Below are 115,343 nucleotides of genomic sequence, written 5' to 3' on the forward strand. Positions count from 1 at the left end.
TCAAACATCTCTTTGCACTTCAGTATCGTCTCCCGCAGTGATTTGCTGTCGTACCCTCCTGTTCTCGTAAGAGGCGGGAACATGAAAGGCAGCTCGATCCCCTCCTCCAGCTCCAGGTGGCTGACTCCGCTGAGACACATGTAGTCGCCTACGATTTCCCAGCTGAACTGATTTATATCACGCCACATATAGAGGGATGTAAAAGAAAGTCCTGACGTTCTGTACTCATATCCGTTCAGATACTCCTCGATGATCCCCCTGTTTTCAATGGATATTCTGTTGTCAAACATATACATTATTCTATTCCCTCTTCCCGATTTTCACCTGGCTCATTTCACGATAGCTGAAATATCTTTGAAACCATCGGCTTTGGAATCTCTCAGTATTTCATAAAGTACAGCCTCATATGTGGTGATGGTCGCGCCGGCTTCTCCCATCCTGGTGATACTCCACAGCTTGTCATTCTCATTTCGCGATGCCACGCAATCAGCGACCAGATATACGTTATAGCCTTCCTCTATCAGCTGAAGCACCGTCTGCTGGACGCAGATATGAGCCTCTATACCGCAGACCACGATATTCTTTTTTCCCGACTCCTTTATCCTGGACGCGAATTCCTCATTGGCCATGCAGCCGAAGGTATTCTTTTCCACATGCCGGAAATCTCCCAACGCCTCCGCTACCGAAGGTATAGTTTCTCCCAGCCCCTTCGTGTACTGCTGTGTAACGATGGTCGGTATCCCCAGCACCTTCATTCCCTTTATGAGTCTGACGGATTTATCCTCCAGCGTCTCCCTGTCGCTCATGGCAGGAACCAGTTTTTCCTGAAGATCTATAACTACGAAAGCCGTATCATTTCTCGTAAGCAATCCCATTATCCTATCCTCCATTTCTTTATCTCCTCTACCATCTCATACGCGGTGAGGTCACGATGTATCGGTGTGATGCTGGCATATCCATCCTGTATCGCGATGACATCTATCGAACCGGGAAGCCCTTCATAGACCACCGGTTCTCCGTTATAACGGTATCCTTTCGTTCCGTCACCCATGTCGACAGGCGCGAAGAACTCTTTATATTCTCTGTTGCCTAACGTCGTGAACCTGAGTCCCTTTATTTCGTTTTCAGGAAGGTCAGGCGTATTGATATTCAGCACTATGCCCGGTGAAAGGTTCCCATGCCCTTTTCTCAAGGCTTCGACCGCCAAATGAGCGGCGCAGTCAAAATGACTGGCGTCGTGATTATCCACGGAGACCGCCACCGAAGGCACCCCGCATATGCTGCCTTCCATAGCTGCCGCTACCGTACCCGAATAGAGCACATCGGTCCCCAGATTCCCTCCATGGTTAATACCAGAAAACAGCATATCTATCTTGACGCCCTTTTCGGACAATATTTTCATTCCCAATTTCACGCAATCGGCCGGCGTCCCTGATGTACTCAGGGCGTATTCCGCTCCCTCGACCCGTTCTTCTTTTACCGTTATATATTTCGAAACAGTGATCCCGTGCCCGCTGGCGCTTCGCTGTCCATCCGGAGCACACACGTATACGGAAGCCTCTCCCGACAGCGCTCTGACCAGTTCCGTCAAACCTCTCGCTCTTATGCCATCATCGTTAGCCACCAATATGTTCATTAATCTACCTCTTATATCCAGTTGTATACGGTGTTGATTATATCACAAAAAAAACGGAAAATAAACTGCGCATACAAAAAAGTTTTATCATGGTAACCAAAAAAGAACCCTTTGAAAATTCAGTCTTTTGAGCCAACTTTTCAAAGGGACTCCGGATCCTTTACCAGGTCATTTCATCAGTCACCCAGCACTTTTCCTATGGCGTCATTTATCACCAGCGTAGCTCTGCCGTCATACGACGTTTCCGACTTATTGATGAGGATGAGATCCTTTCCCGAGAAGTAATTTATCAGGCCTGCGGCCGGATATACTACCAGGGAAGTACCTCCCACTATCAGTGTGTCCGCTTCACTTATTGCTTTTACCGCACCTGTCAGCACATCCTCGTCCAGCATCTCGCCGTACAGGACCACGTCCGGCTTTACCACTGCGCCGCACTTTTCACACCTGGGGACTTTGTTCTCACAGTTAGCTTCATCCATTATATATTCCAGGTCATATCTTTCGCCGCACTCCATACATGTATTTCTCAGGACTGAACCATGAAGCTCGTACACTTTCCTGCTGCCCGCCTTCTGGTGCAGGCCATCTATATTCTGTGTCACCACGGCGGTGAGCTTTCCCTCTTCCTCCATCTTCGCCAGCGCTATATGCGCTTTGTTAGGTCTGGCGTCCTGATAGATAAGATGCTTCTTGTAGTAATCGAAAAACATCTCTGTGTGCTCCATGAAAAATGAGCTTGATAGCATTTCTTCAGGAGAATGACCGTACTCATTCATCGCCTTGTATAGGCCCGTCTCAGATCTGAAATCGGGGATATTGCTCTCAGTAGAGACCCCTGCCCCTCCGAAAAAGACGATACGCCGGCTTCTATCCACTATCTCTTTCACTCTGTTGTCCATGATCCTCCCCTTTATCTAAACAAGATATAATGTCACAGCGCCGGCTTCCATAGCCGGCGCCGAATTTATCATCCTCATCAGTTTCCTGTAGGCATATATTGTCTGAGAACGCCTGCTACGTTTGGCAACGGCATAGTCTGGAGCCATACGTGTCCCGGTCCGCTCACTATGGTATTGAACAGCCCTTCGCCTCCCAGGAATTTATTTTTTATTCCCGGAACTGTCTGTATATCCATAGAGCAGGTAGCTGACATGGCCGCCAGATGACCTGTATCTACAACTATCTGCTGTCCGGCTGCCAACGAATACTCGACCACATGCCCGTCGAATTCTCCGAATGCCAATCCATTTCCGCTCAGCTTCTGCATGATGAATCCTTCCCCGCCGAACAGACCTCCTCCTATTTTCCTGCTGAAAAACACTGAAAGATTTACACCCATCTCACCGGCCAGGAATGCGCCTTTCTGACATATGAGCTCGTTTCCCGGTGATATCTCGAATGCCTTTATTGATCCCGGGAAGCTGGAAGCGAAAGCTATCAGACCTGCTCCTCCCTGTGCCGTATATACATTCTGGAATATCTTCTCCCCCGCGAACATCCTTCCCAGAGCCTTTCCCACTCCTCCGTTACTGGTAGTCTCCATCTTCATGTTTGCAGACATCCACGACATACCTCCACCCTCGGTGATCATCTGTTCTCCTTCTTCCAACTGACAAACGACTACCGGCAGTGTTTCTCCTTTTATCTCATACTTCACTGTGATACACTCCTTCCCTGCCTAAACGGGTGAGATCGCCATTCACTCAGAGCCCGCCTTCCCAATTATATCGATTTACTAGAGTATATAACTTTACGTGATTTTTTGCAATAATATGTAAACAACAGGTCATTACTTTTTACATTGGCATTACATTAAGGGAAATCCCATGTTCCCGCGCCGTCTGCCCTTCATCTATCTGCCGACAGCTCATTCATCTCCGTAAGGTGCTTCCAATATCTCACCGGCATGAAGTTCTTCTGGCACCTGGGGTTCATCCTCTCCTTTATAGCGATATTTTCAAAGTAGCTTTTCCAGAGCCTGCGGTAGTGGCGTTCATCTGCCGAGATCTCAGGAATGTCAGCGCCGGTGAATGCGGAGATATACCAGCTGCCTCCGTGACCCACAAGCGCCTTGTTCCGCCCCACATCATGTATTATGAACGGATCGTTCCTGTACCTGTCGCAGAAATGGCCTGCTATCAGTTCCAGAACGTCATTGTCAGGCGCCACCCTGCCGTAGAGAATATCCTTCTCCACCACGGAAAAGCGTACGAATTGAAGCATCCTCTCCTTTTCTACGTTTATCTTTTTTTCCAGCGACTGTATATCGAAGACAACCTTGTTCCCGTGGAGTGATGAGACCTGCGAGCCTACCCGAAATCCCAGCAGGATATACCTGAGCATCTTTGTCTCCTTCTCATCGTCATTGGAAAGATAAGCTTTGTACAGACGCCTGAGATCAAAGGATGAGATTTTCTTCTCTATAGCCTCATATACCGTCGTGACCTTCACCGGATCCGTCTCCACCTCCATACAACCGCCCAGCAGCGTCGACTGATACGTATCGCTCCTGTATATGCCGGATGCCTTTTCCGTGTAATAATGATGATATACACATGTGAGTATCCCTTCAAACGTCCCATCGTAAAGGTAATCTATCATGGTCATCTCGCCTCCATAACGTTCTTCGTCCGCTCAGCCTCTGCGGAGCTGTTCAGGATATTACCACCGCCCGGGCTGAAGCCCTCTGCTCCGAACATGGATATCTGCAACCCATCTTCCATCTGAAGTATGGCATTTCTTATGACCTCCGGTTCGAATCGCCTTTCTCCGTAATACCTGCCCAGGCATGTCAGAAAATATTTGGCTCTCCTCAGCACCACACCCATCTTCTTCAGATCTTCAAATCTGACGGCAGATACTCTTCGCTGCCTTACGATGCGCCTGGCCGACACCGCGCCTATACCCGGTATCCTCATCAGCATTTCATATGAAGCTTTATTGACTTCTACCGGGAATCGTTCCAGATTCCTGAGCGCCCATGTTACTTTCGGATCGAGATCAGGATCCAATTGCGTAGCGCCGCCGCTGAACAGTTCTTCTACCGAAAACCCATAAAACCGCAGCAGCCAGTCAGCCTGATATATGCGATGTTCCCTGCCGAGAGGCGGTGGTGTTGACATATCCGGCAATATAGACGATCGAACCACTGGTATATACGCGGAATAATAGACCCTCTTCATCTTAAAAGTCCTGTAAAGATTCTCACTGGTAGTGAGTATGCTCTTGTCCGTTTCTCCTCCCGCGCCTATTATCATCTGGGTCGTCTGGCCCGCCGGTGCGAAGCTGATGTCCCGCCGCCTCTTTGAAGGGAGTCCGACAGATCCGTTTTCACCGCCCGTGACCGCTGATGGCGGCAGTCTCTTCTCTCCTTCCATGACCGGCGCATCGCTGCCTGTCACGAGCTGCCTCCTCAGTGCATTTGTCTCCAGATAATTTTCAGCCGTATTGATGTCCTTTCCTTTGAACATGGTCCCCGGGCCTGTCAGCGCATTACGTTCTATCAGCGAGTTGGTTATCTGTCTCATCGGTGCGAAGATCTCCTTTGGCTTCTTCTGAGGCGCATAAAGCGCCAGACTCTCCGCTGTAGGCATCTCGATATTGACGCTGAGCCTGTCAGCCACCATACCGATAGCATGCAGCAGCTCCGGAGATACCCCCGGGATCACTTTCGCATGGATATACCCTGCAAATCCGTACCTATGCCTCAACAGCTCCAACGCTTCCAAAATCCGCTCAGCCGTATGATCCGGAGAACGTTCCACGGCTGAACTCAAAAACAATCCTTCTATATAATTGCGGCGATAAAACTCGATCGTAAGGCTGGCCAATTCATCCGGCTCAAAGGAAGCGCGGGGAAAATCGTTGCTCCGTCTGTTGATACAATACTCGCAGTCATATATGCACTTATTGGTGAACAGTATTTTCAACAATGATATGCATCTGCCGTCCGCTCCCCAGGAATGACATATTCCAGCGGCATGAGCGCTTCCTATGCGGCCGTTGTTATGACGCCCTACTCCGCTGCTGGAACAGGACACATCGTACTTGGCGCTGTCTGCCAGGATCTTGAGCTTTTCCATGACAGTTTCCATCTCATTTCACCTCCCGCCTGCTTTGTGTACTACATTATACCACGTTGAGAACGTATGTTCAATATGCGAATATGCGTTCTCTGAAATGTCCGGAAAATATGTTCCAATTAGCTCCGCTTCACTCGGACAGGTATATTTCCCAAGAGAGGAGATCCATGATGAGAGGCGAGCTCAGCCCCGTTTATCCGTCTATGCACGTAAGCGCACACCTGCTCACTGACATGAATCGACCGCAGATACACCATCGTACGCCACCTGGCGCCTCGCCAGCATATTTTACTATTTTTTCCATGTAAATCATTGACATCGCATCAGCGGTGTGTTACTCTTTCGTCATGGTAATATATTCCATATTGCGAGTATCAAGGTATCAGTATATAATGAAAGGAGAACTGGGAATTGGAAAAGAAAGAACTAAAGGACCTCGACCTGCTGGACAGATTCCTGTTTGCAGAGGCCATCGAGGATCCTGAGACGATGGAATTGATTTTGGAAGTCATTCTGGGCAGGGAGATCATCCTCAATCATCTTCCTCAGGCTGAGAAGGAACAGAGGCGATTTCTGTGGAGCAAGCAGGTGAAGCTTGACGTATGGGCCAAGGACGTGGACGATGTCGTCTACGATACAGAAGTCCAGAAGCGGAACACGAAGGATCTTCCGAAGAGGAGCAGACTCTACAACAGTCTGATAGACAGCAATCTGCTGCCTCCGGGAACGGCCAGCTACAAACCTCTCAACGATGTGTACGTCATCATAATAACGCCCTTCGACCTGTTCGGAAAAGGGCTGTATAAGTACACATTCAATATGGGATGCCAGGAAGCACCGGGAATCAGGCTGGAGGACGGAGCTACCAGGATATTCCTCAACACGAGAGGGAAAAATCCTGAGGGAGTAAACGATGAACTCATCGACTTGCTGAAATACTTCCAGCACTCCACAGGTGATACGGCCAGAAACTCCTCAAGCAGGAGAATAGCAAGGCTCCATGAGAAGATTTCCGATATCAAGGCCAGTGAAGAAATCGGGGTGAAATTCATGAACGCATGGGAAGAAAAGCTGTTGGATCGGCAGGATGGATATGAGGAAGGCAAGCGGAAAGGACTGGCTGAAGGCGAAGAAAAAGGCCTGGAAACCGGCCGCAAGAAAGGTCAATCCCAAAGATCCAGAGAAATAGCTGTGAAAATGAAAGCAAAGGGCATGAACCTTGAGGAAATCGCGGAGCTGACAGGGCTGAAGGTCTCCGAGGTCGAAAAACTGTAAGAAAAGGCAACTTCAGGAATGTTAAAGAAAATTGAAACGGAGCCGTCGCATCGATGCGACGGCTCCGTTTTTCATCAGGTTTCATTGTTGGCAGACCTGCTGTCTGCACAAAGGCGATGCATCTGTTGCACGGGGCCGCGCGACAGACAAGAATCCACAATCTACATGTTTTTCAAAAACGCCTTATATCCTCTGTATGCCTCATATACATCGGCTTTGCTGGTTATCTCCCATGGAGCGTGCATGCATAGTACAGCCACACCGCTGTCGATGACTTCCATGCCATAGTTGGCCATGATATAGGCGATGGTCCCTCCGCCGCCCGCGTCCACCTTACCCAGCTCAGCGAACTGATAGGCTACTTCGTCATCATCCAGAGCCTTTCGCAGCGCCGCGATATACTCGGCGTTGGCGTCGTTGGATCCACTCTTACCGCGGCTACCGGTGAATTTATTGAATACCGGGCCTCTGGCAAAAAAGGCGGAGCTTCTCTTCTCGAATACTTCCGCGTACATAGGATCATACGCTGCGCTCACATCTGAGGACAACATCCTTGAATTCTGCAGCGTTCTTCTCACCTTGATGTCCGCGCCTTCACCCATCAGCAGCAGGATCTCCGCCACGATGTTCTCAAAGAATCTGGAATGCATCCCGGTGGCACCTACGCTGCCGATCTCCTCCTTGTCTACCAGCACGCAGCAAGCTGTCTTTTCTACCGACTCTGTGTCCAGCATAGCGAAAAGTGACGTGAAGGCGCACACTCTGTCGTCCTGACCGTAAGCCATGATCATGCTCCTGTCGAATCCCATCTCTCTGGCTTTTCCCGCCGGTACGATCTCCAGCTCTGCGGAGACAAAGTCTTCCTCCGTCATGCCGTATCTATCTTTCAGCAGATCCAGGATATTCTTCTTTACGGCATCCTTTTCCTTGTCTGTCACGCCGTCTTTTTTCCCCACCGGCCGGCTTCCCACCAGCAGATCCAGCTTCTCGCCTTCTATGACGATGCCGGCCTTTTTCTCCATCTGCTTCGCAGCCAGATGAATCAGCAGATCGGTGACGGCAAAGACAGGCTCGTCCTCCTTTTCACCGACGCAGACTTCCACTCTGCTGCCGTCCTTCATAGCCACTACCCCATGTATCGCCAGCGGCAGCGTTACCCACTGATATTTCTTTATACCACCGTAATAGTGTGTATCGAGGTAGGCCAGCTCGTCGCTCTCATAGAGAGGATTCTGTTTCACGTCTATCCTAGGGGAATCTATATGGGCACCAAGGATATTCATCCCCTCCTCCAGCGGACGGCTGCCGATATTGAACAGCGCTATGCTCTTATCCATGCACACAGCATATATCTTATCTCCCGCCTTTACTTCGGTCCCGTCTTTTATCAGCTGGCGCAGATCCCTGTAGCCTTTTTCTTCAGCCATGCGGATCGTCAGCGTGACGCATTCGCGCTCCGTCTTTCCCTGATCCAGGCACTCTCTGTAAAGACCGTTTATCTTTTCAAGCTCTTCCAGTCGGCCCTCATCGTATGAGGCCCATATGTTATCTCGTTCCATCTCTGTCACCTCCGTCTAAACGCCGCAGCGTCGCTCCTTGGCTCTGTTGATATGGATCTCCATCGCCAGAGCCCCCGCTTTTACATCCTTGTCCTTGAAGGCTTTGAAGATAGCTCTGTGCTCCTCCAGCACCGTTGTCAGATAATCATCATCATACACAGATTCCGCGCCCTTGTATTTGAGAAAGTTCTGGTAGGAGGACAACAGCTTCTTCAGCATCTTGTTGTGAGACGCTTCGTATATGACCTGATGAAACCCCGTATTGATGGTCAGCATCTTGTCGATATCATTTCTCATGGTATAAAACTCCATGAATTCGAAGGTCTCCTCCAGGCGCTCCATCTCCTCGTCTGTTATCCGCTCGATGGCCCATTTCACCGCCTGTATCTCATAAGCCTTCCGCAGCTCGAACATATCCTCATAATCCTGCTCCGTCATTCCTACGACGAAGGCGCCGCGGTTAAGGATATTCTCCACAAGACCATCTGTCTCAAGCTGACGCAGCGCTTCCCTGACCGGAGTCCTGCTGACTCCGTAGGTTTTACAGAGCTGCTGCTCCGTCAGCTTCTGACCCGGCTTCAGCTTTCCCGTCAGGATATCCTTCTGGAGTTTCCCCAGCAGGCTGGTGGAAAGAGGCGCGTTGCTTATCTCCGTTTCATCGGAAAACTTATACAGTACCATCCCGCATCACCACCGGATCATATCCTCTCCAGCACGAAGCCGGTGAAGTCCGCCGCGGTATTGCCGGTGCCGTCTCCCGGCATGTCAAGGGCTGCCTGCGCCTCGTCGAGAGCCTTTTCCAGCTTCGCCGCCTTATCAGTAAATCCGATATGCCTCAGCATCATCACAGCCGCTCTGTTTATGCTGGCAGGATTGGCGTATTCGCCGATCCCCTCTTCCATCATCCTCGGAGCCGAGCCGTGGATGGCTTCGAACATAGCGTACCTGCTGCCGATGTTGGCGCTTCCGGCTGTACCTACGCCTCCCTGGAGCTGAGCCGCTTCATCGGTGATGATATCTCCGTAGAGATTCGGCAGTATCACCACGTTGAAGTTGCTGTTTATCTGATCGTTGACCAGGTTTGCCGCCATGATATCCACGTACCAGTCGTCGGTCTTTATCTCAGGATATTCCTTGGCCACATCGTAGCAGAGGCTCAGGAACTTGCCGTCGGTCTTCTTCATGATGTTGGCCTTCGTCACGATGGAAACGTTCTTGTTGCCGTTGTTTTTAGCATATTCAAAGGCCGCTCTGGCCAGTCTGGTGGTGCCGATGGTGGTGGTCACCTTGAAATCCATGGAAATATCGTCGCTTATGTCTATTCCCTTGCTGCCGAGGGCATACTCGCCTTCGGTGTTTTCCCTGTAAAAGATCCAGTCGATGCTCTTCTCCGGGATCACCACAGGTCTCACGTTGGCGAAGAGATCCAGCTCACGTCTCAGCGTCACGTTGGCGCTCTCTATATTAGGAAGATCGTCACCCTTGCCCGGCGTCGTCGTCGGTCCCTTCAGCAGCAGATCACATTCCTTGATAGCTGCCAGCACATCCGCAGGCACCGTCTCCATCTTCGCGATCCTGTTCTCCAGCGTCAGCCCCTCTATCTTTCTCAGCTCTATCTTCCCTGCTGCGATCTCGTCAGCCAGCAGCTTTTCCAATACAGCGCGGCAGGAGTCCATGATTATAGGACCTATGCCGTCGCCGTCTATCGTACCTATCACGATCTTTTCCATTGAGGAAAAATCCGGCATAGCCGGTGAATTCTTCAGCTTTTCCACCCTTGCCAGCTGCTCCTCCACGATCTTCGCGAAATGTTCAGTATATGTCATATCAGCCCTCCTTTATGGCGTTGATCTTTCCGCCCTTCAATATCATATTGATCTCGAGATCCGAGAAATTAGGCCTTACATCATAAATCTTGCCTTTAGTCACGTTCTTCACCTGTATCGTATCCTTCTTCACCTGCTCCGGTGCGTTTTCTATCACCAGCTCGTCTCCCAGCTCGAAGGTATCGTAATCAGCCGGATCTTCAAATACGAGAGGCAATATGCCGCTGTTTATCAGGTTGGATCTGTGGATCCTGGCGAAGGACTTGGCCAGCACGAACTTCACACCCAGATACAGCGGAGCCAGCGCCGCGTGTTCACGGCTGCTTCCCTGTCCGTAGTTGTCGCCTCCTACGATGGCGCACTTGCCGGCTTCGTGACATCTCCTGGAAAACTCGCTGTCGATCTTTTCAAAGCAGTAGTTGGACAGGTGAGGTATGTTCGATCTGTAAGGCAGCAGTCTCGAGTCCGAAGGCATGATATCGTCGGTAGTGATATTGTCTCCGGCGTGGAGCACCACCTTGGCTTCCAGCGTCTCAGGCAGAGCCGTGTTTCTCGGGAACGGCTTGATGTTCGGTCCCATGGCTACTTCCGTATTTTCCTTGTTGTGTCCTTCCGGATATACGATGAAATTATCGTTAGGGGCGAAATCCACCGCTGCGATGTCAGGCAGGCTCTCGCCGCTTTCCATACCGTCCGTCAGCACGCCCTTTATCGCGGAAAGAGCCGCCGTCTCAGGGCTTACCAGATATACCTGCGCGTCCAGCGTTCCGCTTCTTCCCTTGAAATTCCTGTTGAATGTCCTCAGGGAAACGGCTCCCGACTTTGGAGACTGGCCCATTCCGATACATGGTCCGCAGGCGTTCTCTATTATCCTCGCGCCTGCGCTGATGATATCGGCCAGAGCGCCGTTTTCCGCCATCTTCTCCAGTATCTTGCTGGAGCCCGGCGAGATGACCAGACTCACGTCAGGGTGTACCTTCTTTCCCTTGAGGATGGCTGCAACCTTCATCAGATCCGTATAAGACGAGTTGGTGCAGCTTCCGATGGCCACCTGATCTACCTTTATCTCGCCGATATTCTTCACGCTGTCTACATTGTCAGGGCTGTGTGGCTTGGCCGCCAGCGGAGTCAGCTTGTCCAGATCTACGATCAGCTCCTCGTCGTATACCGCGTCCGCATCTGCCGCGAGAGGTCTGAAGTCAGCTTCTCTGCCCTGGGACTTCAGATATTCCCTCGTGTTCTCATCGCTCGGGAAGACAGATGTCGTCGCTCCCAGCTCCGCTCCCATGTTGGTGATGGTCGCTCTGTCGGTAACGGAAAGGCTCTTCACGCCTTCGCCCGTGTACTCTATGATCTTGCCTACGCCGCCCTTTACAGTAAGCTGCTGCAGCACGTAGAGGATGACATCCTTCGCTGATACCCAAGGCTTCAGCGCTCCCCTGAGCTCGACCTTCACCACCTTAGGCGCTGTCAGGCTGTATGTTCCTTTGGCCATGGCCACCGCTACATCCAGACCACCGGCGCCTATGGCGATCATTCCCAGGCCGCCTCCCGTCGGAGTGTGGCTGTCGGAGCCCAGCAATGTCTTGCCCGGTTTTCCGTAGTTTTCGAGGTGGAGCTGATGGCAGATGCCGTTGCCCGGCTTTGAAAACAGCACTCCGTGTCTTCTGGCCACGCTCTTGATGAACTCGTGGTCGTCGGCATTTTCAAATCCCGTCTGAAGCGTGTTGTGATCTATATATGCCACTGACAGCTCAGTTTTTACTCTGTCTACCTCCATGGCTTCCAGCTGCAGATACACCATCGTTCCCGTCGAGTCCTGCGTCAGGGTCTGATCTATTTTTATGGTGATCTCCTCCCCCGGCGAAAGGTTCCCTTCGATGAGGTGATCTTCCAGAATCTTGTACGCCAATGTCTTGCCCATTTTACATATACCTCCTGTTCATATTCTGAATTTTGTATTTCTGTATACAATTATACAATCGCAACGCCAGCCGGTCAACCCCTGCCTGCGTTTTCCCCGACCCTTTTCCGTCACTTTTGCCTGATATCTGTTGACTTACACGCGAAAAAATTAATATAATATGATGTAGACGAACGCCTCTATTTTTAATTCATCTTCACAGTTACCGGGCGGCGGAGGTTTTATGGATAATACAGCAGGCAGCTTGAACGATATATACAACTTCATATATATAGCCGTAATAATTCTTGGAGGTGTCACTCTGACCCTTACTCTCATACTCAATGCCAAGGAGAAAGATAAACGGAACAGAGCGATGCTGATATGCGTCAGTTCGATTTTCTTTTACATGATCACGGACTTCATCACTTACTATTTTCTGGGAGAAATGGCATCGGGCGGTCTTGTCTTCTTCTTCATGATGGCATCCGACACGCTGTTTGGTGTCCTCGTAGCCGCATGGATATACGCTGTCATGGTCCTGGCACGTCTGGAAACGGCTTCTAACATCAAAATGCTTATAATATTCTCCGCCATATATCTGCTGGTTTCTCAAGGCCTGTCTATAGCGCTGGGCAGATACGACTCATACACACTTCTGGTCATGAGCGGTCCATGGAAAACAGTTCTCCAGGCTGTCATCTTCGTATACGACGCGACTGTCGTCATCATAGGTGTACGCCTCAGCATCCTGATCCATAAAAGATATACGGAGCAGTCCAAGATAAATCTTCCGCTTATAATGTCTCTGCTGTTGGCAGGATACATGATATGGATAATCTACTGGGATTACAGCACCTGGTATCAGACTGAGGAAAACCTGCTGGGTGTATATGCGCTGGATCCACTCATCCCGCTGTACGCCGCCCTCAATATTTTCATGATACATTACTTCTACAAGACAGATCCCCTCAGGATATCCGAAGCTCAGATATCCTCTGAAGATGCTGTCAATATCTTAGCCCGCAGAGCCATGCTTTCCGACAGAGAGAAAGAGGTTTTAACGCTGGTCAACAAAGGACTTGGCAACAAACAGATAGCCGCTGAACTTTCTATCTCGGAAAATACGGTGAAGCGCCATATGAGCAATATTTTCAAAAAGACAGAGACTCAAAGCAGGCATGAGCTGCTTTACAAGATATCCACTGCGAATCAATACAACAAACAAATATAAATCATACATATCGATGATACCTTACAGACGCGCGCGGTCAGACATGATGCATCTGTCATGAATACCGGGCGCTTTTTACATATTATTTACACGGTATCTTCAACACATGGCTTCCGTTATTTGTTATAATAAGGCTGCCTGAAACATATACTCGCTTTATGCGAACAGACGACTGCAAACATTTTATTTTAAAGGGGATCTTAAATGGTAAATGTATTTCAGAAAAAAGTTCTGATGCTGGCGCTCTACGCCGGCGAGATCATGATGAGAAACGGGGCCGAAGTATATCGAGTCGAAGACACTATGACCCGAATATGCAAGTCCTGCAAGATAGACAGTGTGGAAGTCTTCGCTACCCCTACAGGCATATTCATTTCCATGGACAAAGGCGGCGACGAAGACGATACTCAGACCTATATAAAAAGGATAGCCGGCATCAATACCGACTTACGAAAGATATCAGACGTCAATCATTTTTCCAGACAATTCACCACCACCGATCTTTCCGTAGACAAGGGCATGGAAATACTGAAGGATATAGATGAAAAAAAGGGGTATCCACTGGCTCTTCGAGTCATAGGCGCGATTATGGTCTCGGCGGCCTTCTGTGTCATCATGGGAGGAAGAGCCATAGACTGCTGTATAGCTATAGTCTCGGGAGCGCTGTGTTATCTTTTCTCACGGCTGCTGAAAAAGGCGGACATCAACTCATTCGTAACAGGATTCTGCAGCTGTGCGTTAGCCAGTTTCATCGCTCTCTTCGCATCACTATCCATCAAAGGAGCTAACTATGACCCTATTATCATCAGCGCCATCATGCTGTTCGTTCCCGGGGTAGCGCTTACCAACTCTATCCGTGACTTTCTGTCAGGGGACATGCTGTCAGGCGTCGCCCGACTGATGGAAGCCATCCTGACCGCCATCTCTCTGGCCGCCGGCGCCGGAGTGGTGATAAAGCTGTTCGACATTCTGGGAGGTGCCATATGACTTCCCCACTGTGGCTGCAATTCCCATGTGCTCTATTCGTCACCTGCGGATTCTGCATAATATTCAATGTGCCCGCCCGCAAAATCCCTCTGTGCCTGATAATCGGTTCCGTAAGCTGGATGTCCTACGAGATATTCCTGTATTTCGCGCTGTCACCGGTATTGGCGGCATTCATAGCCTCCTGCCTTGTGTGGCTCCTCAGCAACATCTTCGCCAGAGCTTTCAAGGAAACATCCACCATGTTCATAATCCCAGGCATCATCTGCCTCGTTCCAGGTTCCGGCGCCTACTACAGTATGCTGGCTATCCTGGAACATTCGGACGACGCTTTCGCGGAAACAGCCAGGGAAACACTGTTGACAGCCGGAGCCATCGCTGCCGGACTTCTGTTCATGGGATCCATCACAGGTGTCTTCCTGCTGCTGACAAAAAAGCTGCGGGGAAAGTAAAGATATTGAAACCATGAGATGCGGGTTCGTACGAATGCACCCAAAAAAAGCTGCTGCAATGCTTTTATGGTACAAATCCGCCTTTCTGAAGCCTGTTCTGGATCCCAATGCACCTAATTCCCCGACAATGAACAATGTCATGGGTGCAGGATGCGGCTTATAATTCCTAAAACCGCACCCATCCCTCACTATCCACTGCATCCTTGGGTACATTCACTGGCCACAGATCTTTCCAAAAGTCTCTTTTTGCACCCAATCCTACCAGATTTCCCATGCCATGGGTGCTTTACTGGAGCTGACTACATCTGCCGTTCAGCAGGCCTACAGGCTCTCCAGCTTCTTCACCGCGTCGCTCAGCAGGTTTCCTTTAAAGTCTTCTATATTACCGCTGTCGCAGGCTTCTGCCAGCTCAGGTTCTATCGGCAGTTTGCCCAGCACATCCAGCCCATGCTCCCCGGCCACCTGATCCACCTTGCTCTTTCCAAACAACGGGATCTCCTTTCCACAATCAGGACATTTGATATAGGACATGTTCTCCACGATGCCCAGTACAGGGATATTCATCATTTCCGCCATTTTCACGGCCTTCTCTACTATCATGGAGACCAGTTCCTGCGGCGATGTCACTACGATTATACCATCCACCGGTATAGACTGGAACACCGTGAGAGGTACATCCCCTGTTCCTGGAGGCATATCGACGAACAGATAATCCACATCGCCCCACAGTACGTCGGTCCAAAATTGCTTTACAGTTCCGGCGATCACCGGGCCTCTCCATATCACCGGATCAGTGTCGTTTTCCAGGAGGCTGTTTATCGACATGGTGCTTATCCCCGTCCTTGTCTTCACCGGCAGCACTCCCAGCTCGTTTGCCGTCGCTTTCTCCGTGATGCCGAATGCTTTAGGGATAGACGGCCCTGTGATATCCGCATCCATAACCGCCGTATTATAACCCTTTCTCCTCATGTTGACAGCCATCAGCGACGTCACCAGAGACTTTCCTACGCCACCCTTTCCGCTGACTATAGCGATGACTTTCTTGATATCATTGAGACTGTTGGTCTCCTCCAGCATACTTCCCGGCTGACTGCTGCAATGTCCCGCACTGGCACAATTGCCGCAGTCGGAATCACAGCTTCCTTCCTGCTGAACTTTTTTCTTTTCCTTTTCATCCATTTCTGATTACCTCTTTTCCAGATACACGGCCACATTAGACCGCAATTGTTATTTTTGTCACGTACTTATTCTATTATACTTGCCGGAAAGCTTAAAGGCAATAACTGGCTGCGTTATTGCACAGTGAGAAATAAAAATCCCGTTCACTTTTTTCACTCAGATTTTGTCGCAGACCACGCCTGAACATCATCGCAGCAAGGCGAACACCAGCTGATCCACTGCCCGAAACGGCAGGAATTCTGTATGTGCCAGCTCTGCTTCGATACCCGTGATTTTTTTCATCATGAACTGCAATTTCTGACGCTGCGCCTTATAATATGCGCTGTGAATACTTTCCACCAGACTTATATTGTGCTTATCCTCCATCAAGGACTTTTCCAATGGTGTTATCATCCCATAAGCTGTGATCTCGATCCGCCTATCGCTGATAAAGACAGTCATATCTCTGGGTCCCCGCCCTGCTGTCTTCTTGAGGAATGCCGTCAGCTCTTGCTTTATCTGTATTTCCAGCTCTGCCTTCTTCTCGATATCATCGAATACCACACTGCCGCTGCTCATCTCCTCGGCCAGTTTATCGAGAGTTTCAAGCAACTGGTCTAGGATTATAGGTTTTACCGCATATTTCACAATGCCGATGTCCACCGCTTCTATTATCATGTCCGATTTATCGACGGAAGACGTTATGATGAATGGACATTTATCCCCTGCCCGCCTTATTTCTTTTAACATATCCATACCATTCATCTCCGGAAGCAGGATATCAGCGATCACGATGTCTGGCCGTTCCTCAGCATACTTCACCAGCCCTTCTTTACCGTTGGCGGCAGTGATCACCTTCCCGGCTTTTTTCTTCAAATATCTTCTGAGATCTTCTCTCGTATCATCATCATCTTCGACATAAAGGATCTTCATCTGTGATAAATATGTGTTCCCTGTCATCCTTCTCCTCCTTCTTCCCTGACAGTCATTACACACCTGACTCCGTCTCCAAAGTTTTCCAATGTTATCTCCCCATCCATGCTCTCCTCTATAAAATGTTTTGAAATAGCCAGCCCCAGTCCTGTACCATCACCGGCTTTTTTTGTAGTATAGTATGGGCTGAATAGTCTCTCCTTGGATCGCTCGGAAATCTGCGCGCCATCGTTGAATATTTCTATCGCTATCTTTCCTTTTTTTTCTGATGAACGTCTGATATCCACTCGAATGACACCATTGACAGCGCCTTTCTCCTCTATGGCATCTATAGCGTTGTCCACTATATTGAGTATGACATGATATAGAGAATTTTTATACCCTCTTGACATCATACCCTCTCCTCCTTCAACGGTAACCTTTATATTCCTAGCTTTTGTTTTATCCTTCAGCAGCTCCATCACTGCCATCACCACATCCCTCACGGGGAATGAAACGATTTCCTTGTCCGGCTTTAGATAGTCGGAGAAATCACTGAGTGTCTCCGACATCCCAGTGGTCAACCGCTCTACCTTGCTTACAGCCGACAGTGCACTTTCTTTCGTCACCTCACCGTTTTCTATATCATCCTTGAGCATTCCCATGATTATATTTATATTGTTGAGAGGCTGCTTCCACTGATGCACTACGTTTCCCATCATCTCTCCGGCTGCTGCCTGCCTCGACTTGTGAGCCAGCATGATATCATTCATCCGCTGACGCTCCATTGCTTTCTTCACCAACGCTTCCACATCACCATCATCCTTCACATCCTCAGTCTCGCCTTCCTCTAACTGACCACCCAGATCCATCAGCTTTAGCATCCTGATCGCTCTGTCCACCGGACTTGAAAAATACCGCGCTGCCAGATAAACGGCGACCGCTAACAATGCCACCAGTAACAAAGACAGCAAAATCACTATCATCAGGATCCTATCATATGTCCTGTAAAGATTATCCTCATAGTTGATGATAGCTAGTTTCCAGTCATTGCTCAGCTGACTGAAACTGACCCTCATTGTCTTTCCATTCCATCCAACATCGAAATCTCCGGAACCTCTCTCTTCCATTTTTCCAGTTATCTCATCCCACAATCCGTTGTCCCGCAGAATACCTGTCCCGCTGACATTACGAGATGACACTATCTGCCTGTTGTTCTGATCCAGCAGGAATATCATCCCGTCATTTTCCACTTTCATATTACTTATTAGATCAGTAGTATAAGTCGTATATATATCCGTACCTACGACGCCCACCAACGTATCATCTATATAGACAGCGCGAGAATAAGCCATCACTTCCTGGCCTATATCTGAATCCATATACGGTTCTGTCCACACACCTTCTCCCGGCTTATCGGCAGCGGAAAACCAGTACTTCATTGTCGGGAAGTCCTCATCTTCGAACGACTCGTAATATATGCCGTTGTTCATGGCATCAGTTTCCCTGATATGGCCTTCTTTATCGTAAGAATACCAGATCTCGTAGATGCCATCCCTGTCAGTTATCTCAGGTGAAAATGTAACATAAAGGCCTTGGGAGCCCTCTATATCCACCAGTGTATCTTTGATGACAGGAGAATACTCCGCCATATAGCTTCTGATATATAACGGATCCTCCAACTGCCGTTCCAGATGAAAACCGTGGGATACCTGAGCACATAGGGCATCTACCGAGCCTTCCGCGTTCTCAAACACCATACTCATCTGATTAGCGAACTGTTCTGTTTCGTAAATCAGTTTGTCATCAGTCGTTTCCTTGAGTACTCGAGAAAATGTAGTCGTTTCTATAATCGCAAAAACCGTGAAGACAAAAATTGCTATGCATGCGGTTATTACAGATATTTTCTTTATTATGGGGTTCATCGCAGCCTCCTGTCTCTACCGTGTTTTTAAATTATATCAGAAACCGCATGCCTCCCGAAAGGCAAAAAGAGAGGCCGACCGCATCGGACATTCCTGATGCGACCGTCTCTCCTTTTGATAACAGCCTCTGCCTATTTGAGGCTGTTCAGCGTCTCTGTGATGGCATCCAGGCTAGCCTCCTCTTCCTGTATCACAGTGTCGAGAAGCGCCTCCTGTTCCTCCAGCAGCTGCTGAAGCTGACTTATCTCTGCCGAAAAATCGGTATTGCCGCTCTCCACCTTATCCATCAGGCTCCTGATTATCTCATCCACATAACAATCCATCGGATCGACTTTTCCTTCCGCCCACGTCCCTTCGATTCCTTCAAGCCACCTGTTGTTGAAATGATCTACAGTCTCCTTATCGAAGAACATGGCATACCATCCATTATTTATCCCCGAAAGGTAATCGTTGTAAGCTGTCTCGGCATCGCCGTCATTGAGAGCCTCAATAGCTCCCTGAAGGTTTTCCACATTGGCCTGTCTCGTCTCGTGAGGGAATACGGCAGTCATCTCGCCATCCAGATGCAGCAGCTGATCCTGCACCTGCTTGTAGGTCTTATGAAGCTGACTATTGAGGGCTATGGCCTCATTCCTCAAATCTTCTGCCGTAGCCGTATCGCCGTCGGCCACAGCTGCTTCATAATCCGCATTCAGCTTATTGATCTTTTCAGTCACAGGCTTGGCCGCTTCTATCGCCGCTTCCGCTTTTTCTGCCAGCTGATTGTCTCCCGACACCTCATCATTTATAGTCTCTTTTAGTGCTTCAAATCGTGTCCCGAAATCCATCGGCCTGGCTGCCAGATCATCAAAGGCATACACTATCCTTCCATAAAGCGTATGCATCCACAGCCATGTGTCTTCGTTGAATTCCATGACTTCATCACTGTCCGCACTGGTATGATATGCAGTATCATAGAACAACGTCTCTTCACCCTTTGCAGTTGCTACTCCTGGTACTCCACAAGTCATGTAATTGAAATCTTCCTTATATGTGCTAGGCGGCATCAGATAATTGTACTCATAATCAGACGCGTCCAGCATCGGCTGCACCAGATCGCTTATATAGCTATACAGCTCTTCGGCTACTGATATCCCGAATGTGGTTTCTCCTTCAACACAGTAGGCTCCGTCTATATTGACCACAGCAAAAGCTTTCTCCGCCCACTCAGGATGTACTTCCGTTATCTGCTTGTAGGAACCTATGGCCCAATCAGACTGGCTGTCCACTTTTCCCCATTCTTCAGCGCCATGACATATGAACCTTATGGTCTTGTCTGGCTCGTACCCACTGTCTATCATAGCCTTTGCCGCACCTAGGATCAATCCCACTCCCGACGCATCATCATAGAAGGAGTGGAAATATCCGTCCATATGGGCCATCATATATATTACTTCATCTGTTTTCCCCGGTATCTCACCCCATACATTCTGACTTTCCACGTCTTCCGTGACCACAGAATCAGCATTGAATACTACCTGTATCTGGTCCTCTCCAGAAGCTTCTATAGCCTCCTTGAGGGCGTCCGTGTCTTGTTGACTTATACCGAGCGCTGGCGCGTCAGCCGGACCACATATGTCCTGAGTTCCTATACGATCATCCATTTCCACCGGCATTGCTGAATTGGCCAGCACTGCTCTGGCACCCTTCACATGGGCTTGATACGCAGGGTTGTTTATCCACCATTCTTCATTCTGATCTATATCTATCAGCACTAACTTCCCTGTAACATCCACACCTTCATAATCCTCGGCTGTTCCCTTATTAAGGTATACCACATCTATAGTCTCATTTTCCGCCTGGATAGTCGTCTGATATCCGCCTAGATCTATCTTCTGTTCTTCACCGTTGGCGTTAGTAAAAGTTATATTCGCTCCGTTAAAGGTCCATCCGTCCAACCCTACCTTATCGACGGTAACATTCTCAAGACCGATATCCTCCATTGTCTGTCTGATATATTCTGCTGTCTCCTTTTCTGCAGGAGATCCAGCCGATCTGAATCCCAGGGCAGGATCATCTCCCATCTCAGATATAGTCTTATCCACTTCATAAGAAAATTCCGTATCCAATGAATCCAAAAATGCCTGGAAATCCTCAGGATAATCTGCTTCCTGACCCCCTCCACAGGCCGCCAGACATGACAGACCCATCACTGCTGCCAATGTCACACCTATAATTTTTTTCATCTTCATCACACCACTCCTCTCTTCAGGTGCCGCACCGAATATTTACGGTGACGTCTTCCTTTTTCACAATAAAAAAGATCAATGCAAATAATGCATTGATCTGCGATGAGCTTACTTAGTGTATTCTCTTTCGGTTCTCAACTTTCTATGTCTCTTCCAAAAAACTGCCGCATTCCATCGACTGTTCCTGTTTAGATTATACGCAGTACCGATTTATTTGTCAAGACTTTTTAGAATTTACTGACATATCTGTTTTTTAGACAGATAATCCTTTTCGCGCCTGTATATGATCCGAAAATCCACACTCATTTACAGCATTTTTACAGCTCTCCTTTCACCAACTTTCCGTCGAATATCACAGCTTCTACTTTTATCTCACTTAATTTATCAGGAGAGATTTTGCAAGGATCTTTGTCTATCACAATAAAATTTGCCTTTTTCCCTGCTTCCAAGCTGCCCATCTTATCATCCCATCTCAACTGCTTTGCACCTTTCAAGGTATAACCCTTAAGTAATGTCTTCAAATTTATTTTCGCCGTCGCCGGGGGCCTGACAGAACCAGGATACTTCTTCGCATCCAGAGGAAATTCCGGGTCTACCCTTGTTGCCGCCACCTGCATCCCGAAAAACGGATAGGCCCTATGAAGTTCGTAAAAGGTTACTGTATCTGCCGAAAAAGCCACTGTGGCTCCATTTTCTATCAAAGGCTCGAATTGATACATCCGCCTCCACTTCTCTTCTGTATAATAGTTCATCGCCTCCTCACCGAAATATCCACCTGACCAATGACAACTCCAATTAATATATATGCCAAGATCAGCAGGTCTTTTCATATCTGAAGGATCTATTATTTCACAATGGGCGAATACAGGCCTGCACACCCAAGGCTCACCATTTTGAGCCGCTGCTTCCTGTGCCCTCTCCACAGCGTTACAGCCTACGCGAAAAGCCCTATCCCCGACCATATGTATATGCATATCAAGGCCTTCCCTATTGCAGAGCAAAAAGCACTGCACAAGTTCATCCTCCTCCATCATTATTTCTCCATAATTCCCCGGATCATTTATATGCTCATGGAGAGACGCGCTATTACCGCTTTCGTTAGTACCGTCAAGAAAAAGTTTCATCGTATTGATCTTAATATGTTCCGTAGTATAAAGCTTACTGTACTCACGTAATTTAGCGATTTTCTCAGGAAGATCATTATATCGCCAAAATCTTACTGAACCATCATAATATACATGCAGCTCATTTGCCAGATCCATCTCATATATAGATCTTATTTGCTCATCGCTTTCTATGAAAGCATCGAATATCGCCGTGATTCCACTATCTTCAATAAATTTGAAGAAAGGTTCCATCTGTTTTACAGTCAACTCTTCCGGCGGCTTCCATCCTAATTTGTTGAACATTTTATCTGCAAAATGCAACCATGCAAATTCCCTCACCCACCCTGTCGGAGTCCCGTCTTCATCACGTACGAAAGTTTCGAGAGAACTTGGATCAGGGGTGCTTTTATCCACCTCCATCAATTCCAGCATTTTCGAGTTCATCCAGCATAGATGTTCGCCAAAATCCTGGCACAGTACAGGTCTATCAGATACTACCGCGTCTAGCATCTCCTTTCTTGGCCCATTTTCATCGAACATTGACGTAGGATAATATTCAAAATATAAGAATGGGGTTTCTGACACCGGATGCTCCTCTGCATATCGAGCTACGAAATCCAACACTTCGCCCACATTTTCTGTCCATGGAAGGCGCACATGCCATGCGCTTTTTGAACACATCCCCGGGTGTATATGACTATCGATAAAGCCTGGCAATACGACTCTTCCATCCAGATCGATAATCTCAGAACTTTCATTGGCATGCTTTATTGCAGAATCTCTGTTCCCGGCAAACAGTATCTTTTCATCATCAGTTACTATAGCCGAAACAATATCATCCTCTTCATTTTCCGTATAAATGCATCCATTCAAATAAATCTTTTTCATCTCATGCTCCTCTATGTATCATTCTATATCCATCTCAGGAGGCAACTGCCTGAACCCTTTTGTCTTTACAGCCAGTACGATAACTCCGATAGCCAGCCATACAAGACCTACTATTTTCGCTGTCATTGTAATGTTTACCCAAAGGACTGCGCAGATCAACGCGCCTATTATCGGCATGATCCCGTATCTAAATATAACTGCCGCTCCTCTTCTGCCTTCTTTTTTGAGAAAATAAGCCGGTACTGATATATTAACTAATATAAATCCTGTAACAGCTCCAAAACTTATCAATGATACTGCCGAAAGAAGACTATCTGAGAACAAAATCCCTACTAATCCTATTACTGCTACAATCATCAGGTTATATATAGGCACTCCATTTTTATTCATCTTTCCAAATATCCTTTTAGGAATGATATTATCACGCCCCATATTGTACATTATTCTTATAACAGCTGCTTGGCCTGACAATGCACAAGCTATACTGCCTATATTGTCTACTACCAGGAAAGCGATATCAAGATGCGGTATAACTGTTATTCTGGAAAGCAAATCGAATATGCCAGCATCAGGCTCACTCATATTCTGCCATCCTACAGGCCACATCACTTGAGCTATATAGGCGATGAAAGTGAATATCAACCCTGTTCCCAGACATACCAGTACGATTGCTTTCGGAATATCTTTTTTCGGGTTTTTAGCTTCTTCAGATAATGTCGACACCGCGTCAAAGCCAAGGAATGATACACATAACATTGCCGCCGGATATAGTACTAACCTCAACTCAAAATATTCTGGGTTGTAAAACGCGGTCCCATCTATAAATCCATTGGAAGTTCCATCTATTCCACCTTGAGCTATAGTTATGAGCCCGGCAACAATAAACACCGCCATCATTATCATCTGCGCCACAACTATTGCAGTATCCGCTTTTGCTGTCCCACTGACTCCTTTTGCATTTATCAAGAAACACATCACTACCAGCAACACGACCCATACAGCTACAGGTACCATCGGAAAATACGTATTCATATATATCCCTACAAGTAAAAAACATATCATTGGCAGTAACACATAATCCAACATCATTACCCATCCGGTCAAAAATCCAAAATGGGGATTGAGGGACTGCTGTACATACACATAAGCGGATCCTGACTTTTGAAATACCGAAGTCATACTTGCATAGCTGAAAGCCGTGAAAAATATCGCTATGACTGTACAAAGAAATACCATCGGATACATCCCGTGAGATTCTACTGATATAGAGCCATAATAGTTAAAAACTACTGTAGGCGCCATATACGCCAAACCGAAACATATCAGTGACCCTAAGCCTAATACTTTTTTAAATTCACCTTTCGATTGTTCTTTTTCCTTATTCATACTGCACCTCCCACTTCAAAATAACTTTGCATTCAGCAGGCATCTGTATATCCTCTCCGCTGACACTTATGTTGTTTACCTTTCCCATTCTCTTTCTTTGATAATTATCATATTCCTGTTATATTTTCAGAATACTCATTATTTTCTTTTGATTCAATGACGTTTCCCGTCTTTTCATGTTTTTATAACCCAAAAACGTCAATAGGTAATATTCATTGTCTCGCTAGGCTCTCATAAAAATACTTGACTGCAAGTAAATTCTTATATAAGATAAATCATAAACAGACATTATCGATATGATATCTGTTGTTTTCCATTCATTTTCAAAGGACATAATCCTCAAATCCAAGTAAAACCTTAAAATCATCATATTTCTGTTTCCGGCTCTTTTAAATGCATGAGTCGGTTTTATCGTTTTAATATAGTTTATAGTAAGGAGCATATCTATGATAAAATCTTTGGAAACAGAAAAAAAGCGCTGGATAATACTTATCGCTGCATGTATATGTAACGTGTTCGCAGGTACTGGATACTGCTGGAGTGTCTATCAAGCCGGACTAGTCAACGAAGCAACGACGATATTCGGATCTTCTAATATCACTGCCTCTGTATTGGCAGTCGCTTTTTCGATCAATGCCGCAGTTTTTCCCTTTACGATGATTGCAGGAGGGCTGCTCCAGAGAAAATTGGAGCCTTCAAAGATCATGATAGGGAGCGCTGTTTTGATTCTCGCAGGGATGTTTTTGAGCGGTACTGCCAACAACGTTTATGCTATATGGCTCGGTTTCGGCATCATTACTGGATTTGGCAGCGGTGCTGTATACGGCATCACCATAAATAACACGATAAACTTTTTCCCTGATAAAAAAGGTCTCATCAGTGGTATGACAACATGCTCCTTTGGATTGGGTTCAATAATCTTTCCACCTATCATTAGTGACATGATAGATAATTGTGGTGTGCTTCATACTTTTAAGATAATGGGAGCACTCATCGCAGCGATCACCGTGCTCAGCGCTTTTTTTATCAGCAGCTGTCCTAGAGGATGGCTCCCGAAAGACTTCATCCCAGACAGATCAGTAAAAGATATCGCGAACGAAAAGACAGGAAATGACAGGACATGGTCGGAAATGCTCAAAGATGTACGATTCTGGCTCACAGCCACTGTGTTTATGCTCTTTGCCTCCGCCGGGCTTTTTATAGTTTCCCAATCTAAACAACTAGCTGTCATAGCTGGAGGCCTCCATGAAACCGATAACCTTTCCATACTTACCATCAGTATCGTCGGTATAGCCAACTCAGTCGGCCGCCTCATATGGGGTTTCGCATCCGATAAAATCGGCCGGCTCCGATCTCTTATATCCATGGCATTGATTTTAAGCATTGCAGCCTTTGCTCTGGCATGCACTTCAGACAATTACAAAATATTCATCATATGTATGATATCATTGGCATGCTGCTATGGTGGTTGCATGGGGATTTATCCAGCATTGACAGCAGATCTATTTGGAGAAAAAAACAATAGTGTTAATTACGGTATAATGTTTTTAGTCTTTTCCGTTGCAGCTTTTGTCGGTCCTAAGTTTTTCACTTCTTTGAGTGAGGCGTTCAATTCACATTCCACATCTTTATATATCATTTCAGGTTTCGGTCTGTGCGCGTTTGCTTTAACATTTTTACTAACCCGTTTTAGTCGCAAAAAAATAAAGCTCCCGAAACACTCACAATTCAATTTGTGATATTATTTGTTAAAAGATATCAGGAGGAACTCTAATGAAAATGACTCAGATAGGAGATACACCCCTGAGTATAAGTATATACTCAGTAGAAGAAACACCGACAATAATACACGATACAGGCATTTTAGAAATCATATTCTGCCTCAAAGGGAGCATCCGCTTCTCATATGCCTATGAAGAATTTACACTTAACGAAGGGGATTTCATATCAGTCGATAAAGACGCCTACTATCTATATGATGGTCGTGAAAATTTATGTGTTTCCTTCTATTAAACTGTACCCATAAAACTGGACACAGAATTTGGGATACAGCTTGAAGGAAAATGAGTTTTAATCCACCTCCAAGCAGTAAAATACGATATAATCTATGTATCTTCACGGAGGTGATGAAATGAAATCTTTGTTTACAAAGGAACAGATTGATGAACTCAGGTTAAACCCATACACCTATCATGTCAGCAATACGACCATAAAGTTCACAGAAGAGTTCAAAGATGCATTCTGGCGTCTGTATCTGCAGGATATGCCCCTGCGTGACATCGTCAGGACTTTAGGCTATGATTACGACGTCCTTGGCGAAAAACGTGTTGGAGGTTTCATTTACAACCTCAGAAAGAACCGCCTGACACCGGAGCAAAGGGTCGCCTCCTCATCTCCGCAGCGAATTACACGTCCGCCTGCCAATACTGATTATACACATATGTATGCCAGCGAAGCCATTAAAAACATGTCTGCCGAACTTACATATCTTCGTCAGGAAGTTGAGTTTTTTAAAAAAACTTTCGCAGCTGGAGATAAAAAAGGATTCAGAGGATTGATTATGGATACAAGCTCATCTAAATTCCAGCTCATACATGAGCTTGTCAGCCGGGAAGATAATGTTCTTACGATCACTGAACTCTGCTCGATTGCCCGTGTTTCCAGATCCGGATATTACAACTGGGTCAACAGCAAAGATAAGCGGGATGAACAGGAGCGGAAAGACCGCCATGACTTTGAATTGATCTTGGAAGCCTTCTCTCACCGGGGATATGATAAAGGAGTTCGAGGGATCCACATGCGGCTTCTGCACATGGATCCGCCGATTCTCATGAATGTCAAAAAATCAGTCGGTTGATGCATAAATACAACTTGATCTGTCCCATACGGCAGGCAAACCCGTACCGGAGAATGGCCGCAGCATTAAAAACCAATAATGTTGCCGACAACCTTGTAAACCGTGAGTTTGAGGAACACGGACCACGAAGCATCCTTCTGACTGATATTACATATATTCCTTACAATGGCACATTTGCATATTTATCGACCATAATTGATGCTTTTACCAAGCAGGTGCTGTCATACGCCATCAGCGATAATTTAAAGCTGGATTTTGTACTTCTCACGGTTGAACAGCTAATCAGGAACCATAGGATTTCTTTGGATGAAGAAACAATTATCCATTCCGACCGGGGAGTCCATTATACAAGTTACAAATTCATCGAAATTGTAAAAGACAGCAATCTCAGGCAGTCTATGTCCAGAAGAGCCAATTGCTGGGATAATGCTCCTCAGGAGAGTTTCTTCGGACATATGAAAGATGAGATTGATGTCAGCAACTGCACTGACTTCTGCGAAGTAAAGGACATCATAGATGATTGGATCGACTATTACAACAATGAGCGTTATCAATGGGATCTGGCAAAACTTTCGCCCAATGAATATTACTCATATATCACGACGGGGATTTATCCGTTAAAGAAATAGAAGGTCAGCATATCAGTCTAACCTTCTATATATTTCAGTCTAACAATTAGAGATGTCCAGTATCATGGGCAAATCTATTTGGGCATGTCCAGTTTACAGGGTCAACCCCTAATTATTTGTCCTTGACATGGGGTACAGTTTATATTTTGACCTCATACGATATTCAGATATCTATCCTTTTATACCAAATGTATTATTTATATGCGAAGGAGTCCCCGAAACATTTGAACAGTATCCATTCGGAAAGCACCGCCAGTTAAAAGGAATGCTGCTCTCCCTATTAAAACTCATCTTGAATGGTAATAGCAACTATACAAAAGGGCCTCGAGAAGAAGTGATAGATTTAGCCACAAAAAAAATCATCGACTTTTTCGTAAGACATTTTTCCTTCACAGCATTCCACGCAGGTTATACAAATGAAATAAATGAAAACGACATCTACAGGATGCAACTTATAACAAACTATATTTTTACTCATCTAAATGAAAAAATTTCTTTGTCGCACTTGGCAGAGAAACTTAACTTTACAGAGAATTATATGTCGGAATACCTTTGCAAATACTCCATAGGTTTCCGTAATATCATAAGTTATTTCCGCGCTAACGCTTCTGAGCATCTGCTTTTGAAAACAGATAAAACTCTTCTGGAAATATCTGAGGAGTGTGGTTTTTCCGATGTGAAATACTATTACGCCGCATTTCGAAAATGGTATAAATGTTCACCTAAGCAATTCCGGAAAAAATATCGGGAAGCTCAGGGGAAACGTATAAATTATCTTTCCCCGTCTTCCGCCACTGCCCTTCTGGATGATCTTCTTATCAAATATTGCATCGACACATTCCTTCTAAATGAAGCATGATCTGCCGGCCAAAGCTTTCGTTCCTTGTCTCTGTCTCCTGACCGTATATCGGTCAAAAGACAGAGACAAGTGAAATCCCCCGAACAGTACCATGTCAACCGCCGCTATATCATCCTCTCCCCATAAATATTCTCCAGTCCATACCGCTTCACACGCCCAGCTATCTCATCCCTGTCAACTGAATACAATCCCTTATCTTTCATCCTGTTGAAATACTCGGCTCCGGCAAAAGTATACCGTGTCATCAGTCCGTCTTCTGTCGCCAGGTTCTCGTTAGCAAAGGTTATCAGGTCTCCGACAGCTATCCCTACAGGCAGCTCCAGTGGTTTCATCCCTTTAAGATATCTCACCGCGTTGTGTCCCGCCAGGCTTCCCGTAGAAATAGCCTCTGTATGCCCTACGAAAAGCCCGGATTTTTCTCCGCCGCAGAATAGATTCTCTATCCCTGACGCTTTCATGCCGTTATCCCGCTCAGCGACGGAGAGATACCTGATGGAATTGCCTTTTCCTCCCGCGTAAGGATCCGCATATCTGGCGTTTTCAAAACCAGGGATCTGCCTCAGAGTGTCTAGATCGAAGAAAGGGGTCATTATTTTGGCATATCCTGTATCCAGCAGGATTATATTCTCCGCGTATTCGTTGAGAGCATATTGTTTACAAACTTTCATATCCAGCTTTTCTCTTTTTATTGCCTTTTCGGGAAGCGGCACCACAGCTACTCCGGTTTCATTGAGCTTATGCTGCAGCTCTTCCGACAGCGACTGTTTCTCCAGCTTCCCGCTCCCGCTGAAAGCGCCGAAGGATCCGTCTTTTCTTTTTCCCATGATATCACTGCCACCTGCCTTGGCGCTTATGCTGACCCTTGGTCCGAAAGCGGGGCATCTCAATATACACATGCAGCACCCGTTTCCATATGTAAGGCAATTCCCCATTGGCCCTGTAGAGCCAGTCGTCTCCACGAAAACATCACCTTCGACTTCCTCTCCCCCGGCTAAGACTATTTTCTCGATGATACTCTCTTTTGCTATCTTTCCGTCAGACATATCTCTTTTTCTGACCACCACATCCACCGCTCTGGCCATGAGACGGATATCCACACCTTTTTCTCTCAATAATCGCCTCACACATGGTTCCACTTTAGTCACATCGTACAGACTGGCATGCTGATGGCCCGGAAAATCTATGTTGACATGACGGGAGCATCTGTCAGTTATCTCAAACAGTTCATGTGCTCCCATGGCGACATTCTCCTCCGCAGCAGTGAATCTGCCGTTGTTCCTCATGATACCGCCAACATTTCCCAGTCCCAGCAGCAAGTCTGTTTTTTCCAGCAATACTACGTCAGCCCCCGCTTTTCTCGCTGACAGGGCCGCCGCGCACCCTGACCATCCTCCACCGATAACTACAACTCTATACAAAAGAATCCCTCCTAATACTATATTCATACACCTGATATGGATCGCCGCTTTCCTTCTCAACTTCCGGCTGCTCTCTCATCACACTGGCCTGTTGAGCTTCAGGAATGTGATAGTAGCCGCTCCGTTTATCACCTGTGTAGGTCCACTGTACGTCAGTGAAAATGTGGTATCGTCGGCCGCTTCCAGTATGAAATGTGCCGAGCCTGCAGCTGATGAACCATTGGCGCTCGTCGCAAAATAAACACCCGTTTCCAGATGAGTAGCACCATTATAATATGGTGTTACCTGTACATATCCAGCGTTTCTCAGCACGCCGGATACGCTGTATGACACCAGGTAATATCCTGCTGTCAGAGTTATCTGCGTATACCCGTTTTCCGATATATTCCCTGTAATATCAGTAACGGAAGGATATAAGACTATCATATCTCCGCTGGAAAAGACCTCTTCATATCCTATGAACGAAGCAAATATATCATGAGCATCTTCTCCTGCAGGCCCCGTCGGACCTGTAAGCCCTCTCGCGCCTTGCGTTCCCGCAGCTCCTGTAGCGCCGGTCGGTCCGGTAGCTCCCGTTGCTCCTGTAACCCCCGTGGGCCCCGTCGGGCCTGCCAGCCCATCCCTTCCTGTCGCACCTGTATTCCCGGCCGGTCCTCTCATCCCTGTGGCGCCGGTCGGGCCCGTCGGGCCCGTTGCACCTGTTTCTCCTCGCTCGCCTCTCGCACCTGGCTGCCCCTGCTGTCCCTCTGCTCCCGCAGGTCCCGTTGGCCCTGTATTCCCCGTCGCACCGGTCGGACCCGTCGCTCCGGTTGGTCCTTGTATACCGACAGCACCCCTCGACCCGGTAGCTCCGGTAGCACCGGTCGGTCCGGTCACTCCTGGCATGCCGCTGGCGCCTGCAGGGCCTTCTTCCCCCGGCGGGCCCACAGGCCCCGTTGGGCCTGTAGCTCCGGTCGGCCCGGTCACTACTATGACTTCACCGTTATGACTGCAACAGCATCCGCAAATTTGACCGCAGCGCGGTCTGCATCCCTTCATGTCATCCATGCCTTTCCTCCCGCCATATCGCTCCCTGCTCTGCGCCGCCTTTTCCCGGCAGCCTAAAGCCCCCATCACGACTCCGCTGCTTTATCCTATTCCTCAGAGCTTTTCCCTGTGAATGGAACAAGATCCTTTGTCAACATCATCTCTAAAAAATTCACTTCCAAAAGCACGTCCCGGGAAACGTTCACTCATGTAAGGCCGGCTGACCTCACCTTTTGCCGATCCGGCAGTTGCTACATCCCACTCTTTATCGTATAATCAAAGAACGGGGCAAGGGAGCACATCATGTGACGACAGGAGGACCGTCATGGATCTCAACAAGCTGACTATCGGCCAGATGGCCGGACTGAATCGTATCTCAACACAGGCTTTGCGCCTTTATGACAGAGAGGGACTTCTCACTCCCATGATAATAGACCCTGATACAGGATATCGCTACTACCATATTACTCAATCCGCACGTCTGGATATGATACAGTACATGAAGGATTACGGCATGACGCTGAAGCAGATACGCCAGACGCTGGACAGCGGCGATCCCGAGACCATCAAAGCCTTCATAAACCAGCAGCTGGGGGCTATCGACCATCAGGTGGAAACGCTGCTCCATCGCAAACGTGCCATGACCAAGGTCCTGGAAAACTACAGAAAGTACGAAACCTTGCCTAAGGACGAACAAGTCTTCATGGAATATATCCCGAAACGTTATATATACAGCTATACCACCGACAAGGATTACTTCCATCAGGATCACGTAGGCTATGAGTATATGCTGAGAGAGCTGAAGATACACCTCTCTGACGAGGATCTTAACATGGGCTATTTCTGCAATGTAGGCACCATTATGCGACGGGAAGCCCTCATCAGCGGCAATTTCTTCGCCAATGAAGTATTTCTCTTTGTCTCCCCTGACGAAAAACATATGAAACCGGAAACGCTCCCGGCTTCCATGTATTGCTGCATATGCTCCGACGATTTTTACGCGGAAACGGACAACGCCCATAAGATGCTCAACTATATCGAAGAGCACGGCCTCAGCATCTGCGGCGACTATCTCTGCGAGGTCCTTGTAGAATTCCCGGTATTCCAGGATGGACCCCGCAATATGTTCTACAAACTGGAGATCCCTGTAAATACGAAAAAATAATTTTCAAAAAATTCTTGACTTTATACCTGCTGTAAGGTCTATGCTTTATGTATAAGATAAATCCCTTGGTCAATACTCCATAAAAGAGGAGGGATAATAATGAAACGTAAAGTAAAGATCGCCCAATACGGTTGCGGGAAAATGAGTAAATACCTGATGCGCTACGTGCTGGAAAAAGGCGGAGAACTGGTAGCAGCCTTTGACATGAATCCAGCGGTCATCGGCAAAGACGTAGGCGTTATCATGGAAAGCGCCCCTGTGGGCATTGCTATATCTCCGGCAGAGAAAGCTGACGCCATACTCAAGGATACCAAGCCTGACGTATGCATAATCGCCACCAGGAGCACCATGGAAGAACTCAAAGAAGCCTTTTCCGTCTGCGCCAAAAACGGAGTCAACGCTATCACCACGTGTGAGGAGGCACTGTATCCATGGAACTCTTCACCAGACATAACTAAGGAGCTGGATGCGCTGGCTAAAGCCAATGGCTGTACTCTGTGCGGCAGCGGGTATCCGGATCTCTACTGGGGCACGATGATAACTAATCTGGCCGCATCCATGGCTCATATCACAAAGATAAAAGGAAGCAGCAGCTACAATGTGGAAGATTACGGCATAGCCTTGGCACAGGGCCACGGCGCCGGTCTCACCATGGAAGAGTTCGAAAACGAAATAGGAAAATACAATAACCTGTCCTCCGATGAAATAGGAGCGTTGGTTGAAAAGGGAGAATACATCCCATCATATATGTGGAACCAAAACGGGTGGCTTTGCAGCCGACTGGGTCTGACCATAACTTCTCAGACTCAGAAATGCGTTCCTCACACCTATGAAAGGGATCTTCGCTCCGAAACTCTGGGCATGACCATAAAGGCCGGAGATGCCACAGGCATGTCGGCTATCGTCACGACGGAAACCGCTGAAGGTATAACACTGGAAACTGAATGCATCGGCAAGGTGTATTCACCTGATGAATTCGACAAAAACCAGTGGACCTTCTACGGAGAGCCGGAGACCACGGTCATCGTAAACAAACCGGCTACCGTTGAACTGACTTGCGCGGACATACTCAACAGGATACCACAACTCATAGATGCGGAACCGGGGTATATCAGTACCGACAGGATGCCTTACAGCAGCTATATGGTAAGGCCGATAAATGAATACGTCACCAGCCTTTGATACGTCGTAGATACAAAATGGAAAAGGGACTGCCGCATCGATATCGATGCGCGGGCCCTTTTCCATTTCAGTATAGACCGAGAAGGAAGGCATATCGGTATATCCCGGCATGCCTTCCTTTTTTCATTCCCCCTGATTCGCCTTTTTCTATCAGTCTTATCAATGGTTACTGGAGAAGCGTCCCCATATGCCTGAGAGTCTTTATCAACTGTGATGTATAGCTCATCTCGTTATCGTACCAGGCTACGACTCTTACCTCGTATATATGGGTACCGCACTTCTCGGCCAGCGTCTGAGTAGCGTCGAAAAGCGAGCCGTAGGACATCCCTATGATGTCACTGGAGACCAGCTCTTCTTCGCTGTACCCGAAGGAATCGTTGGCCTCAGCCTTCATTGCCTCATTGATACCCTCGACCGATACGCTGTCTGTCATATCTTTGAGAGTAGCGTCCAGGATGGTAATGGATCCTGACGGAACAGGAACTCTCTGCGCTGATCCTATCAGCTTTCCGGCCAGCTCCGGTATTACCAGACCTATGGCCTTCGCTGCTCCTGTGCTGTTTGGAACGATATTGATCGCGCCAGCTCTGGCTCTTCTGAAATCTCCTTTTCTATGAGGTCCGTCCAGAATCATCTGATCTCCCGTGTATGCATGTATCGTAGTCATGAATCCTGTTCTCAGCTCTCTGTAATCGTTGAGTGCCTTGGCCATTGGAGCCAGACAGTTAGTAGTACAGCTGGCGCCTGAAACGATGTTATCATCCTTTGTAAGGATGTTGTGGTTCACGCCATAAACGATAGTAGGCAAATCGTTGCCGGCCGGCGCGGAAATCAGTACCTTCTTCGCTCCCGCGTCTATATGCGCCTGAGACTTGGCCTTAGACGCAAAGAACCCTGTACATTCCAGAACGATATCCACGTCCAGCTTGCCCCATGGGAGCTGAGCAGGATCAGCAGATGAAAATACAGGAATGAGCTTTCCGTCTACAGTAATGCTGTCCTCGCCATGCTCTACCGTATGTCCTCTGTATGCTCCCTGAACACTGTCATATTTCAGAAGATAGGCCAGCATCTCAGGCTTCGTCAGATCGTTTATCGCCACTACTTCAAACTCTTCATCATCAAAGATCTTTCTGAAGGCCAGCCTTCCTATCCTGCCAAATCCATTGATTGCAACTTTGATACTCATTTTAATACCCTCCTTATTCTGCATATATTATTTCTTGATACTGTTCAGGTAAGCTTCTGTTTCCTCAACAGTATGTAATGTCATGACCTTGCGGACTGTATCCTCCGCTTCCTGCCTGCTCCATAACGATATTGTCCTTCTGGTCGCCAGCACTTGTCGGCTTCCAACGCTGAACTCATCCAGTCCGAATCCCAGAAGACACGGTATGAGGGCCGGATCTGCCGCCGCTTCTCCGCACATCCCTACAGGAATGCCCGCTTTATGAGCAGCCTCACATACATTTCTTATCATCCTCAGGACTGCCGGCTGGTAAACGCTGTACAGATACGCCACCTTACCGTTCCCTCTGTCTGCCGACATCATATATCCCGTCAGATCATTGGTACCAATGCTGAAAAAATCAGCCTCTTCTGCCAGGATATCAGCAGTTGCCGCCGCGGCAGGCGTTTCCACCATTATGCCCAGACTGATATTTTGTCCAAACTCCTTGCCTTCAGCCTTCAGTTCTTCCACGGATTCATCTATGAGTTTCCTGACATCCCTTATCTCCTGCAGCTCTGTCACCATCGGCAGCATTATCCTTATATTCCCGGCAGTGTTTGCCCGCAGCAACGCTCTCAGCTGGGTTCTGAAAAGCTGCTGATTTTCAAGACAATATCTGATCGCCCTGAAGCCCATGAACGGGTTGTCCTCTTTGCCCATATCAAGATACTGTACATCCTTATCGCCTCCCACATCGAGAGTCCTGATTATCACCGGAGCCGGAGCGAACGCTTCAGCCACCTTTCTGTAGGAGGCCAGCTGCTCTTCCTCGTCGGGAGCCGAATCCCTGTCCATATACAGGAACTCCGTCCTGAAGAGCCCGATCCCTTCTGCGTCTCCGTCCTTTGCTGCCGAAACATCTCCGGCGTTTCCTATATTGGCAACGACTTCCTTTTTCTCTCCCGAAGCCGTGACTGTCATTTTCCCGCGGAATTCCTCCGTCAGCGCCTTTTGGCGACGGAACGCTTCAGCCTTTTCCTCACAGCATTTCTTTTCATCATTGTCGGGTGAGACTATGACATCTCCTGATATCCCATCAACGGCTACATCCTGTCCTTCTGCTATCAGCTTCGTAGCTCCGGCTACACTCAACACTGCCGGAACGCCCAAGGCTCTGGCCAGGATCGCCGAATGAGATGTGTACCCGCCTGTCTCCGCCACTATCCCGACCACTGACCCGGTCTTCATATCGACTGTCATAGATGGGGTCAGCTCATCAGTCACCAGCACAGACCCTTCAGGCAGCGAGGAGATATCCGGTCCTTCATTGCCCGTCAGCTTCTTGATCAACTCGTTGTTGATATCCCGTACGTCCGATGCCCTCTGCATCGTCAGTTCATCTCCCGTAGCTTCAAACATATCGGCAAAAAATCCCAGAGTCTTGTCCACAGCCTCCTCGGCGCAGCATCCATTGGATATATTTTCCTCTATCCCGGAAGCTACGGAAGGATCTTTCACCATCTCCACATGACTCAGCAGGATCCCGGCTTCCTGCTTCAAGCCTTTGGACTTCAAGCCTTCCGCCGCTTTTTCAGCATCCTTGATAAATCTGTCATAGGCTTCCCGAAATCTGGAGCGTTCTTTTTCACTGCTTTCGGCCTGTCTATATGTTTTTTCTCGTCCGCCGCTTTCGGACTTTATCACCACAGCCGTTCCACAGGCCATCCCTTCCGATACGGCAATACCCTTAAGCATGTTACACCTCCGCAGATTTCCTCCGATCTACTCTAATCTTCACCAAATCCCGATCCTATCATATCGGCAGCTTCATTGAGAGCCGCTTCCTCGTCGGAGCCTTCACACTGTATCTCGATCTCATCGCCGCACTTTATACAGGCCGCCACGATGGCCATCAGGCTCTTTCCGTTTATCTCATTTCCCTTGGCTATTATCTTTACATCTGAATCATATTTGCCCATGGCTTTCACCAGATCTGTCACCGGCCTCATATGAAACCCCTGGGAATTTACTACTTTCATCTTCTTAGATACCATCTTCTCATCCTCCGTTCACCATTGTCCCATTTGATTCGATTATTCTGCCGCCTTTTCCGCTACATTCTTCTTCAGGAGCGCCAGCATTATCATGCCTGCTACTGCCCCCGCTACCAGGGCTATCACATATCCCATCACATTTCCTACTACAGGGAATACGAAGATACCGCCGTGGGGAGCTCTCAGAGTACAGCCGAAGGCCATTGATATACCGCCAGCGATAGCCGAACCTACTATACAGGACGGTATAACTCTAAGGGGATCAGAAGCCGCATACGGTATGGCGCCTTCAGTAATGAAGCAGAGTCCCATTACATAATTGACAGGAGCCGACTTCAGTTCCGTAGCAGTCCACTTCCTCTTGAAGAATGTGGCGCAGAGTGCTATAGCGATAGGCGGTACCATTCCTCCTATCATGACAGCTGCCATGATGTCAAACCCACCTGTCGTGATAGCTGCGGTACCAAACACATAGGCCGCTTTGTTGAATGGCCCTCCCATGTCTATGGCCATCATTCCGGCGACGATACATCCCAATATTATCTTGCTGGCCTCTCCCATGGAGTTGAGGACATCGGTTATCCACTGGTTTAGGGCACCCACTGCCGGATTTATGGCGCACATGAAGAGGCCTATAAGTATGATCCCCAGCAACGGCAATATCAGTACCGGCAGCATGCTCTCGATAGATTTCGGCAGGAAAGAAAAGATCTTCCTCAACAGGAGCACGATATATCCTCCCGCAAATCCAGCGATCAATGCCCCCAGAAAACCCGATACCGCCGTGCTGTCGCCTGCGATCTGGCTGAATGTACATCCGATGGTCGCTATATATCCCCCTACGAATCCGACTGCCAGTCCCGGCCTGTCGGCTATGCTCCTGGCGATATACCCTGCCAGCACCGGAAGCATGAAGCTGAAAGCATATCCGCCTACAGTCTTGAAGAAAGCCGCCGCCGCTGTATAAGTACCAAAGGAGGCGTCCCTCGGCGCTCCGGCTATAGTATCTATCAGGAATGCCAGTGCCATCATTATTCCGCCGCCGATAACGAATGGCAACATGTATGAAACACCATTCATCAGATGCTTGTATATCTGTCTTCCCGTCGACTCCTTAGCGGTTTCCACGTCTGTCGTCTTTCCGCCTTCATACTTATACACAGGAGCTTTCCCATCTATGACTGCCTTTATCAGCTCTTCCGGCTCATTTATCCCTCTTGACACAGGGGTCTTCAGGACCGGTTTGCCATCGAACCTCATCATTTCCACGTTCTTGTCAGCGGCGATTATAACTCCATCAGCTTCCTTTATCTCCTCCGATGTCAGTACGTTCTGCGCGCCTCCTGAACCGTTGGTCTCGACTTTCATCTTTACGCCCATCTTGGCCGCCTGCTGCTCCAGCGCCTCAGCCGCCATATAAGTATGAGCGATTCCTGTAGGACATGCTGTGACAGCAACCACCTTGTACTGACGCTGCTGTGAAGCAGTCTCATCGCCGTCCTTTCGGTCAGCCTCATCCATTCCGTCAGCATCATCACCGGCATCTTTCTTTTCGCCGCCGAATTTCGCGTCTTCCGCTTCATCTATTATAGTCAGGAATTCATCTTTCGTCCCGGCTGCCAGCAATTTTTTCCGCAGCTCAAGATCCATCAATAAAGTCATGAGTCTGGACAATACTTCCAGATGAAGATCTCCGTTTTGAGGTGCCGCTATCATAAATAACAGATTAGACGGCTTGCCGTCCGGCGCCCCGTAATCGATGCCGTCCTTTACCGTCATGGCAGCGAGGCCCGGCTTGATCACCGCCCCGCTTTTGGCGTGCGGGATCGCTATTCCCTCACCCACAGCCGTGGTGCTTTCGGCTTCCCTGGCCAGGATATCCTCTCTGTACTTCTCCTTGTTGGAAATATTGCCCGCCTTATCGTGCATCTCGATAAGTGCCTCGATCGCTTCATTTTTGTCTGTAATGTCCGCATTGAGCATTATGGCTTTTTTGCTGAGCAAATTGGTTATACGCATTTTAACACTCCTTTCAGGTCGTTGTTAGGTCACTGTCATCACCTGTCAGCTCTTCTCAACTTTCCCAGGCAAGCCTCTATCAGACCCCTTTCGGCCAATCCCGGCGAGATCGCCGTGGCTGAGCCTGCTGCACTTCCCATATCCAGGGCATACTGATAATCTCCCGTCTCCATATACCCCGCAAGGAAACCCGCCACCATAGAATCTCCCGATCCCACGGTGTTTATCACATCTCCACTGCATACTCCCGCTTCATAACAGTTTCCATCTTCAGCTGCCAGCACTGCGCCGTCGCCGCCCATAGAAACTATTACGTTACGCGCGCCTTTCTCCCTCAGTCTGGACGCGCCTTCATACGCTGTTATCTCCATTCCGAATATCCCTTTCAACTCCTCCAGATTTGGCTTCACCAGGAATGGCCTGTATCTGAGAGCTCGCACCAGCAGTTCCCCATTGGTATCTACTATCAGCCTGATGTCTTTGCCCCCTGCCGCATCCATCAGCCTATCATAAGTGTCCTGAGGCATAGCTGCCGGAATGTTCCCCGATATTATCAGAATATCGCCATTCTCCATTTTCTCCAGCTTTTTCGTCAGCTGGCACAATTCCCCGTCGTCAGGGATGGCTCCCTGCCCGTTTATTTCTGTCTCTTTTTCCGCTTTTATCTTGACATTTATCCTCGTCACCCCTTCTCTGACGTGGACGAAATCAGTCTCGATACCGGCATCCTTCAACCCTTTCTCCAGAGCCTGCCCTGTAAAGCCACCTACGAATCCCAACGCCACGCTGGGCAATCCCAGTTCTTTGAGCACCCTTGATACATTTATCCCCTTCCCGCCGAAATAGTATTCTTCAGCAGTCGTTCTGTTGGTGGCTCCAGTTTCAAAGGAATCGAGATGGACTACATAGTCGATGGCCGGACTCACCGTCACCGTGTATATCATTTCAGTCCACCTCCTTTATCGCAGCATACTCTCTATATAAATCATTGTGCAATTTGTCGGTAATAATACAGCTTCCTTTCAATTTAGCGAATGTCACTGAAAATATTTTTTCGAATTTTGACGAATCGGCCAGCACATATACGTTCTTTGACAGCTTCACCGCTTCTTCTTTCACCATGGCCTCATCCAGATCCGGTGTAGTAAATCCTTTTTTGAGATCTATACCATTGGTACCCATGAAGCACTTTGTGAAATTATAGCTGGCCATGGACTGTACCGCTCTTGTCCCTATTATGGAAAGCGTTTTGGCTTTCACGCTGCCGCTGACGATCCCTACTTCGAACCCGCGGAGCGCCAGTTTACGCGCATGAACGATACCGTTGGTCATGTATGTCGCGCTGTGGTTTTCGATGTAATCTATCATCCTTTCCGTGGTTGTCCCGGCATCTATATATACCATGTCGCCATCCTCGATGAGTCCTGCCGCATATCTGGCGATCTCGTCCTTCTCCATCCTGTGATAAAGCGATTTGGCCGCCACATCCTCTTCAAAGGTGCTTACATCGTTTCCTATCCGCACCGCGCCGCCGAACACCTTTTTCAGACGCCCTTTAGCATCCAGTTCATTTATGTCACGTCGAACAGTAGATTCGCTGACATCGAGCAGTTCCGCCAGCTTTACGCTCTTTACTGCTCCATTGGAGTCCAGCTCCGCTAATATTCTGTTGAATCTCTCTTCCTGTAACATGTCCGCTCTCCTTTACGATTAAATGATAGCACATTTTCAGTCAAAGTCAATCATTTTCTTTCAAAATATTTCACTTTCAGTCATTTTCATTCAATCCAGAGTGGAAGCAAGGCCCATTTCCCATACAGTTCCATCGGCTCAGCGCCATACGCAAAAAAACTCCGCGCGGATGGTTCCCCATCTACACGGAGTTCGTATTTTCCCTTATCACATCTTACAGCAATTCTTTCCTGGAAAGATTTATCCTGTTCTGACTGTCGATCTCGGTAACCTTTACCTTTACCGTATCTCCAACGTTCATCACATCTTCGACTTTTTCCACGCGATGCTTTGCCATCTTGGAAATGTGGAGCAATCCTTCCTTGCCCGGAAGGATCTCGATAAACGCGCCGAACGGCATCACCCTGGTAACTTTGCCTTCATATATCTCACCAGGTTCCGGTTCCTTGATGAGCAGCTCGATCTCGGCCATTCCGGCTTCCGCCGATTTCATGTCGGGCGCCGCGATGTATACCAGTCCCGTGTCATCGATATCTATCTTCACCCCGGTGTCGGCGATAATCTTGTTGATGGTCTTGCCTCCCGGACCGATGACCGTTCTGATCTGGTCAGGATCTATCTGCATGGAAATTATCCTAGGCGCATACGGCGACAGCTCTGCTCTAGGCTCGGAAATCTCATCCAGCATCTCTTTCATTATATGCATCCTGCCTTCGTATGCCTGCTGAAGAGCCTGCTGCAGCACTTCTTTGGAAAGGCCGTGGACCTTGATATCCATCTGGATGGCCGTAACGCCCTTGGCCGTTCCCGCAACCTTGAAGTCCATATCGCCCAAAAAGTCTTCCATTCCCTGTATATCGGAAAGAATAGCCATTTTGCTGCTTCCATCCTCTTCCACTCGCTCGATAAGTCCCATGGCAATGCCGGCAACAGGGGCTTTGATAGGAACTCCCGCATCCATCAGCGCCAGACAGCTTCCACATACCGATGCCTGCGATGTGGATCCGTTGGATGAGAGGACTTCCGAAACCACTCTGATAGCATATGGGAATTCCTCTTCGTCAGGCAGCACCGGTATCAACGCTCTTTCAGCCAGCGCGCCATGCCCTATCTCTCTTCTTCCAGGGCTCCTCATCGGCCTGGCCTCGCCTACTGAATAAGGCGGGAAGTTATAGTGATGCATGTATCTCTTTTCCGTCTGTTCCGTTATCCCGTCTATGGTCTGAGCTTCGCTGAGAGGTCCCAGGGTAGCTATGGAAAGGACCTGTGTCTGTCCTCTCTTGAAAAGTCCGGAGCCGTGGGTCCTTGGGAGTATTCCCGTTTCACACCATATCGGTCTGATTTCCGTCCTCTTTCTGTTGTCAGGTCTTATCTCATCGTCCAGGATCAGGCTTCTCACCTGTTCCTTGGTTATAGCATAGAGCACATTGTCTATGTCCTTGCCGTTTTCCGGATATATCTCCTCAAAATGCTCCTTGGTCTCAGCTTCCACCGCATCCATGTTGTCCAGTCTTTCCATCTTATCGTAAGTCTGGATGGCGGTCCTCATCTTGTCTTCAGCATATTCTCTGACAGCAGCCTCTATGTCTTCAGGGACCTTGTAAAGATCCAGCTTCATCTTAGGCTTGCCGACTTCTTTCACTATCTCCTCGATGAATTCGACGATTTTCTTTATCTCCTCGTGAGCAAACATGATGGCGTCCAGGATAGTCTCCTCCGGCACTTCGTTGGCTCCGGCTTCAACCATCATGATAGCGTCCTTCGTTCCCGACACTACCAGGTGCATGGAGCTTTCCTCCCTCTGAGCGAGAGACGGATTTACGATAAACTGACCGTCCACCATACCAATGAGGACCGATCCTGTAGGACCATCCCATGGAATATCCGATATAGCCAGCGCTACCGAAGATCCTATCATAGCAGCTATCTCTGTCGGCGCATCCAGATCCACGCTCATGACTGTGGCTACTACCTGCACGTCGTTGAAAAACCCCTTAGGAAACAGAGGTCTCAGCGGCCTGTCCATCAGCCTTGAATTAAGGATAGCTTTTTCGCTGGGACGTCCTTCCCTCTTGATAAAGCCTCCCGGAATCTTCCCGGCGGCATACATTTTCTCTTCAAAATCACATGACAGCGGGAAAAAATCGATATCAGGCCTAGGCTCCTTGGAGGCCACTGCCGTAACGTTGACGACAGTATCTCCATATCTGACCATGACCTGTCCATTGGCCATTTCACATACCTTCCCGATCTCCAGCTGCAGCAGTTTTCCGCCTATAGCCGTCTTGAATGTTCTGTAATCAGTAAACCTCATAATAAACAACTACCTCCTGTTTATTTCTTCCTTCTGATTTGAAATTATGTAAGTATACCACATCAGCGGTATCCCCTACGCTATACAAAAATAGGCGGGGAATTTCCTGCCCCGCCTAAATTTTTAAGTTTAATTTACTTTCTCAAACCTAAACGAGTAATAAGATCTCTGTACCTTTCCAGGTCTTTCTCCTTCAGGTAATTGAGAAGGTTTCTTCTCTGACCTACCATCTTAAGGAGCCCTCTCCTCGAATGGTGGTCCTTCTTATGAACCTTAAGATGCTCGTTCAAATCGTTTATCCTGTAAGTCAATACAGCAATCTGAACCTCAGGAGAACCAGTGTCTCCTTCCTTTCTCTGGTACTCTTTGATGATTTCCGCTTTCTTTTCAGTAGTTATCATTTCATTCCTCCTTATGATGATACGCCTGCGGCCGAGCCGTCGTCGGAGTTTCGCCCGACTAAGCCTCAGGTAAAATCCTAACGATTAATGTTAGCATACGAATGGAAATATTGCAAGCTTTTCTTTTTTGCGAAATGACTCACCTCTTTTGCGGTGCAATGCTTCCCGCTCGAAAAATCGCCGCAAAAGCCGGTCGTCATTCTGCCTATCTGTTGTTTGCCTGCTCTACAGCTGTCTGTATCTCCTTTATCTTAGCACTGATACCATACGCCTCTATTTTCTTTCTGTTGGCTTTATCAACGTGAGTTAGACATGCGGCGCCTCCTATACAGCCTCCATCGCAGACCATACCCTCAATAAAGTTGTTAGGCAGCACACCGCGGGACGCTCTCATCAGTGCCGACTTGCACTGATCGATACCATCGCAGACGATAGGATCCACTTTGACTGCATCTCCACTTCTCTCTTTTACCGCTTCCGTCACTGCATCAGCCACGCCGCCGGATCTGGCGAAGTTCCTTCCGAACGGTGACGCAGTGCTGAGATCAGTCTCAGGCAGATTCTCCACTTCTATATCCTTACTGTCGATGAGCGCCTGCAATTCCTCGAAGGTAAGGACATAATCGATGTACTGACCTACCTTCGGATCCCGTATCTCTGCCTTCTTGGCAGTACACGGTCCGATGAAGACTACCTTGCAGTCAGGATCGTATTTTTTCAATAATTTTCCCGCTTCCGCCATAGGTGACAGATTTTCTGAAATGTACTGAGCCATGTCCGGGAAATTGGTCTTGATATACTGTACGAAGGCAGGGCAACAGGATGATGTCATCAGTTCCCGTTCCTGTAGCTCTTCCGCTTCGTTGTAAGCGACGATGTCAGCGCCCAGCGCCGCCTCCTCCACACCGTAAAATCCCACTTCCTTTATGGCGGTTATTATCTGTCCCGTCTTCGCGTAAGTGAACTGGCTGGCGATGGCTGGGGCCACCACTGCGTAAACCTTGAATTTCTCATTGTTTTCGCTGGCCATTATAGTCTTGATGACGTCGGTTATGCTGGAAACATCCAGCGTTGCGCCAAACGGACATTGATATACACAGGCACCACACGATATGCACTTTTCACTGTCTATCGTAGCGACACCATCTTTAGCCATATGTATAGCGTCTACTTTGCACGCCCTTTCACATGGCCTCTTGAAGTTGGTAATGGCGCTGTAAGGACATACTTCCGCGCACTTCCCGCATTCCACGCATTTCGCTTTGTCTATGTGTGCCATCTGCTCATCGTCAAAGGTGATCGCCCCCAGCTTGCATGCGTCTGAACATCTGTGAGCCACACATCCGCGGCAAAGATCCGTCACTACGTGTCCTGCCTCCGGACATTCATCGCAGGCTATGTCTATGACCTGTATTATGTTAGGGTCGTTCTTGTTTCCTCCGAGAGCTATCCTTATCCTCTCTGCGACGATAGCTCTGTCCTTGTAAATGCAGCAGCTCATCGGAGGAGCATCCTTTTTCACGATCTCATCGGCTATCTCGTTGAATACCATGAAAGCATCGTTTTCCCTCCACGTCTGCCATGCAAGCTCCATAAGGACCATATACTTTATTTCCTGTACTTTAGTATCAAAAATTCTCATAAAAACCTCACTTGTTAAATTTGTAACTTATCCCCTGCTTATATAATAGAGTATAAGTTGTGAGTTGTAAACACCTGTATTTTACAGAATCAAGCTTTTATATGGCCCTTACCACCCTTTTCCTGTTTTTCTCTGTTTCTTCCCTATTCCTGGATCCCTGGTATTTTAGGCAACGCATCGATGGCCGGCTTCAGATCCTCATCTGAAGGGACGTAATCACTCATGTTCCCTTCGTTGTAAGCGGCATAAGCCGTCATATCGAAATATCCTGTCCCCGTAAGGCCGAACAGGATCGTCTTTGATTCCCCCGCTTCCCTGCATCTGATAGCCTCATCGATAGCGCCTCTGATGGCGTGAGCCGATTCAGGCGCCGGAAGTATAGTCTCCAGCTTGGCGAACTGCACAGCCGCTTCAAATACTTTAGTCTGCTCGTAAGATACAGCCTCCATATACTTGTCATGATACAGTTTGGAAAGTATCGGCGACATGCCGTGATATCTCAGACCTCCGGCGTGATTGGCCGACGGCTTGAAAGTGCATCCCAGGGTATACATCTTTGCCATCGGTGTGATCTTGCCTGTATCGCAGAAATCATATTTATATACGCCTCTCGTAAGGGACGGGCATGAGGCCGGTTCCACAGCCACTATTCTCGGGGATGCTTTTCCTGTCAGCTTATCCTGCATGAACGGCGCGATTATCCCGCCCAGGTTTGAGCCGCCTCCGGCACATCCGATAACAATATCAGGATACTCATCCAGCATCTCCATGGCCAGCTTTGATTCCAGTCCTATTATGGACTGATGCAGCACCACCTGGTTGAGGACAGACCCCAGCACGTATTTGTAACCATCACTTGTAACGGCTCTCTCCACCGCCTCGGAAATGGCGCATCCCAGGCTCCCGCTGTTATCCGGATCCTCCGCCAGTATCTTCCTTCCGGCTTCCGTCCTGTCTGACGGGGATGCGAAGACCTTAGCTCCGAATGTCTTCATGATATCCTTCCTGAAAGGCTTTTGCTGAAATGATACCTTCACCATATAAACCTCCAGATCGAGGCCGAAGTAGGAGCATGCCTCAGACAGGGCCGTTCCCCACTGTCCGGCTCCCGTTTCCGTCGTCACTCCCCTGAGACCCTCTTTCTTCGCGTAATACGCCTGGGCTACCGCAGAATTGAGCTTGTGGCTTCCCGACGTGTTGTTGCCTTCGAACTTGTAGTATATCTTCGCCGGAGTGTCGAGGGCCTTTTCGAGATTGTACGCCCTGCAGAGAGGCGCCGGTCTGTATATCTTATATATGTCCATCACCTCGTCCGGTATGTCGAAATATCTCGTTTTGCCGTCCATCTCCTGTGCCGCAAGCTCTTTGCAGAACACGGGATAGAGATCCTCCAGCTCGGCAGGTTTTCCCGTCGCCGGATTTATCATGGGAGCGGGCTGCTCCTTCATGTCCGCTCTGAGGTTATACCATTGCTGAGGTATCTGGTCTTCCGTGAGATACAGCCTGTGTGGTACTTTAGTGATCATTGTCTTTCTCCTTTCTGATCCCTGATATCACCGATGCGGACATGACATAATAGAAAAGCGCTCCTGTCCAAGCTACGGGACAAAAGCGCTGCTTTTGCTATGCCACCCGGGAATATACACGATATCCCCATCTTTTCACGTACAGCTTCATACGTGCTCCCTTTGTAACGGGCGGAGATCCCGTCAGTTGCTACTCGGCGCCGCGTCATTGACGCGCTTTCCTTTCGTCTGCCCTCATAAGTCCATTCAATCCGGTCTCCGCTGCCGCATCCCACCATCCGCGGCTCTCTTCGAGTTTCGATCCGAACCTACTACTCTTAATCATCGGTTTAAAGTGTTATTGAATTACTATGATGCAATTATATTCATGATCGCCGCCTTTGTCAAGCATTTTTTCCAGATCGCTCTCTGCGGTACCTCTCTGCGGTACCGACTATCGCTTTTTGTCAAAACAGCACGGGTCAACGATAGTATCGGGCTGTTTTCGCGGCTTTTCGCGACCGGATTATCGCTATCACAGTCTGAAATTTAAATAGCGATAGCAAATATCCATATATTGTCAATTTGCTATCGCTATGAGCCTTAAAATCTCCATCTGCGATATTCTCTTCACAAAACCGTCCGAAAAACGGCGAATTCTATCGCTAATGGATGCCGGAAGAAAAATAACGATAATCGGGCGCTATTCACCCGCATCACCCGCATCACCCGGCATCACATGGCCGAAGGCCCGGCGCAGATCGCAGACCCGGGAATTTCCTTTCTTTCAACTGCGCCCGTATCTTCATGATCAGGGCAGGTTCGGAAACATGTACATGAACAGGGCACAGGCTATGGTGCCGCAGCACGTTGCGAGGCATGTAGCAACGAACATAGGCGGATAGCCGTCCTTCATCTTCAGGTCCGCGATGCCCAGATTGATGATTATCGCCGTCGACCATGGCAGCGTATCTATGGTCGAGCATGCATAGCAGCTCACACGATGTATGAGCGCAGGGCTCAAACCGGCCGCCTGACATCGTTCCGCTATAAGCGGGATACCTATACGGATCGCTGAAGATGAGCTTCCCGTAAGTCCCGCCACCAGCGAGATTGCCAGTATCAGTATCGCCACCGCAGGTATATCCATTTCAAAAATGCTGTCCAGCATACTCTGGAATGCCGGAAGCGTCTGCACTATCGCCGTGAATCCAACCATTGCGCCCACCGAGCTCACAGGTCCGAAAGCGCTTTTGCCTCCGTCGGCACAGCATTCCAGAAAGCCCTTCCCGCCATCTATGTGTCTGAAAAACAGCACTACCGACAGCAGCCACGCTATCATGGTTGCCGAGAATATGCCGACACCGAAAAAGTTGAAAAGCACGATGAGAACTATGAGCGGCAATAGCGCCATGAACAGATTCGGAGCCGGATTGTCGGCATCATGCTCATATACCTTATCCTGCGGCCCATACTCAAAGTGCATACCCCTTGCGACATCTCTTTTTATCATCACAGTCATTACGGTCGTCATTATGACCACTTCCACGACTGCCGCAAAAATTCCTCCGCAAAGCCCTGCATAAGAGGGAGTCCCCAGCGCCTGCATAGCCAGATTATTTACCACTTCGGCCGAACCGGGCGCACTCATTGCAAATGTATAAACTCCTCCCGAAAGTATACCCATTACGAACCTCTTGGGGATATCCGCCCTCTCCATTATGCGCAGAGCTATAGGATACATCGTCATAAGCATGACCAGCGAATTCATGCCGCAGTAGCAGATGACACCGGAAACGACAACCATCGAAAGTATCGCCATAACATACATTCTGGTAGGCGAAAGGCCTTCCCTGAACATCAGGTTGCAGAGCTTATCCGCTATCACCACTACAGCGCCGGAACGCTTATACGTCTCTGCAATAAGGCTTCCCGAGAATATTATCGGAAACAGTGTTTCAAACATCCCTGCAAACGCCGGGAAGAATACGTCCGTCATCGTGTCTCCGTACGGCATCCCGTTGAGGAATATTACTGCGGCGGCGGCAGCGATACCTATTATCACCGGATTCCAGCCTCTGACCATCAGAGTGACAACGATCGCCAGGCCGATTATCATACTGATATATTCCATGTCTTCTCTCCATTGTCAAAGCCGGGCAGCCGGTATGGCTGCCCGGCACATCTACGCCGTATATCTATATATCAAACCATCGTTGTGCCGCCATTAGGCGATACTACCTGACCTGTTACGAAGTCGGACTCCATGAAGTAACGTACAACGTACCACATCTCCGATACTTCTCCCGCACGCTGGAGCGGGCACTGCTTTGTACGCGTATCCATGAGTTCGGGATCGATCTTATATGCATCGTAGTACATGTCGGTCTTATGCGCTCCCGGTGCTATGGCGTTGACCTGTATGTTGTACTTTCCAAGATCCAGTGCCAGTGCCTGAGTCATGCCGCGAACGGCAAACTTGCTGCTTGCATATGCTATTGATCCCGGCGCTGCACGCAGGCCCACAGCAGAACAGAGATTTATTATCTTTCCGAAGTGATTTGACTTCATGAGATCCACGAAGTAGCGGCACATGAAGAACGTTCCGTTGACATTTACATTTATCGTATCACAGAACAGCTTCGTATCGATCTCGTCTGCAGGTACGTTGCAGTAAGTCCCTGCATTGTTCACCAGTACTACAAGATCCGTACCCATGTTCTCTTCCGCCCACTTTCGGAATTCGGCAACTTCATTTTCATTCTGGATCGAGATCTTATACGTCTCTATCCTCACGCCGTATTCTTTCTCAAGGCGTGCCTTTACTTCTTCTGCCTTTGCCTGCTGACCCGAATAAGTTATAACGAGATCGTAACCTTCGCGAGCCAGCTCTTCAGCTATCGCGGCACCCAGACCACGGGAAGCGCCCGTAACTATTCCGTACTTTTTATCTGACATATCCATACCTCCGTATAAATTTTCCGTTCAATATTTCTGTTTGATATATTAAGCGTCCGCATTCGCACCTTCAGCAGCAACATCGCCTCTCTCCTTGATCTTCTTGTTGAGAAGCAGCGATGCGATGATACCTATCACGCCAAACAATGCAGCAACGATAAATGCGGTAGCATATCCCGCGCTTCTGGCCGTTATCTCATCAACTCCGGATGCCACCTGCCCGGAGGAAACGACATTGGCTATCGCCTGCAGGATCGCAAGACCTACAGAGCCCGCAAGGCATATCGCTATATAAGCCACCTGATTTCCGTCGGATATCCTGCTCTCCGGCATATACGCTTCAGCGGCACTGTAGCAGAGGTTGACGCATGACGCATGACCCAGACCTCCGAGTACCGATATGGCGAATATGATGCCCAGACTGCACGTAGGCGAAAGAACTATTCCGTAAAGCAGCGCATTGAACGTTACAAGAATCATCGTCAATGCCAGCAGAGCCTTTATCTTGCCCGTCTTCTTATAGATCGCAGCATATACCGTAGGCATTACCAGCGTACCTATGGAAAACAGTGTGAACGGCAATGCTGATACGGTTGCCGAAGTTCCCATGATGGCCTGCATGTAATAGATCAGGAATACGAACTGACCCATGCATACGACGCAGGAGGCAAAAGCCTGAATGAATATCCATGTACAGTTGAGATTGTCCTTAAAGAGTTTCACAGGGAAAATAGCCGTTTCACTATGCCTGTATTCATACACTACGAATATGATAAGACCCACGATCGTAGCCGCAAGCATTATTATGATGCTCGGATTCGTCCAGCCCCAGGTGTTTCCGAAGTTGCATGCGAGCACGCAGCAGCACACCCAGATAACGAACACGACAGTTCCGATGACATCGAATTTTTTCGGTGTATAATTCCTCTGACGTGTGTCGGACGGTGTAACTACCAGAGTCAGTATCAGCCCGATGGCCTGAATCGCTATCATGAGGTAATAAACACTCTGCCACCCCAAAGTATCTATCATAACACCGGCAAGTGTAGGGACTACAAGCGCCGCGATACCCTGAGTCACTCCGAGCGTGGACAGCCACATGGCACGCTTTGACGGCGGCCATATCTTATTCATCAGACTTATCATGTTACTGATGAGGCCTGCATTACCTACGCCCTGCAGCATGACGCACACGAGAAAAACCCCGAGATTAGGTGCAAGCAGCGTTCCTATATTACAAAGTATAACGATTATCAGAGATCCGCCCATTATCTTCTTTATTCCCCAGCTTGGGATGAAATACGCAGACACAGATGTGGCGACGACCATGATGGCTGTCTGTAATGCTTTACCCGCAGAATAAAACTCGCCGGCATTCCAGTCTGCCATTATGTAGTTCGTACACATGCTGAAAGCACGCATGTAAAAATGAATACCGAAAAAGCCTACTAACAGAGCTATCGTAACGATAGCGCGCTTTTTAGGATCTATGTAAACGATAACGTCGTTGTCATCGTTTACGGCTCCGTTAGTCTTTGATAAAGTATCTGTAGACATTGGTTTTTCCTTTCCTCTCCGTTTTCCGCCTCTGCAGACAGGACATCGTCCGCAGAGGCTAATGATCTTCCTGCTGTAACTTTATATTAAAGGACACGCATGTAGTGATATCCTTCATGGATCGCATTTATCACTTTGCCCGGCTTGACGTTGTCACCCACCTGAACGCATTCATAACCGGCAGCCTTTATGCTCACATAGAGATCGTGATTTGCCCTGAACCCTGCGGCAAATACGACGGAATCACATTCTATCTTCTCGTTCTTTCCATCACGCTCTACAACAATTCCTTCGTCAAGGATCTCCACGAGCTTCGTACCGGTCATTATCTTTGTGCCTGAGTGATCGACAAGGTATCTGAGGTTCTGTTCATTGGCAACGAAACTCTGACCGTTCTTCAAAATACCGTCAAGGGCCTCTATCACGGTAACGTCCTTACCCTGCATACTCAGTTCGGTACTCAACTCACAGCCCACTTCTCCGCCGCCGATGACAGCGACCCTGTTGCCAACCCGAACCTTATCGGTAAGCACGTCTACCGCAGTGCTCACATGCGTTTTATCATATCCCGGAACCCTTATTATCACCGGATCGGCGCCAGAAGCGACTACAACGTAGTCCGGATCAATCTTCCTGACATCATCAATAGTTATCGCCTGACCGAGACGAACATCCACTCCATGCCTGTATACCTGTCTGATGAGATAGTTTACCTGCGCGAGTGCATCACGCTTGAATCTCGGTGTTCCGGCAGCGTATAGATTGCCGCCCATATAGGTATTCTTTTCACAAAGTATGACTTTAAACCCTCTTTCGGCTGCAGTCGCTGCCGCCTTCATACCTCCCGGGCCTGCGCCTATGACCAGTATCGTCATATCTCTGTCTGCCGGCGGGAATTCGAAATCCTTTTCGTGGAGACAGAGCGGATTTACGGCACATGGACGGGCCCATCCCTTCATGGCGTTGAAATGGCACTCTCCACATCCGATACACGGATTTATCTCATCGGTCTTGCCTGTCTTGACCTTGTTAGCCCAGTGCGGCTCCGCAATCATACCATGACCGATAGCGATAAGATCCACATCGCCGTTTTCCAGAGCGGCTTCCGATACATCGGCGTGATTGAGCTTGCCGTGGGCCATGAGCGGTACGTCACCTATCACATCTCTGACCATACGCGCAGCCTCCAGATCGAATCCCTTAGGCTGATATACACTGCTCACCATCCTCCATCGACATGAATACGATCCTCGGCCGATGTGTATGAGGTCCACAGGGAACTCAGCCAGCCGTTTGGCTATGGCCAGGCCCTCTTCCAGAGGACGTTCCTCATCGTCAACGCTGTCGAGGGTCATTTTTACCGCGATCGGATAGTCGCGGCCGCAGGTCTTGCGGATCTCTTCAAGTATCTCGAAGAGAAAACGCGTACGGTTTTCAAAGCTGCCGCCATACTCATCTGTACGGTGATTCCATTTGGCTGATGAGAACTGGTCGATGAGATATCCTCCGTATGCGTGTACTTCGATGATGTCCACTCCCGCATCCTTAGCCAGCTTGGCACTCTCGCCTACGGCTTTTACCAGTTGCTTGACCCCTTCCGTCGGCATCTCTCGGCAGATGAGATCCGGCTTATAGTAATTTGGGATCGGGCTGGACGAATAAGGCGGCGTATGCGGATCGATCCAGTTCATACGGCCTATTCCCGGCGAAAGCTGGATACCCAGCTTCGCTCCGTAGAAATGAACACGCTCTGCAAGAGTATGGAGCATATAAACGTCCTTATTACCGGTAAGCTTCTGGCATGCCGCAGGTTCAAACAACTCGCTGGCCTGAACCGCGCCGGTCATTATGAGGCCGCAACCGCCCTTAGCGCGCTCCTCAAAATAGTTGATATCGCGCGTATTGAAACTGTTGCTCGTGTCTGTCGTGTTGCCCATAGGTGCGAGGACAACGCGGTTTTTCAGTGTCAGGTTACCAACCTTTAACTCTTCAAATAGCTTCATTTTGCACTTCCCTTTCGCTTTCCGTGATGTGAATATACTTGACCACAAATTGTTATGTCGTTATACTATATTCACTTTTGAGTAACGTTTTATTATACTTTGGTAACATTTTGTGCAAATAATACCACACGCACAGACCATTGTCAAGGCTATAACGATAATTTTTTAACAGATATGGTCATGTTCCGTTTCTTTTGTTACAATATTCTATGAGAGGACGATCCTTTTGATATATCAGCTTTACGATTGCTGTCTTCTCTCACAGATCAACGGGAGGCATATTGAAATATGAAAAGGAAAAACGATACGAACACCAAAGACAGGATCCTTGAAGAAGCCATAAAGCTTTTCAGGGAACGCGGTTACGATAACGTTACCGTGATGCAGATCTGCGACGCCGCAGGCATCACAAAGCGCACTTTCTATTATCACTATAAGTCCAAGGATGAACTGATAAGCGGCGTTACCGATTTGACGGGAGTCAGAGCCGAAAAACTCATTTCCGCTATGGTCAACCGAAAAACGAATCTCGGCATACTCTGGGAGATCATACATACATACAGCAGAAATACGATAAACATGGGGCCCGATCTTACCATGCAGGTATATATCAGCGGTTTCAGATCGGGAAAGAAGGGAAACTTTCCTCAGGACACCCATATGTTCGATACCGCTGTCCAAATAATAGAAAATGCGCGTGATTCGGGCGAGATCTCAAACCCCGCAAATGCCCGCGACATGGCGTTTATCCTTTACGACGCCCTTCGCGGCATAACGATTACCTGGGCGGCTGAAAACGGTAATTTCGATCTCGATGCATATTATCTGAAAACCCTCAACACCGTTTTAGGATCGGATTATGCGCCCGATGAAGATCTGCGCTAGATACATTCCGATCCGTCAAACATTTAAATAGAATAAAAAAGAAGGGCTGCCGCAATCTATGTTTGCGACAGCCTCTCCTTTTGCTGTTGTATCTTAATGTAATTCAGGGTCTTTATTTGTTAAGTGGCGGGAAGAGATCGTCGAAGGACTTTTCGCCCTGATCCAGCATGATGACGTCTCTTGCCTTTCCTCTCTTCACGTTGATATACCTTACGATCATAGGTACCACTACAGCTGCGGTAGCTATACCGAATACCAGCTGATCCTCGATCACAAGCATTACGAGGCATACCGTCTGAACTATGGCAGCAGCTACAGGCAGCCATAACAGATTCTTATTGACTCTGGCTTTGAGACACTCGTTAGGATCATATCCACGCTCCTTGAGTCTCTTTCTCATAACTACCTGCGACATACAGATACCTATCCAGGCCAGCGTTCCTGTGAATCCTGAGATAGAAAGCAGGCTTCCGTACAGAGTTTCGAGAGCGCCGGTGAGCTCCGATACCAGACCAAGAACCAGGACTACCCACATGCATGCTACTGTGAACCATACGCAATTTCTCGGATTTCCGTTCTTCGTTACCTTCGTCAGGAACTTAGGAGCAAGACCTTCAGTAGCCAGGCCATACATCGCTCTTACTGTTCCATAGAAGCCTGTGTTAGCACAGGAGAAGGCAGCGACTATTACTACAGCTGACATTACCATTCCGAAGAATCCCATGTCATATTGATTCATTATGTCAGCGAATACAGGATTTTCATCATTTGCCAGATCCCAAGGATATACCAGCAGAACGAGGATTATAGGGATTATATAGAGTCCCAGCAGTCTCCATGTTACGCTTCTGCATGCCTTAGGTACCGATTTCTCAGGATTCTGAGATTCTGCCGCCGCCAGGCCTACTATCTCTGTGCCTTGACAGGTTACCAGTACCAGCGTCATCTGAGTGAATACTATCAGTGCTCCGTTAGGGAAGAACGAATCCATGATGCTGCTGTCGCCGCCAAAGTTGACACTGCCACCCAGGAATTCTTCGCTTCCCCAGAGACCTACCCAGATACCGAATGCCAGTATAGCAAACAGAATGATTATTACGACCTTGGTTATGGCAAGACCCGATTCGATCTTGGCAAATACATTTACAGCGGAGATATTGATTATTGTTATCGCCGCCATAGCGCCTATGGCTGTCGCTATGTAGAACGTATTGCTGTCGATCCCCGTAACGTATACCAGTACCGTCGCCATCGCCACAGCTTCAGATGGCACATAGGCTACCCAGTTACACCAGAACGCCCAGCCCATTCCTATGGACCATTGAGGCCCCAGGAATTCTTTCGTGTAAGAAATGAATGACCCCTTTCTAGGGACGTTTACCAATAATTCCGCATAAGATGTCATTACCGCGTAGATGATGATACCTACGATAACAAATGCCAGCAGCACTGCCGGCCCCATGGTCTGGATGCTGAGCCCCAGCCCCAGGAAATAACACGATCCGATAACGCCGCCGAGACCGATGAACGTTACCTGCCAGCCCTTTATACCGCGGATCAGTTCGCCTTCTCTTTCCAGTTCGACTTCTCTGCCTTTTTCGCCGTCCAGCATACTTTAACCTCCTTTTTCCATTAAGAATAAAAATAATGATAATAACTAAAAAGGACCATACAAAATCAATTGTATGGTCCTAAACAGCCGTAGATATATTATCCGTTCAAGCTTACAAAACTTGCCAGACACCATCTTTCCCGAAGCGCTTCCCCGATCACCGCTCATGAGTTGATCCGGGCATCACTCGTTCCGGTCTATGGTGAATATTAACTTGTTTTTATCGTTCTCCACATTGATACGGATCTCGCTCAACATGACCTTTCGGCCTGATATCCTCAAGATCATATCGCACAACGTATCCGCCTTCACGGAGAAGAACAGTTCTCTGATATATCTGATTATAGCAATGTTCTGAAAATTGTCAAGGAGATTTTTTTCAAAAACTGTTAAAACTTCCGCAGCGACCAATTCAATGGTATCGCTGTTCATGAACACGCTGACGTTTCTCGGGCCTTTACCGGTCATAGTCTTGAGAAGGGATGAGAACTCCCGCTTGATCTCGTCTTCTATCTTCTTCTTGTTTTCCGGCAATACCGCGTCGCTCTTCCGCTTCTTCTCATAGATAGCCCTGGCCTGATCTTCCATGACCTTCAACAGTTCCTGGACATTGACTGGCTTCAGCACGTATTTATCTATCCCTACATCTATGGCGCTCAACACTATGTTCACATCACTGACGGCAGAAACCACGACAGCTCTCGCTTCACTGCCCTGCTCCCTCAGCTGCTTCAGCATCTCTATCCCGTCAAGCTCGGGCATATAAAAATCCGCGATGATGATATCGGGGCGAAAATCCTCATAAAGCTCCAGACCGCGCTGCCCATTCTCGCCTACAAGAACCTTCCCGACACGCCGCTTCAGCACGTCGGCCAATTCTTCCCTGGCCGCCTCATCATCCTCCACATACAGCACCTTCATATTTTTCAAGATCTCATCTGTATCCATAGTCTTATTGCTCCTTCTTCTCCCGGCTGGCCGGTATCGTAACGTCGAATTCCACTCCGCCTTTCATATTTTTCATGGAGATACTGCCGTTCAGCCTGTCCTCCACGATACAGCGGGAAATATAGAGGCCCAATCCTGTCCCGCCCGATTCCTCTCTGGTCGTGAAATAAGGCTCGAATATACGCTGACTGTATTGAGGATCTATACCCTCTCCTGTATTGAATACGGATATCCTTATCATATCTCCTTCATCGGAAACTTCCACCGCTATATTCCTCTCGTCCGGATGAGCGTCGACGATAGCGTCTCTGGCGTTGTTCAGCAAATTGAATATCACATGGGTCATATCGTTGTAATAGCCATATGCCTTCCGCTCCGTATCGCAGACGATATTTATCTTTATCTTATGGAGATTGATACTTTCCTCCATCAGAGAAATAGCGCTGTCAACACAATCCACAACATCAAAGGAGACTTTTTCCTTCGTCGGCTTGAGGAATTCCGAAAAGTCGGTTATGGTCTCCGACATCTCGCCCACGATGTTCTCCACTTTATGGACACTCTTCTCCAGCCGCCTCTCGTCCAGATCGCCATATCGATAGCTGTCCAGCAGATTAGCCAATATCAGGTTTATCGTATTCAACGGCTGCTTCCACTGGTGAGTTATGTTACCTACCATCTCCCCTATCTTCGCCTGTCTCGACTGGTATATGGTGATTATCTCCAGCTCTCTGTTTTCTTCTTCCAAAGTATTCGTCTTCTTTATGAATGGTCTGGCGAAAGCAATGAGGAACGCCGCGAAAATAATAGCCAGGAACAAGCCCATCAGCATCATGGTACGAGTCACGGCATTTATAGGACCATATACCGTATCTTCCGGCTGAGTCGTGATAAAGGTCCATCCGTTTCGCAGCTTGGAATAACTGAGGATCTTCTCCTTTCCGTCGAATTCATACTGTACCATACCCGAACGGGCATCGGAGTCTTCAGAAACTTCCGCGGCCAGCGCCTTGCCTATGATAGCCTCCTCATCTTCCGACTCCTCGTCGTTCCTGATGATGAACTGATAGTTCTCGTCCAACAATGCGGAATGGCCGCCATCGTACAGACTCATATCTTCGATCACCTGAGTGATATCGTCAGCGTTTATATCAGCTCCCGCCACGCCTATAAACATCTGATCCACATATATCGCGACGGAATACGAGAAGACATCCTCATTTATATCCTCATCGTAGTATGAGGATATCCAGACTCCGTAGTCCTTTCCCTGAGGCTTGAAAAAATATTCCATATTTTTTTCATAGGGAAGTTCGAAGCTTCTCTTGTTGTTTTTGTCCGCGAATATTTCCTCTGTCTCCCCGTTATCACGAACCACATACCACACCTCATCATTCCTTCCGGTCAGTTCGGGATTGAAGGTGACGTAGAGGCTGTGAGCGCTCTTTATGGTCTCCAGATTGCTTTTTATCATCTCCGCCACTTCTTCCATGTAGCTGTCCATATACGAGATCGGCTCTGCCTCAAAGCCATCCACGTCAAATGTGGTCGCCACATAGGATGCCAATGAGTCAGTGAGTCCTTCCATATGGTTGAACTCGGCGCTGAAATCGTTGGCGTAATCTTCTGTGACGGCCACTATCTTCTCATCTATCTCATCGCTGAGATAAGATGTACTGTTGAGCGTCGCTACGGCGCCTATCGTGAAAGCGATAGTCATTGAAAATACCACTATCAGACAAATGGTCTTAATGAGAGTCTTGTTCATATTTGGATTATATCATACACCCAACAGTTCTCCAACATCTACGTTCCTGCATTTGCACATCTTGCTCACATGTCCGGTTCTGTCAGTGTGTCCGCATGCCCCGCAGATCCCTTCTCCGCAGCACATCCTGAAATTATTGCAGAACACCAGCTTCCGCGACGGTATTTCCAGGCACTCCGCCAGCGTCTTTATATAATAATCCGACGCCAGGATCATAACCCTGTCATAAGCCTCCACTTTATCGATTCCCGGAGGAGACGGATATCTTCCCTTTGCTCGTTCCGCCTTCAAGACCTCCGTCATTTCCAGCAGCGATACAGCGCCGGCCTTTACCATCCCATCATCCATACCTTTCACTGTCCTCAGATTATCCGAAATCATCTCCTCCCCTATCTTTTCAGTATCTATCAGCAGATCTGTCCTCACCTTTCCGTCGGCGGCTGTCAACAGATTGACAGCAGGTGCGAACCCTGCTCCTTTTGTCATCACCAGCCATCGCCTTTCCTGCGGCTTTCCCTGCCCTGACGCGGATCCTCCTGCTCTGACGCTCCTGACATCATCTCTCAGACCCGGAAGACCTCCTCCCAGCAGACCGTTCCTGTACACACCTCTAAGCATCAGCATATCTTCCGCCTCGGCCACAGCCTTAGTTTTCGCCGAAATGATCCTGATCGCCAGGAATATCTTACCCTCTTCCGCATCCGTTCTCATTATTGAGACAGGCACATTTGAAACGGCGCTCCTCCCTACAGGATTGACGAATACGAAGCTGCCTGGCCGTGATGCCCTGAGAGCAAAGCCTTTCGACACTTTCAGCACAAGCACCAGCAAATCGCTGCCATACCATGTTTTTTTCAATATCTCGACGGGGCGGTCTTCCCGCCTCTGTAGTACGGCTCCGCCATTCTGGATGTACTCGTTATACACGCACACACCGGCCCACCGGCAGTTGCATTCTCCACGCCCCGCCAATCTGCTGCATACAAGACAGTCGCCTGTTTCCGCCAGCGGACACGGGCAGTTGTCCGTGCCTATATCGGCACACAATTCATTTATATATGTCATGGTTTCCTCCCCAAACACGCATATTTTCGTATCTTCTATACTATGCGTCTCGAAGGGAAGGAGTTCATTTTCCACGCGCGAATCCGTAGTCCATCAACCGATAAGCGTCCTCAAACCAGTCGGGCGCGCTCATGACAACAGCTATCATCGTCCGCCCTTCTCTGGTCGCCGATGCCACCAGCGTCCTTCCGGAGCTCTGCGTATATCCTATCTTTATCCCGTTCCCGCCTTCATATTGCCTTATCGTCTTGTTCTTATTGATGAATCCTATGTACTCGCTCATACTGCGCTCTGCTTTTCTGGATGGTGATGCCACTATTTTTCTGAAAACATCGTTTTTCATGGCCTCCCTTGCGATGATCGCCATGTCCCGCACTGTCGTGTAATGATCCTCATCAAAAAGTCCGCTTGGATTGGTAAAATGAGTTCCATCGCACCCCAGCTCCTCCGCCCTGTCGTTCATCATTGCGACGAAATTCTCCCGGCCCCCGCCTATGATCTCTGCTAAAGCCTCAGCCGCGTCGTTGCCCGATACCAGCATGAGACCGTAGAGCAGATCCTCTACTGATATTTTCTCCCCTGCCTCCAGGTATATGGACGAGCCTTCCACGCCCTGCGCCGACGCAGGGACAGTCACCTTTTGCCCTATAGGGCTGTCGTACCTTTCCAGCACTTCCAGCGTCACAAGCGCGGTCATTATCTTAGTGGTGCTGGCCGGATACGCCTTCTGGTCAGCGCACTTTTCATAAAGCACCCGTCCCGTATCGCCTTCTATCAAAATCGCCTGTCCTGCCGAAATACCAATATTTCCGCCCGATGTATCGACGATGCCATGCTCCTGTACATACAAGCCGAAGCCCGCTGCCACCGCCAGTACTACAGCTAATATAAATATGGTCTTTTTCCTGTTCATAAAAAAATCCCCTCTGTCACATTACGCGGCAGCAAGGGATGTTATTACAGTTATTATTTCTTTTCGGGAAGATCCAGCGATATCTGCTGAGCATACAGCCCTTCCGAATCAAAAGCTGTCAACTGGTCATCTTCTCCCACTCCTTCTATATCGCCTATATCCGGCAGCTCCTTCAACGTCTCGAATCCAAACTGTTTAAGGAAAATGTCGGTAGTCCCGTAAAGCATAGGCCTTCCCACAGCCTCAGATCTTCCTACCTGAGTAACCAGCCCCTTTTTCTCCAGGCCCTCTATCACCCTGTCGCATTTGATACCTCTTACCGCTTCTATTTCGCCTTTGGTAACAGGCTGTCTGTAGGCGATGATGGCCAGCACTTCCAGCGCCGACTGTGTCAGCTTCCTGCGTTTCACAGGTGTACACAGTCTCTCTATGTACCCCAGGTTCTCCTTTCTCGTTACGAACTGAAAGCTTTTGTTGACCTCTCTGATAACGATACCTCGGCTTTCCCGCTCGTATTCCTCCTTAAGTTCCCTGCAGCAGGCATATATCTCCTCTTTATCCTCGTTGAATATCTCTGCCATTTCCTTGACTCCCAGGGGCTCGCCCCAGATGAACATCATGGACTCTATCGCTGATTTTATAGTCTTCCTACTGGCCATTCTCCATCTCCTTCACCTCTGTATCTTCAGTCGCGTTAGCCCCATCACCTGCTGAACCTGCATCCGGTTCCGCCATCAGCCTTTTTGTCGCTCGCACCATTATATCACCGAAAAGCCGATGCTGCCGGGCTTCCAGACGCTGCTGCTTCATCATTTCCAGCACCGATGAAAAAGTCACAGCCGTATCATACCTGTCGTTTTTTTTCTGCACAAGCTCCCTGAAATCCGCTTCTCTGCCCGGCCTTTCCTTAAAGAACGTCCTGATGTCCTCCATCCTGAGCTCCGTCGTTATACGTTGCCTTTCACTTCTCATATGATGGCGCCTGATCTCTTCCAGCTTTCTCTTCCTGTCCAGAAACCTCTCGAAAGCCGATACGAACTGCTCTATGTCCAGCGCCAGGTATTCGTCAGGTTCACCGGTATACTCGTTCAGATCTTCCTGAGGTTTTTCCAGAAAGCCGCTGTTTTCTTCCATGCGTCTCTCCAGCATCTCAGAAGCGGCCTTGAACTTCTTATATTCCAGCAGTTTGGCTACCAGCTCAGTCCTGGGATCCTCCACCGCTTCTCCCTCTCCTGTACTTACAGGAGCTCTCGGCAGCAGCATCTTGGACTTTATTTCCAGAAGCAGGGCGGCCAGCGCCATGAACTCGGAGGCGGCGCCCACGTCTGCCTTTTCCATATCACCTACATATTCCAGATACTGATCGGTGATCTCCGCGATCCTGATATCGTATATGCTCATCCGGGCATGCTCTATCAGATACACCATCAGAGCAAAAGGGCCTTCAAAAACATCGGTCTTGACTCTGTATCCCATCTTTTCCTCCATAGCAAGATCCATCCGTCATACAATTATTACATTTTACCACAGCATGGCATGGAAAATCAAATGACAGGTCCTGAGATATCTCCAGCAAAGCCAAAACCCCGCCTGACGGCGGGGTCTTGAGGTATTTAGATGAATATTACACCGATATTCTCATCTACTTATTTATGTGTCTGTCCTTACAGCTTGTAAGCAGCCTTAACAGCAGCAAGCGACTCGTCCAGAGCAGCCAGAACCTTGTCGATAGTCTCGTAGCTCTGAGTTGCAGGTGGCTCGATTCTTACTGTCTTTGCATTTACGAGAGTTCCGGCAACCATTACCTTTCTCGCGAACAGCTCCTTAGTTACTTCGTGTCCGATTTCTGCTTCTGGGAATTCCATGCAGATCAGGAGTCCAGCGCCTCTGTAAGTAGTAAGAACTGTAGGATACTTCTCATGCAGCTTCTTCAGTCCTTCCAGATAGTAGTCGCCCTTTGCCTTCATCTGTCCAGGGATGTCGTTCTCGAGCATGTACTTGATAGTTGCTATGAAAGCAGCGCATGCCAGAGGGTTTCCGCCGAATGTAGGGGATCCCAGGATCCATGGATTGTCGAACATCTTTCCTTCAGTTCCAGTGCCTACGCCGGACTTCTCATAAGTCCAAGGTCTAGCGATGATACCAGTGATAGGAACAACACCGCCGGACGAAGCCTTACCGAAAGTCATGATATCAGGAGTAACTCCTTCGTAGTCGCATCTCCACATCGTACCAGTTCTTCCAAGACCAGTCTGGATCTCGTCGAAGATCAGGCAGCAGCCATACTCGTCAGCGATAGCTCTCAGCTCTTTGAGGTATCCATCTGGTGGAATGTTAACTCCGCCTTCACCCTGGATAGGCTCAACAACGATAGCGGCAACCTTTTCACCAACAGCAGTCAGGTTAGCAACTGCAGCTCTTGTAGCGTCAGCGTTACCATATTCAACGTGCTGTACCTGCTGGATCATAGGGATGTAGTCTTCTCTGTACGAACCCTTACCACCGAGGGAGATAGCGCCCATGGACTTGCCGTGGAAAGCGTTAACTGTGGATATGTACCATCTTCCGCCTGTAGCCAGTCTGGCCAGCTTCATAGCCATTTCCATAGCCTCAGCACCACCGTTAGTCAGGAATGAGTACTGCAGATCTCCAGGAGTGATCATAGCTAACAGCTTGCAGAGATAACCTCTGAGTGGGTCAACCAGCTCCTGGGAGTGGAGGCAGTATCTGTCCAGCTGAGCCTTTACAGTCTTCTTGATTTCCTGGTTGTTATGTCCGCATGCGAATATACCGAATCCGCCGAGGCAGTCGATAAACTCAGTTCCGTATACGTCTACGAACAGGGAACCGTCTTCACCGCCGTCACCCCATTCAACGAATGCGGAGTCAGTTGATACTGATTTTCTGTATTCCAGCCATCCTGGGTTGTAGTTTTCGTTGAAGTTGGCAATAGAGTCTTTGATGACGCTGGCTTTCTGCTCTTCAGTAAGCTCGTCAGCCTCGATCATGGCAACAACTCTTTTGGCTTCTTCCAAAGCCGCCTGCATGTTTCTTTCTGTCATAGTTATCCTCCCTTTTTTAGGTTTTTTCTTTCGCCGCCTGAAATTAACGGCAATCGATGTAACTTCTGTCTATTTATATATTCAATATTCATGCCAACATTATCAACCAAGGTGATTATTTTGCCTTTCAAAATAATAAATTTTCTGACAAATCCTTGATTTCCATGGGTTTTCAAGGGTTTAAAATTTTGAAAACAATTATAATTTTTTATTTTTCTTGATGCTTTTTTTTACTTTTAAGGGATTTTTTTGATTAATTTTGTATCTTTTTCGATATTATTTTCTTGAAAATGATACAAAATTCTTTTTTCATATTCTTCTAAACTATTTTCCCTACAAGTTTCCTTTTCAACACATATTACAGAAATTTTTATTTGCTTTTTCTCATGGACACCTCACACCTTTCTCACAGCCCTGTCCTTCCATGACTTTCGACATGAGGCCGTACCTGTTTTTCACCCCTGTCTTCTGAAAAATATTATTAACGTGCCGCTTTACCGTATATTCCGAAATAGTCAGTTCTTCCGCTATCTGCGGATTCGAAAGCCCCGCACATACACACATGAGAACTTCCCGCTCACGTCTGGTGAGATTATACTTCTCGGAAAAAGCTTCCATCACTTCTTCTCTCCCTCTTGGAACCTCCTCCTTTTCCTCCAGGAATCTCCCTTTAAAGAAAAAGACAAGTATCGCCACATCAACGACAGTACATATTAGAAATATGGGATCGATGGAGGTGATTACCGCAGAGCTTTCCCATCCCCGATTCACATTGATGTAGTCAAATACCGCTACCCAAAGCATGTAAAGATCCAGCATTCCGCTGAAAAACAGGCAGCTGTTTCTACAGGAGCTTTTATCGCTATTTCTTATAGCTATCACGAAAGCTCCCATCCCTATCAACAGGACAAATAAGACGAACAAAAAATTGAGCACCGTTATAACTGTATGGAGCTCCGCGCTAACAGGAACATATCTCTCGATGACAAGAACTATATCATCTCCCAAAATTATCACACCTTCGATGACAACAGCAAACCCGACTATACATCTCTTTATCACTGTCATATTCAACAGCCGTCGTCCCCTTAAACTTTCATACAGTATATTTATAACGTTTATCCATGCCGCCACGAAACAGAAGTAAAATGAATCTGCCACCACTACCAATACTTTCATAATTCTTTCATCAACAGAACCATGTAAAAAGCAATATTGGAAAAATGCAAAAATCATATGTGACAGCAGAAATACGCTCAAAGCGCACAGTCCCCTGCCTATATCACTTTTCTTTTCTCTGGCGATAACGATTATCATAAATGATACAGCAGTCATTACTACTATCATAAATACAGATGTCAAAAGCAACAGGGGTGACATTATTATTCCTCCAAAATAATAAACCGATGATCCTCACCGGTTTATTATATCTTCATTTAACTCAGTCGTCAAAAGTCTTACACAGTCTCACGGTATCGCCACCGCTTCAGATTCTACTCTTCCTCTTCGAAAACCACCTTTCCGTCAAAGATTGTAGTTTTCACCTTAAGATTGGAAACATCCTCTATATCCGATTCGAATATATTCTGATCCAATATCAGCAGGTCTGCTTTCTTTCCCTTTTCCAGGCTTCCTATCTCATCCTCCATGAAGCACGCGTACGCGCCTCCATAGGTCGACGCCTTCACGATGTCCTCGAGTTTCATGCACTCATCGTAAGGTTTGAGAGGTCCTATCACGTATTCATCTCCTTCAGCTACGGCTTCCCTGTCTGTCGTCCTCACATATCCGTCCATTCCCTCGTACCAGAAGTCAAATATCTTCTGAGGAAGCGTCCTGGTGACGGCGCTGTAGTACAACCATCCCAGGTCAGGCTCTGTAACGAAGAAATCGCTGTGAGTAGCTACGTTAAGTCCTGCGTCCACGAAGCTCTGAGCCGGATACATGTTGTCAGCAGCCTCCTGTCCTACTGCCGGAACGTATATATCATAGTAGTAATCATCCCTTACGGACCAATACGGAGCGATTATCGCGTTCATGTTGAGCTCTGCCATCCTGGCGATGTTCTCATCACTTACATATTGAGTGTGTACAAAAGTATGTCTGCTGTCGTTCTCACCGTTGGCTTCCCTGGCCGCCTCCAGCGCGTCAAGGGCATATGTGGCAGCCGCGTTCCCGATCTGATGTATATGTATCTGATAACCAGCCGCGTCTATCTTCGTAAAGAGTTCCGCCAGCACATCGTCATCCCATACCTTTATCCCGCTTCCGCCGCCGTATTCCTCACTGTACTGGCCGTCTATGTACGCGGTTCCTTCCTCCAGGACCTGGTCAGCGAAGAATTTGAATCCGATGATCTGGAAGTAGTCAGTCGTAAATTCCTCAGATTTGGCGATCCCTTCGTCTATCCTGGCCGAAAGCTCCTCCACGTCTCCCATCTCAGGAGCCATGCTCCATATGCCTCGTACCCTGACAGTCAGCTCACCGGCTTCAGCCATCTCCTGGTAGGCCATATATACAGCCTCATCCTCCAGGCCTATGCTGGCATCATAGATCGTCGTTATACCTCGTTCGTTGAGCCATTCCTGCAGCCAGGTTATAGCTTCCTTATACTGATCCTTCGTATACTCAGGCTTCAGATCAGCTACCAGCTTTGCAGCGGACTCCTGAAGCAGTCCGGAAGGCTCTCCCGTCTCAGGATCGCGCTGGATCACTCCCCCTTCAGGATCCTCAGTCTCAGCTGTTATACCGGCCATCTCCAGAGCCTTGGAATTCACCCAGGTCGAGTGTCCGTCGGCTGATGTGAGCATTATAGGCTTATCAGACGATATCTTATCGAGATCTTCCTTCCTTGGGCCCACCGCATCATAGAGGGATCTCATGAATCCCGCGCCGGTGTACACCTCCTGGTCAGGATGTTCCTTCACAAAGTCCTCTATCGCCTTGAGATACTCCTCGTGAGAAAAGTATTCCTGCAGGCCGATTTCAAAGCAGTACTGCACGGAACTCATGACCGGATGCATATGGGCGTCCACGCTTCCCGGCATTACCGTGCTGCCATTAGCATCTATGACTCTGCTGTCTCCGTCCTCATATTCCATCGCTCCCGCTTCATCACCTACGTACTCGATCACTCCATCCTGTACTACGACTGCTTCCGCTGTAGTCCCTTTCTCGTCCACAGTATAAACATTGGCGTTAGTGATGATAATGTTGGATGGTTCTCCACCACCCTGCCCGCAGCTTCCCAATGTCACCGCCATGCCAGCGGACATCAGAAGCGCCAGAACTTTAGTAAGCTTCTTCTTTCTCATTTTTCTCTCCTATCACTTGACTGCACGACTTCGACTTATCAGAGATTATACATATTAGCGGGAAAAAGAAAATAGCACCACAGTGCTATTTTCTGAAAATTCATAAATATTTTTAAATATACCTGGAAATCAACCTGTTCATCTCGATTTCCCACTGATACGGATCCGGTATGGACATGACTTTTTTCTCAAGCCTGGCGATTTCCCCGGCGCTCAGCCTCTTCATATCGGCCGGCTTGCTCACTCTCACCATTCTTCTGGCAGCCTGATACATTTTTCGATCCTTTTCAGGCATGGTCAGATATTGATCTATCATGGCCAGTATTTTGGATTTATCATTTTTGAGACTGCCCTCCACATCCTGAAGGAGGTTTATCATATGGTCGCTCACCAGCCTTGTATCCACATCTTCGGCCCTCTCTATGACGGTCCTCAGCTCTATCAGCTTCTCATCGTCGCTGCACAAGGTGAAATCCCCGGCGGCAAAATCGTCATACAGCTCCGTCCCCGGCTTCACCGCGGCTGTTCTTATCCTGAGGAAGTCAGGGTTTATCTCGTTGACCACGTATGCCGTTTCTTCCGCATTATCCTTCGTGAGCTCCCTGCCGCCTATTCCCGGCATGAAATAAACGGAAAGCTCTATGCCGCCCGCCTTGACATTCTTCCCTGCCGTTATCTCCTGCTGCTGTGTGACACCTTTGTTGATCTTCTTCAGTACCGCGTCGGATCCAGATTCAAAACCGGAATGTATCCTGTCCAGCCCCGCCGCTTTCAGTTCGGCGAACTCTTCCGCGCTGACCTTAGCCAGATTTTCCGCTCTGCCATAGGACGTTATCCTCTTTATGGACGGAAAGGTCTGCCTCAGATATATCAACACGTCGGAAAGCCTCCCGCTGCTGAGCGCCGTGGTGTTGCCATCCTGCAGGAATACATTCTCCGCACCGTCTATTATCCAGTTGGCCATCATATAAAAGCATTGTCGTTCTTCATCAGTCCCCCGGGCCAGCTCCATATTGAGGCCGTCTATATCCCACGTACCATCGGCATTCCTGTAGCTTTCGACTATCCTGGCCTGATAAGCCATGTTGTCGATATCGGCCTTTATACTGTCAGCACTGTATGCTTTGAACTTCGTATGTCTGTAAAGCTGGCAGAACTTGCACTTGTTCCAGGTGCAGCCGTTAGTCACCTGAAGCAGCAGACTTTCCGCTTCACTGGGTGGTCTTATAGGCCCTATCCTGAATGTTCTTTCCATATCGTCCTCCTTATTCCTCTTTGTCATCCTTATTCTTCTCTGGGAGATTTCTCTGTAATTAAGATACGCGTGTTCACATAACATTTATACATAGTGATTATATCACACCCTTTACCGCTCCATAAGGAGGAACAATGATGATATGCCGACTCTTTACACATAAAGTCACGGCCATACCCATATTCCTGGCAGTGATGGCCTGCGTCTTTTATATCACCTTCAACACAGCAGGCAGGCTTCTGGAAAACATGCTGTCATTTTGCGTGGACGGCGCCGCCGAAGCTCTCTCCACCATCCTCTCCCGTCTTGACGCGCCTCCACTGCTGACCTCGCTGCTCATCGACGGCATCTGGGCAGGTGTAGGCAGTGTTCTTTCCTTCATCCCTGTTATCGCCACCTTGTTTTTCCTGCTTTCTCTCCTGGAAGAGTCAGGATATCTCTCCTCCGTGGCAGCTATCCTGGACGGCCCCATGTCCCGCGTCGGTCTTTCCGGCAGATGTGTCGTCCCTATGATATCAGGGTTTGGCTGTTCTGTGCCTGCCGTACTGGCCGCCGCCTCCATCTCTGACAAGAGAACAAGACTCATCACCGTTTCCCTCATCCCCTTCATGTCGTGCAGCGCCAAGCTTCCCATATATTCCATGTTCGCCGCCGCCTTCTTCGATTCGTATCGCTTATTGGCAATTATCTGTGTATACGTGATAGGCATCATTGCTGCACTTATCTGCGGACTGGCCGCCAAATATCTTTGCCCTGTTCCCGGTCATTGTCAAAGACATCCGGCAGTCTGCCGTTATCACAGCCCCGGGAGCTGCAGCACTCCCAGCAGATCGCTTTTACGCATCCCTGACATGAGGATCGTCACATCAGCGGCTGTCTCCAGCGCGGCAGGTTTCGTAAAAAAAGCCTTTACCGTGATACTGGCGGCTTCTGCCATCATCTGGTTCCTTCGATCCTTCGATACAGCATTCCAATTCTCCCCCGATGGCAGCAATAGTCTTCTCGCCTGTCTGGGGAAAACCGTCGCTCCTCTTCTGGCACCTCTTGGCTTCGAAGACTGGAGAGCCGCAGCCGCCATCATCGCAGGTCTGTCCGCCAAAGAAGCCGTGATCAGCACCTTCGCTGTCCTCTCATCATCCGGATCCCCCGCGGATGGGTTTTCTGCAGGACTCTCCGACAACAGCGCCGCACTCTCCCAGATACTTCTACATACCTTTACTCCACCTGCCGCCCTTTCATTCATGGTCTTTTGCCTCCTTTACGCCCCCTGTGTCGCCACTCTGTCCGCAGTAAAAAGTCACGCAGGAGGAGCGAAACAAGCCATAGCCATGTTCTGTATCAATACGACGGCGGCATGGGTCATCGCATTCGCTGTATACAGGATAGGTCTTCTGATATGCCATATGTCGACATAAATCTGCAGAGAAACGCATGCCGGCCCAAATAAAAAACCCCGCTTCCTCATGGTAACACTAGGAAATGGGGTTCCATCCGTCATATCTACTTATTGGAATATATAGTCTTAGTGCTGACTCCTTCCAGCGCTCCCAGCTTTCCCGACAAGGCGCTGATGACATCCTGATCAGCGTCCATGGCAATGCTGATGATGGAGATACCCTTTTCCGGATGTGGTACTCCCATCCTGCCGATTATGTCGCTTCTGTACTCATGAAGCAACGCATTGAGCGCTTCTACAGAGTCCTCGTTTTCCACGATTATCCCTATCAGCGCAGTCCTCGTATCAGTACTCATTATCATCCCTCCTACTATTTATCAGTGCTTCCTCCTATAGCCGCCTTCGGCGACATGAGACCTGGTTATCGCCTTGGAAATGGCGATCTTGGCCTTCAAAACATCGTTAGGGTCCGCATCCTCCTGATGATGAGTCAACCAGTCCTCCGCTTTGGCCTTCTCGCTGAGGACGCGCTCCATGTCTATATCCTCCGACCACTCGACGGCGTCAGTATAGATAATGATGCTGTCGCGCACATCAATAAATCCGCCCGCTACGGCAGCAACTCTGAACTCATCTTTGGCGGCGCCTTCTTCCTGTATCCACAATTCTCCTATGTCCAGGAGCTTGCAGGCCCAGGAATGGCCCGCCATGAAGCCTTCGTCTCCTTCCAGCGTGGTGACGATCACCAGCTCCACATACCCGCGGTAAAACATCTTTGACGGAGTTATTATCTCCAATTTCACGCTGTTTGCCATACCCGTCTCCCGCCTTTACTTTCTGCTGTTCTCAAATTTCTCGACAACCTCGTCGATCCCGCCTGCGAACAGGAACATCTGCTCCGGGATCTCGTCGTGTCTTCCCTCCAATATCTCCTTGAAGCCCCTGACAGTTTCCTTGAGAGGCAGATATTTTCCTTCCATTCCGGTGAACTGGGACGCCACGCTGAATGGCTGGGAAAGGAATCGCTGTATCTTTCTCGCTCTGGCTACGATAAGCTTGTCGTCATCCGACAGCTCATCCATACCCAGGATAGCGATTATATCCTGAAGGTCCTTGTACCGCTGCAATACTTCCTGTACACCTCTGGCCGTCTGATAATGCTCCTCGCCCAGTATAAGCGGATCCATTATCCTGGAAGTAGACTCCAGCGGATCGACCGCCGGATATATACCCAATTCAGTGATGGATCTGGAAAGTACTGTCGTCGCATCCAGATGAGCGAAAGTGGTCGCCGGCGCCGGGTCCGTCAAGTCATCAGCAGGCACGTATACAGCCTGTACTGATGTTATGGAACCATTCTTCGTCGATGTTATCCTCTCCTGGAGCGCACCCATTTCCGTAGCCAGCGTCGGCTGATATCCTACAGCTGACGGTACACGTCCCAGCAGCGCCGATACCTCGGATCCCGCCTGAGTGAACCTGAATATATTATCTATGAACAGCAGCACATCCTGATTTTCCTTATCACGGAAATATTCCGCCATGGTCAGCCCTGTAAGTGCGACCCTCATTCTGGCCCCCGGAGGTTCGTTCATCTGTCCGAATACCATGGCCGTTTTATCGATAACGCCCGACTCTATCATCTCGTAGTAAAGATCGTTCCCTTCTCTGGTACGCTCTCCTACTCCGGCGAATACGGAAATGCCGCCGTGCTCTCTTGCTATGTTACTGATGAGCTCCTGTATCAGGACAGTCTTGCCTACTCCGGCGCCGCCAAAGAGGCCGACTTTACCTCCTCTGGTATACGGAGCTATAAGGTCTATGACCTTGATACCTGTCTCGAATATCTGAGCAGACGTATCCTGTTCCTCGAAAGGCGGAGCCGCCCTGTGGATAGATGCTCTCAGCTCCGTCCCCACATCGCCCTTTTCATCTATGGTGTCGCCGATAACGTTAAACATCCTGCCCAGGACTTCCTTCCCTACAGGCACTTTGATAGGCTCTCCCGTATCCACGGCTTCCATCCCCCTGCGCAGACCGTCAGTGGATGACAGCGCGATACATCTGGCCACATCATCGCCAATGTGCTGAGCCACTTCCGTCACTATCAACTTTCCTTCATGAGTGATATTGATGGCATTCAGCAACTCCGGCATCTCATCCTCATTGAATTTGATATCTATTACAGGGCCTATGATCTGATGTATTATTCCCTTGCTCATTTTCGCCTCCTTTATCTGCTCACCAAAGGTGAGCATCCGTGTCCTCGCAGAGGGCCTCCTTTATCTGCTCACCGAAGGTGAGCATCTGTGTCCTCGCAGAGGGCCTCCTATTTCTGCGCATCGGATCCCGCGACGATCTCTATTATCTCATCGGTGATAGCCGACTGTCTGGCTCTGTTGTAATTGAGCGACAGCTGTTCCAGCATCTCCCTCGCGTTGTCCGTAGCGTTTTCCATGGCCGTCCTTCTGGCCGCGTGCTCACATGTGGCCGATTCCACCACTGCGGCGTATATCATAGTCTCAACGTATTTAGGCACCAGATAGTTGAAGACAGCCTCCACAGACGGCTCGTATTCCACCGGCTTGGAGTTCCTCATTATATCCGGATCCTCTTCTACCTCGAAAGGCAGCAGTGTGATATTCTTCACTTCCTGCTCCATGGAGCTTATGAAGGAGGTATATATCAGGACCACCTCATCGATCTCACCTCTATTGTACATGTCTATTATAGGAAGACTCATTTCTCTGGTCTCGAGGAAGGATATGTCCTCAGGTGGAGCCAGATAATCTCCGTATATCTTATATCCTCGTTTTTCGAAATATTCTTTTCCCTTGGTCCCTATAGCGTATATGATCGGTTCTTCCCAATCCGTATCTATTTCCCGCTGGGCCTCTTTCAGAACATTGGAATTGAATCCTCCGCAGAGACCTCGTCCGCTGGTCACCACTATGTAACAGGTGGTTTTTATCTCCCTGTTGCCAGCCAGATATTCCTGCGGGATGTCCTGCCCGCTGTGGAAGATCTCCGCTATAGTATGGGTTATATAGTGGGAATTGGCGTTGGTTTTTTCGAAGATGGCTTTGGCCTTTCTCAGCTTACCTGCCGATACCAGCTTCATGGCGTTTGTTATGTGCTCCGTACTGGTGACGCTCTTGATGCGCCTCTTTATGTCCTGCATGCTGTCCGATGCCATAATAACACCTCCTAATCGGCCTCACCGTGCTCCGTTTCCTTTATTCCCAGCTCTCGCTTCATCTCTTTCTTGAGTCGCTCTATTCCTTCGATGAGCTGTTTCTCGTTGGCCTCATCCAGTACGCCTGTATCCCTTATGGCGTTGCCTACATGAGGGTATTCCTCCGACATCAGCGTATACAAGCGCTTTTCGAACACTTTGACATTATCCGCCCCGATCTCTGTCAGGTACTTGTTGACAGCGGCGTATATTATCATTATCTGCCTCTCCACAGGTATCGGCTGATACTGCGGCTGTTTGAGTATTTCCATCAGTATCCGGCCGTGTTCCAGACGTGTCTTGGTCTCGTCATCCACATCGGAACCAAACTGAGCGAAATTAGCCAGTTCTCTGTACTGAGCCAGATCCAGTTTGATAGAGCTGGCCACTTTTTTCATAGCTTTTATCTGAGCGTTTCCTCCTACTCGCGATACAGAGATACCGGCGTTTACGGCCGGCCGCTGCCCCGCGAAAAACAGCTCCGTCTCCAGGAATATCTGCCCGTCGGTGATAGAGATAACGTTAGTCGGGATGTATGCCGATACATCTCCGGCCTGAGTCTCTATGATAGGCAACGCTGTGATAGAGCCGCCGCCCAACTCGTCGGAAAGCCTCGCCGCCCTTTCCAGAAGTCTGGAATGGAGATAAAATACATCTCCCGGATAAGCCTCTCTGCCAGGCGGTCTTCTCAGCAAAAGCGACATGGCTCTGTACGCCACCGCATGCTTCGACAAATCGTCGTAAACGATAAGGACATCCTTTCCCTTGTACATGAAATACTCCGCCATAGCACATCCCGCGTAAGGCGCGATGTACTGGAGAGGCGACACATCTGAGGCTGTAGCCGACACGACGATGGTGTATTCCATGGCTCCTCTGTCCTGCAGGTTCTGAACCAACTGGGCCACGGTCGAAGCCTTCTGCCCTATAGCTACATATATGCAGATAACATCCTGTCCCTTCTGGTTCAATATGGTATCTATAGCAATCGCAGTCTTTCCCGTCTGTCTGTCTCCTATTATCAGCTCTCTCTGTCCTCTGCCTATAGGTATCATCGAGTCGATAGCTTTGATACCTGTCTGGAGAGGCTGATTTACCGATTTTCTCTGCAGCACTCCCGGTGCCGCGCACTCTATCGGCCGGGACTCGTTGGATACGATGGTGCCTTTACCGTCTATAGGCTGTCCCAACGCGTTGACGACACGCCCCAGCAGATTGTCCCCCACCGGAACTTCCACTACTTTTCCCATAGGTCTGACGATATCGCCCTCTCGTATTTCCCGGTCAGAACCCAGGATCACGGCGCCCACATTGTCTTCTTCCAGGTTGAGAGCCATGCCGTAGGTATTTCCCGAAAACTCCAGCAGCTCTCCGGCCATGCAGTTTTCCAGCCCGAAGACTCTGGCGATGCCGTCTCCCACCTGGATCACCGTACCAAAATCGGAAATATCCAGCTTATTCTTATAGTTTTTTATCTGTTCTTTTATTACCGCGCTGATCTCTTCCGGTCTTAAATTCATTTTATATCCTCCCTGCCTCAGCCTATCTGCCTGCTGAGGTCATCAAATTTCTTTCTGACAGACGCGTCGATCATCTTACCGTCCACAAGTATCTTGACGCCGCCTATCAGCTTGGGATCGATTTCGTTTTTCAGCTTTACATTTACTTTGAGAAGCCCGGAAGTTTCTTCCTCCAGCTCCTTTATCCGTTCATCGTCGAGATCGACGACCGAATATACAGTTCCGTAGGAAATCCCTTCCTCTTTATCTACCAGCTTCACATACACTTTGACCATCTTGTCGAAGTGCATTATCCTTCCTTTATCTATGAGGATATACAGAAAATTAAGGAGCTCCTCACAGATCCTGCTCTCAAATATATTTCCTATCACGGTCTTCTTTTCATCCGCGGAAATACCCGGGGATTTCACGAAATTATACAGGTCGTGCTGGCTGCGGAATATCTCCGCCACACCCGCAGCCTCTTCTTTTATGACCTCTGTCTTCCCGGTTTCTTTCGCCGCTTCAAAAAGAGCGGTGCCGTAAGTAAAATCAATGGTCAGTTCTTCCATCCCGTACTCCTTGCCTGTCTTATGATCTCATCCACGACAGCTTCCTGTCCCATCTTCTGGATCTCATGCTCCACGATCTTCTCGGCAGCGAGAATAGCGAGAGCGGCGATCTCCTGTTTCATGTCCTCCATGGCTTTTTCCTTCTCCTGCTCTATGGATTTCTCCGCTTTGGCAAGGATGGCCGCCGCCTCCCGATGAGCTTCGTCTATGATATCACGCGCCTGCGCATCGGCCTTCACCCTGGCTTCCCTGATGATCTCACGGCTCTCCTCTTCGACTCTGGCGATCCGCTTGCTGTAATTTTCCATCTTCTCATCAGCTCTTCTGTTGGTGAGTTCGGCGTTGTCAAGGGCGTCCTTGATGGACTGCTTCCTGGTGGCAAGCACGTTCAAAAAAGGTCTGTACAAAAACTTGGTCAATATCCCCACGAGAATCAGGAAATTGATCAAGTAGAATATAAACTCTTGTAAGTTTATCCCCAATGCTTCAACCATAATTACGTTTCCCTTTCATCGCTAAATTCAGTAATGTCAGTTCCTCGCGCGTCTGCCTGCCTATATCTGCGCAAACAGCAGGAACGCTACCAGCAGTCCGTATATACTGAGGGATTCCATAAAAGCAAACGAAAGTATCATATTGGTACGGAGCATACCTGCCGCTTCAGGCTGGCGCGCCATTCCTTCAAGAGCTTTTCCCGCCGCGATGCCCTGTCCTATTCCAGGACCTATCGCTGCCAGACCTATCGCCAATCCTGCACCTATTGCTATTAAACCTCCCATAATCGATTCTCTCCTTTCACTGCGCGCCTTGCGGCGCTTGTTTTTTACAATTATATATGTATATATGAAGCGGAGCGCCGATACGACGTCCCGCGTTCAGACAACGTCTCCTCACAGATGTTCTTCCTCATCCTCCGGCATAGCCTCCTTGATGTATATAGCTGCCAACAGCGCGAACACCAGTGCCTGTATCAGCCCCATCAGAACGCTGAGAGCCTGCATCACCACAGGCAGGCCGATCGGCACCAGATCGAAGAAGGAATTTGTCACCGTATGCTCTCCGAATATATTGCCGTAAAGACGGAGCGTCAGCGAAACAGGTTTCACCAGATCCTCAAGTATCATCAACGGGAACAGGAAAGCGAACGGCTTGAAATAGTGCTTGAAATATCCCAGGCCATGATGAGATCTTATCCCCACCGCGAACATGGTCACGAATACTATTATCGCCATGGCCATCGTACAGTTTATGGAGCCGGTAGGCGCTTCCAGTCCGTCTATATGTCCTGATCCCGGCAGCAGGCCCGAATAATTAGCCAGCAAAATGTATATGAACAGCGTGGCTACCAGCGGGAAATATCTCCGACAGGCTTTGTCGCCCATGATCCCCGAAAAGAAGTTATAAAGGCTCTCTATGGCCCATTCAGCGAAATTCTGAAAACCGGACGGCACCGTCTGGAGCCTCCGTCCCGCCACAATGGAAACGACACACAGTATTATCGTAATAACGGCACTGGTTATCATGCCGTTGGACATCCCTATGGAATGCAGCGCGTCTATCATCACAGCTCCTCCCTTCGTCCATCACCCTGTTTCTTCTGGCCAAACACCAGAACTTTATTCATGACAACAAGCCCCGCAGCCGTCCCTATCAGAAAGGCGATTTCGCTGAAGGGCAGAAAATTTCTCACCAGAAACGCCAGCACTAACGTCACCACGTTCACTCCATAGCTTATCAGCGCCCGCGCATATAGATCTCCGACTCTGCCTGCCGCTTCGCCGGCAGCCTCCTCGTTCCGGAGATATTTTTTCCAAAGCAGAAGATTTTTCAGGAAACCTACCGCCAGTCCCAAAACCAATCCTGCCAAACCTCCTATAGCATAAGTCACCTGTGTCCATCTCCTCTCACTTGTCCTGAGTTCTCTAAATTATACACTTCTTTGCTCCGATTGTAAAATGTTTTTTTTAAGTCTTTTAATTAACAATTTAGTTTTTTCAACGCTTTTAGCTTTTTACCATTTTTTGTAATATGAATTTTCGTCAAAATTTCACAACTTCTTTGCCATCATTTTACCTGACCTCTGACAACGCCTCCTTCGCATCGTCAATCGCCAATATCCTTTATCACGTTTCTCAGCCATTTTTTACTGAAATATCGCTTCGTAAGGAATATGCCTTTGACTGCTTCCTCCAGCTTCACAGCCAACACTGCCAGATATATAGGCCATTGCAGATACAGGGATGTTATGAATGCCAGAGGCACACCTATGAGCCACACCGTGGCAGTCTCCGTCACCATGGCGAATTTGGTATCGCCGCCGCATCTCAGAGTACCAGTCACGTGGGTAGCGTTGTATATGGTCAGCCACATGGTCAGTCCGTATATTATCAGTATCCTGAAAGCGTATTCTTCTCCCTGACGGGAAAAGCTGAACAGGCTCAACAACGGTTCTCCTGCGGCTATGACACCTGCTCCCATGACGATGCCTATGACAAGACCTATCTTGATCATTTTCTTGGACATGGTATACGCCAGCTCCGGTTTCCCTTCGCCCAGCTTCTGACCCACCAGTATGAGGATAGCATCTCCAACGCTGAACGCCGCCAGAGTGAACATGTTATTTATGGTATTACAGGCCTGTACAGCTGCTCCTTCAGCTATGCCTATCCTGGCAAATGCCGCGATATACAGCGATGTCCCGATCCCCCAAAGCGTCTCGTTTGTAGTGGTCGGTAAAGCGTTTTTCACTATCCTGGTCGCCAGATCCCTGCTGTATCCAAAGAAGTCCTTAAGGCTGCCGGCTATCTTGTTTCTGAGTCCAAACACTTCAAACAGGATTATCAGCATTTCCAGAAGCCGCGCTATAGCCGTCGCCAGTGCCGCCCCTTCCACACCCAGGGCCGGGGCTCCCAGATTGCCAAATATGAACACCCAGTTGAGAAATGTATTTGTCCCCAGAGCCGTGACGCTGGCTATCAGCGGCAGCGCCGACTGCTGTGTCGCCCTCAGCGCCACGGTAAACGGCTGAGTTATCGAAAGCATCAGAAACGTGAACGAGCCGATCCTGACATATCCGACCCCAGTCTCTATGACTTCAGGGTATTTCGTGAATATGCGAAGGATGTACTCAGGAAAGAAAAATCCCGCAATAAAAAACAGCAGGCCTATGCCCATGGCTATCGTCAGAGCAAAACCTGTTGTCTTCCTGATATTTTTAAAATCCCGGACACCGTAAAACTGCGATATGAAAGTAGCTGAGCCTCCGGCAAAACCATACAGCAGCATCCAGTGTATGAAAAACAGCTGTACCGACACTCCTACAGCGTTGAGCTCCACTTCTCCCAGGCTCCCTACCATCAGATTATCTATGAGACTCAGACTGGAGCCGATGAGACTCTGCAGCGCTATAGGGAGCGCGACCTTCGCCAGCAGTCCCAGCAAATCCCTGTTGTTCAGCGTTTCCATTTCCCTTTCGCCGGTCATCTGCCCTTTTCCTTCCCTCCTCTGTCCTTTTCCTTCGTTATCTTGTCAGCTTTGAGACTTATATTCCTGTTGCCTGTATCCGACAGCAGCACATAAACCAACATGATAGCCACCGCTATCAATCCCAGATACTCTATCATCAGGCCCCTGCTGTAAAGCACGGCTACTATCCCCATGATACCGCTGATACAGTATAGTATCATCACCGCCCTACGCTGTCCGAATCCGGCCTTCATTATCCTGTGGTGGAGATGTTCCCTGTCAGCTGTACCGATGGACTGACGCTTAGCTACTCTCCTGATAATAGCCATCACCGTATCGAATATAGGCAATCCCAGAACCAGAGCCGGGATGATGACCACGACGATGGTAGCGCTTTTGACGGTACCCAGCACAGAAACAGCCGCTATGGAAAACCCCAGCAGCTGCGAACCGCTGTCGCCCATGAAGATCTTGGCCGGATGGAAATTGTACGGCAAAAATCCCAGCGACGCTCCGGCTATGGCCATCATCGCCAGCGTTGGGACGTACTGGCCATGGATATAGGAAACATAGCCGATGCACAGAGCCGATATGGCTGATATGCCGGCAGCAAGGCCGTCCAGTCCGTCTATCAGATTTACCGCGTTCGTTATGGCCGCCAGCCACAGCATCGTTATGACGAAGCAGGTAACTTCTCCAAAATCCGTGTTCCCGGGACCAAAGTAGTTGGTGATGAATTCTATCCTTATCCCCATGGCGTAAACTGTCGCCGCGCATATCAACTGCCCGGCCAGCTTCACGACAGGCTTCAGATCCTTTACGTCGTCTATCAGCCCCAGTATATATATCATCGTACAGCCTATCATCACCGCGATGAAATCCTCGTCCTTCACCGCGAAAATAAGCAGCGACACCATGATTCCCAGGTATATGGCGATGCCGCCGAATCGAGGCATCGGCTTTTTATGGACCCTCCGTTCATCCTTGGGCACGTCCATGATACCCAGCCTGGGAGCGGCCCAGATAGCAAATGGCGTCACCGCCGCTGCCACGACCAGCGCGACGACGAACGGTCCCCACAGTTCTATACTGGTAGCTGTCACTTAATCTCTCCTAACATTATTATCTTGAGCCCGGCTTCATCCAGTATATCAACTGACAACTGATCCGGGTATCCTTCCTTCACCACTATCCTGCTTATGCCTGCGTTTATTATCATCTTGGCGCATATGACGCAAGGCTGGTGAGTTATGTAAATGGTAGCGTCCTCTATGCTCTGCCCTAAGGTCGCCGCCTGTATTATAGCGTTCTGTTCCGCATGTAACGCCCGGCACAGTTCGTGCTTCTCTCCCGACGGTATCCCCAGCTGCTGCCTGAGGCATCCGCCTTCCCGGTCTCCGCAGTGCTCCAGCCCTCTCGGAGCTCCATTGTATCCTGTCGCGATTATATGCTTGTCTTTCACTATGACTGCGCCTACCTGCCTTCTCAGGCATGTGGACCGTTGTGCAGTCAATACCGCCATATTCATGAAATATTCATCCCAGCTGGGTCTGTTATCCATATTTCTCCCCCTGTCATCAATAATAAACTTCCGCCAGATAGAGCCCATAGGGCGGCGCCGTATGGCCGGCCGCACGTCTGTCCCTGGCTTCCATGATGTCCGTCATCGTCCCGGGCATCATCTTTCCCAGGCCGATATCCACCAACGTCCCGACGATTATCCTGACCATATTGTACAGGAAGCCATCACCGCTGACGCTGATCTCAATATCCCCTGAAAAACCGGCCGCAGCCTCTTTCCCGGGGATCGACAGGCCGTCTCCCGCCGTTCTTTTGTCGTTATTTCTTCCCGTTTCGACCACGTCCAAGTCGAATATCCTTCTGACAGTAGTCTTTCTCGGCGTCCCTCCCGAAGCCTCGAAGGACTTGAAATCGTGGACTCCTTCCAAGCACACGGCCGCCTCCTTCATAGCAGCCACATCCAAAGGCCTGTCCACATGATATACATAGTTCCTCGAGAAGACATCATTCACAGCCGAATTTCTTATCCTGTAGATGTATCTCTTCCCTTTGGAATCGAATCTGGCGTGAAATCCGACAGGCTTTTCCTCTGACGAGATCACTCTCACCGGAGAACCGGCAAAAGCTCCCTCCTCCCGGCTTCTCAGCGCATTATTGACAGCAAGAGCTATCCTTCCTGCCGGTATGCCGCTGGATGTCTCAAAAGACGCCCGCTGCCCTAAAGCGTGAACGCCCGCGTCAGTGCGGCTGGTGCCGTTGAGGCTTATCTTCTCCCTGAGCAACGACGACAGCGCCTCTTCAAGATGTCCCTGGACCGTCGGTCTGTCCGGCTGCCGCTGCCAGCCATGGAATGACGAGCCGTCGTATTCTATTGTCAGCAAAATATTTTTTTTCATAATTCCGCTTTCATTATATAATACTTTGACATGGATTTACAGATATTGTTTAGATAATACCGATTATTTCTCCCGACAGTCTCTCACCTCTCACAGCAGGAAAGGCCATACCACGAAAATGTAAAACGAACCGCAGCCGCATATGTACGGGCCCAGGGGCCTTGTATCATCTTTTTTATATCTGCCCGAAGCCAGCCCCACAGCAGCGAAGATACCGCTGAGCATAGAGGCTCCTATAAGAGTCGCCACCGTCCCCGTCACTCCCAGAGCCAGACCCAGGGAAGCAAACAGCTTCACATCCCCGAACCCCATCACTTCCTTTTTGAATGCAGCCCCTCCCAGAACAGCCACCATCATCATGACTCCTCCTCCGATAAGCGCTCCCAGCAACGGCTGCCATACGGAACTGTGGTAAGGGATGAAGCCAAAAGCTGACAGAGCCAACATTATGACAAACTGGTCAGGTATCACCATATATTTGAGATCAGCCAATCCTATCATCATCATGGCCCAACATGCAAAAAGCCCCGCGGCCGCCATGCGTACGTCGAAAAACGACAGTCTGACCAGCAGGCACGCGAATCCGGCTGCATATATCCACCGCCAGGGAAATCCTTTGACTCTCTGTATGTGCGGATCCGTCAACTCCCGTGGCGGCTTCTCGCCATAATCGCACAGCCAGCGAGCCGGCATCCTATTGAATATATATACGATCGAAAAGCCTGCAACTGTGCCCACCACAACGCTTGCCACGATCTTTATGATGATTTCCACCATACGGTTTTCCCCCTTTATCTACTTTATTCTATCAATTTCTTTTTTTCACCACAATATTATTTTGGGTTTTTTGTCGTAATATGGAGAATGCCGTCGTACGTTTTATATAGTAAATTTACGATTTTCCTGTAAAATCACAGTAACGGCACTAGTAATCAACATTAAGGAGATAAATTATGATAAGCAACATGTTACCGCACGAAAAGGATATCGTCCTGATCGTTGACGATACGGCGGCAAACCACGAGGTAATACAGACATTCCTCAGCGATATAGGGGTTAAATGCGAAAACGCCTTTGACGGAATGGAAGCAGTCACCATGTGCGGCTCAGTAGAAAGTGACTACTACTCCCTTATATTGATGGATATCAATCTTCCATGTATGGACGGGCTGGCCACCACTCAAAGAATACGCCAGCTGGGCGTCACCTCGCCCATAATCGCCGTGACCGCCGCCAGCAGAGATGAAGAGAAAATAAAATCAGCGGAGACTGACGAGCTGTTTGACTTACTGCTTTTCAAACCTTTCAACGCCGCCGCGTTTTATACGACCATATCGCCCTACATAAAGTCAGCCATCCTCCACTCGCTCTCCCCCGATATCATATCGGCGGAAACATGCGGCTTTTCCAGCCTTGATCCGAAAATCTGCGACATACATACAGCGATAGACAACATGGGCAACAGTCCAAGGCTCTTCATGAAGCATTTCAACAATTTCAAAAATAATAACGCCGATTTGTCCCTGCGGCTCACAGCACTGATAGAAAAGCGGAAATTTTACGACGCCGCCATGCTGTGTCACTCCATAAAAGGGCTTTCGGGGATGTTGGGGCTCACCTCTCTGTACAGACATGTGGTAGAACTGGAGACCATACTGAAAGGCCATGCCTCCGAAGGCGACTGCACTCCCGCCGGACTTTCCGACATGTCGCGCATGCTGGCGCTCATAAGCGATGACGTGCGTCTCATATGTCAGGTACAATTGTAGAAATGCAATACAGAGAAAAACTCACGAGCACACGGTATAGACCGCCTATTCGCGAGTTTTAATGTTTTATCGGCATTTTACAGGAGCGGTACACCATGCCGCCCCTGCCTGTTCTCCACGTTCTGTCCGTTTATCTTCCAAAATCTATGGCTACATCTCCTGCGTCGGATACTATCTTGATGAGGTGTGCTCCGTTCCCCTGGCGTATTCTTCCGGAATCGCCATAGCTGTTGGCGCCTATGCGCAGATCTCCATAATCGACATTCACATCGAAAGAGTACATGTCTTCAGTCAGCGACGTCTGCATATCAACATCGCCATAATCCACCGCGATGTCCGTCTCCCCTGAAAACTCTCCTCTCATATCCACGTTCCCTGAATCAGCTCTGATGATAAGGCCCCCACTGACCACGGACGTTCCATCCACATCACCGTACCCCGCAGTGATCTCCATATTCCCGTATGATACCCTGTTCATATGGATATCTCCATAACCGGCGGATATGTCAGCAGTCTTCATCGAAATACCGTCCATATCGACATCTCCGTAACTTGTGTCTATATCGACGCTGTCCAGCTCTTCACCTTCCGGGACACAAACCGTCAGATATGGAGTTCTGTCTCCACTGCCCAGGTTTATCAACGTGGTGTCGTTTATCTCCCTGGCATCCACCATGAGAACGCCATCCTGTATCTCGAATACCGGTTGCTGCGACGTTTTGTCATAGGTCAGTGTTGTCTCGGATTTTTCACCGCTGATGAAATTCACATCCATATCGCCCGTAACTCTGACCGAATCGAAGCCCACGTTCTCCCCGGCCGTCTCGCCCAGGGAGACGCTGCTCATCTCCGCATCACCGACCTTTATCCAATCATATCTCTGATCCATATCGTTCACCCCGCGCATGCCACCTGTGAAATAACCGATGACAACCATCAGCAGTCCCAGGCAGCATACAGCTCCGCACACGATAAAAAAGCGTTTCAATCCGTTATGTCCGTTACGCATCTTTCTCGCCTCCTTCCTGCTCGTCTCTGTAACGCCACTTTTTCCGTTCGCCGGCCTCCAGCGCTTTCCTTATGCGCCGCCTTTCGTTCTGTCGCCTGGCTGTCTTCACTATCGCCGCTGTACCGGCTTTGACTCCCATAGCCAGCAGCGCACCCATGGCCACCATAAAGCTCAGCCCAACAAGGCCTATCCCCATCAGGAATGCGGCTGTCGAGATCGATACGGGAATAGCCAGGATCCCTACCACTATGCATGCTATGGCTCCCAGTACGCAACCGGCTATCCCGGCGAATACACCGATGACACAGCATATAAGCGCAACGAATATGGATATTGCCAACGCTCCCAATGCCACTGCTAACGGGATCGATACCGGTGCCGAGCATATCCCCAGCACCACATACCAGGCCGCCGACAACCCCTTTTTAACAGTAGGCTCCTCCTCTTCATCGAATAACCTCACAGCATATTCCGACTTTATCTGGCTCGCCACCTTCTTAGGGCTGCCCAGGCGTTCCAGCACATCCTGTTCCTTATCTGCTCCTGCCTCGTCAAAGTACTCCTCATAGTACTCGACGGCGGCTTCTATCTCCTCCTGAGGTAATCTGGAGATCTCCTCCTTCAACCTCGCTATGAATTCCCTCCTATTCATCTTCTCCTCCGTCCTTTCCTTCTGGATCCTTCCCTGTTTTCTCATCCAGAAACGTATCTATAGCATGTTTGTAATCGAGCCACTGGGTACGGTACTCCTCGAGCTTGCTCCTTCCTTCTTCCGTAATGGAATAATATCTCCTGTTCCTGCCCTGATACGGCATGTCATACGTCCTGCAAAGACCTTCCTTCTGCAATCTTCTCAGCACAGGATACAGGGTGGACTCCGAAACCACTATGGCACGCTTCATCGACTGCGTTATCTCATAGCCGTAAGTATCTCCTTCGACCAGGATAGCTAGAGCGCATGCATCCAACAGCCCCGATTCTATCTTAAAGCCCATATGTACCTCCTCTCTGTATCGCCTCCCGCGGGACACGGGTCATGATTTTTTATACAATATTGTTTTCTGTTTAATACTATATATCATATAATATTATTTGTCAACAACTTATTTTCGCACATTATAAAAAACTGCTCCGCCGGATCTCTATAAGATCCGGCGAAGCAGTCTGTATATCTCTGACAATCTCAGCAGTCCTGATCAGTCGCCTTCCTGTACGTCTTCATCAACTGTTTGTCAGTATGACACGTTCCACAGCCTCTGATACATCCTCACACCTGTCGCAGCAATGTTCCAGCTGATCATATAACAGCGTCCACGCCATTACGTCCACCGGATCCGCCTGCTTGTCCGCATAAAGCCTGTGCATGGCCTCAGTAAACAGCTGGTCTCCTTCTTCCTCCAGACGATTGATCTCAATGATGGACTCCTTGAGCTTTTTCGACTTTCGGAAATTAGGGAACTCCTCCATCATTATCTTCATCTCTCTGCAGCACTTGATGATTATTGCGGAAAACTCCAGCGCTTCCTCTCTGAGCTGTGTGATGTTGTACATATACATCCTCAACAACACGTCCTCCAGGCTGTCTGTCACATCGTCAATGACGTCAGCCAGCTCCAGTATGTCTTCTCTGTCGATAGTCGTTATAAATTCTTTCAGCAGCTTCTGGAGCATCTCGTGCTTGGCGATATCCGCCGCATGCTCTATCTTATGCATTTCCTCGATATGATGCGACAGCTTCTCCGGTTCAAAATCCTGCAGATACTCATTGAGCATTTCCGCAGCGGCGCATGCGTATGAAACTCCATCCACCAGCATGCTGAAATAATCGTGATTTTTCTTCCTTCCCATATCTATCGTCCTCCATTAGAATATCCACATAAACAATTTTGCCATCAAAAATCCTATCAGCCCGCATCCGGGGAATGTAAGCACCCATGTCATACCCATATCTTTGACTATGCCCCAGTTGACACTGGATAACCTGCGCGCGGCGCCAACACCCATGATAGCCGTAGTCTTGGTATGAGTCGTCGAGACCGGGAGCCCGGTAAGCGAAGACAGGAGCAGGCATCCGGCCCCGGCAATATCTGCTGCGAACCCCTGATACTTTTCCAGCTTGACCATATCCATGCCGACCGACTTGATGATGCGGTATCCGCCGATAGATGTCCCCAATCCCATGACCAGGCTGCACAGCAGCATCAACCATATAGGTATCTCAAAGGTGGTCGTCCCACTCTGTCCATTGACCAGGAATACTCCCAACATGAAGACTCCCATGAACTTCTGACCATCCTGCGCCCCATGCATGAAAGCCATGGTGGCACCTCCTACGACCTGAGCTCCGCCGAAGAAACGGGTCGTCCTGCGTCGATCCATCCCTCGACAGATAAACGTGATCATCTTGGAGCAGAACCATCCGAAAGCGAATCCCAGAATCGTGGACAGCACCAGACCGTAAATGACTTTTATCCATTCCGAACCATTGATCCCGTCCAGTCCGCTGTGAAGAGCGATAGCCGCTCCTGATATACCTGCGATGAGAGCATGGCTCTCACTGGTGGGGATACCGAACCACCAGGCAGCAGTCGCCCAGGTGACGATAGCAAACAGTGCGGCGCACAGTGCTATCAACGCTTCCGTAGCATCCCCGCCAAAATCCACCATATTATAGATAGTAGCGGCGACACTGGCGTTTATCATCGTCATGACGAACACGCCAAAGAAGTTGAACACGGCAGCCATGACGATGGCCTTGCGGACGCCAATAGCCCGGGTCGACACGCATGTGGCAATGGCGTTAGGCGCGTCTGTCCATCCGTTGACAAGGATGACCGCCAATGTCAGCAGAACGGTTATCGCCAGAACAGGATTCGATATCATCTGATCGAAGAAAGTGAAAAATGAAATCGTCATATCGTGACCTCTTTTTACAAAATTTATACACGTACTTTACAATTGTAAATAAAACAGAAGCTCAGGTCACGTTTTTTCAGCTAATTTTACATAAAATTTACATCAGCTTTACACGATCGGTGCAGCCGCCCTGGCGGAGCATATACGATGAAATGAAAAACAGTGGTCAGATATAAAAAAGACAGGGACTTATCCCTGTCTCGAAAGTATAGCTCGTTTCATCTCCTCCGCATCGGTAATGGTGTTGGTCCTGCGCCTGAGAGCCGCGGCGCCTCTCATCCCCTTTACATACCATCCGATGTGTTTTCTGATCTCCCGTACGGCAACACGCTCGCCTTTGTTGGCCACCAGCAATTGGAAATGCTCCATAAGCATGGCTATCCGTTCCTCTTCTGTTGGAGGCGGCGGAGCCTCTCCCCATTCCCATATGGCCGCTGCTTCTCTGAATATCCACGGATAGCCTAAAGCGCCCCGCGCTATCATGACGCCATCGCATCCGGTCCTGTCCATCATATCGACGGCCGCCTGTCCGCTTGTAACATCTCCGTTGCCGATGACCGGTATGGAAACATATTTCTTCACCCTGGCGATCACATCCCAGTTGGCGCTTCCCTCGTAATACTGCTCCCGCGTCCTGCCATGGACTGTCACAGCGGCTGCTCCGGCAGCTTCCACCGCTTTGGCTGTCTCCACCGCCGTATCGCTCCCCCGTTCAAAACCCATCCTTATCTTGGCCGTCACCGGTTTGCCTGCATCCTTCACCATGGCAGTGACCACATCGTAGAGCAGATCCAACCGCTTCAACAGAGCCGAGCCTTCCCCGTTCTTCACTATCTTCGGTACAGGACATCCCACATTCAGGTCGATAATGACATTTCTCTCATCACGCAGTTCCCTGGCCGCGAAAGCCATGATCTCAGGATCACTGCCGAAGAGCTGGAATCCTACCGGTCCTTCATCTTCTCCTATGGACAGCAGATCCCTGCTCTTCCTGTCTCCGTACCAGAGGCCTTTAGCACTGACCATTTCCGTATAGACTAAAGAAGCCCCCTGCTGCGCGCATAGGCTTCTCATAGCTTTATCTGTTATCCCTGCCAGCGGCGCCAGAAAAAACGGTGTCTTCGGAGAAAAATCCCCTATCCTAAAAAGCGTCTTCACCGTATCCCTGTCCTTCCTTATCCGCTTTATAATCCGCTTTCCTGTTCTTGCGGTTCTTCTCGTATATCAGCTCCAGACCCTCCAGCGTGAGCATCTTGTCCACGTAATCTATACAGTCTATGCCTGAATCTATCATAGTGGCCAGTCCGCCTGTAGCGATGACTTTCACTTCTGCCGACTCGTCGCCGCTGTACTCCTGAAGCTCTTTCTTCATCTTCTTGACTATGTAATCCACCATTCCCATATGACCATATACGAGACCGGACTGCATACTGTTTATTGTATTTCTGCATATGACGCGCCCGGGTACTTCCAGTTCCACCTTGGGAAGCTTGGCCGTCTTCTCGAAAAGAGCCTCTGATGATATCTTGAGACCGGGAGCTATGGTACCTCCCAGATATTCGGCCTTTTCGGAAATAGCGCAGAAGGTCGTAGCTGTTCCGAAATCTATTATGATGAGGGGACCGCCGTATTTGGCATGAGCCGCCACAGCGTTGACTATCCTGTCAGAACCCACTTGCTTCGGATTATCGTATTTCACTACGATGCCGGTCTTGATGCCGGCGCCTATGACGATAGCCTTTCTATTGAAATATTTGAGAGAAAGATGCTGCAATGTGTAAAGCACAGACGGAACGACTGTTGAGATTATCACATCCCTGACATCTTTCATGTTCAGGCCCTCATACTTGAAAAGCGCTCCGATTATCATTCCGTATTCATCGGCGCTCTTGTTGTTGTCCGTTTCAAGTCTCCAGTTGGTTATCATCTTGCCATCTTTAAATACTCCCAATACTATATTGGTATTTCCAACATCGAATGCCAGTAGCATGGTGTTCTCCTTTGCTCTGTTATATATTTTGCGTCGCATAAATAGAGACGGGTTTTGACCGCCTCTATTGTATCATAAATCAGTTCCCGGACAAACATTTTTATTTTACAGTTATCAGGACATCTCCGGCGTTTACGGCTGCTCCCTTGACAACCGCTACTGATGCTACGGTTCCCGACATGGTGGCCGTGATCTCATTTTCCATCTTCATGGCCTCAAGGATGACTACCACGTCGCCACTGCTGACCTGCTGGCCCTCCGTCACCTTCACATCCAGCACAGTACCCGGCATAGGTGCCGAAACCGCGCTCTCGCCATCGCCGACTTGTATCTTCGTTGCCGTCGCGGCAGCAGCCTCAGACGCTCCGGCTGTTCCGGCAGCCGGCTCAGAGACTGCCGCAGGAGCAGTGGCAGGAGCTGTCTGCGGCGAGGCTGCTGCCTGTGAAACAGCTTCTGCCTGCGCGCCGCGCACTTCTTCCACCTCCACCTGATAGGTCTTCCCGTTTACTGTTATATTATACTTCTTCATATGTCCCGCTTCCTCCCGATATCATGATAACAACTAAAATTTCCTGCTTTCTATCTGCTCTGCCTTTGCCGCAGCTGACCAAGGTGTATTTCCACCTGCAAGCCGCTTTATCTTTCTGACTACAAGTCTTCCTGCGTCACCTCCGCCATATGCCGCCACAGCCGCAGATATCACAGCGATCAGCTCTTCATCGTCCAGCTGATCTTCGTCGGCCACGTTCTTCTCTTCCGTCGCCGTTTCTTCCGCGATCCCCATATCCGGGATATCCTCTCTTTCGCAGACATTCACAGGATCTGTATTATCCGGCGCTTCGTCTGGCGCCTCATCCAGCTCTCCGTCATATACCTCGTTGTCATATCCCGCTGCCCGGCGCCTTCTGGCCGACTTCGCGATATTCTCGCCTGCCAGCATGATGAGCCATATTATGGCTATCACGCAGACAGCTATGCCCAGTCCTGTGAGCAGTGACAGAAGCAGAGACGATCCCGACAGCTTTTCAATAAAACCCATCGTACCACCTCCTAAAGCGGTATATTGCCGTGTTTCTTCGACGGCAGCGACTCCCGCTTGGTGCTCAGCATATCGAAAGCGCTGATTATCCTCTGTCTCGTCGTAGCAGGCTCTATCACGTCATCGACATATCCCAATCCTGCCGCGATGTACGGATTATTGAATTTTTCCTCGTACTCCGCTATTTTCTCAGCTTTAAGCGCTTCCGGATCCTCAGCTTCCCTGATCTCCTTCTTGACCGACGAAATAATATTCACCGCACCGGAGGCTCCCATTACCGCAATCTGCGCCGTAGGCCAGGCCAACACCAGATCTGCCCCCAGTTCCTTGTTGCACATCCCTATGTAAGCTCCGCCATAGGCCTTCCTCAGGATGACCGTCACCTTCGGCACCGTCGCTTCACAATAAGCGTACAGCATCTTCGCTCCGTGGCGTATTATCCCTCCGTACTCCTGCCCTGTCCCCGGCAGGAACCCCGGCACGTCTTCTATAGTCAGCAATGGTATGTTGAAGGCATCACATCGTCTGATGAATCTGGCCGCCTTGTCGGAAGCGTCTATATCCAGGCATCCGGCTCCGAAATTCGGCTGATTGGCTATCACCCCTACCGTCGCACCGTCCAGCCTGATGAAGCAGGTTATTATATTCTTCGCGTAATGCGGCATCACATCATATATCCTGCCGTCATCGGCCAGCTTCACTATCACGTCATACATATTGTAAGCCTTGTTCGGATTGTCCGGTATGATATCATTCAATTCCGGTATCAGCCTGTTGATATCATCCGCGCAATCGTACACCGGCGGATTTTCCATGTTATTGGACGGCATATAGCTGAGAAGCTCTCTGACCATCAACAGCGTCTCCTCATCGTCCTTCCCCACGAAGTGTGCCACTCCGCTGACAGTGTTATGAGTCATGGCACCGCCCAGTTGTTCAGCCGTCACCGATTCTCCTGTTACGGTCTTGATGACCTCCGGTCCGGTGATGAACATCTGACTCGTCTTATCCACCATAAACACGAAATCCGTTATGGCAGGCGAGTACACTGCCCCTCCCGCGCACGGCCCCATGATCACCGAGATCTGTGGTATCACGCCCGACGATATGGTATTGTTTCTGAATATCTTTCCGAAACCTGAGAGGGCTGCCACCCCTTCCTCTACTCTCGCTCCGCCGGAATCCTGAAGACCTACTACAGGAGCCCCCATCTTCAGAGCCATCTCCTGCACCTTGACGATCTTCTCGGCATGGTACTCTCCCAGGGAACCTCCACTGACAGTAAAATCCTGAGCAAAGGCAAATACCAGTCTTCCATCCACCTGCCCGTATCCCGTGACCACGCCGTCTCCCGGCAGTTCCTTCTTATCCATTCCGAAATTGCTGCATCTGTGTTTCACGAAGGTATCCATCTCAACGAAGCTGTCTTCGTCGAAAAGGATGGCAAGTCTCTCTCTGGCAGTCAGTTTTCCCTTGTCGTGCTGTGCCTTTATCCTCTTTTCTCCTCCGCCCTGCGCGAGCTTTTCCTTCATCTCACGGAGCTGATCCAGCTTATTCATCTATGTTTTCCTCCTTAAAATCCCCACTCTGATACTCGTCCCGCTAAAACGTGACAGAGAAACAAGCGCCTTCCGGGTGCTTTCCCACATCCCTCAGGCGCGTCGTATCTTTGTTGAATCCTAACCTCTGAACTTCTTGTGGAGAGGATATTTATCGGTAAGCTCCTTGACGATGGCCCTGGCCGTAGCCATGGCAGCTTTGTCTTCAGGGTTGTCGATGACCAGCGCTATGGCCTCTACCGTCTTCGCCACATCGTCTTCCTTGAATCCTCTCGTAGTCATGGCAGGCGTGCCCAGCCTGAGTCCACTGGTCACGAACGGGCTCTGCGGATCATTAGGTATAGCGTTCTTATTAGTCGTTATATTGGCCTCATCCAGCAGGTTCTCCGCCAGCTTGCCTGTTATGTTCTTGTTGACCAGCTTGACCAGCACCAGATGATTGTCTGTGCCTCCCGACACCAGATCGAATCCCTTATCCTCCAGAGCCCTGGCCAGCGCCTGCGCGTTGGCGATGACCTGCTTCTGGTATTCCTTGAATTCAGGCTCCATAGCCTCCTTGAAGCACACAGCCTTGGCTGCGATTATGTGCATCAGAGGGCCGCCCTGAGTTCCGGGGAATATAGCCTTGTCTATGGCCTTGGCATATTTCTCTTTGCAAAGGATGAGACCGCCCCTCGGGCCTCTAAGTGTCTTGTGAGTCGTACTGGTCACTATATCGGCGTATTCCATTGGATTAGGATGAAGACCTGCTGCCACCAGTCCGGCGATATGAGCCATATCCACCATCAGGATCGCGCCCACCTCATCGGCTATCTCCCGGAATTTATCTGCATATATGGTCCTGGGATAAGCTGATGCTCCTGCTACGATGAGCTTCGGCTTATGCTTGAGCGCCAGCTCTCTTACATTATCGAAATCTATCATCTCCGTCTCCGGGTCCAGCCCGTAAGACACGAAATTATACAGCTTTCCTGAGATGTTTACCGGAGAACCGTGGGAAAGATGGCCTCCATTGGATAGATCCATGCCCATGACAGTATCTCCCGGTTCCAGCACAGCCTGGTATACAGCTGTATTGGCATTGGCTCCACAGTGAGGCTGTACGTTGGCATGGTCAGCGCCGAATATCTTTTTGGCTCTTTCGATGGCCATCGTCTCCACCTCATCAACGAATTCACAGCCTCCGTAATATCTCTTCCCGGGATATCCTTCAGCGTATTTATTGGTCAGAGCGCTTCCCGCAGCCTCCATGATCTCGTAGTTGACAAAATTCTCTGACGCGATCATCTCGATCTTCGTTTCCTGCCTGTTTATCTCCCTCTTTATCGCTGCCGTTATTTCCGGATCCGCTTTCTCAAGATAATTAAAATACATTTCCCTCTCCTATTCTTCCTTGATTTCTGTGTTTCGTGTATGTCAAAGGTCTGAAGCTCTTCAGCTCACGACCCTTTCCAGCCGCTTCAGCGCCAGAGCCATGGTAAGCCCCGGAATGACTCTGTTGCCGGTTATCTCCACTCCCAGCATTTCATTTATCTTCTTCAGCCTGTACTGCACCGTATTGGTATGTATCCCCATGAACTCAGCTGTTTTCCCACTGTTCATCCCGGCATCCAGTACGAATGTCTCCAGCGTTTCCAACAGCTGCCGGCCTTTATTCTCTCCCGCCTCTTTGAACGGCTCAAGGAGTTCCATGTAGTTCTTTTTGACGAAACCTCCCTGTATCTGTATGTTTATACAATTGCTGACGAGAGTCAGCTCATATTTAGTGAAAACTCTCTTGTACGGAAACACGCTCTGTACGAAGGACCAGCTTTCGCTTATAAGTCTGTATGCGTCTCCCGCCCCTTCGATGCCATTGAGTCCTGTCACATGGAATATCCTGGCCTTCTTATTTCCCTTGAGCTTGTTGAAAAGCTGTACGCAGCTGTTTTTCAGCGTAGGGTTCACCTTTTCGTCTTCAAAGGTCAGGATCATGCCATACGTCTCATCTCCTTCGGTCACCTTCATGACGTTCAGGTCCTCTTCCTTCTCAAACTCGGCAAATATGTGGTTCTCTACTTCCGTGCTTATCCCTTTTGAAAAGAACACGCTCAGTATATCGTCGCCGCTTATCTTGGCCTCGTCCTTGAGTGTATACGCCAGACTCTTATTGCCCCTTATCAGTGCCTTTATGAACTCGGCCTTGGCGTCCCTCTCCGGCGTATATTTCCACATTCCCATGGCCAGCTCTATTATCTCAGCCAGTTTGGTTATCTCTCCCGCCGTATATGAGTCTTCATTGTCCACGATGAACATGTAGTATTTCTCACTGTTTATGGTCACCGGACCCCAGTAGGTCAATACGCCATTGACATCTATCATTGTATAGGACTTGGAGTTGCTTTCCACGTTCCGTTCCTTGCCCAGCTTTATGGCGTCGGATATGGTGGCCTTGTGTCTTGTCTCTACCGTCAGTATGGGATTGAAATCCTCACTGAGTATTATCAGCTGGAAATCATTGTTTATGGCGGCCTCTCTGACTGCCGACTGAAAATTGCTGTGTTTCTCGAAGTTCAACAGATGGAATACCGTGTTGCTTATAAGGCTGTTACGGAAATTATCGCCATATAATACTTTATCCATGACTTCCGTTATAGCCCTCATGTATCCTGTCCCCTCTGGCATGAGGATAAGGGGCAGCATCTCACGATCCGCTGTATCCACCACTTTTTCATCCAGCTTTTTCACGACCTTCCCTACGTGATACACAGCCAGTGCCGCGCATCCCCGGGCAGCGATGTCATGTATCAGCTCGCACTGTTTCTTCACATCATCTCTGATACCCAGGAATCCCGTAAGGAGTATCTCAGTCTTCTCCGTGCCATCCAGCTCCAGATCCTCGGTATTACACGCATCCAATACTGAGATAGTCTTCACATCATTGGAAAGATTCAGTTTTCCCGCGATCACTTCGGCGCCTTTGAAGGCGTCCAGCTCAAGGCAGTCCGCAACCGTGACTCTCATTATCCTTCCCTCTTTTCTTCATCAGCGCGTTCTTCTTCGCCTGCTTCCGCACCGGTATCCTCTGTCCCGCCATCCCCGGCATCATCGTCTTCGGCATTGAGGTAGTCCGTATCGTATACCGCCAGCTCCTCTTCGCTAGGCATGTCATCGTCTTCATAGCTGTCGTCGTAGATATCACCGTCTTCGACAGACCTTCCCTCCATGTCCTCGTCTTCAGGCGACAGCTTATCGTCCTTCGACAATTTAGCGTCCAGCGGTTCGGCAGTCTTATCCTTGTCGTTGTATATCATGATAGCAGGGCCGCCTTTATCGGTCTTGGTCTGCTCCTGCATCTCTCTTGCCGCTTCTTCCAGCCTTCTGCGCTCCCTCTCAGCTTCCCGCTTTCTCATCCTTGCAGACTGCTCGGCTTCTTTTCTGTCCAGCTCACGCCGCTTCTCCATCTCCTTCTTCAGCTCTTCAGCCAGTTCCTTAGGAGTCAGTACGCCATCGTAAAGCTTGACAAACTGATCGTGATCGAGAGTCTCGACTTCAAGCAGTCCTTCCGCCACAGCCGTCAGCTGCTCCATATGCTCCTTCAGTATAGCTCTGGCCGCGTCGTAAGCTTCCTCTATGATGGACTTCACTTCCTCGTCTATCTCCGAAGCCGTCTCCTCCGAGTAGTTCTGTCTGGTGGAAAAATCCTTGCCCAGGAACACCTCGTCTGACGAGCTGTAATTTACAGGTCCCAGCTTCTCGCTGAATCCGTACTTGGTGACCATCTCCTTGGCGATATCGGTAGCTCTCTGTATATCATTGCTTGCTCCCGTACTGATATCGTCCAGGGTCAGCATCTCGGCCACACGGCCTCCCAGCAGATGTATTATCTGCTCCCGCATGGTCTCCTTGGTTCCGTAGTATTTATCCTCCTTAGGCAGTATCATCGTGAATCCGCCGGCCCTTCCTCTAGGGATTATGGTTATCTGATGAACAGGATCCGTCTTAGGCAGTACATGAGCCACCACGGCATGTCCTGCTTCGTGATACGCCGTCAGCTTTCGCTCTTCCTCGCTTATGACTCTGCTCTTCTTTTCCGGTCCGGCTATGACCTTGGTTATGGCCTCCTCTATCTCTTCCATCCTGATCTTCATGCCGTTTCTTCTGGCTGCCAGCAGAGCCGCCTCGTTGAGCATGTTCTCGATGTCCGCAGGCGAGAATCCCGGAGTCCTCCTTGCCAGCACCTTCGGGTCCACGCTCTTGTCGAGAGGCTTATTCCTGGAATGTATCCTGAAGATCTCCTCTCTTCCCACGATATCAGGTATACCTATCACTATCTGTCTGTCGAAACGTCCCGGTCTCAGCAACGCCGGATCCAGCACGTCAGGCCTGTTGGTGGCCGCCAGGATTATTATCCCCGCGTTATCAGCGAATCCGTCCATTTCCACCAGCAGCTGGTTGAGGGTCTGTTCTCTCTCGTCGTGACCGCCGCCCAGGCCGGCTCCTCTCTTTCGCCCCACCGCGTCTATTTCGTCTATGAACACGATACACGGCGCATTTTTCTTCGCCTGTTCGAACAAATCCCTGACTCTGGACGCACCAACACCGACAAACATTTCCACGAAATCGGAACCGCTTATGGTGAAAAACGGCACGCCGGCTTCTCCCGCCGTCGCTCTCGAGATATACGTCTTACCTGTTCCCGGAGGGCCCACCAGCAGTATGCCCTTAGGTATCCTGGCTCCCAGGCTGTTATATTTGGCCGGATGGCGCAGGAAATCGACGATCTCCTCCAGTTCTTCCTTTTCCTCCTTGAGGCCGGCTACATCCTTGAAGGTTATCTTCTTGAGGTCGCTGTCCTTCTGCAGCTTGGCTCTGCTCTTTCCAAAGGACATGGCTTTGCCGCCTCCGCCGCTCTGGTTCATTATCAATATGAAGAACACCACCATGATGCCTATCATTATCAATGTCGGCAGCAGGCTTATCCAGATGGATTCCTGATGAGGTTCATCGCTTTCCAGGTTCAGTTCTCCTTCATTCACCTGAGGCATGATATACTGCTCATATATGAAGCTGAGATCGACTGAGCTGTTGACATAGGCGTAGACCGTCTCTCCTGATTTCAGCTCAGCTGTCAGCTTGGTCTCGGTCACGTTGATGGTCCTGACTTCGTTTTCCTGCAGGTACTCTATCATCTTGGAGGTCCTTATCTCCTCCTGTTCTTCATCCGTACCGCTGTTATAGAACCATACCATCGCTAACACAAGTCCGAATATGACTACATAGATTCCGATGTTTTTAGCTTTTTTCAAGTTCTCGTTCCTCCCGGTATTGTTTCATCTATCTTTTTTGTGAATATATACAAATTTATCATGTAATTTTATCATGTAAACCATCTGCCTTCAATAAGAAGCACGCTCTTTTTTATGTAAATTCACACAAATTTCAATTTATCAGGTGCTTTTGGAAAATATGACCTGCCCTCTGGCCACTTCCAGCCTGTACCCTCGCGGGAACTCCACTACCTTGGGAGCCTGTTTCTTTCCGATGATGGCATCTGCCGCCTTGAGCCGTTCCTCGGAGATATCGCTGTCCAGCCCGATCTCTCCGAAAGCCTTCATGACCAGCCTGTGCCTTATGGCCCCATGGGCCTGACTGAGTTTTTCTCTGTCCATCACGATGGCATCCCGGTATCCCGGCTTTTCCCCAGTCTTCCGCTCCGCCATATCAGTGTAAGCTCTTTCTACAGCCTGCCATATATACTCCTTGTCTTCGGCAGCTATACGCCCCAGACGCAGCAGAACCCCCTGTATGTTCTCATTGTAGTTTTCCTCCAGGAATGGCAGCAGTTCCAGCCGTATCCTGTTCCTGGCGTAGACAGCTTCATTGTTGGTATGATCCGTTACCGGCTCCAACCCGTGATCGGCGCAATAACGCTCTATGGACTTCCTGTCTACATCCAGCAACGGTCTTATGACGTCGAAGCCTCTTTCATCCCGTTTGTAGGCTATACCTGCCAGTCCGTCCGTCCCTGTCCCCCGCAGCAGTCTGAACAGGATAGTCTCCGCCTGATCTCCTGCGTTATGAGCCACTGCTATTTTAACCGATCTGCGGGCCGCCCATTCATCTTCTCCCTGGGCCATCAGCTGACTGACGATATCCTCGGCCGTCTCGCGGAAAGCGTCGTATCTGGCTATCCGCCCGGCTTCTTCTCCGGTCACTGAAAGTTCCCGCGCCATAGCGGCGCAATCTACCGTGAAGGTTCTGCACTCCACGCCCATGCGATCACACAGGTCCTCTGTATATCGCTGATCCCGTTCCGCTTCACCTGGCCTGAATTTATGGTTGAGATGGACCGGATGGATCGTTATCTCCATCTGCGACCGCAGGCTCATCAGCACATGAAAAAGGCATACCGAGTCGGGACCGCCTGACAGTCCCAGTACGATATGCTGATTTTTCTCTATTAGATCATGTTCTCTTATGGTTTTTCCCACTTGCTGGATCAACATCTTATCGCTTTAACCGCAGCCTTTTCGACAGCGCTCCGTTTCTGAAATATACATTTATATTGTATCACGGATGAAAGCCACAGGCTACAACATTTACGCTATTTATGCCATTACCAGCCTGTCCATGCGCCGTCTTTCTCACGAAAGTCTGGCCACCAGCACCGTCAGGTCATCCCGCTCCTTTCCGATGTAACTGTCAGCCGCCCGATTCAGTATCAAATCGCTCATGGTCCGTGTATCTGTCGAACGGACCCCGGCAGCCGTTTCCTTGAGCATGCTGAGGAACACATCGCTCCTGCCGCTGCCTCCTGCAACGCCTCCGTCGCTTACTCCGTCTGACATCATTATTATCCAATCGTCCTTTTTCAACACGGTCTCCACGTACCTGACCTTAAGTCCATTGACGATCCCCAGAGGGACTGCCGACAGCTTCACTTCTTCCACCTTGTCCTTGCGCCGGATCAGCGTCGGAGCAGCTCCTATCTTGTAAAACTTGGTTTTCCCTGTACATTTATCCACTATAGCCAGGTCTACAGTGGCATAGGAATCCTCATCCTCCTTCATCAGCATCACGGCGTTGACCATCTTTAGAGTCAGGTCTGTCGTCACACCGGATCTCAGCAGCGAAATTATAGTCTTGGTAACCATCAGGCTTTCTGCCGCCGCTTTCTTTCCCTTTCCCATCCCGTCGCTGACTATCATAGCCACTTTCCCATCACCGATATCCTGCCATCCACAGCAATCTCCATTTATGTCTCCCGCCGCCGCACACTGCGCCACCGATATGTCCACCTCAAATTTTTCATGGCTTCTTGAGCCGGCGAGCCTTGCGCTTCCGCTTATCCTGCGCCTGATATCCTCCATTATCTGCCTCGTCACATCGAATTGTCCTGCTACCACTGACCGGCTGTCCAGATATGTGGAATACAGCTCCGACAGATCTTCCATATCCTCGGCCCGCGCCTTCAGCAGTTTGGCAGCCTTCGTCCCGGCTTCTGCCTTTTCCGGCTTTTCCTTCCCGGCATATGTCGCTATGAACTTTTCCAGCTTTCCGCCAAATTTCCAATTCACAGCCAGAAACGACGCCCCTGATAAAAGCAGACAGTAGTTATCAGCTCCCAGCACCACTCCGCTCTCGGCCATGCCCAGAGCCCAGCAAGTGAATATCAGCACGGCTGCCGGAACGAACCCGCCCTTCTTTCCCGCCAGAGCCGCGGTCGCGACACCTATGACGGCCGTAGCCATTAATCCCCACTGTCCCTGGCCCGTCACTCCTGTCCAGATGCCTCCTATCGCCACCGTCAGAAAGGCTGTACCCGGATCCAGGTAGGCCAGCGCTGCCATAGCCAGGAACAACACCACAGGCCAGGACAAAAACGACAGACCCAGACCGTTGAGCAGCAGAAGACTCACGGATACCAACGAGGCGGCACGCAGTTCTCCGGCGGTGTAAACGGCAGTGCGGGATGAAGCGCGGAATGCCTGTCCTCGTCTTCCGGCCGTCCTCCCAGAACGCACGCTGACTCCGCCTTTTTCCTCCCACAGCGTATCGAACACGAAGACGAAGACGAATATCAGCAATCCGTACAACAGCAGCTCTTTCACGCTCATCTCATAAACCGCCGCCGTCACCAATCTGCTGACGCTCGTACAGATTATCCCCGCGCTGGCCGAGATGGCTGCCGTCTGCCACGTTTCCAGCTTTATCCTGCCCGATACCGCAAAGAGGATCCCACACAGGATGACGGCTGCCAGGTCTCCCCATGGCTCGTATCCTCTCCGAAAATAAGGCAGGATGCCAGCGGCAGCCGGTATCACCAACCATATATCCAGCCGTTTTCTCCTCACCATGTATGCCACGAAGGCTACGGCTGCCGGAAAGTATCCGTCGAGGAAAACCCCGCGACTTATGAGCCACGCGAAAATCATCAGCGCTGCCACCCGGACAGCCTTTATCTTCGACAAATTAAATGCGCTTGCTTTGGTGGTGTGTTCCATCATAATAAAAATCTCCATTCCCAATACAAGCGCATTATACAGCCTGTCCGCCATCGAAATTTGTCAAAACCTCTGCGAACATGATATTTATTTATTTTTATGGCGCGGCAGATCCCGGGCGCCTGCCGCTTTGCCGTCAGTCTCGTATCCCGTAGAACCTCATGGCGTTGGCTTTGGTGGCAGCAGCCACTTTTTCCAAGCTGATACCCTTTATCTCAGCCACTTTGGCCGCGGTGTATTCCACCATGGACGGATCATTCTTCTTCCCGCGGAACGGTTCCGACGTCAGATATGGCGAATCGGTCTCCACCAGCAGGAAATCCAGCGGTATCTCGTCGACCACCGCTACTGTCTTCCTGTTGTTCTTATACGTGACCGGCCCAGCGATGGAAAGTGTCGCTCCCAGCTTCACATACTGTTTCCCCAGCTCCGCACTCCCGGAGAAGCAGTGGAGAAGCACCCTGGCATCATCGCACCATCCGTCTTGGCTATCCTTGCTCCCGGCTTTGTCGGCCGTCTTGCTTCCGGCCTTTCCTACGTACCCTGTGGTGTCCGGTCTTCCGGGGAACCAGCTTTTTCTCTCCTCCGAAAAAGCCCCTTCCTCCTTCAATATGTCCATCACTTCCTGATCAGCTTCTCTGGAATGTATAACTATTGGCATCTTCAACTGGTTTGCCAGCTGTATCTGCTTTCTGAACCATTCCCTCTGCACGTCTCTCGGCGAATTATCGTAATGAAAGTCCAGTCCGATCTCTCCGATAGCCATCACCTTATCCTTTTTAGCCAGCCCTCTTATCATAGCCAGCTGCATATCGTCCATATCCTTCGTATCATGAGGATGACAACCTACGGCCGCATAGCACCACGGGTACTTTGCCGCATGGTCTACTGCCATCTTAGAGCTTTCCAAATCGAAACCTATATCCATGACGCAGTCCAGCATTCCATCTGCGATGGCTGCTTCAACTGCCTTTATCATGACCGTCCTGGCCTGGTCGGACATCTCGTTGTTCAAATGGGCATGTGAATCAAATAGCATCGCTTCCACCTCTTTTCGTTGATTTCCTAAATTATATCATACCTCCAGGCTGGCGGCTATCCTGGAAACCGCACCTACATCCATGGCCCCTTCATTGTCGTCGCACGTTATCATCAGGTTGGCTCCCGGCAAGATCCCGTTGTAGTAATAGAGCTCCAGCTTGCCGAAGGCGGCATTCCTGTATATTTCATCGCCCAGCATCCCCATATGCTCCCAGTAGACCACCGTTCCATTCTTTAAATATATGGTAAAATCCGGATAGCGTATCGTCTCGTTTCCGTTTTTATCAAAGAGATGGAGAGCTTCTTCGTATCTGAAATCCAGCTCGTACCCGCGGAGTATTTCAGCTATCAGCGCCTCGGATTTGGAGCGAACCATGAGTCCGAAAGTTGTTCTGTGTATCATGCCTTCCCGTCTGTAGCCGTTTGCCGCGATTCCGGCAGTTGGCACCTTTTTATCGGCTTCCGGCTGATATGCTTTCCCCAGCTTCGCAAATATATCCTTCGGCGAATACCTGCGATACTTCTTGAGCATGGCCTCCTGCGCCTTTACATTTTCCTGTAGTATCTTTATCGCTTCTTCCGCATATCGCCTGTCTTTGAGCGCCGCGACCAGTTGGGCATTATCGACACTTATATACTCCTGCCGCTTTCCTCCTGGCCTCATCTTGTAATAATATGTCTTTCCCGATATTCTCTTGGATGTCAGCCTCCCTGCCGGCAATTCCTCCAGCTGTCTGCGGTAAATATCCATGAGCTTCTTTTCAGCCTTTATATCACGCCTTGTGGCTCCTTCATAATCCATATCGCCCCTCCTTTTACATTATTTTACATTAAACGGGGCGATATGTCAATTTTTTCCTTTAGCTTTTGAATTTTTCTGCTCTCTTTCTCCATTTCCCGTATAGCCCGACTCCGCCATTTCGATGATTTTTCCCTTATTTTTATACAGATTTCATGTACCAACGGTACAAAACAGTATAAAAACAACGGGTTTTCGCGGAATTCTTTATACGGCAAAACTTCAAATCTTTCCAATTAAGTATAGGCCGCTGCCCTGCGCGCCGGATAAAACATGTGTCCCGATGTGTCCCACCGTCAACCTACGAAAAAAGCGCCGCACGAGGCAGCGCTCAGTATCATCATATCACGTATCACGTCACAGGATTGCCGTCTTCGGCTGTAGTGGTGACGAATTCGATTCGCTCCTTGCCGTCGACAACGTTATCGGCAAAGAGTATCATTCCCTTCGACTCCAGGCCGCGCAGCTTGCGAGGCTTCAGATTGGCCACTACGACAACTTTCTTGCCGACGCACTCTTCCGGCTTGAAGTAGGCCGCGACTCCGGAGATTATCTGACGGGTCTCCGTGCCCATCTTTACCTGGAACACCAGCAGCTTGTCAGCTTTCGGGTGTTTTTCGGCAGAGATGATTGTCCCTACCCGAAAATCCATCTTATCAAAGTCGTCGTATTCTATCTCAGGCTTGAGCTCCAGCGGGATATTGGCTTCCTCACCGCCGCCCTGCATGGCTTCCAGCTCTTCCAGCTCCTTATCGATATCCAGCCTAGGGAAGATAGGATCGCCCTTCTTCACCTGTTCACCCTGCATCATTTCAAAGGTGTAGGCATCCTCCCATTCCACGTCCGCATACCACAGACCCAATTGTTTTCTTATCTTATCGGATGTGGTGTGCATGAATGGATGTATCAGCACCGATATTATCCTTATGGTCTCTGCCAGATTGTGGAGCACGTTATCCAGCCTAGGCTTCTGTGCTTCATCCTTGGCCAGGACCCACGGCATAGTCTCATCTATATACTTGTTGGCGCGACGCACGACTACCCAGATGCTCTCAAGCGCCATATTGAAAGCGAACTTATCCATCTCCGCTTCCACCTTATCGGCAGCTCCGACAGCCACGGCCTTCAGGTCTTCATCTACAGCGTCCACAGCATCTGTCAGGTCAGGAACGATGCCGCCGTTGTACTTTTCTATCATGGAGACCGTCCTGGAAACCAGGTTCCCCAGGTCGTTGGCCAGATCGTAATTCATCCTCTTGAGCATCACTTCATTTGTAAAGACTCCATCCTGTCCGAAGGTGTACTCCCTCAGCAGGAAATACTTGAGGGCATCTATGCCGTACCTGTCTATCAGCTTCACAGGATCCACCACGTTGCCTTTGGACTTGGACATCTTGCCGCCTTCCAGCAGCAGCCAGCCGTGACCCAGCACCTGCTTAGGCAGCGGCAGGCCCGCGCTCATCAGCATTGCCGGCCATATTATGGTATGGAACCTTACGATCTCCTTACCTACCAGATGAACGTCCACAGGCCAGTACTTCTCGTAAAGCTCCGGTTCATCGGGCCACCCGAGGGCAGTGATATAGTTGGAAAGAGCGTCCAGCCATACATACATCACGTGTTTCTCGTTGATCGGGACAGGGATGCCCCAGTCGAAGGTGGATCTGGAAATGCACAGATCCTCCAGCCCCTGCTTTATGAAGGAAATCATCTCGTTTCTCCTGGTGTCAGGCTTCAGGAAATCCGGGTTGTTTTCCAATAAGTCCAGCAGCTGGTCCTGATATTTTGACAATTTAAAGAAATAGGCTTCTTCCTTGGCCTTCTGTACCGGTCTTCCGCAGTCAGGACACTTGCCATCCACCAGCTGGCTCTCCGTCCAGAAGGACTCGCAAGGCGTGCAATAAAGGCCTTCGTATTCACCCTTATAGATATCGCCATTCTCATAGATCTTCATGAAAAGCTGCTGCACGCGCTTGACATGTCTTGGTTCTGTCGTTCTGATAAAATCATCGTAAGAAATCTCCATGGTCTTCCACAGATCCTTGATCCCGGCCACAACCTTGTCCACATACTCCTGAGGCTTCATACCTTCCTTTTCTGCTATAGTCTGTATCTTCTGCCCATGCTCGTCAGTTCCCGTGAGGAACCTGACATCATAGCCGGAAAGTCTCTTGAACCTGGCCATGGCATCCGCCATCACAGTACAATAAGTGTGCCCTATATGAAGATTGGAACTTGGGTAATAAATAGGGGTGGTAATGTAATATGTGCCTTTATCTTTCGCCATTTTCTTCTATCATTCCTTTCATCTTATCTCGGAAGCTTCACTTCCGTATATCTTATTATGAGGTCTACTATATCCTCTATCTCAACATATCCACTGTCCATGGAAAGATGGTAATTGACAGGTTCGCCCCACTTCTGCCCCGTATGATAGGCATAGTAGTTAGCTCTCGTCTTGTCAGTATCCTTCATCATCTTCTTCACCATGTCAGCAGGTACGCCATATTCCTGGACGGCTCGCTTTATCTTGTCAGCTTCTTCCGCATATATGAATACATTGGTAGCCTCAGGCATACCTCTCAGTATGTAGTCAGCGCACCTTCCCACGATAACGCAAGAACCTTCCTCGGCGATCTTCTTGATAGTGTCGAACTGAGCAAGGAAGAAGCGCTCATTCAGGGAAAGGCTCTCAGGTCCGGCCTCGGCTGTCCCGAGAGCGGAGATCAGGCTGTAGAGAAAGCTGTTCTTCGCTTTCTTTTCCGCGTCCTCCATCATCTCCCTGCAAAATCCCGATTCTTCCGCGATCCTGTCCAGCAGCTCCTTGTCATAGTAAGGAACATCTAATTTTTCCGCAAGACGCTTTCCTATCAGTCTTCCGCCGCTTCCGAACTCACGGCTTATGGTTATTATTCTCTTGTCGCTCATACAGCTACCTCCCTCAGGTCACTATGGGCAGCAGCACTTCGCAAGTCTGCCGCAGCATGCTCCGACAGCGTCCCGCGTCGGCGAGGCTGTCTTTGATTAATTGTGTTCATTATATCACAATTTATATACGTTTGTAACAGAATTCATGTTTTTCAAGCATCTGCCGTCTATTCCCATTTCACAAACCTCTAACGAAACTTTTACTCGTCCATGGTATAAGCCGGTCATTGACCTCTCTTATAATTATTAATGAAATCAGAAAACAATGCCGGGCCTGCCCCTTCGGGCGGCTGGCTTCACATAGATGAGACGTTTTTGATTCAACACGAGGAGAGGAGATATGAAGAAGATACTGAGCGCTGTCATCGCCATGCTCATAATGATAGGAACGGCTATGCCGGTCCTTGCGGCCGAGGACAGCGGGGAAAATGGAGGATCCGCCGAAAGTAACGGGTCCGGATCCGTGATAATAAATCAGATCTACGGCGGATCAAACGATGGTGCCGCCAGCCACAGCTTCATCGAGCTTTACAACAAGAGCGACGAAGCTGTAGACATGAAGGGCTGGACCATCCAATACAGATCCAGCGCAGATGGAAACCATGACGATAAATGGTATTCCCTGGAGCTCACCGGCTCCATAGAGGCAGGCGGATATTATCTGGTGCGATGCGGTGCTGTCGACACGCCTGGATCTGCCGATTACCAGGTCCCTGCCGGTGACCAGGAATGGGATATCCAGCTCCATAACAAAGGGCTGTCGGTGGTTCTGATGAGCGATGACACTTCCCTTGACGATAGATTCACAGGCGATGTTATGGCACAGGATTTTGTAAAACCTGCCAGCTACGTGGATCTGGCGGCAGTGCAGGGCAACGACGGTGAAGAAACGCAGACTCCTCCCGCCTGGGAAGGCAGCTACTCAGCTCTACAGTCCAAGAAAAAGGCTGTCCGCAGAGTGGATTTCGCCGATACTGATAACAATGAAACGGACTTCAAAGCCATCGACTACAGCGAGGCCGTATCGGCAGATATGGGACCTCACTCCGGCTCCGGCACTTCAGGTGAAGGAGAAGGCGGCGAAGGAGGCCAGGATCCCGAAGCACCGGCCTATACTCCAGCAGAAACATCCAGCACCAAGTATACCGGATTTTTCAACGACACTGCGTCGCTGAAGCTGGAGCTGACAGCCAGATATAATTCGGGAGCCTCCAGTGCTGACGGTGGATCTGCCGAGATTTCAGCCTACAACAGCTATAACGGGATCGTATATTCCGTAAACGGCGTAAAAGGAACACTGGACTATTTTTCCATACAGACCATTGACGGCGGCGACGCTGTGAAGGAGCTGCTTGGCGAAGAAATCGACGTGGCAGAGCTCATCGCCGATAAAGACAACAACTTCACCTACGGAGACATGACCTCAGTAGCAGTTTCCCCTGACGGAACGTTGTTGGCTGTAGCTCTTCAGGACGCAGACTATACGAGATCCGGACGAGTGGCCGTATTCAACTGCTCGGAGAACGGCGGGCTCACGCTGGTGGGTATGGCTGAGACAGGCGTACAGCCTGACATGGTGACCTTCAACGATGACGGTTCTCTCATCCTGACAGCCAACGAGGGTGAACCCAGAGAAGGATACATCAGCCCGGCAGTGGACCCGGCCGGCAGCGTCACCATCATCACTGCAGCCGAAAGCCAGGAAGGTCTTTCAGCGCAAACCATCAGCTTCGAAAGCTTTGATGGCGAACGCGAACAACTGATCAGCGACGGCATCGTGATAAAGAAGAATACCGATCCTTCTGTAGATCTGGAGCCCGAGTACATCACGGTCTCCGGAAGCATGGCCTACGTGACGCTCCAGGAAGCTAACGCCATCGCCACGCTGGATCTGGACTCCGGAAAATTCACCGGGATATACAGCGCAGGCTTCGAGGACTTTTCCGAGGTCACGGTAGATCTGGATGACAGCGATAAAGCCTACAGCCCCGAGCATTACGACAATGTGAAAGGGCTCAGGATGCCCGACGGCATCAGCAGCTGTGTGATAGACGGCGAGACCTATCTGATAACAGCCAACGAGGGAGACAGCAGAGAATGGGAGCAGGCCGACGGCAGCACATACGAAAATGAAGAAAAGCAAGCCCTGCGTTCCACCAATGATAAAACGGCTGAGGATGTCAGAGTTCTGGATACGAACGATTACGACGGCCTCAACATCAGCGGCGGGACCATTTACACCTTCGGCAGCAGGTCCTTCACCATGTTCAAGGTGACTGCAGACGGACTGGAAGAAGTGTTCGACAGCGGCAGCGATTTTGAGGAAAAAACCGCTGCGGCCCTGGCAGACTACTTCAACTGCTCCAATGACAACACCGATATCGACGACAGGTCAGCAAAGAAGGGGCCGGAGCCTGAAGCCGTTACTGTCGGCACCGTTGGAAGCAGGACTTACGCCTTCATCGGACTGGAAAGGATAGGCGGCATCATGGTCTACGATATCACCGACCCGTCCGACGTGACCTTCGACAACTACATCAACAGCCGTGACTTCTCGGGAGACATCAAGGACGATGTATCGCCTGAAGGACTGTGTTTCATAAGCTCCAACAGCAGAAGCTCGTCGATCCCGCTGCTGCTGTCATCCAACGAAGTCTCCGGAACGGTCAGTGTGATGGCGCTCACCTCCGGCGGCGGACAGACCATCACCGATCCTTCCGATGTTCCGGGCGGCAATGACAGCAACGACACCGCCGACGATCCAACGTCAGCCGACTCATCCTCAGCCGGGACCGCTCCGGAAACGGGCGACGATTCCCACCTGACATTCTGGCTGGTTCTCGTACTGGTATCCGGCAGCATAATCGCCGCAGCAGCGGCCTTCAAAGTGAAATCAATCTCCTCTAAGTAGGGATTGATGATATAAACTCCCATATTTTTTCAGCAGAAATGCGACAGTTTTACAGCTGTCGCATTTTTGTATGCGATACGACGTGGTAATGCTGCTGTAGTGACGGGGTTGGCAGCTTGAGCGTTGACAGCCCGGCGATTTGCCCTTCAGCAGCCCAATGATTTATACTGCATGTTGAATTTTAAAAGTCCTTCCGTATAACGGATTATCTATAATCGCCTCAAAACCCCATTACTTTTATACGGTTTTCTTTACTTGACAACTAATCAGGTCTAAAAACCTCGAAAAAATCAGCTTCACTTTATACGGAAAATCCATAAGATCATTCGAAGGCGTATAAAGCTAATGGTAATTATTGGTTTTTACCGTCGCTAAACTCAAACGACTCCCTCAAAGAAAAATGCACCAATGAACATGTTATGATTTTATTCATTGATGCATATTATTTTTTGCTCTTTGTACTTTTTCTACCTTCGGTTTATAGTGCCGATATCGCTCCTGTACTGCATCCCTTCGAAACGGATACGCTTTATGTTATCGTAGGCCTTGGCTCTTGCTTCCTCGTGGGTCTTGCCAAGGGCGGTAACGCCCAGCACCCTTCCTCCGGAGGTGACCGTCGCCATGTGCGGCTCTCCCGAGCAGCCCGGCTTGCCCGATCCGGCGCATCCCAGCTCTGCGGTATTCTTTTTGGCTGTTCCGGCATGGAACACGATGACATCATCATCCACCTTGTCCAGGCCACCTATGACCTTGTTCTTCTCGTAGCTTCCCGGGTATCCGCCCGATGCCGCCACAACGCATACGGCCTTGTCGTCCTTCCAGCGGATGTCCACATCCGCCAGCCTGTTTTCCGTGACTGCCAGAAAGATGTCCAGCAGATCGCTTTCCAGTCGAGGCAGTACCGACTGAGTTTCAGGGTCGCCGAACCTGTTATTGAACTCGATGACCTTAGGGTCGTCATCCGATATCATCAGGCCGATGAACAACACGCCTTTGAAATCCAGGCCATCCTCCTGGAATCCTTTGAGAGTCGGTTCCAGTATCTGCTCCCTTATCTGCTTTTCCAGCTCCGGCGTGAACACCAGACTAGGGGAATATGTACCCATCCCGCCCGTATTAGGACCCTTGTCGCCGTCAAAGACACGCTTATAGTCCTGAGCCGATTCCATAGGGACGATGGAATTCTCATCGACGAAGCAGAGCATGGACGCTTCGATACCTGTAAGGAATTCCTCTACTACTACCTTATCGCCGGCGGAACCGAAGACCTTCTGCCCCATCATCTCCTCAATGGCAGCTTTGGCGTCAGCTTCGTTCTCCGCTATCACCACACCTTTTCCGGCTGCCAGGCCGTCGGCTTTGAGGACCATGGGATATCCATAGATGCCTGCCGCATCCAGCAGCTCCTCCTTATCGGTAAACTCCTTGTAGCCGGCAGTAGGGATGTCGTGTCTGCCGAGGAAAGCTTTGGTAAATGACTTGCTGGCCTCCAGCTGAGAGCACTTCCTGTTGGGGCCGAACACCTTTATTCCCCGGCTTTCCAGCTCATCGGTGATACCCATGGCCAGCGGCACTTCCGGTCCTATGACCGCCAGATCTATGGCCTTCTCTGCTGCGAGAGCGCATATGCCTTCTATATCCTCGGCACCCACGTTCACACATTCCGCCACCTGCTCTATACCGGCGTTGCCGGGAGCGCAGTACAGCTTATCCACCTTAGGGCTCTGGGCCAGCTTCCAGCATATGGCATGCTCCCTGCCGCCGCCGCCTACGACTAATACTTTCATTTCTTTGAACCTCCAAAAAATAGTTGAAAAAAAATAGATATGTGATATACTCAATTTAGAAAGAGATTGCCGGGGAAGCGGCAGTCCCTCTGGTTAAATGAATAACCGTCTTGGTGATTGCGTGGCGGTTATTTTTTTTGTGCTTTCGATGTAACTTATCAGTATCGTGACGATAATCCCGAGGACCATCAACACGACAGACAGCAATTCAAAATCACTCATAATATCAGTCCTCCTTTCAATGATTTCCCACTGGGATCTTCATGTACTTGGAGGGACCGGCCCCTCCTGAGAGGGACTACCGCCTTTTCGCTCCTGGCAATCTCATGCCCATGATAGCATATCACAGGCACATTTTCAACCATTTATTTACATTAATGTTTTTATTTTACTTATCACTGATGATCGTTATCATGCCTATCAGTGATGGAACAGTCTCATTCCGGAGAAGTACATGACGATGCCGTACTCGTCGCAGGACTGGATGACGATATCATCTCTCACAGAGCCGCCCGGCTGAGCTATGTACCTGACACCACTGCGGTAAGCACGCTGGACATTGTCGCTGAACGGGAAGAACGCGTCGGAGCCGAGAGCTACGCCGTCCATCTTGTCGAGCCAGGCTCTCTTTTCCTCTCTCGTCAACGGTTCAGGTCTTTCGGTGAAGAACTGCTGCCACTGTCCATCGGCCAGCACATCCATATAATCATCGCCGATGTACACATCGATAGCGTTATCTCTGTTAGGCTTGCCGATATCATCTCTGAAAGGCAGATCCAGCACCTTCGGATACTGTCTCAGGAACCAGTTATCAGCCTTCTGTCCGGCCAGTCTGGTGCAGTGGATACGGGACTGCTGGCCCGCTCCTATCCCAATGGCCTGTCCGCCCTTGGCGTAGCAGACCGAGTTGGACTGAGTATACTTGAGAGTTATCAATGCTATTATCAGATCACGTCTGGCCTCCTCGGTGATATCCTTGTTCTTCGTCACGATCTCCCCAAGGAATTTCTCATCTATCGGCATCTCGTTCCTGCCCTGTTCGAAAGTCACTCCAAATATCTGCTTCCTCTCTACCGGATCAGGTCTGTAGCTTGGATCTATCTTTATGACATTGTAATTGCCTTTCTTCTTGGACTTGAGTATTTCCAGCGCTTCCGGTTCATATCCCGGCGCGATGATGCCATCGGACACTTCATGCTTTATTATCCTTGCAGTCGGCACGTCGCACACGTCAGAAAGAGAGATGAAATCTCCGAAGGAAGACATCCTGTCAGCGCCTCTGGCTCTGGCATAAGCGCAGGCCAGCGGTGACATATCCTCCTGATCCTCGACCCAGTATATCTTCTTCTCCACATCGCTGAGAGGCAATCCCACAGCTGCGCCCGCCGGTGAAACGTGCTTGAATGAAGTGGCCGCAGGAAGACCTGTGGCTTCCTTCAGCTCCTTCACCAGCTGCCAGCCATTAAAGGCATCCATGAAGTTGATATATCCGGGCTTACCGTTGAGCACTTCGATAGGCAGCTCGCCCTTTTCCATGAAAATGCGCGACGGTTTCTGATTAGGATTGCATCCGTATTTTAATTCGAGTTCTTTCATTTTTCCTCCTTTATATGCTCGACGAAGTCGAACATCAATGTCCCCGCCAGGGGGCCTACTTGTTCTTATTGACGATACGTGTCTCGTACTCTCCCGTCTCTATATCTATATATCTGACGAACAGCGACACCTTGTTGTCCTCATTCAGACTGTTCCACACAGCGTCGGTAAACTGATCAATGTCTCCTGATATCTCTACTCTGGCAGGTTCACCTTCGTAGCTTGGAAGCGGATTTCCGTCACCTGTATATGTATGGACAAAACGGCCTTCACCCGCAGGACATCCATCATAAGCAAAAGTGTTCCTTATGCAGTATTCCGGGTCACCGTCGCCGCTCTTGAGGATGGACACAGCAAAATCGAATCCTCCCTCCATGACGTTGATGATACCTGATATCCTCGGTGTGTAATTAGGCTCATCCGGTTCGAACTTCCTGGTCCTCAGAGCTTCCTCAAAAGTCTTCCCCTGTCCCATCAGCTCATATACTGTGTCGGTCTGGTCGCCGTTGGTTACGATAGTAGTATTTTCCAGCACCTTCACCGGCGCATAGATTATCAGACTCGGATCGCTCAGTTTGGAAACGTCGAAGGCTTCCGTCCTTATGCCCTCGCCCTCTTCCACGAAGACCCGGTTGCGGCTGTTGACGCTGCGGCCCATGATGAAATAGGCTGTCACAGCGTGCTTTCCATCGGCGGATCTGCCGATCATTATGCCCCGCCCCGGATATGTGTTCTTTTCAAGCAATGCTGTAAATGGCGTTCTTTCCATCTTTTACTCCCTTCCATCCCAACAATATGTGCAAAGTTTACATTTGTCCACGCCGATAGCCTCTACTGTATCCTCCAGGTTCTGGAACCTGAGACTGTCGAACTTCAACCTCTTTCTTATCTCGTCGACCATAGCGGCATGCTTTTCAGTGCTGCCGTCGGCATATTCCTTCAGCAGCTCCGGCGTGATATCATCAGCTTCTATTCCCTCCAGATCCCTGATGACCCTCCTGGTTATCAGCTCCAGATCGCTGACAGATCTGGAAAAGTTGAGGAACTTGCAGCCGTACATGATAGGCGGACATGCTGATCTGACATGGATCTCCTTGGCCCCATTCTCGATAAGGTAGCTTACCGTCTGAGAAAGCTGAGTGCCTCTTACGATGGAATCGTCTATCAGGACGAATTTCTTATCCTTTATTATCTGAAAAACAGGCACGAGCTTCATCTTGGCGATCCTGTCTCTTGCTTTCTGATTCTGCGGCATAAAGCTTCTCGGCCATGTAGGCGTATACTTTATCAGCGGTCTGGAATACGGAGTCCTGGACTGGTTGGCATATCCCAGCGCATGGGCCGTACCGCTGTCAGGCACTCCAGCCACGTAATCCACATCCAGATCGCCGTCCCTCTGAGCCAGCAATTCGCCGTTGCGGTTCCTCATCAGCTCCACATTCCGTCCTTCGTAGATGGATGTGGTGTAACCGAAATAAGTCCACAGGAACGCGCATATCTTCATTTCTTTCTGAGGATCGGCCACCGTCTTCTCGCCATCAGCTGTGATGAAAGCCACTTCAGCCGGGCCCAGCTCTCTCTTATATCTATATCCCACGTTTATGAATGCGAAGGATTCGGATGCCGCGCAATAAGCGCCGTCCTTTTCTCCGATTATCAGCGGCGTCCTTCCATACTTATCTCTGGCCGCGTAAAGACCGTCCTCGGTCAATATCAGCATAGTCATGGAACCGTCTATTTTAGACTGAGCTATCTTGATGCCGTCCACGATATCCTTGCCTGTGGATACCAACGCCGCCACCAATTCAGTATTATTGATACCGCCTCCACTCATTGACATGAATTGTCCTGCTCTGTCCTTCAGCAGCTCAGCCACCAGCTCCTCTTTGTTGTTGATACGCCCCACGGTAGTGATGGCATAATCTCCCTGTCTGCTCCTGACTGTCAGAGGCTGCGGATCTCCATCACTGATGGAACCGATACCCATCTTTCCGCTCATCTCCTCCAGATCCTCTTCGAACTTGCTCCTGAAGGGCGAATTCTCTATGTTATGTATGGAGCGATTGAAGCCGTCCTCCTGAAGCACGCACATCCCGCCGTTCTTCGTTCCCAGATGAGAATGATAGTCTGTTCCGAAGAACAGATCCATCACACAGTCCTGTCTGGAAACAAACCCTATTACTCCTCCCATTATTTCCCTCCTTTTTTCAAGTTATCTACAGCTCTTTCCAATCCCCTCGCCAGTATCTCATGCTCCGTCTCCAATACTCTGGCCGCCAGCGTCTCCGGCGTATCGCCGTCCAGCACCGGCACTTTTTCCTGAAGGATGATCGCTCCCGTGTCGACGCCCTCGTCCACGTAATGGACCGTAGCGCCGCTTTCCTTTTCGCCGGCCTCGATGACCGCTTTATGGACTCTCATTCCATAAAACCCCTTCCCGCAGTATTTAGGGATGAGAGATGGATGTATATTGATTATCCTGTCTCTGTATTCCGCTATTATCTCAGGGGAGAGCACTCTCATATATCCCGCCAGAACTACTATCTCCGCGCCGGAAGCTTTCAGCTCCTTCAGCACCTCCTGCTGTTCTCTGGCTACGGCAGTGGTGATACCGGCCTTTTCCGCCCGTGTCAGGGCAAAAGCGTCTTCCCTGCTGGAGATGACTCTGACGATCTCCACGTCATCCAGCTGACCATCTGCCACTTTATCTATCAGTGCCTGCAGATTAGTCCCGCCGCCCGATACCAGGACTGCTACCTTCGTCTTTTCACTCATGCCATCCACCTTCTCCTATTCGTTATGGCTCAGGACCACACTGTCATCTGTCCTCTGCCTTATCTCGCCTATAACAGCGGCATTCTCCCCGGCAGCCTTCAGAGCTTCGACAACGCCTGCCGCATCGTCCGCGTCCACCACCATCATCATACCTATCCCCATGTTGTAGGTGGAAAACATCTCCTTCCTGTCGATATTGCCGCACTTTTCGATATATGTGAATATAGGCGGTATCTGCCAGGCATCGGTATCTATGACAGCCGCCGTATCATCCGGCAATATTCGAGGTATGTTCTCGAAAAATCCGCCCCCCGTGATGTGGACAATTCCCTTCACGTCAAACTTCGGCAGCACCGCGCCGCAGGCATTGGCATATATCTTCGTCGGTGTCAGCAACGCCTCGCCAAGAGTCTGGCCCAGTTCGTCTACATATTCATCCACACCCATCTTCATCTTTTCAAAGAAAACTTTTCTTACCAGCGAATATCCGTTGCTGTGGATACCGCTGGATGGTATGCCTATTATCCTGTCGCCGGCCGCTATCCTTTCGCCCGTTATTATTCTTTCCTTGTCGACGATACCCACGGAAAATCCTGCCATATCGTACTCGCCTTCGCCGTAGAAATCCGGCATCTCCGCCGTCTCACCGCCTACCAGAGCGCTGCCCGACTGACTGCAGCCATCGGCTATGCCTTTTACGATATCAGCGATCTTCTCTGCTCTGACTTTGCCTGTAGCGATGTAATCCAGGAAAAACAACGGCTTCGCGCCCTGACACAGCACGTCGTTGACGCACATGGCCACACAGTCGATCCCCACCGTGTCATGCTTGTCCATCATGAAGGCTATCTTCAGCTTAGTTCCCACTCCATCGGTCCCGGACACCAGTACCGGCTGTTTCATTCCTGCCACATCCAGACTGAAAAGGCTCCCAAAACTGCCCAGTCCTGTCAGAACGTTCTCGTTGAATGTCTTCTTCACGTGTTCCTTCATCAGGGAAACGGCGCGTTCACCTTCCTTTGTATCCACGCCAGCGTCCTTGTATGTAAGTTTCATATCTTCCATATTATCCTCTCATCCTCCGTATGAACAGGGGTCAGTCGTTTTTCACTCTTCTGAGCACTTCCGCATATGTCTCTTCTATTTTGCCCAGGTCTCTCCTGAATCTGTCCTTGTCCATTTTTTCGTTGGTCTTGACATCCCAGAGCCTGCAGGTATCAGGCGATATCTCGTCAGCCAGTATCACCTGACCGTCGTAGAGACCGAATTCTATCTTGAAGTCCACCAGCTTCAGTCCCTTATCCAGGAAGAATTCCTTCAGCGTATCATTGACTATCGAAGCATATTTTCTCACTTCCTCAAGCTGTTCCTTAGTCACCAGCTTGAGAGCCAGCGCATGAGATTCACACATGAGAGGATCCCCAAGATCATCATTCTTGTACGACAACTCAAAAGTAGGCTCATCGAATACGATACCTTCCTCTACCCCATATCTCTTGGCAAAGGAGCCGGCGGAAATATTTCTCATGATAACTTCGAGAGGCAGTATCTTCACAGCCTTGACCACTGTCTCCCTGTCGCTGAGCTGCTCAACGTAGTGGGTCGGCACGCCCTTCTGCTCCAGCAGCTGGAATATGATATTGGACATGGTGTTGTTGACAACTCCCTTGCCTACTATCTGACCTTTCTTCTCGCCGTTGAAGGCTGTAGCGTCGTCCTTATAATCTACGATAAGGTAATTCGGATCGTCTGTCTTGAATACTTTCTTCGCCTTGCCCTCATAAAGCTGTTCCAGTTTTTTCATCTTTTATACCTCCAGTTCTATTTGTTCTTACCTTCATTGAATTCCCTGTCCAGCGCCACGATATCTTCCTCCTGCTGTTTCTTGAAGTCCTTTATGGCCTGTCTCAGTCCCGCGTCAGCCGTGCTGAGTATCTGGACGGCCAGCAGCGCGGCGTTTTCCGCCCCGTCTATGGCTACCGTAGCCACAGGCACGCCCTTAGGCATCTGCACCACCGAGAGCAGTGAGTCCAGGCCATCCAGGGTGCTGGACTTCATCGGTATGCCTATGACAGGCAACGGAGTGGTGGCCGCCAGCACTCCCGCCAGGTGAGCCGCCTTTCCGGCTGCCGCGATGATACATCCGAAGCCGTTTTCTTCGGCTGCCGCCGCGAACGCCTCTGCCTGCTTTGGCGTCCTGTGAGCCGAGATTATCCTCGTCTCGTATTCCACATTGAATTTCTCAAGCATTTGTTCCGCTTTCTGGACTACCGGATAATCGGATTTACTGCCCATTACTATCGCTACTTTCATATCTTTCTCC

General features: G+C 49.4%; 99 protein-coding genes and 2 pseudogenes (1 of these 101 running past the window's edge). 15 read left to right on the forward strand and 86 right to left on the reverse strand.

Translation table 11 applies throughout. The features are described 5' to 3' along the window. The 7 genes from ACQY69_RS07255 to ACQY69_RS07285 all read right to left on the reverse strand — a co-directional run. Nucleotides 1-296 carry the beginning of a DUF2156 domain-containing protein gene (locus tag ACQY69_RS07255; protein ID WP_428259811.1) on the reverse strand. The gene continues 637 nt to the left of window position 1, outside the view, so the window shows 296 of its 933 coding nt (coding positions 1-296); its start codon is at nucleotides 294-296; the stop codon falls past the left edge of the window. 33 nt (nucleotides 297-329) lie between these two features. Beyond that, a complete protein-coding gene (locus tag ACQY69_RS07260) occupies nucleotides 330-890 on the reverse strand; it encodes a hydrolase (RefSeq protein WP_428259813.1) in 561 nt (186 codons plus the stop codon). Further along, nucleotides 875-1,636: a 5'/3'-nucleotidase SurE gene (gene surE / locus ACQY69_RS07265; RefSeq protein ID WP_428259815.1), complete on the reverse strand. Its 762-nt coding sequence runs from the start codon at nucleotides 1,634-1,636 to the stop codon at nucleotides 875-877. Before surE ends, ACQY69_RS07260 begins: the two co-directional genes overlap by 16 nt. A gap of 176 nt (nucleotides 1,637-1,812) precedes the next feature. Beyond that, nucleotides 1,813-2,538, reverse strand: coding sequence for an NAD-dependent protein deacylase (locus ACQY69_RS07270; protein ID WP_428259817.1), 726 nt, complete (start codon nucleotides 2,536-2,538; stop codon nucleotides 1,813-1,815). Nucleotides 2,539-2,615: 77 nt separating this feature from the next. Beyond that, nucleotides 2,616-3,296 (reverse strand): TIGR00266 family protein, encoded by a 681-nt coding sequence (locus ACQY69_RS07275; protein ID WP_428259819.1) that lies wholly within the window; start codon nucleotides 3,294-3,296, stop codon nucleotides 2,616-2,618. Between the two features lie 191 nt (nucleotides 3,297-3,487). Then, nucleotides 3,488-4,246 (reverse strand): TIGR03915 family putative DNA repair protein, encoded by a 759-nt coding sequence (locus tag ACQY69_RS07280; RefSeq protein ID WP_428259821.1) that lies wholly within the window; start codon nucleotides 4,244-4,246, stop codon nucleotides 3,488-3,490. Then, nucleotides 4,243-5,733, reverse strand: a complete 1,491-nt coding sequence (locus ACQY69_RS07285; protein ID WP_428259823.1) for a putative DNA modification/repair radical SAM protein — start codon at nucleotides 5,731-5,733, stop codon at nucleotides 4,243-4,245. The genes ACQY69_RS07280 and ACQY69_RS07285 overlap by 4 nt, the downstream gene beginning before the upstream one ends. A 399-nt stretch (nucleotides 5,734-6,132) precedes the next feature. On the opposite strand from ACQY69_RS07285, the gene ACQY69_RS07290 reads away from it, so the two are divergent. Next, a complete protein-coding gene (locus tag ACQY69_RS07290; protein WP_428259825.1) occupies nucleotides 6,133-6,996 on the forward strand; it encodes an Rpn family recombination-promoting nuclease/putative transposase in 864 nt (287 codons plus the stop codon). 161 nt (nucleotides 6,997-7,157) lie between these two features. On the opposite strand, the gene ACQY69_RS07295 is transcribed toward ACQY69_RS07290, so the two are convergent. From ACQY69_RS07295 to ACQY69_RS07310, 4 genes are read right to left on the reverse strand one after another with little or no spacing between them, the layout of a single operon-like run. After that, a complete protein-coding gene (locus ACQY69_RS07295; RefSeq protein ID WP_428259827.1) occupies nucleotides 7,158-8,555 on the reverse strand; it encodes an aminopeptidase in 1,398 nt (465 codons plus the stop codon). 15 nt (nucleotides 8,556-8,570) lie between these two features. Next, a complete protein-coding gene (locus tag ACQY69_RS07300; RefSeq protein ID WP_428259829.1) occupies nucleotides 8,571-9,236 on the reverse strand; it encodes a GntR family transcriptional regulator in 666 nt (221 codons plus the stop codon). Nucleotides 9,237-9,253: 17 nt separating this feature from the next. Then, the gene (locus ACQY69_RS07305; protein ID WP_428259831.1) at nucleotides 9,254-10,381 is read right to left on the reverse strand and encodes an isocitrate/isopropylmalate family dehydrogenase; all 1,128 of its coding nucleotides are present in this window, start codon (nucleotides 10,379-10,381) and stop codon (nucleotides 9,254-9,256) included. Between the two features lies 1 nt (nucleotide 10,382). After that, the gene (locus ACQY69_RS07310; RefSeq protein WP_428259833.1) at nucleotides 10,383-12,305 is read right to left on the reverse strand and encodes an aconitate hydratase; all 1,923 of its coding nucleotides are present in this window, start codon (nucleotides 12,303-12,305) and stop codon (nucleotides 10,383-10,385) included. Between the two features lie 223 nt (nucleotides 12,306-12,528). On the opposite strand from ACQY69_RS07310, the gene ACQY69_RS07315 reads away from it, so the two are divergent. From ACQY69_RS07315 to ACQY69_RS07325, 3 genes are all read left to right on the forward strand, one after another. Continuing rightward, nucleotides 12,529-13,518, forward strand: a complete 990-nt coding sequence (locus ACQY69_RS07315; protein ID WP_428259835.1) for a response regulator transcription factor — start codon at nucleotides 12,529-12,531, stop codon at nucleotides 13,516-13,518. A 204-nt stretch (nucleotides 13,519-13,722) separates the two neighbouring features. Further along, nucleotides 13,723-14,505 (forward strand): threonine/serine exporter family protein, encoded by a 783-nt coding sequence (locus ACQY69_RS07320; protein ID WP_428259837.1) that lies wholly within the window; start codon nucleotides 13,723-13,725, stop codon nucleotides 14,503-14,505. Then, complete coding sequence (locus ACQY69_RS07325; protein WP_428259838.1) at nucleotides 14,502-14,954, forward strand: threonine/serine exporter family protein; 453 nt, start codon at nucleotides 14,502-14,504, stop codon at nucleotides 14,952-14,954. Before ACQY69_RS07320 ends, ACQY69_RS07325 begins: the two co-directional genes overlap by 4 nt. A 321-nt stretch (nucleotides 14,955-15,275) precedes the next feature. On the opposite strand, the gene ACQY69_RS07330 is transcribed toward ACQY69_RS07325, so the two are convergent. From ACQY69_RS07330 to ACQY69_RS07355, 6 genes are all read right to left on the reverse strand, one after another. Next, nucleotides 15,276-16,133: a P-loop NTPase gene (locus ACQY69_RS07330; protein ID WP_428259840.1), complete on the reverse strand. Its 858-nt coding sequence runs from the start codon at nucleotides 16,131-16,133 to the stop codon at nucleotides 15,276-15,278. A gap of 186 nt (nucleotides 16,134-16,319) precedes the next feature. Continuing rightward, nucleotides 16,320-17,072 (reverse strand): Na-translocating system protein MpsC family protein, encoded by a 753-nt coding sequence (locus ACQY69_RS07335; protein WP_428259842.1) that lies wholly within the window; start codon nucleotides 17,070-17,072, stop codon nucleotides 16,320-16,322. Then, nucleotides 17,069-18,949 (reverse strand): ATP-binding protein, encoded by a 1,881-nt coding sequence (locus tag ACQY69_RS07340; protein ID WP_428259844.1) that lies wholly within the window; start codon nucleotides 18,947-18,949, stop codon nucleotides 17,069-17,071. The genes ACQY69_RS07335 and ACQY69_RS07340 overlap by 4 nt, the downstream gene beginning before the upstream one ends. Before the next feature lie 131 nt (nucleotides 18,950-19,080). After that, on the reverse strand, nucleotides 19,081-21,180 hold the full coding sequence (locus ACQY69_RS07345; protein ID WP_428259846.1) for a M28 family peptidase: 2,100 nt from the start codon (nucleotides 21,178-21,180) through the stop codon (nucleotides 19,081-19,083). Nucleotides 21,181-21,494: 314 nt separating this feature from the next. Beyond that, nucleotides 21,495-23,171 (reverse strand): amidohydrolase, encoded by a 1,677-nt coding sequence (locus ACQY69_RS07350; protein ID WP_428259848.1) that lies wholly within the window; start codon nucleotides 23,169-23,171, stop codon nucleotides 21,495-21,497. An 18-nt stretch (nucleotides 23,172-23,189) separates the two neighbouring features. Beyond that, entirely contained in the window at nucleotides 23,190-24,557 is a 1,368-nt protein-coding gene (locus ACQY69_RS07355; protein ID WP_428259850.1) for an APC family permease, read from the reverse strand. 446 nt (nucleotides 24,558-25,003) lie between these two features. Here ACQY69_RS07355 and ACQY69_RS07360 point away from each other — a divergent pair, with 446 nt between their 5' ends. From ACQY69_RS07360 to ACQY69_RS07380, 5 genes are all read left to right on the forward strand, one after another. After that, nucleotides 25,004-26,296 carry an L-lactate MFS transporter gene (locus ACQY69_RS07360; RefSeq protein WP_428259852.1) on the forward strand — a complete coding sequence of 431 codons (1,293 nt, stop codon included), beginning with the start codon at nucleotides 25,004-25,006 and terminating at the stop codon, nucleotides 26,294-26,296. 34 nt (nucleotides 26,297-26,330) lie between these two features. Next, nucleotides 26,331-26,570 (forward strand): hypothetical protein, encoded by a 240-nt coding sequence (locus tag ACQY69_RS07365; RefSeq protein ID WP_428259853.1) that lies wholly within the window; start codon nucleotides 26,331-26,333, stop codon nucleotides 26,568-26,570. Between the two features lie 118 nt (nucleotides 26,571-26,688). After that, complete coding sequence (locus ACQY69_RS07370) at nucleotides 26,689-27,414, forward strand: HTH domain-containing protein (RefSeq protein WP_428259855.1); 726 nt, start codon at nucleotides 26,689-26,691, stop codon at nucleotides 27,412-27,414. Further along, complete coding sequence (locus ACQY69_RS07375; protein WP_428259857.1) at nucleotides 27,414-28,043, forward strand: IS3 family transposase; 630 nt, start codon at nucleotides 27,414-27,416, stop codon at nucleotides 28,041-28,043. The genes ACQY69_RS07370 and ACQY69_RS07375 overlap by 1 nt, the downstream gene beginning before the upstream one ends. A 127-nt stretch (nucleotides 28,044-28,170) precedes the next feature. Then, nucleotides 28,171-28,902, forward strand: coding sequence for a helix-turn-helix domain-containing protein (locus tag ACQY69_RS07380; protein WP_428259859.1), 732 nt, complete (start codon nucleotides 28,171-28,173; stop codon nucleotides 28,900-28,902). A 104-nt stretch (nucleotides 28,903-29,006) separates the two neighbouring features. Here the strand turns inward: ACQY69_RS07380 and ACQY69_RS07385 are convergent, their stop codons facing one another. Together ACQY69_RS07385 and ACQY69_RS07390 are read right to left on the reverse strand one after the other, a co-directional pair. Further along, complete coding sequence (locus ACQY69_RS07385; protein ID WP_428259861.1) at nucleotides 29,007-30,320, reverse strand: FAD-dependent oxidoreductase; 1,314 nt, start codon at nucleotides 30,318-30,320, stop codon at nucleotides 29,007-29,009. Between the two features lie 513 nt (nucleotides 30,321-30,833). Beyond that, nucleotides 30,834-31,283: pseudogene (locus ACQY69_RS07390) on the reverse strand (hypothetical protein); the annotation flags it as partial. 388 nt (nucleotides 31,284-31,671) lie between these two features. Here ACQY69_RS07390 and ACQY69_RS07395 point away from each other — a divergent pair. After that, complete coding sequence (locus ACQY69_RS07395) at nucleotides 31,672-32,511, forward strand: MerR family transcriptional regulator (protein WP_428259863.1); 840 nt, start codon at nucleotides 31,672-31,674, stop codon at nucleotides 32,509-32,511. 99 nt (nucleotides 32,512-32,610) lie between these two features. Continuing rightward, nucleotides 32,611-33,693 (forward strand): NAD(P)H-dependent amine dehydrogenase family protein, encoded by a 1,083-nt coding sequence (locus ACQY69_RS07400; RefSeq protein WP_428259865.1) that lies wholly within the window; start codon nucleotides 32,611-32,613, stop codon nucleotides 33,691-33,693. A 166-nt stretch (nucleotides 33,694-33,859) separates the two neighbouring features. Here ACQY69_RS07400 and gap read toward each other — a convergent pair whose 3' ends face one another. From gap to ACQY69_RS07470, 14 genes are all read right to left on the reverse strand, one after another. Then, complete coding sequence (gap, locus tag ACQY69_RS07405; protein WP_428259867.1) at nucleotides 33,860-34,882, reverse strand: type I glyceraldehyde-3-phosphate dehydrogenase; 1,023 nt, start codon at nucleotides 34,880-34,882, stop codon at nucleotides 33,860-33,862. Nucleotides 34,883-34,909: 27 nt separating this feature from the next. Further along, nucleotides 34,910-36,619: a phosphoenolpyruvate--protein phosphotransferase gene (ptsP, locus tag ACQY69_RS07410; protein WP_428259869.1), complete on the reverse strand. Its 1,710-nt coding sequence runs from the start codon at nucleotides 36,617-36,619 to the stop codon at nucleotides 34,910-34,912. A gap of 32 nt (nucleotides 36,620-36,651) precedes the next feature. Then, nucleotides 36,652-36,918 (reverse strand): HPr family phosphocarrier protein, encoded by a 267-nt coding sequence (locus ACQY69_RS07415; protein WP_428259871.1) that lies wholly within the window; start codon nucleotides 36,916-36,918, stop codon nucleotides 36,652-36,654. A gap of 39 nt (nucleotides 36,919-36,957) precedes the next feature. After that, nucleotides 36,958-38,937 carry a PTS fructose transporter subunit IIABC gene (locus tag ACQY69_RS07420; protein ID WP_428259873.1) on the reverse strand — a complete coding sequence of 660 codons (1,980 nt, stop codon included), beginning with the start codon at nucleotides 38,935-38,937 and terminating at the stop codon, nucleotides 36,958-36,960. A 38-nt stretch (nucleotides 38,938-38,975) separates the two neighbouring features. Next, the gene (gene pfkB, locus ACQY69_RS07425; RefSeq protein ID WP_428259875.1) at nucleotides 38,976-39,881 is read right to left on the reverse strand and encodes a 1-phosphofructokinase; all 906 of its coding nucleotides are present in this window, start codon (nucleotides 39,879-39,881) and stop codon (nucleotides 38,976-38,978) included. Nucleotide 39,882: 1 nt separating this feature from the next. Further along, the gene (locus ACQY69_RS07430; protein WP_428259877.1) at nucleotides 39,883-40,629 is read right to left on the reverse strand and encodes a DeoR/GlpR family DNA-binding transcription regulator; all 747 of its coding nucleotides are present in this window, start codon (nucleotides 40,627-40,629) and stop codon (nucleotides 39,883-39,885) included. 214 nt (nucleotides 40,630-40,843) lie between these two features. Continuing rightward, nucleotides 40,844-42,943 carry a polyribonucleotide nucleotidyltransferase gene (locus ACQY69_RS07435; RefSeq protein ID WP_428259879.1) on the reverse strand — a complete coding sequence of 700 codons (2,100 nt, stop codon included), beginning with the start codon at nucleotides 42,941-42,943 and terminating at the stop codon, nucleotides 40,844-40,846. A 134-nt stretch (nucleotides 42,944-43,077) separates the two neighbouring features. Beyond that, nucleotides 43,078-43,344 (reverse strand): 30S ribosomal protein S15, encoded by a 267-nt coding sequence (gene rpsO / locus ACQY69_RS07440; RefSeq protein ID WP_428259881.1) that lies wholly within the window; start codon nucleotides 43,342-43,344, stop codon nucleotides 43,078-43,080. Between the two features lie 205 nt (nucleotides 43,345-43,549). Beyond that, nucleotides 43,550-44,986 carry a 4Fe-4S dicluster domain-containing protein gene (locus tag ACQY69_RS07445; RefSeq protein WP_428259883.1) on the reverse strand — a complete coding sequence of 479 codons (1,437 nt, stop codon included), beginning with the start codon at nucleotides 44,984-44,986 and terminating at the stop codon, nucleotides 43,550-43,552. A 143-nt stretch (nucleotides 44,987-45,129) separates the two neighbouring features. Beyond that, nucleotides 45,130-46,509 carry a TrpB-like pyridoxal phosphate-dependent enzyme gene (locus ACQY69_RS07450; RefSeq protein WP_428261032.1) on the reverse strand — a complete coding sequence of 460 codons (1,380 nt, stop codon included), beginning with the start codon at nucleotides 46,507-46,509 and terminating at the stop codon, nucleotides 45,130-45,132. A 793-nt stretch (nucleotides 46,510-47,302) separates the two neighbouring features. Next, a complete protein-coding gene (locus tag ACQY69_RS07455; protein ID WP_428259885.1) occupies nucleotides 47,303-48,625 on the reverse strand; it encodes a hypothetical protein in 1,323 nt (440 codons plus the stop codon). A gap of 71 nt (nucleotides 48,626-48,696) precedes the next feature. After that, entirely contained in the window at nucleotides 48,697-49,449 is a 753-nt protein-coding gene (locus ACQY69_RS07460) for an SDR family NAD(P)-dependent oxidoreductase (RefSeq protein WP_428259887.1), read from the reverse strand. A 48-nt stretch (nucleotides 49,450-49,497) separates the two neighbouring features. Continuing rightward, entirely contained in the window at nucleotides 49,498-51,006 is a 1,509-nt protein-coding gene (locus ACQY69_RS07465) for an MFS transporter (protein ID WP_428259889.1), read from the reverse strand. 86 nt (nucleotides 51,007-51,092) lie between these two features. Then, the gene (locus tag ACQY69_RS07470) at nucleotides 51,093-53,009 is read right to left on the reverse strand and encodes an FAD-dependent oxidoreductase (RefSeq protein WP_428259891.1); all 1,917 of its coding nucleotides are present in this window, start codon (nucleotides 53,007-53,009) and stop codon (nucleotides 51,093-51,095) included. A gap of 288 nt (nucleotides 53,010-53,297) precedes the next feature. Here ACQY69_RS07470 and ACQY69_RS07475 point away from each other — a divergent pair, with 288 nt between their 5' ends. Beyond that, the gene (locus tag ACQY69_RS07475; protein ID WP_428259893.1) at nucleotides 53,298-53,894 is read left to right on the forward strand and encodes a TetR/AcrR family transcriptional regulator; all 597 of its coding nucleotides are present in this window, start codon (nucleotides 53,298-53,300) and stop codon (nucleotides 53,892-53,894) included. Nucleotides 53,895-54,006: 112 nt separating this feature from the next. Here the strand turns inward: ACQY69_RS07475 and ACQY69_RS07480 are convergent, their stop codons facing one another. The 11 genes from ACQY69_RS07480 to ACQY69_RS07530 all read right to left on the reverse strand — a co-directional run bounded on the left by ACQY69_RS07480 (nucleotide 54,007) and on the right by ACQY69_RS07530 (nucleotide 67,831). Further along, nucleotides 54,007-55,506, reverse strand: coding sequence for an amino acid permease (locus ACQY69_RS07480; RefSeq protein WP_428259895.1), 1,500 nt, complete (start codon nucleotides 55,504-55,506; stop codon nucleotides 54,007-54,009). 183 nt (nucleotides 55,507-55,689) lie between these two features. Next, nucleotides 55,690-56,454: a Na-translocating system protein MpsC family protein gene (locus ACQY69_RS07485; RefSeq protein ID WP_428259897.1), complete on the reverse strand. Its 765-nt coding sequence runs from the start codon at nucleotides 56,452-56,454 to the stop codon at nucleotides 55,690-55,692. 4 nt (nucleotides 56,455-56,458) lie between these two features. Further along, nucleotides 56,459-58,222, reverse strand: coding sequence for a sensor histidine kinase (locus ACQY69_RS07490; protein WP_428259899.1), 1,764 nt, complete (start codon nucleotides 58,220-58,222; stop codon nucleotides 56,459-56,461). 12 nt (nucleotides 58,223-58,234) lie between these two features. Next, complete coding sequence (locus tag ACQY69_RS07495) at nucleotides 58,235-59,287, reverse strand: hypothetical protein (protein WP_428259901.1); 1,053 nt, start codon at nucleotides 59,285-59,287, stop codon at nucleotides 58,235-58,237. A gap of 64 nt (nucleotides 59,288-59,351) precedes the next feature. Further along, nucleotides 59,352-60,200, reverse strand: coding sequence for a D-alanyl-D-alanine carboxypeptidase family protein (locus ACQY69_RS07500; RefSeq protein WP_428259903.1), 849 nt, complete (start codon nucleotides 60,198-60,200; stop codon nucleotides 59,352-59,354). Nucleotides 60,201-60,253: 53 nt separating this feature from the next. Then, nucleotides 60,254-60,859, reverse strand: coding sequence for an SMC-Scp complex subunit ScpB (gene scpB, locus ACQY69_RS07505; protein ID WP_428259905.1), 606 nt, complete (start codon nucleotides 60,857-60,859; stop codon nucleotides 60,254-60,256). Next, nucleotides 60,849-61,676 (reverse strand): segregation and condensation protein A, encoded by an 828-nt coding sequence (locus ACQY69_RS07510; RefSeq protein ID WP_428259907.1) that lies wholly within the window; start codon nucleotides 61,674-61,676, stop codon nucleotides 60,849-60,851. Before ACQY69_RS07510 ends, scpB begins: the two co-directional genes overlap by 11 nt. Before the next feature lie 188 nt (nucleotides 61,677-61,864). Then, nucleotides 61,865-63,262 carry an aminotransferase class III-fold pyridoxal phosphate-dependent enzyme gene (locus ACQY69_RS07515; protein WP_428259909.1) on the reverse strand — a complete coding sequence of 466 codons (1,398 nt, stop codon included), beginning with the start codon at nucleotides 63,260-63,262 and terminating at the stop codon, nucleotides 61,865-61,867. Nucleotides 63,263-63,646: 384 nt separating this feature from the next. After that, on the reverse strand, nucleotides 63,647-64,441 hold the full coding sequence (locus ACQY69_RS07520) for a response regulator transcription factor (RefSeq protein WP_428259911.1): 795 nt from the start codon (nucleotides 64,439-64,441) through the stop codon (nucleotides 63,647-63,649). Nucleotides 64,442-64,755: 314 nt separating this feature from the next. Beyond that, nucleotides 64,756-66,576 (reverse strand): amidohydrolase, encoded by a 1,821-nt coding sequence (locus ACQY69_RS07525; RefSeq protein ID WP_428259913.1) that lies wholly within the window; start codon nucleotides 66,574-66,576, stop codon nucleotides 64,756-64,758. A 112-nt stretch (nucleotides 66,577-66,688) separates the two neighbouring features. Then, the gene (locus ACQY69_RS07530; RefSeq protein WP_428259915.1) at nucleotides 66,689-67,831 is read right to left on the reverse strand and encodes a radical SAM protein; all 1,143 of its coding nucleotides are present in this window, start codon (nucleotides 67,829-67,831) and stop codon (nucleotides 66,689-66,691) included. 248 nt (nucleotides 67,832-68,079) lie between these two features. On the opposite strand from ACQY69_RS07530, the gene ACQY69_RS07535 reads away from it, so the two are divergent. Continuing rightward, nucleotides 68,080-69,246: a nucleoside recognition domain-containing protein gene (locus ACQY69_RS07535; RefSeq protein ID WP_428261033.1), complete on the forward strand. Its 1,167-nt coding sequence runs from the start codon at nucleotides 68,080-68,082 to the stop codon at nucleotides 69,244-69,246. An 85-nt stretch (nucleotides 69,247-69,331) separates the two neighbouring features. Here ACQY69_RS07535 and ACQY69_RS07540 read toward each other — a convergent pair whose 3' ends face one another. The 15 genes from ACQY69_RS07540 to ACQY69_RS07610 all read right to left on the reverse strand — a co-directional run bounded on the left by ACQY69_RS07540 (nucleotide 69,332) and on the right by ACQY69_RS07610 (nucleotide 81,192). Continuing rightward, complete coding sequence (locus ACQY69_RS07540) at nucleotides 69,332-69,583, reverse strand: TM1266 family iron-only hydrogenase system putative regulator (protein ID WP_428259917.1); 252 nt, start codon at nucleotides 69,581-69,583, stop codon at nucleotides 69,332-69,334. 21 nt (nucleotides 69,584-69,604) lie between these two features. Continuing rightward, complete coding sequence (locus tag ACQY69_RS07545) at nucleotides 69,605-70,042, reverse strand: F0F1 ATP synthase subunit epsilon (RefSeq protein ID WP_428259919.1); 438 nt, start codon at nucleotides 70,040-70,042, stop codon at nucleotides 69,605-69,607. 15 nt (nucleotides 70,043-70,057) lie between these two features. After that, nucleotides 70,058-71,449 (reverse strand): F0F1 ATP synthase subunit beta, encoded by a 1,392-nt coding sequence (gene atpD, locus ACQY69_RS07550; protein ID WP_428259920.1) that lies wholly within the window; start codon nucleotides 71,447-71,449, stop codon nucleotides 70,058-70,060. A gap of 107 nt (nucleotides 71,450-71,556) precedes the next feature. Beyond that, nucleotides 71,557-72,423, reverse strand: coding sequence for an ATP synthase F1 subunit gamma (atpG, locus tag ACQY69_RS07555; protein WP_428259921.1), 867 nt, complete (start codon nucleotides 72,421-72,423; stop codon nucleotides 71,557-71,559). A gap of 11 nt (nucleotides 72,424-72,434) precedes the next feature. Next, nucleotides 72,435-73,982, reverse strand: a complete 1,548-nt coding sequence (atpA, locus tag ACQY69_RS07560; RefSeq protein WP_428259922.1) for a F0F1 ATP synthase subunit alpha — start codon at nucleotides 73,980-73,982, stop codon at nucleotides 72,435-72,437. A 17-nt stretch (nucleotides 73,983-73,999) separates the two neighbouring features. Continuing rightward, nucleotides 74,000-74,533 carry an ATP synthase F1 subunit delta gene (gene atpH, locus ACQY69_RS07565; protein WP_428259923.1) on the reverse strand — a complete coding sequence of 178 codons (534 nt, stop codon included), beginning with the start codon at nucleotides 74,531-74,533 and terminating at the stop codon, nucleotides 74,000-74,002. After that, nucleotides 74,521-75,027 (reverse strand): F0F1 ATP synthase subunit B, encoded by a 507-nt coding sequence (atpF, locus tag ACQY69_RS07570; protein ID WP_428259924.1) that lies wholly within the window; start codon nucleotides 75,025-75,027, stop codon nucleotides 74,521-74,523. The genes atpH and atpF overlap by 13 nt, the downstream gene beginning before the upstream one ends. 60 nt (nucleotides 75,028-75,087) lie before the next feature. Continuing rightward, nucleotides 75,088-75,312, reverse strand: a complete 225-nt coding sequence (atpE, locus tag ACQY69_RS07575; RefSeq protein WP_428259925.1) for an ATP synthase F0 subunit C — start codon at nucleotides 75,310-75,312, stop codon at nucleotides 75,088-75,090. A gap of 111 nt (nucleotides 75,313-75,423) precedes the next feature. Further along, complete coding sequence (gene atpB / locus ACQY69_RS07580; RefSeq protein ID WP_428259926.1) at nucleotides 75,424-76,095, reverse strand: F0F1 ATP synthase subunit A; 672 nt, start codon at nucleotides 76,093-76,095, stop codon at nucleotides 75,424-75,426. Further along, a complete protein-coding gene (locus ACQY69_RS07585) occupies nucleotides 76,095-76,421 on the reverse strand; it encodes a hypothetical protein (RefSeq protein ID WP_428259927.1) in 327 nt (108 codons plus the stop codon). The genes atpB and ACQY69_RS07585 overlap by 1 nt, the downstream gene beginning before the upstream one ends. 215 nt (nucleotides 76,422-76,636) lie before the next feature. Continuing rightward, complete coding sequence (locus tag ACQY69_RS07590; RefSeq protein WP_428259928.1) at nucleotides 76,637-78,016, reverse strand: MATE family efflux transporter; 1,380 nt, start codon at nucleotides 78,014-78,016, stop codon at nucleotides 76,637-76,639. Further along, on the reverse strand, nucleotides 78,013-79,101 hold the full coding sequence (locus ACQY69_RS07595; protein WP_428259929.1) for an MraY family glycosyltransferase: 1,089 nt from the start codon (nucleotides 79,099-79,101) through the stop codon (nucleotides 78,013-78,015). Before ACQY69_RS07595 ends, ACQY69_RS07590 begins: the two co-directional genes overlap by 4 nt. Further along, nucleotides 79,098-79,559 (reverse strand): deoxycytidylate deaminase, encoded by a 462-nt coding sequence (locus tag ACQY69_RS07600; RefSeq protein WP_428259930.1) that lies wholly within the window; start codon nucleotides 79,557-79,559, stop codon nucleotides 79,098-79,100. Before ACQY69_RS07600 ends, ACQY69_RS07595 begins: the two co-directional genes overlap by 4 nt. A gap of 16 nt (nucleotides 79,560-79,575) precedes the next feature. Beyond that, nucleotides 79,576-80,415, reverse strand: a complete 840-nt coding sequence (truA, locus tag ACQY69_RS07605) for a tRNA pseudouridine(38-40) synthase TruA (RefSeq protein WP_428259931.1) — start codon at nucleotides 80,413-80,415, stop codon at nucleotides 79,576-79,578. Between the two features lie 90 nt (nucleotides 80,416-80,505). Continuing rightward, nucleotides 80,506-81,192 (reverse strand): prepilin peptidase, encoded by a 687-nt coding sequence (locus tag ACQY69_RS07610; RefSeq protein WP_428259932.1) that lies wholly within the window; start codon nucleotides 81,190-81,192, stop codon nucleotides 80,506-80,508. A 176-nt stretch (nucleotides 81,193-81,368) separates the two neighbouring features. Between ACQY69_RS07610 and ACQY69_RS07615 the strand changes: the two genes are divergently transcribed. Then, nucleotides 81,369-82,184, forward strand: coding sequence for a response regulator (locus ACQY69_RS07615; protein WP_428259933.1), 816 nt, complete (start codon nucleotides 81,369-81,371; stop codon nucleotides 82,182-82,184). 130 nt (nucleotides 82,185-82,314) lie between these two features. Here the strand turns inward: ACQY69_RS07615 and ACQY69_RS07620 are convergent, their stop codons facing one another. From ACQY69_RS07620 to ACQY69_RS07710, 19 genes and pseudogenes are all read right to left on the reverse strand, one after another. Then, entirely contained in the window at nucleotides 82,315-83,193 is an 879-nt protein-coding gene (locus tag ACQY69_RS07620) for a DUF4097 family beta strand repeat-containing protein (protein ID WP_428259934.1), read from the reverse strand. Further along, on the reverse strand, nucleotides 83,186-83,845 hold the full coding sequence (locus ACQY69_RS07625; protein ID WP_428259935.1) for a DUF1700 domain-containing protein: 660 nt from the start codon (nucleotides 83,843-83,845) through the stop codon (nucleotides 83,186-83,188). The genes ACQY69_RS07620 and ACQY69_RS07625 overlap by 8 nt, the downstream gene beginning before the upstream one ends. Beyond that, a complete protein-coding gene (locus tag ACQY69_RS07630) occupies nucleotides 83,838-84,188 on the reverse strand; it encodes a PadR family transcriptional regulator (RefSeq protein WP_428259936.1) in 351 nt (116 codons plus the stop codon). Before ACQY69_RS07630 ends, ACQY69_RS07625 begins: the two co-directional genes overlap by 8 nt. Before the next feature lie 226 nt (nucleotides 84,189-84,414). Beyond that, on the reverse strand, nucleotides 84,415-85,041 hold the full coding sequence (locus ACQY69_RS07635; RefSeq protein ID WP_428259937.1) for a DUF47 domain-containing protein: 627 nt from the start codon (nucleotides 85,039-85,041) through the stop codon (nucleotides 84,415-84,417). 15 nt (nucleotides 85,042-85,056) lie between these two features. Next, complete coding sequence (locus ACQY69_RS07640) at nucleotides 85,057-86,109, reverse strand: anion permease (protein WP_428259938.1); 1,053 nt, start codon at nucleotides 86,107-86,109, stop codon at nucleotides 85,057-85,059. A gap of 189 nt (nucleotides 86,110-86,298) precedes the next feature. After that, nucleotides 86,299-87,267: a tRNA dihydrouridine synthase DusB gene (gene dusB / locus ACQY69_RS07645; protein WP_428259939.1), complete on the reverse strand. Its 969-nt coding sequence runs from the start codon at nucleotides 87,265-87,267 to the stop codon at nucleotides 86,299-86,301. Further along, nucleotides 87,251-88,099, reverse strand: a complete 849-nt coding sequence (locus tag ACQY69_RS07650) for a type III pantothenate kinase (RefSeq protein WP_428259940.1) — start codon at nucleotides 88,097-88,099, stop codon at nucleotides 87,251-87,253. Before ACQY69_RS07650 ends, dusB begins: the two co-directional genes overlap by 17 nt. A 100-nt stretch (nucleotides 88,100-88,199) precedes the next feature. Then, complete coding sequence (locus ACQY69_RS07655; RefSeq protein WP_428259941.1) at nucleotides 88,200-88,628, reverse strand: biotin/lipoyl-containing protein; 429 nt, start codon at nucleotides 88,626-88,628, stop codon at nucleotides 88,200-88,202. A 33-nt stretch (nucleotides 88,629-88,661) separates the two neighbouring features. Then, nucleotides 88,662-89,138 carry a hypothetical protein gene (locus ACQY69_RS07660; RefSeq protein ID WP_428259942.1) on the reverse strand — a complete coding sequence of 159 codons (477 nt, stop codon included), beginning with the start codon at nucleotides 89,136-89,138 and terminating at the stop codon, nucleotides 88,662-88,664. Nucleotides 89,139-89,149: 11 nt separating this feature from the next. Next, nucleotides 89,150-90,697: an acyl-CoA carboxylase subunit beta gene (locus ACQY69_RS07665; RefSeq protein WP_428259943.1), complete on the reverse strand. Its 1,548-nt coding sequence runs from the start codon at nucleotides 90,695-90,697 to the stop codon at nucleotides 89,150-89,152. A gap of 120 nt (nucleotides 90,698-90,817) precedes the next feature. Continuing rightward, entirely contained in the window at nucleotides 90,818-92,071 is a 1,254-nt protein-coding gene (gene glyA / locus ACQY69_RS07670; protein WP_428259944.1) for a serine hydroxymethyltransferase, read from the reverse strand. A 60-nt stretch (nucleotides 92,072-92,131) separates the two neighbouring features. Further along, complete coding sequence (locus tag ACQY69_RS07675) at nucleotides 92,132-93,700, reverse strand: PucR family transcriptional regulator (RefSeq protein ID WP_428259945.1); 1,569 nt, start codon at nucleotides 93,698-93,700, stop codon at nucleotides 92,132-92,134. Between the two features lie 485 nt (nucleotides 93,701-94,185). Next, nucleotides 94,186-95,985, reverse strand: a pseudogene (ftsH, locus tag ACQY69_RS07680) (ATP-dependent zinc metalloprotease FtsH); the annotation flags it as partial. A 141-nt stretch (nucleotides 95,986-96,126) separates the two neighbouring features. Further along, nucleotides 96,127-97,170, reverse strand: coding sequence for a tRNA lysidine(34) synthetase TilS (tilS, locus tag ACQY69_RS07685; protein WP_428259946.1), 1,044 nt, complete (start codon nucleotides 97,168-97,170; stop codon nucleotides 96,127-96,129). A 153-nt stretch (nucleotides 97,171-97,323) separates the two neighbouring features. Further along, nucleotides 97,324-99,186, reverse strand: a complete 1,863-nt coding sequence (locus ACQY69_RS07690) for a SpoIIE family protein phosphatase (RefSeq protein WP_428259947.1) — start codon at nucleotides 99,184-99,186, stop codon at nucleotides 97,324-97,326. Nucleotides 99,187-99,319: 133 nt separating this feature from the next. Continuing rightward, nucleotides 99,320-100,222 carry a TatD family hydrolase gene (locus ACQY69_RS07695; protein WP_428259948.1) on the reverse strand — a complete coding sequence of 301 codons (903 nt, stop codon included), beginning with the start codon at nucleotides 100,220-100,222 and terminating at the stop codon, nucleotides 99,320-99,322. A 36-nt stretch (nucleotides 100,223-100,258) separates the two neighbouring features. Next, nucleotides 100,259-101,026: a hypothetical protein gene (locus ACQY69_RS07700; protein WP_428259949.1), complete on the reverse strand. Its 768-nt coding sequence runs from the start codon at nucleotides 101,024-101,026 to the stop codon at nucleotides 100,259-100,261. A 349-nt stretch (nucleotides 101,027-101,375) separates the two neighbouring features. Next, complete coding sequence (metG, locus tag ACQY69_RS07705; protein ID WP_428259950.1) at nucleotides 101,376-103,310, reverse strand: methionine--tRNA ligase; 1,935 nt, start codon at nucleotides 103,308-103,310, stop codon at nucleotides 101,376-101,378. Nucleotides 103,311-103,333: 23 nt separating this feature from the next. Then, on the reverse strand, nucleotides 103,334-103,951 hold the full coding sequence (locus tag ACQY69_RS07710; RefSeq protein ID WP_428259951.1) for an AAA family ATPase: 618 nt from the start codon (nucleotides 103,949-103,951) through the stop codon (nucleotides 103,334-103,336). A gap of 340 nt (nucleotides 103,952-104,291) precedes the next feature. Between ACQY69_RS07710 and ACQY69_RS07715 the strand changes: the two genes are divergently transcribed. Further along, nucleotides 104,292-106,862, forward strand: a complete 2,571-nt coding sequence (locus tag ACQY69_RS07715; protein WP_428259952.1) for a choice-of-anchor I family protein — start codon at nucleotides 104,292-104,294, stop codon at nucleotides 106,860-106,862. A gap of 467 nt (nucleotides 106,863-107,329) precedes the next feature. Here the strand turns inward: ACQY69_RS07715 and purD are convergent, their stop codons facing one another. The 8 genes from purD to purE all read right to left on the reverse strand — a co-directional run bounded on the left by purD (nucleotide 107,330) and on the right by purE (nucleotide 115,333). After that, nucleotides 107,330-108,649 (reverse strand): phosphoribosylamine--glycine ligase, encoded by a 1,320-nt coding sequence (gene purD / locus ACQY69_RS07720; RefSeq protein WP_428259953.1) that lies wholly within the window; start codon nucleotides 108,647-108,649, stop codon nucleotides 107,330-107,332. A 420-nt stretch (nucleotides 108,650-109,069) separates the two neighbouring features. Then, a complete protein-coding gene (locus ACQY69_RS07725; protein ID WP_428259954.1) occupies nucleotides 109,070-110,245 on the reverse strand; it encodes a phosphoribosylaminoimidazolecarboxamide formyltransferase in 1,176 nt (391 codons plus the stop codon). Between the two features lie 55 nt (nucleotides 110,246-110,300). Continuing rightward, nucleotides 110,301-111,014, reverse strand: coding sequence for an IMP cyclohydrolase (locus ACQY69_RS07730; protein WP_428259955.1), 714 nt, complete (start codon nucleotides 111,012-111,014; stop codon nucleotides 110,301-110,303). Between the two features lie 3 nt (nucleotides 111,015-111,017). Next, a complete protein-coding gene (locus tag ACQY69_RS07735; protein WP_428259956.1) occupies nucleotides 111,018-112,436 on the reverse strand; it encodes an amidophosphoribosyltransferase in 1,419 nt (472 codons plus the stop codon). Beyond that, complete coding sequence (purN, locus tag ACQY69_RS07740; protein ID WP_428259957.1) at nucleotides 112,436-113,020, reverse strand: phosphoribosylglycinamide formyltransferase; 585 nt, start codon at nucleotides 113,018-113,020, stop codon at nucleotides 112,436-112,438. The genes ACQY69_RS07735 and purN overlap by 1 nt, the downstream gene beginning before the upstream one ends. A 15-nt stretch (nucleotides 113,021-113,035) precedes the next feature. Further along, complete coding sequence (gene purM, locus ACQY69_RS07745; RefSeq protein WP_428261034.1) at nucleotides 113,036-114,076, reverse strand: phosphoribosylformylglycinamidine cyclo-ligase; 1,041 nt, start codon at nucleotides 114,074-114,076, stop codon at nucleotides 113,036-113,038. Between the two features lie 40 nt (nucleotides 114,077-114,116). Beyond that, nucleotides 114,117-114,824 (reverse strand): phosphoribosylaminoimidazolesuccinocarboxamide synthase, encoded by a 708-nt coding sequence (gene purC / locus ACQY69_RS07750; protein ID WP_428259958.1) that lies wholly within the window; start codon nucleotides 114,822-114,824, stop codon nucleotides 114,117-114,119. 17 nt (nucleotides 114,825-114,841) lie between these two features. Beyond that, a complete protein-coding gene (gene purE, locus ACQY69_RS07755) occupies nucleotides 114,842-115,333 on the reverse strand; it encodes a 5-(carboxyamino)imidazole ribonucleotide mutase (protein WP_428259959.1) in 492 nt (163 codons plus the stop codon). Nucleotides 115,334-115,343 lie beyond the last annotated feature (10 nt).

This window comes from Gallibacter sp. Marseille-QA0791 (assembly GCF_965119705.1).
Lineage (GTDB): Bacteria > Bacillota > Clostridia > Peptostreptococcales > Anaerovoracaceae > Lentihominibacter > Lentihominibacter excrementipullorum.

Excerpts from the sequence above, each read along its gene's own strand:
- atpG (WP_428259921.1), bottom strand. The coding sequence starts at position 72,423 with ATGGCATCGGACAGCATGCAGGACATAAAGAGGCGCATCAAGAGCGTC.
- ACQY69_RS07590 (WP_428259928.1), bottom strand. The coding sequence starts at position 78,016 with ATGACCGGCGAAAGGGAAATGGAAACGCTGAACAACAGGGATTTGCTG.
- ACQY69_RS07530 (WP_428259915.1), bottom strand. The coding sequence starts at position 67,831 with ATGGAAAGAACATTCAGGATAGGGCCTATAAGACCACCCAGTGAAGCG.
- atpE (WP_428259925.1), bottom strand. The coding sequence starts at position 75,312 with ATGGGAGGTTTAATAGCAATAGGTGCAGGATTGGCGATAGGTCTGGCA.
- purN (WP_428259957.1), bottom strand. The coding sequence starts at position 113,020 with ATGAGTGAAAAGACGAAGGTAGCAGTCCTGGTATCGGGCGGCGGGACT.
- atpH (WP_428259923.1), bottom strand. The coding sequence starts at position 74,533 with ATGGAAGAACTGACCATTGATTTTACTTACGGCACCGCTCTTTTTGAA.
- ACQY69_RS07615 (WP_428259933.1), top strand. The coding sequence starts at position 81,369 with ATGATAAGCAACATGTTACCGCACGAAAAGGATATCGTCCTGATCGTT.
- ACQY69_RS07520 (WP_428259911.1), bottom strand. The coding sequence starts at position 64,441 with ATGAAAGTATTGGTAGTGGTGGCAGATTCATTTTACTTCTGTTTCGTG.
- ACQY69_RS07445 (WP_428259883.1), bottom strand. The coding sequence starts at position 44,986 with ATGAGAATTTTTGATACTAAAGTACAGGAAATAAAGTATATGGTCCTT.
- ACQY69_RS07310 (WP_428259833.1), bottom strand. The coding sequence starts at position 12,305 with ATGGGCAAGACATTGGCGTACAAGATTCTGGAAGATCACCTCATCGAA.
- ACQY69_RS07315 (WP_428259835.1), top strand. The coding sequence starts at position 12,529 with ATGGATAATACAGCAGGCAGCTTGAACGATATATACAACTTCATATAT.
- ACQY69_RS07695 (WP_428259948.1), bottom strand. The coding sequence starts at position 100,222 with ATGCTATTTGATTCACATGCCCATTTGAACAACGAGATGTCCGACCAG.
- purC (WP_428259958.1), bottom strand. The coding sequence starts at position 114,824 with ATGAAAAAACTGGAACAGCTTTATGAGGGCAAGGCGAAGAAAGTATTC.
- ACQY69_RS07280 (WP_428259821.1), bottom strand. The coding sequence starts at position 4,246 with ATGACCATGATAGATTACCTTTACGATGGGACGTTTGAAGGGATACTC.
- ACQY69_RS07725 (WP_428259954.1), bottom strand. The coding sequence starts at position 110,245 with ATGAAAGAACTCGAATTAAAATACGGATGCAATCCTAATCAGAAACCG.
- purE (WP_428259959.1), bottom strand. The coding sequence starts at position 115,333 with ATGAAAGTAGCGATAGTAATGGGCAGTAAATCCGATTATCCGGTAGTC.
- ACQY69_RS07545 (WP_428259919.1), bottom strand. The coding sequence starts at position 70,042 with ATGGCAAACAGCGTGAAATTGGAGATAATAACTCCGTCAAAGATGTTT.
- ACQY69_RS07650 (WP_428259940.1), bottom strand. The coding sequence starts at position 88,099 with ATGCTACTGGCATTCGATGTTGGAAATACCAATATAGTATTGGGAGTA.
- metG (WP_428259950.1), bottom strand. The coding sequence starts at position 103,310 with ATGGCGAAAGATAAAGGCACATATTACATTACCACCCCTATTTATTAC.
- ACQY69_RS07465 (WP_428259889.1), bottom strand. The coding sequence starts at position 51,006 with ATGTCTACAGATACTTTATCAAAGACTAACGGAGCCGTAAACGATGAC.
- ACQY69_RS07635 (WP_428259937.1), bottom strand. The coding sequence starts at position 85,041 with ATGGGAAGGAAGAAAAATCACGATTATTTCAGCATGCTGGTGGATGGA.
- ACQY69_RS07325 (WP_428259838.1), top strand. The coding sequence starts at position 14,502 with ATGACTTCCCCACTGTGGCTGCAATTCCCATGTGCTCTATTCGTCACC.
- ACQY69_RS07335 (WP_428259842.1), bottom strand. The coding sequence starts at position 17,072 with ATGACAGGGAACACATATTTATCACAGATGAAGATCCTTTATGTCGAA.
- ACQY69_RS07295 (WP_428259827.1), bottom strand. The coding sequence starts at position 8,555 with ATGGAACGAGATAACATATGGGCCTCATACGATGAGGGCCGACTGGAA.
- ACQY69_RS07710 (WP_428259951.1), bottom strand. The coding sequence starts at position 103,951 with ATGAGCGACAAGAGAATAATAACCATAAGCCGTGAGTTCGGAAGCGGC.
- ACQY69_RS07260 (WP_428259813.1), bottom strand. The coding sequence starts at position 890 with ATGGAGGATAGGATAATGGGATTGCTTACGAGAAATGATACGGCTTTC.
- ACQY69_RS07715 (WP_428259952.1), top strand. The coding sequence starts at position 104,292 with ATGAAGAAGATACTGAGCGCTGTCATCGCCATGCTCATAATGATAGGA.
- ACQY69_RS07400 (WP_428259865.1), top strand. The coding sequence starts at position 32,611 with ATGAAACGTAAAGTAAAGATCGCCCAATACGGTTGCGGGAAAATGAGT.
- atpA (WP_428259922.1), bottom strand. The coding sequence starts at position 73,982 with ATGAATTTAAGACCGGAAGAGATCAGCGCGGTAATAAAAGAACAGATA.
- ACQY69_RS07495 (WP_428259901.1), bottom strand. The coding sequence starts at position 59,287 with ATGACATATATAAATGAATTGTGTGCCGATATAGGCACGGACAACTGC.
- rpsO (WP_428259881.1), bottom strand. The coding sequence starts at position 43,344 with ATGATAACTACTGAAAAGAAAGCGGAAATCATCAAAGAGTACCAGAGA.
- ACQY69_RS07355 (WP_428259850.1), bottom strand. The coding sequence starts at position 24,557 with ATGAATAAGGAAAAAGAACAATCGAAAGGTGAATTTAAAAAAGTATTA.
- ACQY69_RS07515 (WP_428259909.1), bottom strand. The coding sequence starts at position 63,262 with ATGACAGAAAGAAACATGCAGGCGGCTTTGGAAGAAGCCAAAAGAGTT.
- surE (WP_428259815.1), bottom strand. The coding sequence starts at position 1,636 with ATGAACATATTGGTGGCTAACGATGATGGCATAAGAGCGAGAGGTTTG.
- ACQY69_RS07500 (WP_428259903.1), bottom strand. The coding sequence starts at position 60,200 with ATGAACAGGAAAAAGACCATATTTATATTAGCTGTAGTACTGGCGGTG.
- ACQY69_RS07535 (WP_428261033.1), top strand. The coding sequence starts at position 68,080 with ATGCTGTCATTTTGCGTGGACGGCGCCGCCGAAGCTCTCTCCACCATC.
- ACQY69_RS07480 (WP_428259895.1), bottom strand. The coding sequence starts at position 55,506 with ATGCTGGACGGCGAAAAAGGCAGAGAAGTCGAACTGGAAAGAGAAGGC.
- ACQY69_RS07665 (WP_428259943.1), bottom strand. The coding sequence starts at position 90,697 with ATGAATAAGCTGGATCAGCTCCGTGAGATGAAGGAAAAGCTCGCGCAG.
- ACQY69_RS07340 (WP_428259844.1), bottom strand. The coding sequence starts at position 18,949 with ATGAACCCCATAATAAAGAAAATATCTGTAATAACCGCATGCATAGCA.
- ptsP (WP_428259869.1), bottom strand. The coding sequence starts at position 36,619 with ATGCTTAAGGGTATTGCCGTATCGGAAGGGATGGCCTGTGGAACGGCT.
- ACQY69_RS07305 (WP_428259831.1), bottom strand. The coding sequence starts at position 10,381 with ATGACATATACTGAACATTTCGCGAAGATCGTGGAGGAGCAGCTGGCA.
- ACQY69_RS07630 (WP_428259936.1), bottom strand. The coding sequence starts at position 84,188 with ATGGGCTTTAAGATAGAATCGGGGCTGTTGGATGCATGCGCTCTAGCT.
- purM (WP_428261034.1), bottom strand. The coding sequence starts at position 114,076 with ATGAAACTTACATACAAGGACGCTGGCGTGGATACAAAGGAAGGTGAA.
- purD (WP_428259953.1), bottom strand. The coding sequence starts at position 108,649 with ATGAAAGTATTAGTCGTAGGCGGCGGCGGCAGGGAGCATGCCATATGC.
- ACQY69_RS07700 (WP_428259949.1), bottom strand. The coding sequence starts at position 101,026 with ATGGATTATGAAGGAGCCACAAGGCGTGATATAAAGGCTGAAAAGAAG.
- ACQY69_RS07330 (WP_428259840.1), bottom strand. The coding sequence starts at position 16,133 with ATGGATGAAAAGGAAAAGAAAAAAGTTCAGCAGGAAGGAAGCTGTGAT.
- ACQY69_RS07470 (WP_428259891.1), bottom strand. The coding sequence starts at position 53,009 with ATGAAGCTATTTGAAGAGTTAAAGGTTGGTAACCTGACACTGAAAAAC.
- ACQY69_RS07640 (WP_428259938.1), bottom strand. The coding sequence starts at position 86,109 with ATGACGATTTCATTTTTCACTTTCTTCGATCAGATGATATCGAATCCT.
- ACQY69_RS07435 (WP_428259879.1), bottom strand. The coding sequence starts at position 42,943 with ATGAGGTTTACTGATTACAGAACATTCAAGACGGCTATAGGCGGAAAA.
- ACQY69_RS07675 (WP_428259945.1), bottom strand. The coding sequence starts at position 93,700 with ATGAGAGTCACGGTTGCGGACTGCCTTGAGCTGGACGCCTTCAAAGGC.
- ACQY69_RS07380 (WP_428259859.1), top strand. The coding sequence starts at position 28,171 with ATGGGGTACAGTTTATATTTTGACCTCATACGATATTCAGATATCTAT.
- ACQY69_RS07610 (WP_428259932.1), bottom strand. The coding sequence starts at position 81,192 with ATGGTGGAAATCATCATAAAGATCGTGGCAAGCGTTGTGGTGGGCACA.
- ACQY69_RS07455 (WP_428259885.1), bottom strand. The coding sequence starts at position 48,625 with ATGGAATATATCAGTATGATAATCGGCCTGGCGATCGTTGTCACTCTG.
- ACQY69_RS07345 (WP_428259846.1), bottom strand. The coding sequence starts at position 21,180 with ATGAAGATGAAAAAAATTATAGGTGTGACATTGGCAGCAGTGATGGGT.
- gap (WP_428259867.1), bottom strand. The coding sequence starts at position 34,882 with ATGAGTATCAAAGTTGCAATCAATGGATTTGGCAGGATAGGAAGGCTG.
- ACQY69_RS07420 (WP_428259873.1), bottom strand. The coding sequence starts at position 38,937 with ATGCGTATAACCAATTTGCTCAGCAAAAAAGCCATAATGCTCAATGCG.
- ACQY69_RS07660 (WP_428259942.1), bottom strand. The coding sequence starts at position 89,138 with ATGGGTTTTATTGAAAAGCTGTCGGGATCGTCTCTGCTTCTGTCACTG.
- ACQY69_RS07285 (WP_428259823.1), bottom strand. The coding sequence starts at position 5,733 with ATGGAAACTGTCATGGAAAAGCTCAAGATCCTGGCAGACAGCGCCAAG.
- ACQY69_RS07730 (WP_428259955.1), bottom strand. The coding sequence starts at position 111,014 with ATGGAAAGAACGCCATTTACAGCATTGCTTGAAAAGAACACATATCCG.
- ACQY69_RS07320 (WP_428259837.1), top strand. The coding sequence starts at position 13,723 with ATGGTAAATGTATTTCAGAAAAAAGTTCTGATGCTGGCGCTCTACGCC.
- ACQY69_RS07430 (WP_428259877.1), bottom strand. The coding sequence starts at position 40,629 with ATGTTACAGGAAGAGAGATTCAACAGAATATTAGCGGAGCTGGACTCC.
- ACQY69_RS07395 (WP_428259863.1), top strand. The coding sequence starts at position 31,672 with ATGGATCTCAACAAGCTGACTATCGGCCAGATGGCCGGACTGAATCGT.
- ACQY69_RS07475 (WP_428259893.1), top strand. The coding sequence starts at position 53,298 with ATGAAAAGGAAAAACGATACGAACACCAAAGACAGGATCCTTGAAGAA.
- atpF (WP_428259924.1), bottom strand. The coding sequence starts at position 75,027 with ATGGTTGAAGCATTGGGGATAAACTTACAAGAGTTTATATTCTACTTG.
- ACQY69_RS07375 (WP_428259857.1), top strand. The coding sequence starts at position 27,414 with ATGCATAAATACAACTTGATCTGTCCCATACGGCAGGCAAACCCGTAC.
- ACQY69_RS07300 (WP_428259829.1), bottom strand. The coding sequence starts at position 9,236 with ATGGTACTGTATAAGTTTTCCGATGAAACGGAGATAAGCAACGCGCCT.
- ACQY69_RS07350 (WP_428259848.1), bottom strand. The coding sequence starts at position 23,171 with ATGAAAAAGATTTATTTGAATGGATGCATTTATACGGAAAATGAAGAG.
- ACQY69_RS07490 (WP_428259899.1), bottom strand. The coding sequence starts at position 58,222 with ATGAACAAGACTCTCATTAAGACCATTTGTCTGATAGTGGTATTTTCA.
- ACQY69_RS07365 (WP_428259853.1), top strand. The coding sequence starts at position 26,331 with ATGAAAATGACTCAGATAGGAGATACACCCCTGAGTATAAGTATATAC.
- ACQY69_RS07415 (WP_428259871.1), bottom strand. The coding sequence starts at position 36,918 with ATGGTATCTAAGAAGATGAAAGTAGTAAATTCCCAGGGGTTTCATATG.
- glyA (WP_428259944.1), bottom strand. The coding sequence starts at position 92,071 with ATGTATTTTAATTATCTTGAGAAAGCGGATCCGGAAATAACGGCAGCG.
- ACQY69_RS07655 (WP_428259941.1), bottom strand. The coding sequence starts at position 88,628 with ATGAAGAAGTATAATATAACAGTAAACGGGAAGACCTATCAGGTGGAG.
- ACQY69_RS07620 (WP_428259934.1), bottom strand. The coding sequence starts at position 83,193 with ATGCGTAACGGACATAACGGATTGAAACGCTTTTTTATCGTGTGCGGA.
- ACQY69_RS07525 (WP_428259913.1), bottom strand. The coding sequence starts at position 66,576 with ATGAGAAAGAAGAAGCTTACTAAAGTTCTGGCGCTTCTGATGTCCGCT.
- ACQY69_RS07600 (WP_428259930.1), bottom strand. The coding sequence starts at position 79,559 with ATGGATAACAGACCCAGCTGGGATGAATATTTCATGAATATGGCGGTA.
- ACQY69_RS07690 (WP_428259947.1), bottom strand. The coding sequence starts at position 99,186 with ATGATGGAACACACCACCAAAGCAAGCGCATTTAATTTGTCGAAGATA.
- ACQY69_RS07360 (WP_428259852.1), top strand. The coding sequence starts at position 25,004 with ATGATAAAATCTTTGGAAACAGAAAAAAAGCGCTGGATAATACTTATC.
- pfkB (WP_428259875.1), bottom strand. The coding sequence starts at position 39,881 with ATGATATACACGGTGACGGTGAGTCCGGCCATCGACTATGTAGTCCAT.
- ACQY69_RS07625 (WP_428259935.1), bottom strand. The coding sequence starts at position 83,845 with ATGAATAGGAGGGAATTCATAGCGAGGTTGAAGGAGGAGATCTCCAGA.
- ACQY69_RS07485 (WP_428259897.1), bottom strand. The coding sequence starts at position 56,454 with ATGGATACAGATGAGATCTTGAAAAATATGAAGGTGCTGTATGTGGAG.
- ACQY69_RS07735 (WP_428259956.1), bottom strand. The coding sequence starts at position 112,436 with ATGGGAGGAGTAATAGGGTTTGTTTCCAGACAGGACTGTGTGATGGAT.
- atpD (WP_428259920.1), bottom strand. The coding sequence starts at position 71,449 with ATGAGCAAGGGAATAATACATCAGATCATAGGCCCTGTAATAGATATC.
- atpB (WP_428259926.1), bottom strand. The coding sequence starts at position 76,095 with ATGATAGACGCGCTGCATTCCATAGGGATGTCCAACGGCATGATAACC.
- ACQY69_RS07460 (WP_428259887.1), bottom strand. The coding sequence starts at position 49,449 with ATGTCAGATAAAAAGTACGGAATAGTTACGGGCGCTTCCCGTGGTCTG.
- ACQY69_RS07270 (WP_428259817.1), bottom strand. The coding sequence starts at position 2,538 with ATGGACAACAGAGTGAAAGAGATAGTGGATAGAAGCCGGCGTATCGTC.
- ACQY69_RS07510 (WP_428259907.1), bottom strand. The coding sequence starts at position 61,676 with ATGGGATACAGAGTCAAGACCGATGTTTTTGAAGGCCCTTTTGCTCTG.
- ACQY69_RS07370 (WP_428259855.1), top strand. The coding sequence starts at position 26,689 with ATGAAATCTTTGTTTACAAAGGAACAGATTGATGAACTCAGGTTAAAC.
- scpB (WP_428259905.1), bottom strand. The coding sequence starts at position 60,859 with ATGGCCAGTAGGAAGACTATAAAATCAGCGATAGAGTCCATGATGTTC.
- truA (WP_428259931.1), bottom strand. The coding sequence starts at position 80,415 with ATGAAAAAAAATATTTTGCTGACAATAGAATACGACGGCTCGTCATTC.
- ACQY69_RS07540 (WP_428259917.1), bottom strand. The coding sequence starts at position 69,583 with ATGAGTACTGATACGAGGACTGCGCTGATAGGGATAATCGTGGAAAAC.